101 protein-coding genes, 1 tRNA gene, 1 other RNA gene, 2 pseudogenes and 1 riboswitch are annotated in these 111910 nt (G+C 73.9%); of the genes and pseudogenes, 56 read left to right on the top strand and 49 right to left on the bottom strand.

Annotation, left to right across the window (positions count from 1 at the left end; translation table 11 throughout):
• Nucleotides 1-69 precede the first annotated feature (69 nt).
• The 4 genes from AC5L3Z_RS23265 to AC5L3Z_RS23250 all read right to left on the bottom strand — a co-directional run bounded on the left by AC5L3Z_RS23265 (nt 70) and on the right by AC5L3Z_RS23250 (nt 5595).
• Nucleotides 70-1128 carry a coiled-coil domain-containing protein gene (locus AC5L3Z_RS23265; RefSeq protein ID WP_494845008.1) on the bottom strand — a complete coding sequence of 353 codons (1059 nt, stop codon included), beginning with the start codon at nt 1126-1128 and terminating at the stop codon, nt 70-72.
• A gap of 4 nt (nt 1129-1132) precedes the next feature.
• Nucleotides 1133-1263: riboswitch (cyclic di-AMP (ydaO/yuaA leader) on the bottom strand.
• Nucleotides 1264-1419: 156 nt separating this feature from the next.
• The gene (locus tag AC5L3Z_RS23260) at nt 1420-2337 is read right to left on the bottom strand and encodes a cation diffusion facilitator family transporter (RefSeq protein WP_494845007.1); all 918 of its coding nucleotides are present in this window, start codon (nt 2335-2337) and stop codon (nt 1420-1422) included.
• An 86-nt stretch (nt 2338-2423) separates the two neighbouring features.
• Nucleotides 2424-4538: a HelD family protein gene (locus AC5L3Z_RS23255; RefSeq protein WP_494845005.1), complete on the bottom strand. Its 2115-nt coding sequence runs from the start codon at nt 4536-4538 to the stop codon at nt 2424-2426.
• 133 nt (nt 4539-4671) lie between these two features.
• Nucleotides 4672-5595, bottom strand: a complete 924-nt coding sequence (locus AC5L3Z_RS23250) for an alpha/beta fold hydrolase (protein ID WP_494845003.1) — start codon at nt 5593-5595, stop codon at nt 4672-4674.
• Between the two features lie 148 nt (nt 5596-5743).
• Here AC5L3Z_RS23250 and AC5L3Z_RS23245 point away from each other — a divergent pair, with 148 nt between their 5' ends.
• Nucleotides 5744-6370: a carbonic anhydrase gene (locus tag AC5L3Z_RS23245; RefSeq protein ID WP_494845001.1), complete on the top strand. Its 627-nt coding sequence runs from the start codon at nt 5744-5746 to the stop codon at nt 6368-6370.
• Nucleotides 6371-6569: 199 nt separating this feature from the next.
• Here AC5L3Z_RS23245 and AC5L3Z_RS23240 read toward each other — a convergent pair whose 3' ends face one another.
• Nucleotides 6570-6899, bottom strand: coding sequence for a hypothetical protein (locus AC5L3Z_RS23240; RefSeq protein ID WP_334528684.1), 330 nt, complete (start codon nt 6897-6899; stop codon nt 6570-6572).
• 314 nt (nt 6900-7213) lie between these two features.
• Between AC5L3Z_RS23240 and AC5L3Z_RS23235 the strand changes: the two genes are divergently transcribed.
• From AC5L3Z_RS23235 to AC5L3Z_RS23220, 4 genes are all read left to right on the top strand, one after another.
• On the top strand, nt 7214-7705 hold the full coding sequence (locus AC5L3Z_RS23235; protein WP_334528682.1) for a DUF3145 domain-containing protein: 492 nt from the start codon (nt 7214-7216) through the stop codon (nt 7703-7705).
• A gap of 87 nt (nt 7706-7792) precedes the next feature.
• Nucleotides 7793-9532: a glycoside hydrolase family 3 protein gene (locus AC5L3Z_RS23230; protein WP_494845157.1), complete on the top strand. Its 1740-nt coding sequence runs from the start codon at nt 7793-7795 to the stop codon at nt 9530-9532.
• Between the two features lie 93 nt (nt 9533-9625).
• The gene (locus tag AC5L3Z_RS23225; protein WP_494844999.1) at nt 9626-10645 is read left to right on the top strand and encodes a glycosyltransferase family 2 protein; all 1020 of its coding nucleotides are present in this window, start codon (nt 9626-9628) and stop codon (nt 10643-10645) included.
• Nucleotides 10642-12921, top strand: a complete 2280-nt coding sequence (locus AC5L3Z_RS23220; protein ID WP_494844997.1) for a hypothetical protein — start codon at nt 10642-10644, stop codon at nt 12919-12921. Before AC5L3Z_RS23225 ends, AC5L3Z_RS23220 begins: the two co-directional genes overlap by 4 nt.
• 12 nt (nt 12922-12933) lie before the next feature.
• On the opposite strand, the gene AC5L3Z_RS23215 is transcribed toward AC5L3Z_RS23220, so the two are convergent.
• The 11 genes from AC5L3Z_RS23215 to AC5L3Z_RS23165 form a co-directional block, all read right to left on the bottom strand.
• Complete coding sequence (locus tag AC5L3Z_RS23215; protein ID WP_494844995.1) at nt 12934-13554, bottom strand: lipoprotein; 621 nt, start codon at nt 13552-13554, stop codon at nt 12934-12936.
• A 131-nt stretch (nt 13555-13685) separates the two neighbouring features.
• Nucleotides 13686-14396 carry a class I SAM-dependent methyltransferase gene (locus AC5L3Z_RS23210; protein ID WP_494844994.1) on the bottom strand — a complete coding sequence of 237 codons (711 nt, stop codon included), beginning with the start codon at nt 14394-14396 and terminating at the stop codon, nt 13686-13688.
• A 93-nt stretch (nt 14397-14489) separates the two neighbouring features.
• Entirely contained in the window at nt 14490-15914 is a 1425-nt protein-coding gene (locus AC5L3Z_RS23205; RefSeq protein ID WP_494844992.1) for an acyl-CoA carboxylase subunit beta, read from the bottom strand.
• Between the two features lie 22 nt (nt 15915-15936).
• Nucleotides 15937-17163, bottom strand: coding sequence for a beta-ketoacyl-ACP synthase II (gene fabF / locus AC5L3Z_RS23200; RefSeq protein ID WP_334615800.1), 1227 nt, complete (start codon nt 17161-17163; stop codon nt 15937-15939).
• Between the two features lies 1 nt (nt 17164).
• Nucleotides 17165-17404: an acyl carrier protein gene (locus AC5L3Z_RS23195; protein ID WP_007463517.1), complete on the bottom strand. Its 240-nt coding sequence runs from the start codon at nt 17402-17404 to the stop codon at nt 17165-17167.
• A gap of 85 nt (nt 17405-17489) precedes the next feature.
• Nucleotides 17490-18437, bottom strand: coding sequence for a beta-ketoacyl-ACP synthase III (locus AC5L3Z_RS23190; protein WP_334528650.1), 948 nt, complete (start codon nt 18435-18437; stop codon nt 17490-17492).
• Nucleotides 18434-19603 carry an acyltransferase domain-containing protein gene (locus AC5L3Z_RS23185; RefSeq protein ID WP_494844991.1) on the bottom strand — a complete coding sequence of 390 codons (1170 nt, stop codon included), beginning with the start codon at nt 19601-19603 and terminating at the stop codon, nt 18434-18436. The genes AC5L3Z_RS23190 and AC5L3Z_RS23185 overlap by 4 nt, the downstream gene beginning before the upstream one ends.
• Nucleotides 19604-19681: 78 nt before the next feature.
• Entirely contained in the window at nt 19682-20983 is a 1302-nt protein-coding gene (locus AC5L3Z_RS23180; protein ID WP_494844989.1) for a PucR family transcriptional regulator, read from the bottom strand.
• A 9-nt stretch (nt 20984-20992) separates the two neighbouring features.
• A complete protein-coding gene (locus tag AC5L3Z_RS23175; protein ID WP_494844988.1) occupies nt 20993-21838 on the bottom strand; it encodes a septum formation family protein in 846 nt (281 codons plus the stop codon).
• A 93-nt stretch (nt 21839-21931) separates the two neighbouring features.
• Entirely contained in the window at nt 21932-22591 is a 660-nt protein-coding gene (locus AC5L3Z_RS23170; protein ID WP_494844987.1) for a response regulator, read from the bottom strand.
• A complete protein-coding gene (locus tag AC5L3Z_RS23165) occupies nt 22588-23763 on the bottom strand; it encodes a sensor histidine kinase (RefSeq protein ID WP_494844986.1) in 1176 nt (391 codons plus the stop codon). Before AC5L3Z_RS23165 ends, AC5L3Z_RS23170 begins: the two co-directional genes overlap by 4 nt.
• Before the next feature lie 201 nt (nt 23764-23964).
• Between AC5L3Z_RS23165 and AC5L3Z_RS23160 the strand changes: the two genes are divergently transcribed.
• The 3 genes from AC5L3Z_RS23160 to AC5L3Z_RS23150 all read left to right on the top strand — a co-directional run bounded on the left by AC5L3Z_RS23160 (nt 23965) and on the right by AC5L3Z_RS23150 (nt 25937).
• Nucleotides 23965-24504 carry a hypothetical protein gene (locus AC5L3Z_RS23160; protein ID WP_494844984.1) on the top strand — a complete coding sequence of 180 codons (540 nt, stop codon included), beginning with the start codon at nt 23965-23967 and terminating at the stop codon, nt 24502-24504.
• 101 nt (nt 24505-24605) lie between these two features.
• Nucleotides 24606-24974 carry a hypothetical protein gene (locus tag AC5L3Z_RS23155; protein ID WP_494844983.1) on the top strand — a complete coding sequence of 123 codons (369 nt, stop codon included), beginning with the start codon at nt 24606-24608 and terminating at the stop codon, nt 24972-24974.
• 36 nt (nt 24975-25010) lie between these two features.
• Complete coding sequence (locus AC5L3Z_RS23150; protein ID WP_494844982.1) at nt 25011-25937, top strand: NADP-dependent oxidoreductase; 927 nt, start codon at nt 25011-25013, stop codon at nt 25935-25937.
• A gap of 18 nt (nt 25938-25955) precedes the next feature.
• Here AC5L3Z_RS23150 and AC5L3Z_RS23145 read toward each other — a convergent pair whose 3' ends face one another.
• Nucleotides 25956-26621: a hypothetical protein gene (locus tag AC5L3Z_RS23145; RefSeq protein ID WP_494844981.1), complete on the bottom strand. Its 666-nt coding sequence runs from the start codon at nt 26619-26621 to the stop codon at nt 25956-25958.
• 244 nt (nt 26622-26865) lie between these two features.
• On the opposite strand from AC5L3Z_RS23145, the gene AC5L3Z_RS23140 reads away from it, so the two are divergent.
• The gene (locus AC5L3Z_RS23140; protein WP_494844979.1) at nt 26866-27513 is read left to right on the top strand and encodes a copper resistance CopC family protein; all 648 of its coding nucleotides are present in this window, start codon (nt 26866-26868) and stop codon (nt 27511-27513) included.
• Nucleotides 27514-27595: 82 nt separating this feature from the next.
• Here the strand turns inward: AC5L3Z_RS23140 and gltX are convergent, their stop codons facing one another.
• Genes gltX through AC5L3Z_RS23125 form a run of 3 tightly spaced genes read right to left on the bottom strand, consistent with a single transcriptional unit; the run spans nt 27596 to nt 31655 of the window.
• Nucleotides 27596-29005: a glutamate--tRNA ligase gene (gene gltX / locus AC5L3Z_RS23135; protein WP_494844978.1), complete on the bottom strand. Its 1410-nt coding sequence runs from the start codon at nt 29003-29005 to the stop codon at nt 27596-27598.
• A gap of 50 nt (nt 29006-29055) precedes the next feature.
• A complete protein-coding gene (locus tag AC5L3Z_RS23130) occupies nt 29056-30333 on the bottom strand; it encodes an MFS transporter (RefSeq protein ID WP_494844976.1) in 1278 nt (425 codons plus the stop codon).
• Nucleotides 30330-31655 carry a GH1 family beta-glucosidase gene (locus AC5L3Z_RS23125; RefSeq protein WP_494844975.1) on the bottom strand — a complete coding sequence of 442 codons (1326 nt, stop codon included), beginning with the start codon at nt 31653-31655 and terminating at the stop codon, nt 30330-30332. The genes AC5L3Z_RS23130 and AC5L3Z_RS23125 overlap by 4 nt, the downstream gene beginning before the upstream one ends.
• Nucleotides 31656-31839: 184 nt before the next feature.
• Here AC5L3Z_RS23125 and AC5L3Z_RS23120 point away from each other — a divergent pair, with 184 nt between their 5' ends.
• On the top strand, nt 31840-32286 hold the full coding sequence (locus AC5L3Z_RS23120) for an SRPBCC family protein (RefSeq protein ID WP_334533053.1): 447 nt from the start codon (nt 31840-31842) through the stop codon (nt 32284-32286).
• A gap of 250 nt (nt 32287-32536) precedes the next feature.
• Here AC5L3Z_RS23120 and aceE read toward each other — a convergent pair whose 3' ends face one another.
• Nucleotides 32537-35275: a pyruvate dehydrogenase (acetyl-transferring), homodimeric type gene (gene aceE, locus AC5L3Z_RS23115; protein ID WP_494844973.1), complete on the bottom strand. Its 2739-nt coding sequence runs from the start codon at nt 35273-35275 to the stop codon at nt 32537-32539.
• Between the two features lie 182 nt (nt 35276-35457).
• Here aceE and AC5L3Z_RS23110 point away from each other — a divergent pair, with 182 nt between their 5' ends.
• From AC5L3Z_RS23110 to AC5L3Z_RS23070, 9 genes are all read left to right on the top strand, one after another.
• Nucleotides 35458-35883 (top strand): hypothetical protein, encoded by a 426-nt coding sequence (locus tag AC5L3Z_RS23110; RefSeq protein ID WP_494844972.1) that lies wholly within the window; start codon nt 35458-35460, stop codon nt 35881-35883.
• Nucleotides 35884-35906: 23 nt separating this feature from the next.
• Nucleotides 35907-36311, top strand: a complete 405-nt coding sequence (locus tag AC5L3Z_RS23105; protein ID WP_494844971.1) for a YjbQ family protein — start codon at nt 35907-35909, stop codon at nt 36309-36311.
• 130 nt (nt 36312-36441) lie between these two features.
• Entirely contained in the window at nt 36442-36921 is a 480-nt protein-coding gene (locus tag AC5L3Z_RS23100; RefSeq protein WP_494844969.1) for a MarR family winged helix-turn-helix transcriptional regulator, read from the top strand.
• Between the two features lie 51 nt (nt 36922-36972).
• Complete coding sequence (locus AC5L3Z_RS23095; protein WP_494844968.1) at nt 36973-39822, top strand: thiamine pyrophosphate-dependent enzyme; 2850 nt, start codon at nt 36973-36975, stop codon at nt 39820-39822.
• A 111-nt stretch (nt 39823-39933) separates the two neighbouring features.
• Complete coding sequence (locus AC5L3Z_RS23090) at nt 39934-40371, top strand: DUF3052 domain-containing protein (RefSeq protein ID WP_334533037.1); 438 nt, start codon at nt 39934-39936, stop codon at nt 40369-40371.
• A 77-nt stretch (nt 40372-40448) separates the two neighbouring features.
• Complete coding sequence (locus tag AC5L3Z_RS23085) at nt 40449-40916, top strand: peroxiredoxin (RefSeq protein ID WP_494844966.1); 468 nt, start codon at nt 40449-40451, stop codon at nt 40914-40916.
• Between the two features lie 83 nt (nt 40917-40999).
• Nucleotides 41000-41074, top strand: a tRNA-Val gene (locus AC5L3Z_RS23080).
• 438 nt (nt 41075-41512) lie between these two features.
• A complete protein-coding gene (locus tag AC5L3Z_RS23075) occupies nt 41513-42025 on the top strand; it encodes a SigE family RNA polymerase sigma factor (RefSeq protein ID WP_494844965.1) in 513 nt (170 codons plus the stop codon).
• A complete protein-coding gene (locus AC5L3Z_RS23070; protein ID WP_494844963.1) occupies nt 42018-42845 on the top strand; it encodes a hypothetical protein in 828 nt (275 codons plus the stop codon). The genes AC5L3Z_RS23075 and AC5L3Z_RS23070 overlap by 8 nt, the downstream gene beginning before the upstream one ends.
• Nucleotides 42846-42931: 86 nt before the next feature.
• On the opposite strand, the gene AC5L3Z_RS23065 is transcribed toward AC5L3Z_RS23070, so the two are convergent.
• Entirely contained in the window at nt 42932-43612 is a 681-nt protein-coding gene (locus tag AC5L3Z_RS23065; RefSeq protein WP_494844962.1) for an excalibur calcium-binding domain-containing protein, read from the bottom strand.
• A gap of 379 nt (nt 43613-43991) precedes the next feature.
• Here AC5L3Z_RS23065 and AC5L3Z_RS23060 point away from each other — a divergent pair, with 379 nt between their 5' ends.
• A complete protein-coding gene (locus AC5L3Z_RS23060) occupies nt 43992-44846 on the top strand; it encodes a hypothetical protein (protein WP_494844961.1) in 855 nt (284 codons plus the stop codon).
• Between the two features lie 312 nt (nt 44847-45158).
• Nucleotides 45159-45704: a PASTA domain-containing protein gene (locus AC5L3Z_RS23055; RefSeq protein WP_494844959.1), complete on the top strand. Its 546-nt coding sequence runs from the start codon at nt 45159-45161 to the stop codon at nt 45702-45704.
• Between the two features lie 97 nt (nt 45705-45801).
• Here the strand turns inward: AC5L3Z_RS23055 and AC5L3Z_RS23050 are convergent, their stop codons facing one another.
• The 3 genes and pseudogenes from AC5L3Z_RS23050 to AC5L3Z_RS23040 all read right to left on the bottom strand — a co-directional run.
• On the bottom strand, nt 45802-47826 hold the full coding sequence (locus AC5L3Z_RS23050) for a DUF6541 family protein (RefSeq protein ID WP_494844958.1): 2025 nt from the start codon (nt 47824-47826) through the stop codon (nt 45802-45804).
• 98 nt (nt 47827-47924) lie between these two features.
• The gene (locus AC5L3Z_RS23045; protein ID WP_494844956.1) at nt 47925-48875 is read right to left on the bottom strand and encodes a phosphotransferase family protein; all 951 of its coding nucleotides are present in this window, start codon (nt 48873-48875) and stop codon (nt 47925-47927) included.
• 68 nt (nt 48876-48943) lie between these two features.
• Nucleotides 48944-49058 (bottom strand): annotated as a pseudogene (locus tag AC5L3Z_RS23040) (dihydrofolate reductase family protein); the annotation flags it as partial.
• Between the two features lie 181 nt (nt 49059-49239).
• Here AC5L3Z_RS23040 and AC5L3Z_RS23035 point away from each other — a divergent pair.
• On the top strand, nt 49240-50388 hold the full coding sequence (locus tag AC5L3Z_RS23035; RefSeq protein ID WP_494844954.1) for a polysaccharide pyruvyl transferase family protein: 1149 nt from the start codon (nt 49240-49242) through the stop codon (nt 50386-50388).
• A gap of 20 nt (nt 50389-50408) precedes the next feature.
• On the opposite strand, the gene AC5L3Z_RS23030 is transcribed toward AC5L3Z_RS23035, so the two are convergent.
• Nucleotides 50409-50612: a DUF8847 domain-containing protein gene (locus AC5L3Z_RS23030; protein WP_494844953.1), complete on the bottom strand. Its 204-nt coding sequence runs from the start codon at nt 50610-50612 to the stop codon at nt 50409-50411.
• 67 nt (nt 50613-50679) lie between these two features.
• A complete protein-coding gene (locus tag AC5L3Z_RS23025) occupies nt 50680-51552 on the bottom strand; it encodes a carbohydrate kinase family protein (protein ID WP_494844952.1) in 873 nt (290 codons plus the stop codon).
• Between the two features lie 60 nt (nt 51553-51612).
• Here AC5L3Z_RS23025 and AC5L3Z_RS23020 point away from each other — a divergent pair, with 60 nt between their 5' ends.
• Together AC5L3Z_RS23020 and AC5L3Z_RS23015 are read left to right on the top strand one after the other, a co-directional pair.
• A complete protein-coding gene (locus AC5L3Z_RS23020; RefSeq protein ID WP_494844951.1) occupies nt 51613-54852 on the top strand; it encodes an SNF2-related protein in 3240 nt (1079 codons plus the stop codon).
• On the top strand, nt 54849-55811 hold the full coding sequence (locus tag AC5L3Z_RS23015) for an SWIM zinc finger family protein (protein WP_494844949.1): 963 nt from the start codon (nt 54849-54851) through the stop codon (nt 55809-55811). Before AC5L3Z_RS23020 ends, AC5L3Z_RS23015 begins: the two co-directional genes overlap by 4 nt.
• Nucleotides 55812-56841: 1030 nt before the next feature.
• On the opposite strand, the gene AC5L3Z_RS23010 is transcribed toward AC5L3Z_RS23015, so the two are convergent.
• Nucleotides 56842-57099, bottom strand: coding sequence for a DUF3040 domain-containing protein (locus AC5L3Z_RS23010; protein ID WP_334532999.1), 258 nt, complete (start codon nt 57097-57099; stop codon nt 56842-56844).
• Nucleotides 57100-57550: 451 nt separating this feature from the next.
• Between AC5L3Z_RS23010 and AC5L3Z_RS23005 the strand changes: the two genes are divergently transcribed.
• Genes AC5L3Z_RS23005 through AC5L3Z_RS22985 form a run of 5 tightly spaced genes read left to right on the top strand, consistent with a single transcriptional unit; the run spans nt 57551 to nt 63816 of the window.
• Nucleotides 57551-59635, top strand: a complete 2085-nt coding sequence (locus AC5L3Z_RS23005; protein WP_494844948.1) for a DUF1800 domain-containing protein — start codon at nt 57551-57553, stop codon at nt 59633-59635.
• An 8-nt stretch (nt 59636-59643) separates the two neighbouring features.
• Nucleotides 59644-61023 carry a DUF1501 domain-containing protein gene (locus AC5L3Z_RS23000; protein WP_494844946.1) on the top strand — a complete coding sequence of 460 codons (1380 nt, stop codon included), beginning with the start codon at nt 59644-59646 and terminating at the stop codon, nt 61021-61023.
• Complete coding sequence (locus tag AC5L3Z_RS22995; RefSeq protein ID WP_494844944.1) at nt 61020-62453, top strand: ferredoxin reductase family protein; 1434 nt, start codon at nt 61020-61022, stop codon at nt 62451-62453. Before AC5L3Z_RS23000 ends, AC5L3Z_RS22995 begins: the two co-directional genes overlap by 4 nt.
• 14 nt (nt 62454-62467) lie before the next feature.
• On the top strand, nt 62468-63046 hold the full coding sequence (locus AC5L3Z_RS22990) for an FMN-binding protein (RefSeq protein WP_494844942.1): 579 nt from the start codon (nt 62468-62470) through the stop codon (nt 63044-63046).
• Nucleotides 63047-63093: 47 nt separating this feature from the next.
• Nucleotides 63094-63816, top strand: coding sequence for an FAD:protein FMN transferase (locus AC5L3Z_RS22985; RefSeq protein ID WP_494845155.1), 723 nt, complete (start codon nt 63094-63096; stop codon nt 63814-63816).
• A 279-nt stretch (nt 63817-64095) separates the two neighbouring features.
• Here AC5L3Z_RS22985 and AC5L3Z_RS22980 read toward each other — a convergent pair whose 3' ends face one another.
• Nucleotides 64096-64767 (bottom strand): bifunctional DNA primase/polymerase, encoded by a 672-nt coding sequence (locus AC5L3Z_RS22980; RefSeq protein ID WP_334530265.1) that lies wholly within the window; start codon nt 64765-64767, stop codon nt 64096-64098.
• Nucleotides 64768-65008: 241 nt separating this feature from the next.
• Between AC5L3Z_RS22980 and AC5L3Z_RS22975 the strand changes: the two genes are divergently transcribed.
• The 7 genes from AC5L3Z_RS22975 (at nt 65009) to mctP (ending at nt 71910) form a co-directional block, all read left to right on the top strand.
• The gene (locus AC5L3Z_RS22975) at nt 65009-66238 is read left to right on the top strand and encodes a helix-turn-helix domain-containing protein (RefSeq protein ID WP_494844941.1); all 1230 of its coding nucleotides are present in this window, start codon (nt 65009-65011) and stop codon (nt 66236-66238) included.
• Between the two features lie 16 nt (nt 66239-66254).
• Nucleotides 66255-66833, top strand: a complete 579-nt coding sequence (locus AC5L3Z_RS22970) for a flavoprotein (protein ID WP_334530259.1) — start codon at nt 66255-66257, stop codon at nt 66831-66833.
• Nucleotides 66834-67007: 174 nt separating this feature from the next.
• Nucleotides 67008-67874, top strand: a complete 867-nt coding sequence (locus AC5L3Z_RS22965; RefSeq protein ID WP_494844939.1) for a Nif3-like dinuclear metal center hexameric protein — start codon at nt 67008-67010, stop codon at nt 67872-67874.
• Complete coding sequence (locus AC5L3Z_RS22960) at nt 67871-68608, top strand: zinc ribbon domain-containing protein (RefSeq protein ID WP_494844938.1); 738 nt, start codon at nt 67871-67873, stop codon at nt 68606-68608. Before AC5L3Z_RS22965 ends, AC5L3Z_RS22960 begins: the two co-directional genes overlap by 4 nt.
• Before the next feature lie 4 nt (nt 68609-68612).
• Nucleotides 68613-69812, top strand: coding sequence for a bifunctional RNase H/acid phosphatase (locus AC5L3Z_RS22955; protein ID WP_494844937.1), 1200 nt, complete (start codon nt 68613-68615; stop codon nt 69810-69812).
• Nucleotides 69813-69953: 141 nt separating this feature from the next.
• Entirely contained in the window at nt 69954-70196 is a 243-nt protein-coding gene (locus tag AC5L3Z_RS22950) for a DUF3311 domain-containing protein (RefSeq protein ID WP_494844936.1), read from the top strand.
• Between the two features lie 58 nt (nt 70197-70254).
• Nucleotides 70255-71910, top strand: a complete 1656-nt coding sequence (mctP, locus tag AC5L3Z_RS22945; protein WP_494844934.1) for a monocarboxylate uptake permease MctP — start codon at nt 70255-70257, stop codon at nt 71908-71910.
• Between the two features lie 63 nt (nt 71911-71973).
• Here mctP and AC5L3Z_RS22940 read toward each other — a convergent pair whose 3' ends face one another.
• Nucleotides 71974-72735, bottom strand: coding sequence for a sulfite exporter TauE/SafE family protein (locus tag AC5L3Z_RS22940; protein WP_494844933.1), 762 nt, complete (start codon nt 72733-72735; stop codon nt 71974-71976).
• Between the two features lie 141 nt (nt 72736-72876).
• Here AC5L3Z_RS22940 and AC5L3Z_RS22935 point away from each other — a divergent pair, with 141 nt between their 5' ends.
• From AC5L3Z_RS22935 to AC5L3Z_RS22920, 4 genes are all read left to right on the top strand, one after another.
• Nucleotides 72877-73392, top strand: coding sequence for a SigE family RNA polymerase sigma factor (locus AC5L3Z_RS22935; RefSeq protein ID WP_494844932.1), 516 nt, complete (start codon nt 72877-72879; stop codon nt 73390-73392).
• On the top strand, nt 73389-74855 hold the full coding sequence (locus AC5L3Z_RS22930) for a hypothetical protein (protein WP_494844930.1): 1467 nt from the start codon (nt 73389-73391) through the stop codon (nt 74853-74855). The genes AC5L3Z_RS22935 and AC5L3Z_RS22930 overlap by 4 nt, the downstream gene beginning before the upstream one ends.
• A 104-nt stretch (nt 74856-74959) precedes the next feature.
• Nucleotides 74960-75377, top strand: an RNA gene (rnpB, locus tag AC5L3Z_RS22925) — RNase P RNA component class A.
• A 190-nt stretch (nt 75378-75567) separates the two neighbouring features.
• Nucleotides 75568-76014 (top strand): hypothetical protein, encoded by a 447-nt coding sequence (locus tag AC5L3Z_RS22920; RefSeq protein ID WP_494844929.1) that lies wholly within the window; start codon nt 75568-75570, stop codon nt 76012-76014.
• A 50-nt stretch (nt 76015-76064) separates the two neighbouring features.
• Here AC5L3Z_RS22920 and AC5L3Z_RS22915 read toward each other — a convergent pair whose 3' ends face one another.
• Complete coding sequence (locus AC5L3Z_RS22915; protein ID WP_494845154.1) at nt 76065-76718, bottom strand: DUF2306 domain-containing protein; 654 nt, start codon at nt 76716-76718, stop codon at nt 76065-76067.
• 184 nt (nt 76719-76902) lie between these two features.
• On the opposite strand from AC5L3Z_RS22915, the gene AC5L3Z_RS22910 reads away from it, so the two are divergent.
• Nucleotides 76903-77601: a TetR/AcrR family transcriptional regulator gene (locus tag AC5L3Z_RS22910; RefSeq protein WP_494844928.1), complete on the top strand. Its 699-nt coding sequence runs from the start codon at nt 76903-76905 to the stop codon at nt 77599-77601.
• Between the two features lie 86 nt (nt 77602-77687).
• Here the strand turns inward: AC5L3Z_RS22910 and AC5L3Z_RS22905 are convergent, their stop codons facing one another.
• Together AC5L3Z_RS22905 and AC5L3Z_RS22900 are read right to left on the bottom strand one after the other, a co-directional pair.
• Nucleotides 77688-78416, bottom strand: coding sequence for an SMI1/KNR4 family protein (locus tag AC5L3Z_RS22905; protein WP_494844926.1), 729 nt, complete (start codon nt 78414-78416; stop codon nt 77688-77690).
• A gap of 157 nt (nt 78417-78573) precedes the next feature.
• Nucleotides 78574-79254 carry a hypothetical protein gene (locus AC5L3Z_RS22900; protein ID WP_494844925.1) on the bottom strand — a complete coding sequence of 227 codons (681 nt, stop codon included), beginning with the start codon at nt 79252-79254 and terminating at the stop codon, nt 78574-78576.
• 192 nt (nt 79255-79446) lie between these two features.
• Between AC5L3Z_RS22900 and AC5L3Z_RS22895 the strand changes: the two genes are divergently transcribed.
• Complete coding sequence (locus AC5L3Z_RS22895; RefSeq protein ID WP_494844924.1) at nt 79447-79782, top strand: hypothetical protein; 336 nt, start codon at nt 79447-79449, stop codon at nt 79780-79782.
• A gap of 117 nt (nt 79783-79899) precedes the next feature.
• On the opposite strand, the gene AC5L3Z_RS22890 is transcribed toward AC5L3Z_RS22895, so the two are convergent.
• The 6 genes from AC5L3Z_RS22890 to AC5L3Z_RS22865 form a co-directional block, all read right to left on the bottom strand.
• Nucleotides 79900-80634 (bottom strand): VOC family protein, encoded by a 735-nt coding sequence (locus AC5L3Z_RS22890; protein ID WP_494844922.1) that lies wholly within the window; start codon nt 80632-80634, stop codon nt 79900-79902.
• Between the two features lie 66 nt (nt 80635-80700).
• Complete coding sequence (locus AC5L3Z_RS22885) at nt 80701-81318, bottom strand: DUF2625 family protein (protein ID WP_494844921.1); 618 nt, start codon at nt 81316-81318, stop codon at nt 80701-80703.
• Nucleotides 81319-81401: 83 nt separating this feature from the next.
• Nucleotides 81402-83006 carry an SMI1/KNR4 family protein gene (locus tag AC5L3Z_RS22880; protein ID WP_494844920.1) on the bottom strand — a complete coding sequence of 535 codons (1605 nt, stop codon included), beginning with the start codon at nt 83004-83006 and terminating at the stop codon, nt 81402-81404.
• A 50-nt stretch (nt 83007-83056) separates the two neighbouring features.
• A complete protein-coding gene (locus AC5L3Z_RS22875; RefSeq protein ID WP_494844918.1) occupies nt 83057-83560 on the bottom strand; it encodes an NUDIX hydrolase in 504 nt (167 codons plus the stop codon).
• 38 nt (nt 83561-83598) lie between these two features.
• Nucleotides 83599-84027 carry a hypothetical protein gene (locus tag AC5L3Z_RS22870; protein ID WP_494844916.1) on the bottom strand — a complete coding sequence of 143 codons (429 nt, stop codon included), beginning with the start codon at nt 84025-84027 and terminating at the stop codon, nt 83599-83601.
• Between the two features lie 91 nt (nt 84028-84118).
• Nucleotides 84119-85417 (bottom strand): hypothetical protein, encoded by a 1299-nt coding sequence (locus AC5L3Z_RS22865; protein ID WP_494844915.1) that lies wholly within the window; start codon nt 85415-85417, stop codon nt 84119-84121.
• A 72-nt stretch (nt 85418-85489) separates the two neighbouring features.
• On the opposite strand from AC5L3Z_RS22865, the gene AC5L3Z_RS22860 reads away from it, so the two are divergent.
• Together AC5L3Z_RS22860 and npdG are read left to right on the top strand one after the other, a co-directional pair.
• Nucleotides 85490-86923 carry an RNB domain-containing ribonuclease gene (locus AC5L3Z_RS22860; RefSeq protein ID WP_494844913.1) on the top strand — a complete coding sequence of 478 codons (1434 nt, stop codon included), beginning with the start codon at nt 85490-85492 and terminating at the stop codon, nt 86921-86923.
• 70 nt (nt 86924-86993) lie between these two features.
• A complete protein-coding gene (gene npdG, locus AC5L3Z_RS22855) occupies nt 86994-87692 on the top strand; it encodes an NADPH-dependent F420 reductase (RefSeq protein WP_494844912.1) in 699 nt (232 codons plus the stop codon).
• Nucleotides 87693-87777: 85 nt separating this feature from the next.
• Here the strand turns inward: npdG and panB are convergent, their stop codons facing one another.
• Entirely contained in the window at nt 87778-88623 is an 846-nt protein-coding gene (gene panB / locus AC5L3Z_RS22850) for a 3-methyl-2-oxobutanoate hydroxymethyltransferase (RefSeq protein WP_494844911.1), read from the bottom strand.
• 123 nt (nt 88624-88746) lie between these two features.
• On the bottom strand, nt 88747-90507 hold the full coding sequence (locus AC5L3Z_RS22845) for an NAD+ synthase (protein WP_494844909.1): 1761 nt from the start codon (nt 90505-90507) through the stop codon (nt 88747-88749).
• A 236-nt stretch (nt 90508-90743) separates the two neighbouring features.
• On the opposite strand from AC5L3Z_RS22845, the gene glnA reads away from it, so the two are divergent.
• The 4 genes from glnA to AC5L3Z_RS22825 all read left to right on the top strand — a co-directional run bounded on the left by glnA (nt 90744) and on the right by AC5L3Z_RS22825 (nt 93864).
• Nucleotides 90744-92093 carry a type I glutamate--ammonia ligase gene (gene glnA, locus AC5L3Z_RS22840; RefSeq protein ID WP_494844908.1) on the top strand — a complete coding sequence of 450 codons (1350 nt, stop codon included), beginning with the start codon at nt 90744-90746 and terminating at the stop codon, nt 92091-92093.
• Nucleotides 92094-92184: 91 nt separating this feature from the next.
• Nucleotides 92185-92610 (top strand): DUF350 domain-containing protein, encoded by a 426-nt coding sequence (locus AC5L3Z_RS22835; RefSeq protein WP_494844906.1) that lies wholly within the window; start codon nt 92185-92187, stop codon nt 92608-92610.
• A 36-nt stretch (nt 92611-92646) separates the two neighbouring features.
• On the top strand, nt 92647-93339 hold the full coding sequence (locus AC5L3Z_RS22830) for a helix-turn-helix transcriptional regulator (protein ID WP_494844905.1): 693 nt from the start codon (nt 92647-92649) through the stop codon (nt 93337-93339).
• 150 nt (nt 93340-93489) lie between these two features.
• Nucleotides 93490-93864 (top strand): VOC family protein, encoded by a 375-nt coding sequence (locus AC5L3Z_RS22825; RefSeq protein WP_494844903.1) that lies wholly within the window; start codon nt 93490-93492, stop codon nt 93862-93864.
• A 170-nt stretch (nt 93865-94034) separates the two neighbouring features.
• Here AC5L3Z_RS22825 and AC5L3Z_RS22820 read toward each other — a convergent pair whose 3' ends face one another.
• From AC5L3Z_RS22820 to AC5L3Z_RS22805, 4 genes are all read right to left on the bottom strand, one after another.
• Nucleotides 94035-95291 carry a hypothetical protein gene (locus AC5L3Z_RS22820; RefSeq protein WP_494844902.1) on the bottom strand — a complete coding sequence of 419 codons (1257 nt, stop codon included), beginning with the start codon at nt 95289-95291 and terminating at the stop codon, nt 94035-94037.
• A 303-nt stretch (nt 95292-95594) separates the two neighbouring features.
• Nucleotides 95595-96311 carry an SDR family NAD(P)-dependent oxidoreductase gene (locus AC5L3Z_RS22815; RefSeq protein ID WP_494844900.1) on the bottom strand — a complete coding sequence of 239 codons (717 nt, stop codon included), beginning with the start codon at nt 96309-96311 and terminating at the stop codon, nt 95595-95597.
• A 308-nt stretch (nt 96312-96619) separates the two neighbouring features.
• On the bottom strand, nt 96620-97078 hold the full coding sequence (locus AC5L3Z_RS22810) for a hypothetical protein (protein ID WP_494844899.1): 459 nt from the start codon (nt 97076-97078) through the stop codon (nt 96620-96622).
• An 80-nt stretch (nt 97079-97158) separates the two neighbouring features.
• Nucleotides 97159-97689 carry a MarR family winged helix-turn-helix transcriptional regulator gene (locus tag AC5L3Z_RS22805; protein ID WP_494844898.1) on the bottom strand — a complete coding sequence of 177 codons (531 nt, stop codon included), beginning with the start codon at nt 97687-97689 and terminating at the stop codon, nt 97159-97161.
• A 56-nt stretch (nt 97690-97745) separates the two neighbouring features.
• Between AC5L3Z_RS22805 and AC5L3Z_RS22800 the strand changes: the two genes are divergently transcribed.
• On the top strand, nt 97746-98174 hold the full coding sequence (locus AC5L3Z_RS22800) for a hypothetical protein (protein WP_494844896.1): 429 nt from the start codon (nt 97746-97748) through the stop codon (nt 98172-98174).
• A gap of 23 nt (nt 98175-98197) precedes the next feature.
• Here AC5L3Z_RS22800 and AC5L3Z_RS22795 read toward each other — a convergent pair whose 3' ends face one another.
• Nucleotides 98198-99127 (bottom strand): S66 peptidase family protein, encoded by a 930-nt coding sequence (locus AC5L3Z_RS22795; protein ID WP_494844895.1) that lies wholly within the window; start codon nt 99125-99127, stop codon nt 98198-98200.
• Between the two features lie 81 nt (nt 99128-99208).
• Between AC5L3Z_RS22795 and AC5L3Z_RS22790 the strand changes: the two genes are divergently transcribed.
• Nucleotides 99209-99976, top strand: a complete 768-nt coding sequence (locus tag AC5L3Z_RS22790; RefSeq protein ID WP_494844893.1) for a type 1 glutamine amidotransferase — start codon at nt 99209-99211, stop codon at nt 99974-99976.
• A gap of 1 nt (nt 99977) precedes the next feature.
• Nucleotides 99978-103070, top strand: coding sequence for a bifunctional [glutamine synthetase] adenylyltransferase/[glutamine synthetase]-adenylyl-L-tyrosine phosphorylase (locus AC5L3Z_RS22785; RefSeq protein ID WP_494844892.1), 3093 nt, complete (start codon nt 99978-99980; stop codon nt 103068-103070).
• A gap of 29 nt (nt 103071-103099) precedes the next feature.
• On the opposite strand, the gene AC5L3Z_RS22780 is transcribed toward AC5L3Z_RS22785, so the two are convergent.
• Entirely contained in the window at nt 103100-104689 is a 1590-nt protein-coding gene (locus tag AC5L3Z_RS22780) for an FAD-dependent oxidoreductase (RefSeq protein ID WP_494844891.1), read from the bottom strand.
• A gap of 92 nt (nt 104690-104781) precedes the next feature.
• Here AC5L3Z_RS22780 and AC5L3Z_RS22775 point away from each other — a divergent pair, with 92 nt between their 5' ends.
• A complete protein-coding gene (locus AC5L3Z_RS22775) occupies nt 104782-105420 on the top strand; it encodes a helix-turn-helix domain-containing protein (RefSeq protein WP_494844889.1) in 639 nt (212 codons plus the stop codon).
• Between the two features lie 741 nt (nt 105421-106161).
• Here AC5L3Z_RS22775 and AC5L3Z_RS22770 read toward each other — a convergent pair.
• Nucleotides 106162-107748, bottom strand: coding sequence for a hypothetical protein (locus tag AC5L3Z_RS22770; protein ID WP_494844888.1), 1587 nt, complete (start codon nt 107746-107748; stop codon nt 106162-106164).
• Nucleotides 107749-107792: 44 nt separating this feature from the next.
• On the opposite strand from AC5L3Z_RS22770, the gene mptB (AC5L3Z_RS22765) reads away from it, so the two are divergent.
• From mptB (AC5L3Z_RS22765) to AC5L3Z_RS22750, 4 genes are all read left to right on the top strand, one after another.
• The gene (gene mptB / locus AC5L3Z_RS22765) at nt 107793-109193 is read left to right on the top strand and encodes a polyprenol phosphomannose-dependent alpha 1,6 mannosyltransferase MptB (RefSeq protein WP_494844887.1); all 1401 of its coding nucleotides are present in this window, start codon (nt 107793-107795) and stop codon (nt 109191-109193) included.
• 14 nt (nt 109194-109207) lie between these two features.
• The gene (gene mptB / locus AC5L3Z_RS22760) at nt 109208-110662 is read left to right on the top strand and encodes a polyprenol phosphomannose-dependent alpha 1,6 mannosyltransferase MptB (protein WP_494844885.1); all 1455 of its coding nucleotides are present in this window, start codon (nt 109208-109210) and stop codon (nt 110660-110662) included.
• A gap of 92 nt (nt 110663-110754) precedes the next feature.
• A complete protein-coding gene (locus tag AC5L3Z_RS22755; RefSeq protein WP_494844884.1) occupies nt 110755-111099 on the top strand; it encodes an ArsR/SmtB family transcription factor in 345 nt (114 codons plus the stop codon).
• Between the two features lie 14 nt (nt 111100-111113).
• Nucleotides 111114-111566, top strand: coding sequence for an SRPBCC family protein (locus AC5L3Z_RS22750; protein ID WP_494844883.1), 453 nt, complete (start codon nt 111114-111116; stop codon nt 111564-111566).
• An 85-nt stretch (nt 111567-111651) separates the two neighbouring features.
• On the opposite strand, the pseudogene AC5L3Z_RS22745 reads toward AC5L3Z_RS22750, so the two are convergent.
• Nucleotides 111652-111910 (bottom strand): annotated as a pseudogene (locus AC5L3Z_RS22745) (type I glutamate--ammonia ligase); the annotation flags it as partial.

The following is a 111910-nucleotide window of genomic DNA, read 5'->3' as shown; positions in this document are numbered from 1 at the left end:
GGGCGTCCCGCCCCGCTCCGGGGCTTTCGCACCGCACCACGGCTGCATGATCCACACCGGGGGCCGGGATCAGTACATGGAGAGGTGTACGTGGTTGGTGTGGTCGCTGGAGGGGTCGCCGTTCGCGCCGCTGTAGGACTTCCAGCCGCTGCTGGGTAGCCAGATCTGGCGGTACCAGATCACGTACAGGACACCGAGGCGGTCGGCGTTGCGGATGAAGTACGCCGCCAGGTTGTTGCCGTACGTCCGGTCGCCGCCGGTGGCGTCCCCGCCGAAGCCGTTCTTCTGGGCGGCGAAGTCGCACGCCCGGCCCTTCGGGTGCTCACCGGAGCCGCTGGGGCGGTAGCAGGAGACGTACCGGGTGTAGCCGGCGGCCTGGGCCTGCTTGAGCGCGTTGTGCGTGCGCGGGGTGATGCAGCCGTTGGCGGGGGTGGGGTCGTTGACGCTGCACGACTCGGACGGCCAGGAGCCGTCCGGGTTGCGCGGCGCCGCCTTGGCGTTCGAGGTGGAGGTGCCCCGGGCGGAGCCACCGCCGCTGGTGGCGGCGGGCTTGTCGGCGGCGGCCACGGCGAGGGCCCGTTCGGCCTGCTGCTTGCGCTTGGCCATCACCGTGATCTGCTTGCGCTGCTCGACGATCTCCTTGTCCAGCTCGGCGCGGGTGCGGTTGGCCTCGTCGCGGGTGCGCAGCAGGTCGCGAAGTTCCCGGTCCTCGTTGGTGGCGACCGTCTCCAGCGCCGCGGCGCGGTCCAGGAAGCCCTCCGGGCTGGAGCTGTTGAGCAGCGCGGACATCGGCCCGAGTCGGCCCGTGCGGTACGCCACGCCGGCGATCTCGCCGACCTTGCCGCTGCGCACGCCCAACTCCGCCTCGACGGTCTTGAGCTGGCTGTTGAGCTCCTGCTGGCGCTTGGTCGAGCGCTCCAGCGCCGCCTTGGCGTCGAGCCAGCCCTTGCTGGCCGTCTCGAGTTGGGCGCGGAGCGCGGGGGTGCCGCCCTCGTCGTCGCCGGGGGCGGCGAGCCGGGTGGTCGGTGCGGCGGTGGCCGGCGAGGCGATCGGCGCGGACGACACGCCGAGCGCGAGCGTCGCGACGACCGCGGCCACGAGCCGCGCGGTGGTCTTTCGTACGTGCATGCACATCCCTTCCGTCAGCCGCCGACCGGGTTAGCTGACGGGTTCGGGACGGAAGATCCCTACCGCTGACGCGGATACACCCCAGGAACGTGGTTCCCCGGCTCGCCCCTGCGGGCGATTAGGCGACGGCCACCGCCGGCACCGTTTGGGCGCCGCCGGGCGGAGGCCGGGGCCGAGCCTACCGGTACGGGTGTGACACCCGCCCGCTTCGTGACTCACGGTACTGCTGAGATTGCTGTTAAAGGTGGCGTAATCCGGCATTCAACGCCCAATTTTTCCGGCGCGGGCGCACTACCAGTGCGACGGGCCGCACGCGCCGGGCGCGGCGCCGGGCTCGATCTGCAGGGTGGCGTGGTCGATCCGGAAGTCCTCGTGCAGGGCGCTGCGGGCGGCGGCGAGCACCGTGCCCACCTCGGCGCCGGGGGTCATGGTGAGGTGCGCGGAGGCGACGTCCATGCCGGAGGTCAGGGTCCAGACGTGCAGGTCGTGCACCTCGGCCACGCCGGGGACGGCGGCCAGCCGGTCGTGCACGGCGGTCACCTGGAGGTGTTCCGGGGCGGCCTGCACGAGGATGCGCACCGCCGCCCGCCCGAGCCGCCAGGTGCGGGGGAGGATGAACAGGCCGATCGCCACCGCCACCGCCGGGTCCACCCACCACCAGCCGGTGCCGCCGATCAGCAGCGCGGCCCCGATCACGCCGAGCGAGCCGAGCAGGTCCCCGATCACCTCCAGGTACGCCCCGCGCAGGTTGATGCTCTCCCGGGCCCCCGCGCGCAGCAGGGCGAACGCGGCCACGTTGGCCAGCAGGCCGAGCACCGCGACGGCCAGCATCGGGCCGGTGAGCACCTCGTGCGGGTCGCCGAACCGGCGGACCGCCTCGACCAGCACGTAGATCGCGACGCCGCTGAGCAGCACCGCGTTGGCCAGCGCGGCGAGCACCTCCAGCCGGTAGAGCCCGAAGGTGCGTTGCGGGTCGCGGTCGGCCCGCCGGGTCGCGGTGATCGCGGCCAGGGCCATGCCGATGCCGAGCACGTCGGTGAACATGTGCCCGGCGTCGGAGAGCAGGGCCAGCGAGCCGGTGCCGAACGCGGCGACCGCCTCGACCACCATGAGGGCGGCGAGCAGCGCGAAGGCCGCCCAGAGTCGGCCCCGGTGGCGGTGCGCGGCGTTCGCGACCGACCCGTGGTGGTGGTCATGACCTGCGCCCACGCCCACACCTTCCGTCGCCGCCAGGGCCTCGGACCAATCTATGCTCACATCGCAATGTGTGCAAGTAAGCCCTGAACCGCCGCCGGTCAGCCGGCGACGTCGATCGTGGTGAGCCGCTGGGTGGCCCGGGAGAGCGCCACGTAGAGCGTCCGTACCCCCGACCCCGGATCGGCCCGGATCTCGCCCGGACGGACCAGCACGACGCCGTCGTACTCCATGCCCTTGGCCTGGAGGCTGGTCACCACCTGGAGCCGGGAGCCGCGGTCGCCCAGCCAGCCGGCCACCTCGTCCCGGCGTGGCACGGGCGTGATCACCCCGACCGTGCCCTCCACCTCCGCGAGCAGCGCGTCCACCGCCTCGACGGTCGCCGCCGGCAGCCCGGCCGCCGGAACCGTCCGCCGCACCGGGTCCACGCCGGTCGAGCGGACCGCGGTCGGCAGCTCCAGATCCGGGTGCAGCCGGCGGATCTCCGCCGCCGCCACCGCGAAGATCTCCGCCGAGTTGCGGTAGTTGGTGGTGAGGCTGAACCGGTGCCGCCGACGCCGCCCCAGCGCCTGGTCCCGGGCCCGGTTCAACTCCTCCGGGTCACCCGTCCACGCCGTCTGCGCCGGGTCGCCGACCACCGTCCACGACGCCAGCCGCCCCCGCCGGCCGATCATGCGCCACTGCATCGGCGAGACGTCCTGCGCCTCGTCGACCACCACGTGCGCGAAGTCCCGGTAGTCCTCCGGGCGCTCCCGCGCCGCGGCCCGGGCCGCGCGTTGCCGGTCGGCGAAGGTGCTCAGCTCGCGTACCCCGCCGGCCAGCTGGAACGGGTCCCGCTTCTGCCTCGCCGGCTTCATCGGCTTGCCCAGCAGCGCGTCCAGCTCGTCCAGCAGGGCGATGTCGGCCACCGTCAGCCCCTCGGTGCCCAGCGTCCGGTACGCCCCGTCCAGCAGCGCGATCTCCGCCCGGGAGAGGATCCCGCCGGCGTACCGGCGCAGCCGCTCCGGCCGGGCCAGCCAGTCCAGCACGTGTCGCGGGTGCAGCCGCGGCCACCACGCCTTGAGGAACTCCCGGAACTCCGGCCGGTCGACGATCTCGTCCTCGAAGGCGCGCTGCTCGGGCAGCCGGCCGATGTTCAGCCGCCGGGCCTGGGTCCAGAGCGCTCCGAACACCCCGTCGAAGGCGACCCGGCGCACCTCGTTGCGGCGGCCGCCCCGGGACAGCGTCCGGTCCCGGATGCCGTCCAGCTCCCGCCGCTCCAACCGCAGCAGCTGCCCCCGGTAGAGCAGGCGCAGCTCGTCCGGGCCGTCCGGCACGGCGTCGCGGACCGCCCGCTCCAGCACCCGGCGCATCCGCAGCGAGCCCTTCACCGCCGCCACCTCCGGCGGGTCGGTCCGGGTCGCCGACATGGCCGGGAAGAGCGAACCCAGGGAGTGCAGGGTGGCGGTCTCCTCGCCGAGCGACGGCAGCACCGACGCGATGTACTCCACGAAGACCGAGGACGGGCCGACCACCAGGATGCCGCCGCCGGCGTACCGGCTGCGGTCGGAGTAGAGCAGGTACGCCGCCCGGTGCAGGGCGACCGCGGTCTTGCCGGTGCCCGGGCCGCCCGAGACGATCGTGACCCCCGAGCCGGGGGAGCGGATCGCCTCGTCCTGCTCCCGCTGGATGGTCGCCACGATGTCCCGCATGCCCCGGCCGGTGGCCCGGGACAGGGTGGCCAGCAGCCCGCCGTCGCCCACCACCGCCATTTCCGGCGGCGCCGCCCCCGGGTCCAGCAGGTCGTCCTCGATCCGGGTCACCTTCTCCGCCGAGGAGCTGATCGTGCGCCGGCGGACCACGCCCAGCGGCTCGGCCGGGGTGGCCTGGTAGAACGCGGCGGCCGCCGGGGCACGCCAGTCGACCACCAGGGTCTCGGCGTCCTCGCCGCGCACCCCGAGCCGCCCGACGTGCAGCACCTGCCGGTCGCGCAGGTCGAGCCGGCCGAAGACCAGCCCCTCGTGCTCGGCGTCCAGGACGTGCCGGCGCCGGGCGGCGTGGAAGACCATGGCGTCCCGTTCGACCAGCGCGCCGAAGTTGCCGACCCGGGCCTGGCGGTAGCCGTCCCGCTCCGCGCGGGCGGCCGAGCGACGCAGTTCGGCGAGGCGGGCGTACACCCGGTCGAGATGCCGCTGCTCGGCGGCGATCTCCTGCTCCAGGGTGGTCTGGTCGGTCACCGTACGGGCTCCTGTGGGACGGGGTCGCCCGGACGCGGGCGCGCGCCGGGCGGAATGAGGGTACGGGCAGGGCCCCACCCCATGTCGGGGCCATGCCGCGTCCCGCGACGTCGGACACCTCGCCCGGCGCCGCTCAGCCGGCCGGTGTGGCCTCCGGGACGTCGGCGAGCACCCGGCGCAGCACCCCGGCGAGCGCGCCGGTCACCTCGTCCGGCCGTTCCATCATCAGCATGTGCCCGGCGCCGGGGCAGACGGTCAGCTCGGTCTCCGGCAGGGCGGCCGCGATCGACTCCGCGCACGGCGGCGGGGTGAGCCGGTCCCGGTCGCCGACCAGCGCCGCCGCCGGCAGGTGGGCCAGCGCGGCCAGCGTCGCCAGCCGGTGCTGGTCGCCGATCGAGGCGCGGAACCCGCCGATCGAACGCAGCGAGGCCCGGGCCACCGCCGAGGTGACCAGCCGGATGTCGCTCGGCTCGCAGCGGTCGCCGAAGAGCATCCAGCGGATGCTCGGCCGGAGCGCGCGCAGCAGCGCCCGCGGCGGGCGCCAGGAGCCGCACCGGGCCAGCACCCCGGCGCCGGTGGTCTCGGCGAGCCGGATCAGTCGGGCGATGCGCGGGGACAACCCGTAGGCGGTGTGCGTGTGCCCCTCCGCGGTGGTCGAGACGAAGACCAGCCCGGCGGTACGGGCGGCGAAGTGCTCCGGGTGGCGGTGGGCGTACTCCATCACCGTCATCCCGCCCATCGAGTGCCCCACCAGCACCACCGGGCCGGCGGGGGCGACCTCGTCCACCACCGCGGCCAGGTCGTCGCCGAGCTGGGCCAGGGTGGCGGTGCGCAGCGCCATGCAGCTGGACCGGCCGTGGCCGCGGGCGTCGTAGGTGACCACCCGGACGCGGTCGCCGAAGCGCTCCCGCAGCCCGGCCAGCTGCCGGTGCCAGGCCCGCCCGTCCAGCGTCCAGCCGTGCAGCAGGATCGCGGTGACCTGGGCGTCCGCCGGCCCGGTCGCCTCGACGTGCAGGCTCACCCCGTCGGGAAGACGCACCTCCAGTTGCTCCGACATCGCCACCTCCCCGGCCGCCTGGTCACCTCGTCCCGGGCAGTACCCGGCGGTAACACGGGCTACCCGTCATGACATCACGCCAACCGTGGTGGTGAGAAGATTCGCAACCCGCCCGCGCGCGGCCGGATCGGTGACCAGGCTGGGAGGCATGTCGTCGCCGCACGGGACGTCGGCCGGCGGGGGCCGGCGTACGCCCCGCTCCGCCCTGGTGGAGCTGCTCGCCGGGAACCGCCGCTTCGTCAGCGGCCGGCCGGTGCACGGCCACGACGTCACCGCCGCCGCCGCGGTCGCCTCCGGCGACCAGCAGCCCTACGCGGTGGTGCTCGGCTGCATCGACTCGAGGGTGCCGCTGGAAGCGATCTTCGACCAGACGTTCGGCTCGATCTGCGTGATCCGCACCGGGGCGCACGTCCTCGACCGGGCCGTCCACGGCTCCATCGAGTTCGTGGTGGGCCAGCTCGGCGTCCCGCTGGTGATGGTGCTCGGGCACGAGCGCTGCGGGGCCGTCGCCTCGGCCATCGACACCCTGCGCAGCGGGCAGCGGCCCGGCGGCGCGCTGGCGTACCTGGTGGACCAGATCGCGCCGGCGGTGACCGAGGTCGGGGCCGACGACCCGCGGGCGCAGCCGATGGCGGTCCGCCGGCACGTACGCCGTACGGTGGCCGCCCTGCGCGCCGACGAACTGCTCACCGGGCCGGTCGCCGAGGGGCGGGTGGACGTGGTCGGCGCCCTCTACGACCTGGCCACCGGTGAGGTCGCCCTGCTCGACCGCTGACCACCCCACCGGGCCCCGGCCCCAAGATCCACGCGAGATGCGGCGTGTCGGGGTATCCCGGCGGCAGGACACCCCGACACGCCGCAAACGGTGTCGATCAAGCCAGGCCCGGGCCGGGCGCAGGTACCCGGAGACGCGGAACCGCCCGCCGGGATGACCCGACGGGCGGCTCCGAGGTGTTGCTTTGGGGGAAGGGCGCTCAGCCCTCGAAGACGCCGGCCTCGACGAGACGCTTCTCGGTCTTGTCCCAGCCGTCGCCCGGGTGGGTCGCGGCGAGGTTGTTGATCTCGGCGCGGATCTTGGCGGCGTGGCCGGCGGCGGCCAGCACCCGGATCTCCTCGACGAAGGCCTCGGAGTCGGTGCGCAGGTGCGCGGTCTTGCCGTTGGTCAGGTTCCGCACGTAGGCGTGCTTGCCGCCGTTGAGCGGGATGAGGTACTTGAACTCGCCCAGCACGCTGAGGGCGCCACCCTGGCCAGCCTGGCCGGCCCGGACTGACGCGCGCGCGGTCTTAGAGGTGTTGCTCGCCACGGAGGTACTCCTTGAAGACGTACGGGAGGACGGGAACGTCCGGGGGCTTGTGCGGGTGACGCCCGGTTGAGCCTCGGCCCGCGAAGATGTACGGCGGCGCAGAACCGCCCAGGAAACTGTACACGACCACGATGCCTGGCTGGTCATCGTGCTGTCCGGGGGGCACAACCAGGTTCACCGGTACGGCTATTCCGTCGGCGAATTTTCTGATTCCCTGGCGCACCATCCGCCACAGGAGTCATCATGTGTTGCAGAAGCCACCCGGCTGGCCGAGGTCGTAGGGGAAGACGCACCTCGCTCTCCGGGAGGTCACCGTGCCAACGCGTGGCGTCGTATACGTCCACTCGACCCCGCTCGCCGTGTGCTCACACGTCGAGTGGGCGATCGCGCGCGTCCTCGCCGCGCCGGTCAACCTGCACTGGACGGCCCAGCCCGTCGATCCCGGCGTCCGCCGGGCCGAGTGCGGGTGGACCGGTCGGCCGGGGACGGGCGCCGAGCTGGCTGCTGCCCTCCGGCAGTGGCCCATGATCCGTTTCGAGGTCACCGAGGAGCCCAGTCCGGGCGCCGACGGTGAGCGCTTCATGTACGTGCCGGGGCGGGGTCTGTTCCGGGCCACCGTCGGCGCGGCCGGCGACATCCAGCTCGGCGAGGACCGGTTGCGCAGCATCATGGCGTCCGCCCGCGCGCCCGAGGCGCTCGCGCACGCGCTGGACAAGGCGCTCGGCACCGCCTGGGACGCCGAGCTGGAGCCGTACCGGCACGCCGGGGACGGCGCGCCCGTGACGCTGCTCACCCGGGTGGGCTGAGCGGACCGCCGCCGCCGTGCCCGGCCGGCGTTTCCGGCCGGGCCCACCCGCCGGCCGGGTTGCCCCGATAAGTCGGCAACGGGTTTGATTGGCCGCGTGTCGATTTCCCCGCGACGCGCCGGCGTCGCCGTCGCCGCCCTGACCGCGCTGCTCACCTCCGCCTGCGCCGGCGAGCCGGACCGGCCGCGTCCCGCGCCGAGCCCCTCCGCCTCCGCGTCCGCCTCGGCCGTCGCGAGCCCGGCGGCGGAGCCCGCGGGTGACCCGGCCGCCCGGGCGGCCGCGCTGGTCGGCACGCTCGCCGACGAGGACCTCGTCGGCCAGGTGCTGATGCCCTACGCGTACGGCAGCATTGCCACCGCGGTCCCGCCCGGCTCCGCCGCCGGCAACCGGGCCCTCGCCGGGGTCGACACCCCCGCCGAGATGATCGCGAAGTACCGCCTCGGTGGGCTCATCCTGGTGGGGTTCAGCGCCGACGACCCGACCTCCGGCAACCAGGAGACCACCAACGTCGACAACCCCCGGCAGGTCCGGGAGCTGACCACCGGGCTGCGCGCCGCCGCCGCCGAGCTCCCCGCCGGCCGGGCGCCGTTCCTGGTGAGCACGGACCAGGAGTACGGCGTGGTGACCCGGATCACCGACGGGGTGACCCTGTTGCCCAGCGCGCTCGCCGCCGGCGCCGCCGGCGACCCGGCCCTCACCCAGGCCGCCTGGCGGGTCGCCGGCACCGAACTGGCCGCGATGGGGATCAACCTGGACCTGGCCCCGGTGGCCGACGTGCTCGCCACCCGCAGCACCGTGATCGGCTCCCGCTCCTTCGGCGCCGACCCGAAGCGGGCCTCCGCCCAGGTCGCCGGCGCGGTCCGCGGCCTGCAGAGCGCCGGGGTGGCGGCCACCGTCAAGCACTTCCCCGGACACGGGATGAGCGCGACCGACTCCCACGAGGACGTGCCGGTGGTCGCCCAGCCCCGCGCCGAGCTCGACCGGACCGCGCTGCCGCCGTTCACCGCCGCCATCGACGCCGGCGCGATGGCGGTGATGTCCGCGCACCTCGACGTCACGGCGGTCGACCCGGGCACCCCGGCCACCTTCTCCCGCAAGCTGCTCACCGACGTGCTCCGCGGCCAGCTCGGGTTCAAGGGCGTGGTGATCACCGACGGGATGAACATGCCGCCGGCGAAGCGCTTCCCGCCGGGGGAGGCCGCGGTGAAGGCGCTGCTGGCCGGCAACGACCTGATCCTCATGCCGCCGCACGTCGGTCAGGCGTACGACGGGCTGCTCGGCGCGCTGCGCGACGGCTCGCTGCCCCGTACCCGGCTGGTCGAGGCGGTCACCCGGGTGCTGACCATGAAGTTCCAGCTGGCCGACCGCCCCGCCCCGGCGCTGTCCACGCTCACCAGCCCCGCGCACCGCGCGGCCGTCGCCGACCTGGCCGCCGCCGCGGTGACCGCCCTGCGCGGCGGATGCGACGCCCGGGTGAAGGGTCCGGTCACCGTCACCTCCTCCGCCGGCCGCGACCGCACCCGCGCCTCGCTCACCGCGGCGCTGACCGCGGCCGGGGTGAAGGTGGTGCCCGACGGTGGGACGAAGGTCCACCTCGTCGGCTACGGCGACGACGCCGGTGACCTGGCCGGGGACGCGGCGGTGACGGTCGCCATGGACACCCCGTACGTGCTGGGCGAGGCGAAGTCGCCGACCCTGCTCGCCACCTACTCCTCCAGCAAGGCCTCGATGACCGCGCTCGCGCGGGTGCTCGCCGGCAAGGCCCGGCCGGTCGGACGCTCCCCGGTTCCGGTGCCCGGCCGGCCCGCCACCAGCTGCGGCCGCTGACGGCCCCGGGGCGGTCGCGGGGGCCCGGCCGGGACCGCCGCTGCTGATAGCGTGCGGTGGTCCGCCGCCGGAACGACGGGAGGGAGGAGCGCCGTGACCACACCGGAGCCCACCTTGTCCGTGGTCGTGCCGATGTTCAACGAGGAGAGCGTGCTGCCGCTGCTCGCCCGGCGGCTGCGCGCCGTCCTCGACGGCCTCGGCGAGGCGTACGAGGTGATGGCGGTCGACGACGGCAGCACCGACGGCACCGCGGCCGGGCTGACCGCCCTGCGCGCCGGTTGGCCACAGCTGCGGGTGCTGCGGCTGCGCCGCAACAGCGGCCACCAGGCGGCCCTGATCGCCGGGCTGCTCCGCGCCCACGGCCGGTACGTGGTCAGCATCGACGCCGACCTCCAGGACCCACCCGAGACGATCGTGGAGATGCTGCGCCGGGCCCGCGCCGACGACCTGGACATCGTGTACGGCGTCCGCGCCGACCGCAGCCGGGACACCCGGTTCAAGCGGTGGACCGCCTCCGGCTACTACCGGCTGATGCGCCGACTGGTCGGCAAGCAGGTGCCCGCCCAGGCCGGTGACTTCCGGCTGCTCAGCCGGGCGGCGGTGGAGGCGCTGCGGGAGCTGCCCGAGCGCAGCCCCGTGCTGCGGCTGGTGGTGCCCTGGCTCGGCTTTCCCAGCGGCGAGGTCGCGTACCGGCGGCAGGAGCGGGCCGCCGGGCGGACCAAGTACCCGCTGTCCCGGATGGCCGGGCTGGCCGCCGAGAGCGTCACCAGCTTCTCCGCCGCCCCGCTGCGCTTCGCCACCTGGCTCGGGCTGGCCGGGGTGGTGGTCTGCGGGGTGCTCGTGGTGGTGGCCGTGCTCGCCTGGCTGGCCGGCGCCACGGTGACCGGGTGGCCCTCGCTCTACGTCGCGATCCTCTTCCTGGGCGCGGTGCAGCTGCTCTGCCTCGGCCTGCTCGGCGAGTACGTGGCCCGGATCTACACGGCGGTGCAGGGGCGGCCGGCGTACTTCGTCGCCACCGACAGCGCCGCCGACCCGGCCACCGGCGGCGCGGGCCCGGCCCCCCGTGCCGCCGCCGCCGGGGACGCGGTCGAGCTGGCCGACAGCCTGCGGTGACCGCCCTCGCCACCGGGGACGCCGCCCCGTCGACCGCCGCACCGCGCCGCCGCCGGGCCGCGCGGCGCTACGCCCCGGCCCTGGCCGGGTACGCCTTCGTCGCGGTCACCCTGCTCGCCGCCGGCACTCCCGCGCTCGACCTGCTCCGCTACACCGGGTACGCGGCGCTGGCCGTGGTGCTGCCCGGCACGCTGGTCTGGCGGGCGCTGCGCCGCCGGCCGCACACCCTGGTCGAGGAGCTGGCCATGGGCGCCGCCGTCGGCCTGGTGCTGGAGCTGGTCGGCTGGGCGGTGTTCACCGCCGCCGGGGTGCCCGACCGGTTGCGGCTCTGGCCCCTCGCGGTGCTGCTGCCGTTCGCCCTGGTGCCCCGGCTGCGCCGGCACTGGCGGGCCGGCGACCTGACCCCGGTGCCCACCGGCTGGGCCTGGTCGCTCGCCGGGGTGGTCGCCGGCTTCACGCTCTATCTCTACGAGTCGTTCCTCAAGGTCAACCCGGTGCTCCCCACCGACGAGGGGCAGGCCCAGTACATCGACCTGGCGTTCCAGCTCTCCCTCGCCGGCGCGGCCACCCACCAGGTGCCGCTGGACGTGCCGCAGGTGGCCGGCGAGCCGCTGCACTACCACTGGTTCGGCTTCGCCCACCTCGCCGCGGCCAGCCTGGCCAGCGGGGTGGACCTGCCCACCGTCTTCTTCCGGCTGGGGGTGCCGGCGCTCTGCGCGCTCGCCGCCACGCTGACCGCGGTGGTGGGCTGGCGGATCACCGGGCGGCCGTACGCCGGGGTGGCCGCCGCCGCGCTGCTGTTCACGGTCGGCGAGTTCGGCTTCGAGAACGGCGTCCGGCAGCTCTTCGGCACCCAGGCCACCTTCATCGTCTGGGGCAGCCCGTCGATGACGTACAGCTGGGTGCTGCTGTTTCCGCTGATCGCCGTGCTGGCCGAGCTCGTCGGCCGGGCCCGGGGGTCGACGGTGCCACCGGTCGGCCGGGGCGCCTGGGTGCTGGCGGCGCTCTTCCTGGCCGCCTCCACCGGCGCCAAGGCCAGCTCCGTGCCGGTCGTGCTGGCCGCGCTCGCCCTCACCGCCGCGGTGACGCTGGTGGTCCGCCGGCGGCTGCCCCGGGCGGTGCTCGCCGCGGTGGGCCTGACCGTCGCGGCGCAGGTCTTCGCCACCGCGGTGCTCTTCGCCTTCGAGAGCCACGGGGTCACCGTCGACCTCTTCTCCGGACTGCGCCCGTACGTGGGCGAGCGGAACTCCGCCCCGGTGACCGGGCTGCTCTGGGCCGCGGTCCTGCTGGCCTTCCTGCTCAACCTCCAGCTCCGGCTGGCCGGGGTGGTGGCGCTGCTGCGGCTGCGCCGGGGGCGGCTCGAACCGGCGCAGGTCTTCCTGCTCGGCGGGGCGCTCGCCGGCCCGGCGATCTACCTGCTGGTCGGTCACCCCGGCAGCAGCAACCAGTACTTCACCCGCGCCGGCTTCGCGTTCGGCGTGCTGTTGTCGGCCTGGGGGTACGTCGAGCTGCTGGAGCGGGCGGCGCTGAGCCGCCGCGCCGCCGCGCTGCTCGGGGCGGGTACGGCCGCCTTCGCGGTGCTGCTCACCGCCGTCCAGCTGGGCTTCCCGGCGACCGTGGCGCCCGGCCGGGCGTACGCCCCGGTGCTGCCGCTGCTCTGCTGGGCGGCGGCCCTGCTGGTGCTGGCCGTGCTGGTGGCGCTGCTCTGGCCGGGGCTGGTCGACCGCTGGCCCGGGCTGGCCGGCCGGGGCGGTGCGGTGCTGCTCACCGGGGTGCTGGTGGCCGGGGCGCCGGGGCTGGTGCTGGACGCCGCGCAGGCCCGGACGTACCCGAACGGCGGCGCGTACCCGGTGGAGCGGATGCCCGCCTCCCGGGTGGCGGCGGCCCGCTACGTGTACGCGCACAGCGCGCCGGACGACGTGGTCGCCACCAACGCGCACTGCCGGGCGGTGGTGAGCGGCTGGTGTGACGCCCGCTCGTTCTGGCTCAGCGGGTACAGCCAACGGTCGGTGCTGGTCGAGGGCTGGGCGTTCGCGCCCCGCATGGTCGGCCTGCCCGGCGGCCCGTACGCCCCGTTCTGGGACGCCGAGCGGCTGCGGGCCAACGACGCCGCGTTCACCGCCCCCACCGCCGCCGGCCTGGCCGAGCTGCGCGACCGGTACGGGGTGCGGTGGCTGGTCGTGGACCGGCAGGTCGACCCGGAGTCCCCGGATCTGGCCGAGCTGGCCGACCTGCGGTACGCCAACGGGCGGACGGCGGTCTACCGGCTGCGCTGAGGACCGCTCTCCTCACTCGGGCAGGTCGGCGGTCCCCTTGGCCAACTGGTACGCCGGGAACATCGCCTCGAACTCCTCGTCGTCGATCGCGCCGAGGGTCAGCAGGACCGGGCCGGAGCGGCTGTCGACCAGGATGGCGCGACCGGGCGCGTCGGCGTCGGTCCAGGCCGCCTCGAAGGCGTCCAGCGAACCGGTCTTCAGCCGGCGGAACCGCGGCTCCCGCACGGTGCCGTACGCCTCCAGGAACCTCTCCATGGTGGCCTGTGGGGTCGGGGCGGCCCCCTCGATCCGCCAGGCCCGCATGAAGCCGATGTGGCCGGCGGGCTTCGCGTCGAACTCGCAGAGCATCACGGCGTTGCCGATCCGCGCGTCCGGCACCTTCACCGCCTCGACCTTCCACCTCGGCGGCACCGAGAAGGTGACCGGCAGCGGGCAGGTGCTGCCCTCGGCGCCGACGGTGGCGCCGGCCTCGGCCGGGGCGACGTCGTCGTACCAGGGCGCGCCCGCGGCGATCGGCGTGGCGGTCGGGCCGGCCGACGGCGGCGGCGCGGCGGCGGGCTCCTTCCCGTCCCCGGCGCAACCGGCCGTCACGGTGAGGGTGAGCGCGGCCAGTACGGCCACCCGTCGGATCATCTGACCACGTCCCCCGTCGTCGGTCGGGCCGTCGGGGTGACGGCCGGCAGATGTTAGCCGACGCGGGGAGGTGTCTGTGCCCTGCGGCCCGGCGCTCGTCGCCCGCCCGACCCGGCGGCGCGGGGCGGGGGTCAGCCCGGGCGGTGGGCGCGCAGCATCAGGGAGACGCCGGGCAGGGACCGCACCGGCAGGTAGCGCTCGGCGGTGACGATCGTGCGCAGTCCGAGGTTGACGACCGGGTGCAGCTCGTCCAGGTCGCTGCCGGTGGACGTCCGGCGACGCCAGGCCGCCACCGGTCGGAGCAGCACGTTCCAGCTCCACAGCTCGTCCACCACCAGCCCGGCCTTCTCCACCACCGCCCGCAGCGACCCCCGGTCGTAGCGGCGGACGTGCCCCACCGCCACGTCGTGCGCCGACCAGAGCGCCATGTCGCAGGGGACCGCGATCAGCGCCGTGCCGCCGGGGCGCAGCGTCCGGCGGATCTCCGCGGCCGCCAGGTGGTCCTCGTCGACGTGTTCGAGGATGTCGAAGGCCACCACCAGGCCCAGGCTGGCCGAGGGGACGGGCAGGTGCCGCGCGTCGGCCCGGATCACGTCCAGCCCGCGTTCGCGGGCCACCCCGGCGCCCTCCGCGCTGTACTCCAGGGCCAGCGGCCGCCAGCCGTGCGCCCGCAGCACCCGGGTGTTCCCGCCGCCGGCCGCGCCGATGTCCAGCGCCCGTTCCGGGCGCACTCCGGTGGCGGCCAGCCGGCGCAGCGCCCGGCCGAGCAGCGCCCGCCGCTCCCGGTACCACCAGTGGGTGTCCTCGAGCGCGGCGAGCTTGCGGATCTCGGTCGCTTCCACGGCGTACTCCTCGCGGGTTGGGCGCCCTCACCCTAGAGGAAGGGCCCCCTGCCACGCGCGAGGCGTTGCCAGGAGGCCCTTCCGCACCCCGCTCTACAGCGGGATGTTGCCGTGCGCGCCGCGGGCGGCCGGGGCGCCGGCGAGCGCCTGGGCGATCCGCCGCCGGGTCTCCTCCGGCTTGATCACGTCGTCCACCACGCCGATCTCCAGCGCCCGGTTGACGCCGCCGGCGACCCGGATCTGCTCCTCGATCAGCTGGGCGCGCAACGTCTCGCGCTGCTCCGCCGGGGCGGCGGCCAGCTTCTTGCGGTGCAGGATGTTGACCGCCGCGCTGGCGCCCATCACCGCGACCTCCGCGTTCGGCCAGGCGAAGACCGCGGTCGCGCCGAGTGAGCGGGAGTTCATCGCGATGTACGCCCCGCCGTACGCCTTGCGGGTCACCAGCGTCACCCGCGGCACCACCGCCTCGGCGAAGGCGTGCAGCAGCTTCGCCCCGCGCCGGACCACGCCGTCCCACTCCTGGCCCAGACCGGGCAGGTAGCCGGGCACGTCGACCAGCACGATCAGCGGCACCCCGAGGGAGTCGCACATCCGCACGAACCGGGCCGCCTTCTCGGCGCTGGACGCGTCGAGGCAGCCACCCAGCCGCAGCGGGTTGTTGGCGATCACGCCGACCGTCCGGCCGGCGAACCGGCCGAGCGTGGTGACGACGTTCGGCGCCCACTTGGCGTGCAACTCCACGCCGGGGGCGTCGAGCAGCGCCTTGACCACCGGCTTCACGTCGTACGCCCGGTTGGTCTCGGCCGGCATCTTCGCGGTCAGGTCGTGCCCGTCGTCGACGCCGGCGGGCACGTCGTCGGGGGAGAGCCGGCCCTGGTGGCCGAGGAGCGCGGCGAGCTTGCGCGACTCGGTCATCGCCGCCTCGTCGTCGGCGCAGGTCACGTGGACCACGCCGGAGCGCCGGCCGTGCGGCTCGGGGCCGCCGAGGCGCTCCATGTCGACCTGCTCACCGGTGACGCTGCGGACCACCTCGGGTCCGGTCACGAAGATCCGCCCGGCGCCGCTCATCACCACGATGTCGGTCAGCGCCGGCCCGTACGCGGCACCACCGGCCGCCGGGCCGAGCACCACGGAGATCTGCGGCACCCGGCCGGAGGCCCGCACCATGGCGGCGAAGACCTGCCCGACGGCGTCGAGCGCGACCACGCCCTCGGCCAGCCGGGCCCCGCCGGAGTGCCAGAGGCCGAGCACCGGCACCCGCTCCCGGACGGCGGTGTCGATCGCGTCGACGATGTGCCGGCACCCCTCGGTGCCCATCGCGCCGCCCATCTTCGTGGCGTCGGTGGCGTACGCGATCGCCGGGGTCCCGTCGATCTCGCCGCGGGCCCAGAGCACCCCGGAGGTGTCCCGCGGCGCCAGCAGGCGCAGCGAGCCGGTGTCGAAGAGGGCCCGGAGCCGCAGCTCCGGATCTCGGTAGTCCACGGTGGTGGTGTCCGCGCTGACGGCGGTGGTGGTCACGTGAGCCTCCAAGGCTGTGGTCTCAGGCCCGCGTGAAGACGAGAGCCACGTTGTGGCCGCCGAAGCCGAACGAGTTGTTCAACGCGGCGGGGATGTCCATGTGGCGCGCCTTGTTGGCGGCCACCTCCAGGTCGAGACCGTCGTCCGGGTCGTCCAGGTTGATCGTCGGCGGCACCACGCTGTCGCGGATCGCCAGGATGGTGGCGATCGACTCCAGCGCGCCGGCCGCGCCGAGCAGGTGCCCGGACATCGACTTGGTGGCGGTCAGCACCGGGTGGTCGCCGAGCGCCTGGTGCAGGGCCTTGATCTCGGCGATGTCCCCGACCGGGGTCGAGGTGGCGTGGGCGTTGACGTGCACGATGTCGGACTTCGCCACGTCCGCGTCGGCGATCGCCCTGGCGATGGCCCGGATCGCGCCGGCGCCCTCCGGGTGGGGCTGGACGATGTCGTAGCCGTCGGAGGTGATGCCGGATCCGGCCAGCCGCGCGTAGACCCGGGCGCCCCGGGCGGCGGCGTGCTCGGCCCGCTCCAGCACCAGGATGCCGGCGCCCTCGCCGAGCACGAAGCCGTCCCGGCCCTTGTCCCACGGGCGGGAGGCCCGCTCCGGCTCGTCGTTGCGGGTCGACATGGCCCGCATCGAGCTGAACCCGGCGATCGGCAGCTGGTGGATGACCGCCTCGGTGCCGCCGGCCACCACCACGTCGGCCCGCCCGGCGCGGATCATGTCCATGCCGAGCGCGATCGCCTCCGCGCCGGTCGCGCAGGCGCTGGCCACCGAGTGCACGCCCGCCTGGGCGCCGAGCTCCAGCCCCACCCAGGCGGCGGGGCCGTTCGGCATCAGCATCGGGATGGTGTGCGGGGAGACCCGGCGCGGCCCGGACGCCTCGAGGATGTCGTCCTGGGCGAGCAGGGTCAGGGCGCCGCCGATGCCCGAGCCGACGCTGACCCCGAGCCGCTCCTTGTCCAGCCCGGAGTCGGCCAGGCCGGCGTCGGCCCAGGCCTGCTGCGCCGCGATGATCGCGATCGCCTCGGAACGGTCCAGCCGGCGCAGCTTGACCCGGTCCAGCGTGCCGGCCGGATCCACCGCCAGCTGGGCGGCGATCCGGACCGGCAGCTGCCCGGCCCACTCCGCGGTGAGCGCACTCACCCCGGAGCGGCCGGCGAGCATGGCGTCCCAGGTCGACGCGACGTCCCCGCCCAGCGGGGTGGTCGCGCCGAGCCCGGTGACGACGACGTCGGTGCGACTCATATCAGGACTGCGCCTCGATGAAGCTGACGGCGTCCCCGACGGTCTTGAGGTTCTGCACCTCGTTGTCCGGGATCTTGACGCCGAACTTCTCCTCGGCCGCCACCACGACCTCCACCATGGAGAGCGAGTCGACGTCGAGGTCGTCGGTGAAGGACTTCCCCTCGGCCACGTCGTCCGGGTTCACCCCGGCAACCTCTTCGAGGATCTCGGCGAGGCCGGTGGTGATCTCGTCACGGGTCATTGCGGTTGGTTCCTCTCATCGGGGGTCACTCGGCGGTCGGCGTCGCCGGCCGCCGTTCCTGGGCGTGTGGACGCCGCAGGGGGTCTCAGGGGCACCGGACGACCTGTCCGGCGTAGGTCAGGCCGCCACCGAAGCCGAACAGCAGCACCGGGGCGCCGGAGGGCACCTCGCGCCGCTCGACCAGCTTGGACAGGGCCAGCGGCACGCTCGCCGCCGAGGTGTTGCCGGACTCGACGATGTCCTTGGCGATGATCGCCTGGGGGATGTCGAGCCGCTTGGCGATGCCGTCGATGATCCGGGAGTTCGCCTGGTGCGGCACGAACGCGGCCAGCTCCGACGGGTCGATCCCGGCCCGCTCGCAGGCCTGCCGGGCCAGCGGGGCCAGCGCGGTGGTGGCCCAGCGGAACACCGCCTGCCCCTCCTGCGCGATGTACGGGCGCCAGCCCTCGATGCGGACCGCGTCGCTCTTCTCCGGCACCGAGCCCCAGACCACCGGGCCGATCCCGGCGGGTTCGCCCTCGGCGGTGGCGGTGACCACCGCCGCGCCGGCGCCGTCGCCGAAGATGATGCAGGTGGAGCGGTCGGTCCAGTCGGTGAAGTCGGAGAGCTTCTCGGCCCCCACCACGATCGCGTTGCGGGCCGCCCCGGCCCGGATGGCGTGGTCCACCGTGCCCAGCGCGTACGCGAAGCCGGAGCAGGCGGTGTTGATGTCGTAGGCGCCCGGGGCGCTGATGCCCAGCTTGCCGGCGACCCGGCAGGCCACGTTGGGACTGCGGTCGACCGATGTGCAGGTGGCGACGACGACCAGGTCGATGTCGGCGGCGGTGAGGCCGGAGTTGGCCAGCGCCTTGCCGGCCGCCGCGGCGGCCATGTCGGCCACCGTCTCGCCGGCGTCGGCGATCCGCCGGGAGGCGATGCCGACCCGGTCCCGGATCCACTCGTCGTTGGTGTCCACCAGCTTGGCCAGGTCGTCGTTGGTCACCACGCGGGAGGGCTGGTAGTGCCCCAGCGCGAGGATCCGACTGCCGGTCATGAGGGACCTCCGATACGGGCGAGCGGTTGGCCCGGCGCGACCGGGTCGTCGTGGTGGGCGAGCCACTCGGTGAGCAGGCCGCTGTCGTGCGCGGTCACGTCGACCTCACCCTGTCGGGTGACGACGTGCCCGATCACCTGGCCCGCCCGGAGGTCGGCGCCCTCGGCGAGCTCCGTCGCGGGGGTGAAGGTGCCCGCGGCGGGCGAGACCACCACCCGGAACTGGATCACCGGCTCGTGGCCGCGCAGGCCGCTGTGCCGGGCGATCAGGTCGCGGGCGGCGGGCAGGTCGTCGGGGGTGTTCAGGGTGACGATCTCGGGGACGCCGGTGCCCTTGAGCTCCCGCTTGACCAGGCCGGCCAGGGTGCCGGCCGGCGGCAGCTCGATCACCCCGGTGACGCCCAGGTCGGCCAGCGTGCGCATGCACAGGTCCCAGCGGACCGGCGCGGTGACCTGCCGGACCAGCCGCTGCACCATCTCGCGGCCGTGGTTGACGGCCGAGCCGTCGAGGTTGGACAGCAGGATGCGGGCCGGCTCGGCCGGGCTGATCCCGGCGGCCACCCCGGCCAGCGCGGCCTCGGCCGGCGCCATGTACGGGGTGTGGAACGCCCCGGCCACCTGGAGCCGGATGATCCGGGTCTTCGCCGGCGGCTCGGCGGCGAGCTTGTCCAGCGCGTCGAGCGCGCCGGCGGCGACGATCTGGCCGGCGCCGTTGCGGTTGGCCGGGTGCAGCCCGTGCGCGGCGAGCGCGGCGAGGACCTCGTCCGGGTCGCCCCCGAGGACGGCCGCCATGCCGGTCGGCTCCAGGGCGCAGGCGGCGGCCATCTCGCGGCCGCGTACCCCGGCGAGGGTGATGGCCGCCTCGGCCGGGAGCACCCCGGCGAGCGCCGCGGCGCCGAGCTCGCCGACGCTGTGGCCGGCGGTGGCGCCGACGTCGTACATCGGCAGGTGCTCGGCGGCGAGCAGGGCGGCGGCGACCAGCAGTGGCTGGGTGCGGGCGGTGTCCCGGATCTCGTCGGCGTCGGCGTTCGTGCCGAGGTGCAGCAGGTCGACCCCGGCGAGCGCCGACCACCACCGCAGTCGTGCCTCGGTGCCGGGCAGATCGAGCCAGGGAGTCAGGAAGCCGGGTTTCTGGGAACCCTGGCCGGGAGAGAGTACGGCGAGCACGTCTATGACTCTCCTGGATACCTGTGGGTAGCGCTGTGCCGACAGCGACCAAACCGCACTAGAACCTTTGGAGGAATCCTACAAAGATCGGCGGGAGTCGTCACCTGTCTGTGATGTTTTCATCACGCCTGGGGTCATTGTCTGGGTCGGGACTGCTGCGACGCCTGGGACCACCGGGTCGAGCCGGCCCACGGTGAGTGCCACCTGGAGGGCGAACGCGTCCCGGGGGATCAGCGGGGAGAATCCGGTCACCTCGGCGATCCGGCGCAGCCGGTACCGCACCGTGTTGGGGTGCACGAACAGGGCCCGGGCGGCGCTCTCCAACGTCCCTCCGGCGGCGAAGAAGGCGTCCAGCGTCTCCAGCAGCTCACCCCCGGCGCGGAAGAGCGTCGCGTACACGTCGTGGCGCAGCCGCCGGCGGGCCTCGGGATCGCCGGCCAGGGCCCGCTCCGGCAGCAGCCCCGCCGCCGGCACCGGGCGGGGCGCCGTCGGCCAGGCCGGCGCCGCGCGGAAGCCGGCCAGCGCGGCCCGCGCCGACTCCGTCGCCTCGTCCAGACTGGGTACGGCCGGCCCCACCACCACCGGCCCGTCGCCGAACGCGGTCAGCAGCTTTTCCGTGGCGGCCATCGGGTCGGCCGCCCCGCCGAGGACGATCACCAGCCGGTCGCCGTGCACCCCGCCGATCACCTCCACCCCGATCCGCCGCGCCTGCCGGTAGACGGTGTGCAGCACGGCGGAGACCTCCCCGCCGGGGGAGCGCCCCACCGCCACCGCCACCGGTGGGGCGTCGGCCCAGCCCAGCGCCGCCGCGCGGCTGGCCAGCACGTCCGGGGAGTCCCCGCGCAGCAGCGCGTCGACCAGCAGCGCCTGCAACCGGGCGTCCCAGGAGCCGCGCGACTCGGCGGCGCGGGCGTACACCCGGGCGGCGGCGAAGGCGATCTCCCGGGAGAAGCGCAGCACCGCCTCGCGCAACTGCTGCTCCTCGCCCCGGGCGGCCAGGTGGGCGACCTGCTCCTCGACCACCTCGATGGTCACCTTGATCAACGCCACCGTCTGCTGGAGGGTGATGGAGCGTGCCAGGGCCTGCGGGGCGGTGGCGAAGACCTCGTCGGAGACCTCCTGGGTGCTGTCGGCGGTGCCGCCACCGGAGCGCAGCCACTGCACCAGGGAGCGGGCGCCGGCCTGCGCCACCAGCATCACCCAGGAACGCTGGTCGGCGGGGAGTTCCCGGAACCAGGGCAGGGTCTCGTCCATCCGGGCCACACTCGCCGTCGCCAGCGCCCCCGCCGCGCGCTCGATGCGGCGCAGCGTGGCCGACAGCTCGATACCGCCCGGCTCGCTCACCGGTCCAGCCTGACACGTCCTGAGCAGGGCCTCCACGCCGGGCGGTCAGCGCACCGGGGGCAGGCCCCCGCGACCGGCGCCCTTGAGCGACGCGTCGAGCGACCCACCGGGAGTGTGCAGGAAGCACCACGCGCCCGGCAGGCCTGCCTCCCACTCCGGCTCCAAGGGAAAGACGGGCAGCGCCTCCAACCGGCCGCGCAGCTCCCGCTCCGGCGCACCGACGTAACGGGCGACCATGCTCAGGCAGCCCGCACGGAAGTCCTCGTCGGTGAGTTCGCCGGCCTCCGGTTCGGCGCGCCAGGCGCCGACGAACTCGGTGTCGTGCGGCCCCGTGCAGGAGGCCGGCGGGATGTTGACCCGCTCCTCGGTCAGCTCGGGCCGGACGTAGCAGCCCAGCCGCAGCGGCGACTCGCCGGCCAGGGCGCCGCGCAGGCTGTTCGCCCGGGGGTTCGGCGTCCACCGGTCCAGCGCCAGCATCTCGACCAGGTCGCAGCGGTACCAGCGTTCCCCCGCCGTCCAGCGCGCCGCCGACGGGGTGAGCACGCGCAGCGCCAGCCGCGACTCCCGCCACTCGCCGGCCAGGAAGTCGTGGGCCACCGTGTCGCAGGAGGCGTAGACCTGCCAGAGCCCCTCGGTGTCGGCGGCCGGGGGCGCCGACGCGGCCGCGTTCGCCCCGCCGAACCGGCCGACCATGATCGTCTCCGCCTCGTGCTTCGCCGAGCAGGCGATCGGGGCGTACGCCTCGGGGCTGCGGTCGTCGGAGGCCGTCGCGTGGCAGACGCCGGCCTCGGGCGCGAAGGTCGAGGCGGCCCGCTCCGGTGGGCTCCCGCCGTCGCAGCCCGCCACCGTGGCGGCCAACGCCACCAGAACCGTCGCTGCCCACCGTCGCATGCGACCCCCCGCTTTACGGCCCTCCGACGGACCGCCGGTGCCGAGCAGCGTACGACGGCGGGTCCATCCGCCGTGGCCCCGCGAGTGCGCGGGTCAGGGCCCCGGGGGTGCGGGCAGGTCCAGCTCCTGGGCGAGGATGGCGGCCTGCACCCGGCTGCGCAGCCCCAGCTTGGCCAGGATCCGGCTGACGTGGGTCTTGACCGTGCTCTCCGCCATCGTCAGCCGCTCGGCGATCTGCTGGTTGGACAGCCCGCCGCCCAGGCAGGCCAGCACGTCCCGCTCCCGGGCGGTCAGCGCGGCCACCTCCGCCCGGGCCGCCGCCGGTGCCGCCGGGGCGGTCGCCGCGAAGGCGGTGATCAGCCGCCGGGTGACGGCCGGGGCGATGACGCCCTCGCCCCGGGCGACCGTCCGCACCGCGCCCACCAGGCCCGCCGCGTCGGTGTCCTTGAGCAGGAACCCGGCCGCGCCGGCGCGCAGCGCGCCGAAGACGTACTCGTCCAGGTCGAAGGTGGTCAGCACCAGCACGTCGGCCAGGCCGGCGGCGACGATCTCCCGGGTGGCGGAGACGCCGTCCAGCCGGGGCATCCGCACGTCCAGCACGGCCACGTCCGGACGCAGCTCCCGACAGAGCCGCACCGCCGTCTCACCGTCGCCCGCCTCGCCCACCACCTCGATGTCGGCCGGGCCGGAGAGGATCAGGGCCAGGCCGGCCCGGACCGCTTCCTGGTCGTCGGCGAGGACGACCCGGATCATCGCGGGCCCCCGGTGGGCAGGGTGGCGCGGACGCGCCAGCGCCCACCGTCGCGACCGACGTCGAGCCCGCCGTTGAGCAGCGCGGCCCGTTCCCGCATCCCGATCAGCCCGGCGCCCGCGCCGGGCAGGCCGTCCCCGGAGTCCCGGACCGGGTTCTCCACCGTGACCACCACCTCCGTCGGCCGGTACGCCACGGTCAGCTCCGCCGTGCCCGCCCCGTGCTTCAGCGCGTTGGTCAGCGACTCCTGCACGATCCGGTACGCCGCCAGGTCCACCCCGACCGGCAGCGGCCGGGGCGTGCCGGTGACCGTGGCCCGTACCCGCAGCCCGGCGGCGGTGGCCCGGTCGACGAGCTGGTCCAGCTCGGCCAGGCGTACCCAGGTCGCCTCCTCGGCCGGGTCGCCGGCCGCCGGCTCCCGGAGCAGCCCGATCAGCTGCCGCATCTCGGCCATGCCCTGCACGCTGCTCTCCCGGATGACCCGCAGCGCCGCGTCGACCCGGTCCCGGTCCAGCTTCGGCGCGGAGAGCGCGGCGGTGGCGTGCAGGGCCACCGCGCTGAGGTGGTTGGCGACCACGTCGTGCAGCTCGCGCGCCATCCGGGCCCGCTCGGCCAGCACCGCCTGGCGGCGGTCCCACTCGACCAGCCGGGCGGTCTGCTCGGCCCGGGCCCGTTCCGCGGTGGCCTGGTCCCGGTACTGCCGCACGCTGATCCCGGTCAGCACCGGCAGGACACCGGCGAACGTGATCGGCACGCCGGCCGCGACGCCCCGCCAGCCCCACCGCGCCACGCCGGCCGCCGCGGCGGCCACGCTGAGCGCGACGGTGACGATCAGCAGCCGGCGCCACCACCGGGCCGGGCCGTAGACGCAGGCGTCGTAGAGCACCTGGGTGTAGACCAGGGGAGTGCCGAGCGAGCCACCCAGCAGGGCGTCGGCGACGACGGCGGCGGTGCCGAGCGCGAGGCTGGCCCCGGTGGCCACCCGGCGCAGCCCGACGGCGACGCAGACCGCGGTCAGCGGCACCAGGAACAGCGCCTCGGGCAGGTCCGGATGCCAGGGCAGCTGGGGCTGGAAGCCCACCGCGTGGACGATCAGGCCGCCGGCGAGGGACGCCCCGGCCAGCGCCAGGTCGCGCCCGCGCGTACCGGGGCCGATCGACGCCGGCGTCCGCATGCTCCGATCCCACCACATGCCGCGCCGCCCACCCTCCGCCCACGGGAGGAGGGCCGGCGGCGGCTTCTCCTCCGAAGGAGGTACGGAACCGCGCCAGCTGCCCGGGGGTCCGTCGAAGGACGGACCCGGATCTCGTTCCCCGCGCCGAGGCGGCCCCGCCCCGAGCGGGCCAGGCTGGACACCGACGAGGGGGAGGTCGACATGCTGCTGGCGGTGATCGCCGCGTGCGAGATCGGGTTCTGGGTGGTGCTCGGCGCCGGGCTGGTCGCCCGGTACGTCCTGCGCCGGCCCCGGCTGGGCGCGGCGTTGCTGATCTGCGTGCCGCTGGTGGACCTCGTCCTGCTGGTGGCGACCGCGCTGGACCTGCGCCGGGGCGCCACCGCGAACGTCTCCCACGGGCTGGCCGCGGCGTACCTCGGCTTCTCGGTGGCCTTCGGCCACTCGATGGTCCGCTGGGCGGACCAGCGCTTCGCCCACCGCTTCGCCGGCGGCCCGCCGCCGGTGCGGTCACCCCGGTACGGCCGCGCCCGGGTCCGGCACGAGTGGCGCGAATGGGGCAAGGGGCTGCTCGGCTGGGCGATCGCCTGCGCCCTCCTCGGCGCCGGGATCATCTACGTCGGCGACGCCGCGCGCACCCAGGAGCTGTGGGGCTGGATCCGCAACCTCACCCTCGCCATCGTGATCTGGCTGGTCGCCTTCCCGGTCTGGGAGACGATCTTTCCGCGCCGGCCGAAGCCCTGACACCGGGTACGCGCTGCGCGGAGCGTCGGTGCCGGCCAGTACGGTGGCACTGCCGTCGGGGCGACCTCCCGGCGCGCGAGCGCGAGCGTGAGGAGACCGGGATGGCGCACGGGGAGGCCGAGCACGGCTGCGCCCAGGGTGAGCCCTGCCGGCCGGGCCACCACGAGCAGCCGGGGCCGGGTCGGCCCCACCGCCGGGTGGTGGCGGCGCCCTTCGCGGCCGAGCCGGCCGGCCGGGCCGACGAGGACCCGACGCTGCCCCGCCAGCGCGTCGCCGAGCCCGCCCTGCCGGACCCGTCGGCGCCCCGCCAGCGCCCCGGTGAACCTCCGGCGGCCGAGGAGACCGTCCCGCCGGCGGCCCGCCGCTGCCGCAGCGACCTGGCCGGCTGGGCCGGCGCCCACCGGCACGGCCCGGTCCGCCCGGCCCGGCGACCCGACCGCCGGGAACGACCACCGCACCGGTGGTGCTGACCACCTGAGGGCCGCCCGGCGGCTAGCGTGGGCGGGGTGAAGGCGATCGCGATCGACGCGTACGGCCCCGCCGAGCGGCTCGCCGTCCGGGAGCTACCGGAGCCACCGGTCGGGCCGGACACCGTGCTGGTGCGGGTCCGCGCGGCCGGGGTGAACCCGGTCGACTGGAAGGTCCGCGAGGGGCACCTGGCCGGCGTGCTGCCCACCCACTTCCCGCTGGTGCCCGGCTGGGACGCCGCCGGGGTGGTGGCCGCGGTGGGACCGGCGGTGACCGGTTTCGCCGTGGGCGACGAGGTGATCGGGTACGTCCGCCGCGACCACGTCCAGCACGGCACGTACGCCGAACTGGTCCCCGCCCCCGAACGGTGCCTGGCCGACAAGCCGGCGCAGGCGTCCTGGGCGCAGGCGGGCGGGTTGCCGCTGGCCGGGCTCACCGCGTACCAGGCGTTGCAGTTGGTCCGCACCGGCCCCGGGGACACCGTGCTGGTGCACGGCGCCTCGGGCGGGGTCGGGCACCTGGCGGTGCAGCTGGCCCGGGCGCTCGGCGCCGATCGGGTGATCGGCACGGCGGGTGCGGCCAACCACGACTTCGTCCGCGCGCTGGGCGCCGAGCCGGTCAGCTACGGCGCCGGCCTGGCCGACCGGGTCCGCGCGGTCGCGCCCGACGGGGTGGACGTGGCGCTGGACCTGTTCGGCGGGGAGGCGTTGGACGTCTCGGCCGAGCTGCTCTCCCGCCCGGCGCGGCTGGTGTCGACCGCCGACCCGGAACACGTCACCCGGCTCGGCGGCAGCTACCTCTTCGTCAAGCCGTCCACCGCGGACCTCACCGCGCTGGCCGGCCTGGTGGACGCGGGGCGGCTCGCCGTGCACGTCGAGCGGGTTTTCCCGCTGGCCGAGGCCGCCGACGCCCAGCGACTGGTCGAGGCCGGGCACGTCCGCGGCAAGGTGGTGCTGGAGGTCTGAGCGGCCGGCGGCCGGGGCTCAGCGGGTACGGCGGCGGATCAGCAGCGCGATCCCGGCCAGCCCGGACGTGATCACCAGCATCACCCCGACGTTGAGCAGCAGCAGACGCTGGAGCTCGGCCAGGGCGTCGTCGATGTCCTTCGCCGGGTTGAGGGAGTCCTCCGGGATCACCCGCTCGCCGCCACCGACGCCGCCGCTGACCGTGTCGAACTGCCGCTCCAGCGGCACTCCGACCGAGCGCAGCGTCTCGGACATGTTGAGCCGGCCGAGGAACCAGCCGGCGGTGGTCTTGCGGGAGTCGGGCTGCTTCGCCGGCCGGTAGGCCCGCGGCCCGCCCTTGGCCAGGGGGTAGAGGTCGAAGGTCTGCCGGGGCTTGTCGCCGGCGAGCACCACGATCGTGTACTTCGGACCGAGGTCCGCGGCCTTCGGGCCCTTCGCCGCGCCGGTACGGCCGAACCAGCTCACCTGGTCGATCACGGCGACCACCTGGGCCGGCTGGTCGCCGGCCCGCAGCCGCAGCGGCTCGGTGAGCCCGACGCCGGTGATGTCCACCCCGGCGGGCGGTGGCTTGGGCGCCGCCCGCTCCGCCCCGGCCCGCGCCGGCGACGCCAGCCCGACGGTCAGCACCGCGACCGCCGCCACCGAGACGAGCCTGCCGAGCAGTCGCCTCACCCTTCCGACCATGGCCGCCTCCTCGCCCCGTTCGATGGATGGCTGTGCTGCAGGGTCACGCGTTGGTGGTCGACGGTGGTGAGCCAACCCGCAGGCAGGGATCCCACTTCACAGACTCCGCAGAACGTCGCTCGGTTGCAGCTGCTGGAACAGTATTTGGAACTATCTGCGATCCTGGGCCGACTAATGGTCAGCCGTTGATCAGCGGGCGGATCGTACCTTTGCGGAGGCGTTCATGGGGGGCAGGGTCGCACGTGTGGCGGGAAGCTGGCCAGCACTTGTCGGCGTGGCGCTCGGTGTGTCGTTGCTGCCGGCCACGCCGGCGTTCGCGCACAACTCGTTGACCGGCAGCAACCCGGCCGACGGGGCCCGGGTGGCGGCCGCGCCGGCCCGGATCGAGCTGCGCTTCCTGGCGAAGCCCGACCCCGGTACGACGAAGATCACACTGGTCGGGCCGGACAACGTGCCGGCCGCGGGCGGTGCGCCGAGCTTCACCGGCAGCCGGGTCAGCGTGCCGTTCCGGCCCGGGAAGGCCGGTCTCTACATCGTCGGCTACCAGGTGGCGTCCAGCGACGGGCACCCGGTGCGGGGCGAGGTGCGCTTCACCCTCACCACCGGCACCCCGGCGAAGTCGGCCACCGCCGCCGCGCCGGGCGCGTCGGCGACCGCCGGCGTCCCGACGGAGTCGGCGTCCGTCGGCGCGCCGGGCCCGTCGGCGTCCGCGACCGCGAAGGCCCCGTCGGCGTCCGTCGCCACGGCGGCGACGTCGGCCGTCCCGGCGTCCGACGTCCGGCAGGCCGGCGACGGTGGGCGGGCCTGGCCGTGGGTGCTCGGCGCGGGGTTGGCCGCCGCCGCGCTCGCCGCCGCCCTGCTGCTGCGCCGCCGCCGAGCTGCCGGCGGCTGACGCCGCCGCGCTCGCCGTCGGCCGATTCCGGCCCGTACGACGAAGGGCCCGCCGGTGACCGGCGGGCCCTTTCACGCGTACGTCAGACCAGGCGGACCCGGGCGGCGCGCAGCCGGGCCAGGGTGCGCTCCCGGCCGAGCACCTCCAGCGACTCGAAGAGCGGCAACCCGACGGTGCGGCCGGTGACCGCGACCCGGACCGGGGCCTGCGCCTTGCCCAGCTTCAGGCCGCGCTCGGCGCCGACCGCCTCCAGGGTGGACTTCAGCGACTCGGCGTCCCACGAGGCGAGCGCCGCGTAGCCGGCGATAGCCGCGTCGAGCAGGTCGGCCGCGCCCTCCTTCATCGCCTTGGCCCAGGCGGCCTCGTCGATCAGCGGGTCGGCCAGGAAGAGGAAGTCGACGTTCGGCACGATCTCGCTGAGCACCGCGATCCGGGTCTGCGCCAGCGGCGCCACGGCGGCGAACGTGGCGGCGTCGAACTCCTCCGGCTGCCACGGCGGTGGCGCGATGGTGTCGGTGCCGGTCAGCCAGGGCTGGCAGGCGGCGACGAAGTCGTCGACCGGCAGCGCCCGGATGTACTCGCCGTTGAAGGCGCGCAGCTTCTTCTCGTCGAAGAAGGCGGGGGAGGGGTTGACCTCCTCCAGCCGGAACTCCTCCTCGATCACGGACCAGGGCACGATCTCGCGGTCGTTCGACGGCGCCCAGCCGAGCAGCATCAGGTAGTTGCGCATCGCGTCGGCGAGGTAGCCCTCGTCCCGGTACGCCTCCAGGGCGACCTTGTCGCGGCGCTTGGAGAGCTTCTGCCGCTTCTCGTTGACCACCACGGGCACGTGCGCCCAGACCGGCGGCTTGACCCCGAGCGCGTCCCAGAGCAGCTGCTGCTTCGGGGTGTTGGGCAGGTGCTCCTCGGCCCGGATCACGTGGGTGATCCCCATGGTCATGTCGTCGACCACGTTGGCCAGCAGGAAGACCGGCGAGCCGTTGCCCCGGGCGATGACGAAGTCCTCGATCAGCTTGTTCTCGAAGGTCGGCTCGCCGCGGATCAGGTCGACCACCACGGTCTCGCCCTCGTCGGGGGTGCGGAAGCGCAGCGCGCGACCCTCGCCCGCCGTCAGGCCCCGGTCCCGGCAGAAGCCGTCGTAGCCCTGGTACTGGGAGCCGGTGCGGGCCTGCACGGCCTCCCGGGTGCAGTCGCAGTAGTACGCCCGGCCGGACTCGTGCAGCCGCTGGGCGGCGGCGCGGTGCTCCCCGGCGTTGCCGGACTGGAAGTACGGGCCCTCGTAGCTGCCCCGGGCGATGCCGATCCAGTCCAGCGCCGAGAGGATGCCCTCGGTCCATTCGGGCTTGTTGCGTGCCGCGTCGGTGTCCTCGATGCGCAGCACGAAGACCCCGCCCTGCTGCTTGGCGTAGATCCAGTTCTGCAGCGCCGAGCGGGCGCCGCCGACGTGGAACATACCGGTCGGGGAGGGGGCGAAGCGCACACGTACCGTCACGTGCTCCAGCCTACGGCCGTTCGCGAGCCGATCACGGAGGGGCCCCTCGTTCAGCGGACCGCGCGGATCTTGAGGACCAGCGCGCTGCCCAGCAGGGTGACCACCGCCGTGGTGGCGTAGAGCGTCGGATACCCGCCCAGGTGCACCACGATCGGTGCGGAGATCGCCGGGCCGAGCACCTGCGGCGCGGAGTTCGCGATGTTGATCACGCCGAGGTCCTTGGCCCGGTCGGTGGCCCGGGGCAGCACCTCGGTGATCAGCGCGGCGTCCACCGACAGGTAGACGCCGTAGCCGGCGCCGAGCAGCAGCGCGGCGACCACCGCCGTCGACCAGACCGGCGCGACGGCCAGCAGCAGCGCCGCCACCGCCATGATCACACCGGCGGCGATCACGTAGACCTTGCGCCGGCCCGAGGAGTCCGACAGCCGCCCGGCGACCACGGCGGTGGTCATCAGGCCGACGGTGTAGAGCAGGATCAGCACCAGCAGCCCACCCTCGGGGTCGGGGTGGCGCACCCCGTCGGTGAGGAAGTACAGCAGGTAGAGGGTGCCCAGGGCGTTGCCGATCTGGACCAGGAACCGGGTGATCCAGGCCCAGGCGAAGTCGGGGTGCCGGCGCGGGTCGATCCACATCGAGGCGGCCAGGGCCCGCAGCCGCAGCGCCGGCCGGTGCGTACGGGGCAGCGGGTCGTCGGGGGTGAACAGCGCGAAGGGCAGCGACAGCACCAGCACCGCCACGGCGATCGCCGCGTATCCGGCGGTGGTGCCGCGCACCACGGCGGTGACCAGCACCGCGCCCATCACCAGGCCGAGGGCCTGTGGGATGCCCACCCAGCCGGAGACGCCCCCGCGCTGGGTGACCGGGACCCGGTCCGGGACGGCGGCGGTGAGGCTGGCCAGCATCGCGTTGAAGCAGACCTGGGCGGCGACCCAGCCCAGGGCGATCCCGGCGACGGTCTGCTGCCGGGCCAGCAGCATCAGGGCCAGCGCGCCGAGCAGCGCCCCGCCCGCGGTCCAGACGTGCCGCCGGCCCAGCTCCCGGCCGCCCAGCCGCAGGCAGGTACGGTCCGACCAGGCGCCCGCGAGCGGGTTGGCGAGCACCGCCGCGAGCGCGCCCAGCCCGGTGACCACGGCCAGCATGGCCTCCTTGTCCCCGGGCGCGATCCGCTCGATCTGCTGCGGTAGCAGCACCTGGATCGGGGTGAAGAAGGCCATCCAGACGCCGAGGTTCGCCGCGAAGATCAACGCGATCCAGCCGCGGCGCACCGGCACGACCGGCTCGGCGAGCGCCGCCGGCAGCGAGGCCGGCGTCGGGTCGATCGTGGTCACCGGCGGACGACCTGGTCCCGGTACCAGGCGTACGAGGACTTCGGGGTGCGGACCTGGCTGTCGAAGTCGACGTGCACCAGGCCGAACCGCTTGGTGAAGCCCTCGGCCCACTCCCAGTTGTCCAGCAGCGACCAGACGAAGTACCCGGTCACGTCGACGCCCTCGTCGATCGCCGCGCGCACCGCGCGCAGGTGCCCGTCCAGGTACGCGATCCGCTCCGGGTCGTGCACCCGCCCGTCGGCGTCCGGCGCGTCGTCGTAGGCGCACCCGCTCTCGGTGATCTGGATCTCCGGCAGCGCGTCGCCGTACCGGTCCCGCAGCCCGACCAGCAGCTCGCGCAGGCCGTCCGGGACCACCGGCCAGTCGAAGGCGGTGCGCGGGTACCCGTCCAGCGGCACCAGTTCGAACGGCAGGGGCGAGTCCGGCTCGGGGGCGCGGACGCCGGTCGGGTTGTAGTAGTTGACCCCGAGCACGTCGATCGGCGCGGCGATCATGTCGAGGTCGCCGTCGCGCACCACCGCCGGGTCGAAGCCGGGCGGGTAGCCCTGACCCAGGAGCGGGTCGGTGAAGAGCCGGTTGTGCAGCGCGTCGTACGCCAGCGCGGCGGCCCGGTCGGCGTCGGTGTCGCCGTACCGGACGACGGGGGAGTAGTTGTTGGCGATGGCGACCGGGCTGGTGCTGCGGGCGCGCAGCGCGCTGACCGCCAGGCCGTGCCCGAGCAGTTGGTGGTGGGCCACCGGGAAGGCGTCCAGGAGCAGGAACCGGCCGGGGGCGTGCACGCCGGTGGCGTGGCCGAGGCTCAGGTGGACGAACGGCTCGTTGAGGGTGATCCAGAGCTTCACCCGGTCGCCGAGGCGGGCGGCGGTCAGGTCGGCGTACTCGGCGAACCGGTCGGCGGTGTCCCGGTTGAGCCAGCCGCCGGTCTCCTCCAGCGGCTGCGGCAGGTCCCAGTGGAACAGGGTGGCGACCGGGTCGATGCCGGCGGCCAGCAGGTCGTCGACGAGGCGGTCGTAGAAGTCCAGCCCGGCGGGGTTGGCCGCCCCGGTGCCGCGGGGCTGCACCCGCGGCCAGGCGATCGAGAACCGGTACGCCGAGATGCCCAGCCCGGCCATCAGCGCCACGTCCTCGCGGTGCCGGTGGTAGTGGTCGCAGGCCACGTCACCGGTGCTGTGGTCGGCGATCCGCCCGGGGGTGTGGGCGAAGGTGTCCCAGATGGACGGCCCGCGTCCGTCGGCGGTGGCGGCTCCCTCGATCTGGTACGCGGAGGTGGACACCCCCCAGCGGAAGCCGGTGGGGAACGCGGGCATCGGCGTGGTCGTCATCCACCCTCCCAGAGACGCGAATCGTGTTCGGGACTCTAGGGTGCGGACGGTGCTCGCGCCATAGGCCCGCGACGATCCGTACGCAAGGGTTTTCGGCGTGTCTTTTCCGAACCCGTCCAGGTAAGTCCGATTTACCGCATACAGTGCGGAATATCGCGGATGTCCTCAGTGGGGGAAGATGGAAATGATCCTCGTCGAACGCAGTGCGCACGTGTTGGCGCCGGTGGAAGCGGTCTGGGACGTCGTGCAGCGGGCCGAGCAGTTGCCGGCCTGGCTGGCGGGAGTCCGTGCGGCCGAGGTCCTCTCCGGGGAAGGCTTCGGGCGCCGGCAGCTGGTCCAGGCCGGGCGCGGCGCGGCGCACGAGGCCGAGGTGATCGCCTACCAGGAGCCCAACCTGATCGGCTGGCGGGAGCGGGCCCGGGGCGCCGGCGCCCGGGCCGAGGCGCGTACCGAGATCTACGTTCAGCTCACTCCCGACGAGGAGGAGGGCGGGACGATCGTGCGACTCATCGTCGTCCGCTGGCCGGCCGGTCCGGTCAAGGCGGCCCTGCTCCGGCTCGGGCTGCGCCGGGTCGGCGCCGACCTGGAGGACTCGCTGGCCCGGCTCACCGACCTGGCCGCCGTCGGCTGACGAGGCCACGTCCTACGGCGTCACCCGCGACGGCGGTGGCCCGGCGTCCCCGCCAGGGACGTCCGGACCACCGCCCGTTCGCCGTGTGCCCGCCCGCTTCCCGTCCCCGTCGATCATGGACCTGTGGTGCCCGGTACGGGGTGACTTCACCGCTTCGTCCCCCACCACGAGTCCGTGATCGACAAGGCGGTGGGGTGGGACGGGAAGGGCCCGGCGCGGGTGCGCCGGGCCCTTTCGGTGTGGGTGCGAGCTAGCTGTCGCCGCCGGTCTCGCCGACCGGGGCGGCGGTGACGTCCTCGATGGCGTACTTCTTGGCCGCCTCGGCCGGCACGTTGGCCGGCACCGTGCCGCGCATCGCGAGCTGGCGGAGCGTCGCGACCACGACCGACTCGGCGTCGACGTGGAAGTGCCGGCGCAGCGCGTGCCGGGTGTCCGACATGCCGAAGCCGTCGGTGCCGAGCGAGGTGTAGTCGCCGGGCACCCACCGGGAGATCAGGTCCGGCACCGCGCGCATCCAGTCGCTGACCGCGACCTTCGGCCCGTCGGCGTCGGCCAGCTTCCGCTGGATGTACGGCACCTTCGGCTCACTGCCCGGGTGGAGCAGGTTGTGCTCCTCGCACTCCACCGCGTCGCGGCGCAGCTCGGTCCAGGAGGTCACCGACCAGACGTCGGCGGCCACCCCCCAGTCCTGGGCGAGCAGCTGCTGCGCCCGCAGCGCCCACTGCATGCCGGTGCCGGAGGCCAGGATGTTGGCCTTCGGGCCGTCGACCTGCGGCGCCGGGGAGTAGCGGTAGATGCCCTTGAGCAGGCCCTCGACGTCCACGCCCTCAGGCTCGGCCGGCTGGAGGATCGGCTCGTTGTAGACCGTCAGGTAGTAGAAGACGTTCTCCTGGGCCTCCCCGTACATCCGGTGCAGGCCCTGCTCCATGATGTGCGCGATCTCGAAGGAGAACGCCGGGTCGTACGCGATCACCGCCGGGTTGGTGGCGGCGAGCAGCAGCGAGTGGCCGTCCTCGTGCTGGAGACCCTCACCGTTGAGCGTGGTCCGGCCGGCGGTCGCGCCGAGCAGGAAGCCCCGCGCCATCTGGTCGGCCGCCGCCCAGAGCCCGTCGGCGGTGCGCTGGAACCCGAACATCGAGTAGAAGATGTACATCGGGATCATCGGCTCGTCGTGCGTGGCGTACGACGTGCCGGCCGCGGTGAACGAGGCGACCGAGCCGGCCTCGTTGATCCCCTCGTGCAGGATCTGCCCGGTGGTCGACTCCTTGTACGACAGGAACAGCTCCCGGTCGACCGCGGTGTACCGCTGGCCGTGCGGCGAGTAGATCTTGGCGGTCGGGAAGATCGAGTCCAGACCGAAGGTGCGGGCCTCGTCCGGGATGATCGGCACCCAGCGCTTACCGAACTCCTTGTCCTTCATCACGTCCTTGAGCAGGCGGACGAAGGCCATCGTGGTGGCCACCTTCTGCTTGCCCGAACCGCGCTTGACGTCGGCGAAGCGCTCCGGACCGGGGATGGCCAGCCGCTTGCTGCTGGTCCGCCGGGACGGCAGGTAGCCGCCGAGCTGCTGGCGCCGCTCCTTGAGGTACGCGATCTCGTCGGACTTCTCCCCGGGGGTGAAGTACGGCGGCAGGTAGGGGTTGTCCTCCAGCGCCTTGTCCGGGATGTCCAGGTAGAGCCGGTCGCGGAAGGTCTTCAGGTCCTCCAGCGTCAGCTTCTTCATCTGGTGGGTGGCGTTGCGGCCCTCGAAGTGCGAGCCGAGCGTCCAGCCCTTGATCGTCTTGGCCAGGATGACCGTCGGCTGACCGGTGTGCTCGGTCGCCGCCTTGTAGGCCGCGTAGAGCTTGCGGTAGTCGTGGCCACCCCGCTTGAGGTTCCAGATCTCGTCGTCGGAGAGGTGCTCGACCATCTTGCGGGTCCGCGGGTCGCGGCCGAAGAAGTGCTCCCGGACGTACGCCCCGGACTCCGCCTTGTAGGTCTGGTAGTCGCCGTCGGGCGTGGTGTTCATCAGGTTCACCAGCGCGCCGTCGGTGTCCGCGGCGAGCAGCGGGTCCCACTCCCGGCCCCAGACCACCTTGATGACGTTCCAGCCGGCGCCCCGGAAGAAGGCCTCCAGCTCCTGCATGACCTTGCCGTTGCCCCGCACCGGCCCGTCCAGCCGCTGCAGGTTGCAGTTGATCACGAAGGTGAGGTTGTCCAGCTCCTCGCGGGCGGCCACCCCGATGGCGCCGAGCGTCTCCGGCTCGTCCATCTCGCCGTCGCCGAGGAACGCCCAGACGTGCTGGTCGGAGGTGTCCTTGATGCCCCGGTGGTGCAGGTACCGGTTGAACCGGGCCTGGTAGATCGCGTTCAGGCCACCGAGACCCATGGAGACGGTGGGGAACTCCCAGAAGTCCGGCATCAGCCGCGGGTGCGGGTACGACGGCAGCCCGCCGCCCGGGTGCGACAGCTCCTGCCGGAACCCGTCGAGCTGGTGCTCGCTCAGCCGCCCCTCCAGGAACGCCCGCGCGTACATGCCGGGGGAGGCGTGACCCTGGTAGTAGATGTGGTCGCCGCCGCCCGGGTGGTTCTTGCCCCGGAAGAAGTGGTTGAAGCCCACCTCGTAGAGCGAGGCGGAGCTGGCGAAGGTGGAGATGTGCCCGCCGACGCCGATCTCCGGGCGCTGCGCCCGGTGCACCAGCATCGCCGCGTTCCACCGGACGTACGCCCGGATCCGCCGCTCGACGTGCTCGTCACCGGGGAACCACGGCTCGCGCTCCGGAGCGATGGTGTTGATGTAGTCGGTGGTGGTCAGCGACGGCACCCCGACCTGGCGCTCGCGGGCCCGCTCCAGCAGGCGCAGCATGACGTAGCGGGCGCGTTTGGTTCCGCGCTCGTCGATGACACCGTCGAGCGACTCGACCCATTCGCCGGTCTCTTCAGGGTCGGTGTCCGGAAGCTGGCTCGGCAGACCAGCGGTGATCACCGGGCGCTTGCGTTCCGTAGCCACAGGCGTTCCCTCGGTTTGTGTGTGGGATAGGTCTCTAGCGCCATCCTGCCCCCTGGTGGCACTCGCCGTCACGTCTAGCTCCCCCAGACGCGACGCTCAACACAGGTACCCACCAGTAACTTTGCGCGATCGGTGGATGCGCTAGTACCGGCCGGCTTGCCCGCGCTGCCTACCCTCCGGGCATGCGGTGGCGACTGGCGCTTCTGGGGCTCGTGACGGCCGTCGCCGGCCTGGCCGGCATCGGCGTGGGGTTGGCCGGACTGTGGGCGGGACGGCTGGAGATGGTGGGCCTCGTGGCGCTGGGCGGGCTGGCGCTGCTGCTCGTCGTCGGTCTGGCCCGGGACGTCCGCCGGCCTGCCCGACATTCCCGCCGCCGGTCCTCTCCCGACGCGTCGGTCGGCTGGTACTCGCCCGCGCCGGCCGCGGACGCCGGGGCGGACCGGGGCTGCGGCGTCCCCGACCCCGGACCGTCGGACTCCGGCCGAAGTGGTGGCGGCTCCGGCTTCTGGGGCGGCTCCGACGGCGGGTCGGGTTCCCACAGCGGCTCGGACGGCGGCGGCTCGAGCTGGGGCGGCGGCTCGGACGGCGGTGGCGGCGGCGGTTACTGAGCCGGTGCGGCAGAATGCGCGGTATGCGCAGTGAGGTGATCACCGTCCGGACCGGGTCGCGGCCAACCGTCCAGGACATCACCGCCGAGGCCGAGCGGTTCGTCGCCGGCCAGGGCGACGGGCTGCTGCACGTCTTCGTGCCGCACGCCACCGCCGGCCTGGCGATCATCGAGACCGGCGCCGGTTCCGACGAGGACCTGCTGCGGGCCCTGGACGACCTGCTCCCCACCGACGACCGGTGGCGCCACCGTCACGGCTCGCCCGGTCACGGTCGCGACCACGTGCTGCCCGCGTTCGTCCCGCCGTACGCGACGCTGCCGGTGCTCGACGGCCGCCTGGCGCTCGGCACCTGGCAGTCCCTCACCCTGGTGGACCCCAACGGCGACAACCCCACCCGCCAGGTCCGCTTCTCCTTCCTCCCCGCCTGACCCGCCCGCCGCCCGTCCCCGCGGCACGGCGGCGATCAACCCTTCGAAATCGGCGAGGAGTTGCGCCCGAAAGGGTGAGGTTGCCAATGGTGGAGATAAACAATTGTTGACTCGTCACTAGAGTGGCGGCGTGACCCTGAGCAGCGCTTTCACCGGCTCCGGCTCGGGCGACCGCGCCGAGTTGGCCGGGGACGCGGTGCGCCGGATCGTGCACCTCGCCGCCGCCATCCGGCACCACCAGGACGTCGATTTCGCCGAGCTGGGGCTCACCCCAGCGGCGGCCCGCGCGCTGTACGAACTCGACCCGGACCGGCCACTGCCCGCCCGCGACCTCGCCGAGCAGCTGCGCTGTGACCGCTCCAACGTGACCGCCCTGGTCGACAAGCTGGAGCAGGCCGGACTGGTCGAGCGCCGGGTCGACCCCGCCGACCGGCGCCAGAAGACGCTGCTGGTGACCGGGGCCGGCCGCCGGATGCGGGAGCGGCTGCACCAGGTGCTGTCCGACTCCCGACTGCTCGCCGCGCTTACCACCGAGGAGCTGGCCACGCTGCGCGAGCTGGTGTGGAAGGTCTCCGACGGCGGCTGCCCGGCGCGGTGCGACCCGGAGTGAGCCCGGCCGGGCGGATCGTGTCTGAGTGGGCGACCCTGGCCTCCGTCGGTAATGCTGATCGACGTGACCACCCCGCAGGATCTCGACGACCGGTTCCGGGAGACCCTGGGCGCGCTGCCCACCCCCGAGCGCCGGCGTGACCCGGCCGAGCCGGTCCGACCCGACGCGCCGCTGACCGGGCGGCAACTGCTCGCCCTCTTCGACGCCCAGGTCACCAGCCGCCAGCTCGACCTGGCCGGACGGTGGCTGCGCAGCTTCGACGAGGGGTACTACACGATCGGCTCCGCGGGCCACGAGGGCAACGCCGCGGTCGCCGCCGCGCTGCGCCCGACCGACCCGGCCCTGCTGCACTACCGCTCCGGCGCCTTCTACTGCGTCCGCGCCGCCCAGGCCGCCGGGGAGTTCCCCGCCGCGCCGGCCGTCGAGAGTGCGCCGGACGAGGGCCCACCTCCGGCTGCCGATGGCCCCGACGGCCCACCTCCGGCTGCCGATGGCCCCGACGGCCCACCTCCGGCCGCCGACGGCCCGGACGGCGCTCCCGGCCCGGCCGAGGCGACCTCGGTCGACGTACCCCTCGACGCCCCGGCCGCCGGCGACGACCCGGCGGTGACCGACGCCATCGCGGACCCGGCGACCGACGAGCCGCCGACGAGCGGGCACCCGGCCGGCAGCGCGCCCCCGGCGGCCGGCCCGCACCCGGCATACGACGTCAGCCCGGCGGCGGGTGTCAGCCCGGCGGTGAGCCTGGACCCGGCCGCGGTCGGGCCCGGCGGGCTCGCCGAGCGGGCGGCGGCCTACCGGGTCGGGTCGGACGGCACCGCCGAGCCGGTCCCGCCCCCGGCCGTCGCCCCGCCGGCGTCCCCCGGCGAGCCGAGCACGGCCGGAGGAGCCGCGACCGCCGACGGGCCGGCCCGGGGCCCGGGCGCCGTCGGACCGGTGACCGTGGACGCATACGCGGAAGCGGCGCGGGACGTGCTGCGCGGCATGGTCGCCTCCGCCCGGGAACCGCTCGCCGGCGGCCGGCACAAGGTCTTCGGCCGGGCCGACCTGGCCGTGGTGCCGACCACCTCCACCATCGCCTCGCACCTGCCCCGCGCGGTGGGGCTGGGGCTGGCCCTGGAGCGCCTGCGCCGGCTCGACACGGCCGGCCGTCGCGGCGCCGCCGAGCAGGCGCTCCGCTCACCCTGGCCCCGCGACGCCATCGTGGTCTGCTCCTTCGGCGACGCCTCGGTCAACCACGCCAGCGCCACCGCCGCCCTGAACACCGCCGGCTGGTACGACCACACCGGACTGCGCATCCCGGTGCTCTTCGTCTGCGAGGACAACGGGCTGGGGATCAGCGTCCGCTCGCCGGAGGGCTGGGTGGAGCGGACGCTGCGGGCCCGGCCCGGGGTCCGCTACTTCGCCGCCGACGGCGCCGACCCGGTCGCCGCCCACGCGACGGCGGCGCGGGCCGCGGCCTGGGTGCGCCGGTACCGCCGCCCGGCGGCGCTGCACCTGCGCACGGTACGGCTGCTGGGGCACGCCGGGGCCGACGCGGAGACCGCCTACCGCAGCACCGCCGAGATCGCCGCCGACGAGGCCCGCGACCCGGTGCTGGCCACCGCCCGGCTGCTGGTCGAATCCGGGGTGGCCACCGGGGAGGAGCTGCTCGCCCGGTACGACGAGCGGGGCTGGCAGGTCCGGCGGATCGCCGAGGAGGCGCTCGACGAGCCGAAGCTCGGCAGCGCCGCCGACGTGGTGGCCCCGCTGGCGCCGCGCCGGCCGTCCCGGGTCGCCACGGCGGTGGCCGAGGCGGCGGCCCGGGCCGCCGGACCGGGGGCGGGCGCGCGGGTCGAGGCGTTCGGGGGCAAGCCGCCGGAGCTCGCCGGCCCGCTCACCCTGGCGCAGAGCATCAACGCCGCGCTGGCCGACGGCATCCTCGACCACCCCGGCATGGCCGTCTTCGGTGAGGACGTCGCCGCCAAGGGCGGGGTGTACGGGGTCACCAAGGGGCTGCGTGAGCGGTTCGGGCCGGCCCGGGTCTTCGACACGCTGCTCGACGAGACCTCGCTGCTCGGGCTGGGGCTGGGCGCGGGGCTGGCCGGGCTGCTGCCGGTGCCCGAGATCCAGTACCTGGCGTACCTGCACAACGCGGAGGACCAGCTGCGGGGGGAGGCGGCCACCATGCAGTTCTTCTCGCGGGGGGCGTTCCGCAACCCGATGGTGGTGCGGGTGCCGGGGCTGGCGTACCAGGAGGGGTTCGGGGGGCACTTCCACAACGACAACTCGGTGGCCGTACTCCGGGACGTGCCCGGCCTGGTGATCGCGGTGCCGGCGCGGCCGGAGGACGCCGCGCCCCTGCTGCGGACCTGCCTGGCCAGCGCGGCGGTGGACGGCACGGTCGCGGTCTTCCTGGAGCCGATCGCGCTGTACCACACCCGCGACCTGTACGAGCCCGGCGACGGCGAGTGGGCGGGGGAGTACGCGGAACCCGCCGCCTGGGCGGCCCGGCACGTGCCGGTGGGCCGGGCCCGGGTCTACGGGGTCGGCTCGGCCGAGGATGTCACGATCCTCACCTTCGGTAACGGGGTGCGGATGTCGCTGCGGGCCGCCGCCACCCTGGCCGACGAGGGGATCGGCAGCCGGGTGGTGGACCTGCGGTGGCTGGCGCCGCTGCCGGTGGCGGACCTCATCCGGGAGGCCTCCGCGACCGGCCGAGTGCTGGTGGTGGACGAGACGCGGCGGTCCGGCGGGGTCGGTGAGGGGATCATCGCGGCGCTGGTCGACGCCGGATATGTCGGAGTGGCGCGGCGAGTGGCCGCAGTTGACTCGTTTGTACCATTAGGTCCAGCTGCCCGTCAGGTTCTGGTCTCGGAGGAAGCCATTACCCAGGGTGCCCGTACGCTGCTGGCACGGTAAATTCCGTTCCACCCGGTGCGCCACTTGCGCAGGGGGCCGCAACTGTGTGGACTTTGCCTGACGGCGTCGCCCGGCGCCGCGAGCAGGGATGAGATGAGGAGGCACGCGACAGTGAGCGCGACCGCTGGTCAGGCCGCCGACGGGGTACGCAGCCTGGCGGACCGGTTCGGAATCGAACCGGGGATGGTCGTCATGGAGATGGGGTACGACGAGGACGTCGACCAGGATCTCCGGGACGCCCTGACCGACCGCTGTGGAGATCTGGTCGACGAGGACACCGACGAGGTGGTCGACGCGGTGCTGGTCTGGCACCGGGACGGCGACGGTGACCTCTTCGAGATCCTCGTCGACGCCCTCGGCCCGCTGGCCGACGCCGGTGTCGTGTGGCTGCTGACCCCCAAGGCCGGCCGCGAGGGGCACGTCGAGCCGAGCGAGGTCGCGGAGTCGGCGCAGACCGCCGGTCTCCAGCAGACCTCCACCGTCAACGCCGGCCGGGACTGGAGCGGCGCCCGCCTCGTGCTGCGCCGCGGCTCCAAGAACAAGAAGTAGCCCGCGCCGGTGACCTGGCGGCGGCCGCCGCCGGGTGTGGCAGGCTGACGCACCGAGACCCAACCCAAGGAGCTTGCATGCCGATCGAGGTTGGCGCAGACGCGCCGGACTTCGTGCTGAAGGACCAGAACAACCAGGAGGTCCGGCTCTCGGACTTCCGCGGCCGGCGGGCCGTGCTGCTGGTCTTCTACCCGCTGGCGTTCACCGGCATCTGCCAGGGCGAGCTCTGCGAGGTGCGGGACAACCTCGGCGAGTACGTCAACGACGATGTCCAGGTGCTCACCGTCAGCGTCGACTCGGTCTACAGCCACAAGATCTGGGCCGACCGGGAGGGCTACCAGTTCCCGATGCTGGCCGACTTCTGGCCGCACGGCGCGGTCGCCCAGGCGTACGGCGTCTTCAACGACGTCGCCGGCATCGCCAACCGCGGCACGTTCGTGATCGACAAGGCCGGCGTGGTCCGGTTCGCCGAGATGAACATGCCGGGCGAGCCCCGCGACCAGGAGGGCTGGCGCAAGGCCCTCGCGGAGGCCGTCGCGGCCTGACGCCCTGACCGGGCACACCGTTCGACCGGGCCGGAGGCCGGCAGGTAAGCTTGCCAGCCTCCGGCCCGCCGTACGGGCGTTCCGGGCGCGTAGCTCAGTGGGAGAGCACCCGCCTTACAAGCGGGGGGTCGCAGGTTCGAAACCTGCCGCGCCCACCACCACCTGAACAGGCAGATCCGCCCGTGCCGAGCAGATTGCCGGGGCGGGCGGAGTGCCTGACATCCAACCCTGACGTCAGTTGCTCGGGATCGAACGCCTCGCCCAGCTGCCGCAGGGCCTCAGTCTGTTCGGCCATCCCGTTGTGTGCGTAGATCATCATCGTGACCTCCACGTCTGAGTGACCCGCGATGGCCTGAGCGATGTGGGGCGGTGTCCCAAGGCTGAGCAGGAGCGGCAGCCCCGCTCGATCTCGAACGCCAGGTCGATGTCCGACCAGCGCACGCCGAGTCACCTGAGCTCTGACTCCACGGCGCCTTCCTGTCGGCAGATGCGTTGCCGCGCGGCGTCCAACTGCAGCCCCGCGTGATTGGCATCTGATGCAACCCCCGGAGCCGGACCCCGCGTGACTATCCCGACTCGAGAATCGGAGGCATCGGATGAGCGATCGTGACGCCGCGTTCGCGGCGTACTTCGCGGCACGATCAGACGCGATGCGCGGGACCGCCTACCTGTTGTGCGGCGACTGGCACCGGGCGGAGGACCTGGTCCAGTCCACGTTCACCAAGCTGTACCTGGCCTGGAACCGGGCGTCCCGGCACGAGGCGCTCGACGCGTACGTACGGCAGATCCTGTTGCGAACCTTTCTCGATGAGCGGCGCCGCGGCTGGTGGCGACGGGAACGCGTGAACGGCGAGGCGACGGAACAGGCCGTGACGGCGGACTCGCCGGAAGAGCGGCTCGTGCTGTTGCGGGCACTGACGGACGTACCGCCGCGCCAGCGGGCCGTGCTGGTCCTGCGGTACTGGGAGGACCTGTCCGTGGAGGAGACCGCGTCGCTGCTGCGGTGCTCGCCCGGAACGGTGAAGAGCCAGGCGGCGCGGGGCCTGGAAACGCTGCGCCGGCTGTTGGCACCTACTTTGGCCGCGACAGGGAGGAAATACGATGAATGAGGACGAGTTCCGAGGAGCGCTACGCCGCACCATGGCGGCCACCATCCCTCCCCCACCGATGAGCACAACCGACACGCTGGTCGCCGGTCGCCGCGCCCGGTTCCGCCGCCGTGTCGTCTCGTTCGGCGCCGGGTCGGCGACAGCGGTCGTGCTGGTCGCCGCCGTCGGGTTCACCGGCGTGTTGGGCAGCGAAGGTCGCTACAGCCCAGCGGGTGCGAAGCCGTCATCCAGCAGTACGGCCGATCCGGGGAGTCGCCCGTCGCAGGAGGAGTGGGCCGCAGCCAGGAAGCAGGCACAGGCACTGCTCGACGAGCTCGTCGCCGCGGTACCCACCGGATACACCGTGGTCGAAGACTCCTTGAATCCGCAAGCGTTGTTTCCGATGGGGACGGTTGGCCGCCCGACCGCCGTGGGCGACTGGCTGTACCTGGCGTCGTTCTCGATACGTCAAGGAAAGCAGACCGGGCTGTTACTGGTCGAGGTGCAGACCGGGCACTCCCACCTGAACCGGTTGCAGGGTGACGGCTGCGAGTTGACGCCACGAATCTTTCCCTCCCCCCGCACACAATGTCAGCTGGTGACCGTCGGCCAGGCGAAGGTAGGGGTGGCCCAGGCCCACTGGACGATCGAAAGCCTCCCGCGGTTCGACCAGTGGGCCGGGTATCGGCACCCGGACGGAGTGTTGGTCAAAGTCGCCCAGTTCTCGCGCCCCGAGAACTACGGGCCCCGCAACGATGTCCTGCCAGAGCTGAAGAAGCTGCCGTTCACCGTCCAGCAGCTCGCGGAACTCGCCGCCAGCGACCGGTTCCACGTCGACTGAGACTCGACACGACGGGTGGAGGCGCGGGATCCCCGCGCCTCCACCCCTTGTCGCGGAGCCGCTACCTCATCGGGCTGGCCGGCGAATCAGTCGCAGGCCGTGCCGTCGCCGTCGCGGTCCAGGCCCCTGCGGTACCCGGGCTCGCCGCGCTGGATCGGTGCCGCGCCCGCCGCGCGCGCCGCGCTGCAGTTTGCGTAGTACGCGTCGCCGTCGTCGTCGCCCGAGGAGTCGTCGGCGGCAGCCGGGTCGTCGTCCCAGTCACAGGCGACACCGTCGCCGTTGCGGTCCAGTGCCTTGCGGTACCCGGGCTCGCCCTTCCTGATCTCGTACAGCCCGGCATCGGCGACGGCGTCACAGTCGGCGAAGTAGACGCTCGGCGACGGCTTCGGCTTCGCCGGGGCCGTGGAGGAGGGGGACGGAGCCGGCGAGGCGACCCGCTGCGGGGACGCCCTCGTCACGGAGGGGGCGCTCGTCGAGGTGGCGGCCATGCTGTCCCGCTTCGCCGCTGGCTCGTCGTCGCCGTCGTCGCCGAAGCTCGCGACGCCGCCGCAGCAGCACAGCACCAGGATGGCGGAGACGGTGATGCCGATCCAGCCCTTGCGGCCGACCTTCTTCCCCGTGACCGGCGCGAGCTTCTGGGTGGGCGTCAGCTGCGGAACAGCCTGCGGCCCGTACGGCTGCGTCGGCGAGTAAGGGTCGTAGGTCGGCGCCGGCGGAGGAGGAGGCTCGTGACCCTGCCACGGGTCCTGCGCTGGTGGGTAGGTCACGGACCGTATCGTGCCGGGCTTCGTGAGACACCGACACCAACCGATCGGGCCGGACCGCGCGTCCCCGGGCAGCTCGATGCTGGAGCACCGGCGGCGGCCGCAGGCCGTCCGGACGCCCTTGGTGATCATCAGCGGGTGAGGAGTGACCGGGCGTGGGACCTGGCATCGGGTGAGAAGCTGAGCGGCAGACCCGGCCCCCGGATCTACGGTCGGCGAGTGGGGTTCTCAATCAAGCTGGCGCCCGGGGTGCGTATCCGCGCCTCGTCGCGCGGCATCCGTACCAGTGTCGGCCCGAGGGCCGCCCGGGTTCACTTCGGCGCCGGCAGCACCGGCTTCTCCAGCGGCGTGGGCCCGGTCGGGTTCTACACCTCGCTCGGCGGTGGCCGGCGAGGCAGCCGATCCGGGGCCCGGGCTGCCACGGCGGCGAGCTACCAGCGCCAGCTCGCCGCGCAGCAGCGCCAGGCGGCGCAGGCGCAGCGGATCGAAGAAGCACGGAGCCTACTTTCCGCCGGCATCCCGACCCGTCGCGCCTGAGCCCGCGGCACCGGACCGGGCCGGCATCCACCAGCACTACGAGCAGCACGCCCTGGCCGGCATCGGCTTCTTCGAACGCGGCAGGCGGGCGGAGGCCAAACAGCGCGCGGCCGCGTGGACCGAGGCCGAGGTCCAGCGACAGTGGGCCAACCTCAAGGAACAGCAGGCCGGCTGGCAGCGATACTTCGACGACCGCTGGCAGCAGCTGTGCGACAACGAGCCGGACGTCGTCCTCGAAACTCTGGAGGAAGCCTTCGAGGACAACGAGGCGCCCAGCGCCGCCGTCGGCGTCACCGGCTCCGAGGTCTCCCTCGTCGTCCTCGTGCCCGCCGTCGACCAGGTCGTGCCCGAGCGCATGCCCACCACCACCCAGGCGGGCAACCTGTCCCTGAAGAAGCTGCCGCAGCGCGAGCGCGCCGACTACTACAAGCGGTTCGTCTGCGGACAGGTCCTCGTCACCGTGCGGGAAGCCTTCGCGGTCGCGCCCGGCATCGCCTCCGCACGGGTGGCCGTGCTCCGCCAGGACGGCCTGGACAGCTACGGCCGACCCCGGGTCTCCTGCCTGATGGCGGCCAGGTTCGAGCGGGCGGCACTGGCCGGAGTGCGGTGGGACGAGGCCGGGGCCACGGACACGTCAACGACACCAACTCCGAGCTGCTGCTCGACCAGCGGCCGCGCACCTTCGAGCTGCTTCCGCTGAACCTCGACAGCGAGCCGGCGCTGGCGGAACTCGTCAACGCCGTCGACCTGGCCGAACTCGCCGCATCGACATGACGGCGGGCGAGCGGAACCGGTCGCCCGATGTGTCGTGCGGGCGGACGCGTTCGCCGAGCTGATCCCACGGCTTGTACCACCCGGGCCACCGGACAACCGTGCGCAGGAGGCGCACCAGGACGTTCAGCCCCCTGATGGTCATCCGCAAGATCGTCAAGCCTCTCTCGTACTCTCCACCCTGCGCCGACCGTGATCTTGGGTCGACGTGAACCTTGCGCAGAGACCAGGAGACATACGAGTGAGCAACGCCCTGACCCCCGACCCGTCGCAGCCCGAGCAGGCCGACGCCGCCCCGCCCCCGCCGCCCGCGGTGGCCCCCGCGAAGCCCAAGCTGAGCACCGGCATGATCGCCGGCCTCATCGTCGGCGCCGTCGTCCTGTTCTGCTGTGGAGTCGGTGTCGGTTCGATCGGCGACGACAGCGACGAGAAGGCCGCCGCCGAGCCGAAGGCGTCCGTGCAGGCCGTCGCCCCGACCACCGTCGCCCCGACCACCGTCGCTCCGACGATGACTCCGCCGACCACCGCCCCGGCGACCACGCAGCCCGCCCCGCCGCCGGCGCCGACCACTGTGGCCATGCCGAACCTCGTCGGGATGAACGCGGCGGTCGCTCAGGACAAGCTCAAGCGGCTCGGCATCACCAACATCAAGCTCGGCAGCGGGGACAAGTACGACACGCTGGTGATCCTGGCCGAGAACTGGACCGTGACGAAGCAGTCCCACAAGCGGGGCACCAAGGTCGAGCTGGACGAGCTGGTGGTGCTCACCTGCACCAAGACGGGCTGACCCAGCCGACCTCAACGGACGACGACGGTCCCGGGTTCGTGTACCGGGGCCGTCGCCGTCCGCCAGGGCGGACGCCTCACTCATCCCGCCGGAGGGCTCACCCGGCGACGGGGCAGGCCCTTCCGACCTCGGTCACCCGATAGACGTTCAGTGTGCCCACCTGCTTCACCAGGGCCAGTCGATCGGAGGCGGCGACGCGCCCCGGGTCGTAGTTGCCCTTGGTGGGCGGGCGTTCGTCCACCACGACGTACGCGATGTCGAACCGGCGGACGTCGCACCCGCCCGGCTGGGCCCGGCGGTTGTCGACCAGCCAGTCCCACGCCCGCAGGCGTGCGGGATAGTAGGCCGCCTCGAAGGCCGGCACCGGTTCGAGGCCGAAGAGACCGGGCACGCCGTAGTCGATGTAGGACCAGGTGAGGTACTGCCGCCGGTCGGCGGCGACCGACTTGCCGGACGGGGTGTTCTCCGCGAGCCACCGGTAGAGCTCGGGGTAGGAGCGGTCGACCGGGGCGAGGCTCGTGAAGTGGGTACGCAACGGGCGCCAGGAGGCGGGTACGGCGGCGAGCAGCGTCAGGCTGAGCACCAGGACCGAGGCGGCCACCGCGGCTGGTGCGGTCGATCCCCGCAGCGCCCCTGCCCGGGCGACGAGCTTCACCAGCAGCCACTGCACCGCCAGTCCGATCGCGACCGCGCCGGCCACCGTGAGCAGGCCGTACACCGGGAAGATCAGCAGCCGCAGGCGTTCCCGGCTGCCGTACCACAGGCTCGACACCAGCGCCGCGGAGGCCGAGTCCGACATCGTCGTCCAGATTCCGACGCCGGTGAAGACGACGCCGGCGAGCAGCCAGGGCCGGGCCCATCGCAGCTGACGGAAGACCAGGCACAGCGGCGAGGCGGCGAGGCCGACGACGGTCAACGCCAGGGCGATCCGGATGGTCGGCACGCTGAGCTGGAAGTCCCCTCCGCCCGGTGAGGGGAAGCCGAACAGCACGTAGCGCTGTGGATCGGTGACCCAGTACTCGAACGCCTTGCCGAACTGCCCGGGGAGGGCGGCCGCGTACGACGCCCGTTCGCCGTTCGCTCCGGTCAGCGCGGCGAGGAAGGGGCCGAGTGCCGCCAGGCCGCCGACCGCGGCCGCGCCGGTGCCCGCGGCGCTACCGCTGAGGGCCAGCGGGCCGCGCATCACCAGGAGAAAGCCCAGCGCCAGCACGCCGGCCAGGAGGATGTCGTAGGTGTGGCTCATGATCAGTCCGGCGCTCGCGAGGCCCGCGAGCACACCCAGTCGCACGGGGTGGCGGCCCCGCAGGGCCAGCGCGACGAGCAGTGCGATGCCCACCGCCATGCACGGACCGGCCAGCTGGGTGATCCGGCCGAGGACCGCGGAGAACCAGAGTGGGCCGACAACCGCAGGGGCGGCCGCGGCGCAGGCGGCGACGACCGGCCGGCCGCCCAGCGCGCGGACGCAGGCGTACACGCCGGCGACCAGGGCGAGCGGCCCGACGAGAACCGACCAGGTGGTCATGGCGGAGCTGATGTGCCCGCCCGACAGCTGTGCCGCCTGGGCCCACGAGAGGTTGGCGGCAACCGGGTAGAACCCGCAGGTGGGGATCGAGTCGATGGACGTACTGCAGGCCGAGGCCATGGTGGCGCTGCCCGTTTCCAGCATGCGGCGGCTGAAGTAACCGTGGTGCATGGCGTCCCAGCCGGGGGGCGCGATGAACCGGCCGAGCATCAGCCAGCCGTAGCCCACGCTGATGATCGCCGGCACCGCGATGCCGATGACGTCGGCGCGCCGGGGACGGACGGACGGTAGACGCAGGCGCGGCCGGCGCGGTCCGTCGTCGCCGTCCTCGCCGTCCTTCTGGTCGACCAGGCCGCGGGCGACGAGCCGTGAGGCGAGGATCGCGGCGCCGGCCAGGACCACCTCCGCGATCAGCACCGCCAGGGCGCCGTGGGGCAGGCCGAACTCCGGCAGCCACCCCATCGCCGCGCTCGTCAACCCCAGCGTCAGCGCCGGAGCGGACGCCCACACCGCCCAGCGGTAGCGGCCCGGCGGCAGGACGAAACCGAGCAGTGCCCCGGGGGCGACGGCCACCACCAGAGCGACCACGTACGTCAGCATGAGCATCCTTCCGGACGCGCGACCCGTCCCAGGACGTCGCGGCACTCGGCACTCGAGGCAGGTGTGACCTTGCGAGGAGGCCCTTTCGCAGGCGCAGGCTACCCGATGGTCCGGTCCCGCAGCCGCTGTCGTACCCAGGGCAGCAGTGCGTCGCCCTGGGCCTGCTGGAAGGCCCGGACGGTGGGGATGCCCGGCGGCGGTGGCCGCCGGGCGGCGTCGAGGAGGTAGCCGGCCAGGCCGGCGTAGACGCCGGTCACGGCGTCCGGATCGACGCCGGCGGTCAGCGGCAGCCGGCGCAGCAGCGCGTCGGTGTCGTGGCCGCCGTGCAGCCGCACGTTGACCAGGAGCGTCACGGTGTCCAGCCAGGCCGGGCCCCGGCAGGCGTGCGGCCAGTCGACCACCGTGACCGATCCGGTCGCGTCGAGCAGCAGGTTGTCGGCTCGCGCGTCGAGGTGGCAGAGCGTGTCGCCGTCGAGCGCGGCGAGGCCCCGCTCGGCGGCGTGGCGGAGCTGGTCCAGGTGGGCGCGGGCCCACGGGTCGAGGCGGGCGGGCGGGTCGGCGGCGATCCGGTGCCAGCCGGTGAAGTCGTGGGCCAACCGCTCGGCGGCGGTCGGCACGTGCGCGACCGGACTGGGGGTGAGCGCCTCGGCCAACGTCTCCAGCGCGCCCAGCACGGCGTCGAGTTCGTCGGCCCGCCACGGCGTCGCCGGGTGCCGCCCGTCGACGTCGGTGAGGACCAGCGCCACCCACTCGCCGTCGTCGTGACAGCCGAGCAGCCGGGGCGTCGGAGCGTGCGCGGGCAGCGCGGCGGTGACGGCCGCCTCGGCCCGGTGCAGGGCCACGCTGCGCGCGTTCCGCGCCGGGCTGACCGCCTTGACGAAGGCCCGCCGTCCCGCGGCGGTGCGGACCCGGTCGGCGGTGCCGGGGGAGTAGCCGCCCGGCTGCGACACCGCCTCGACCACCCGGTCGCCGAGGATCCCCTCCACGGCGGACCGGACGTGGTCGGGCAGGTCGGTCCAGCCGATCCGGGTCCTCACCAGCTCCCTCATCCGTCCACGGTCGCCGAGGCCGGGCCCGGTGGGCAACCGGGTTACCCGGCCCGGTAGCGCAGCACGACCACACCGCTGCCCACCACGACGGGGTTGACCTTGACGACCAGTTCGTCCACCTCCGGCAGGAGCTTGCCCGGCGAGCTGTCCGCCGCCGCAGAGCCAGATGTCCCTGCCGTCACGCTGGTGACGCCGATCTTCAGGGCCGGGTCGTAGGTGGCTCGATCACCACCGAGCATCGATGCCGGGTTCCACCCCTAAGAGGTGGTCTCCGCCATGGTGTCCCGGTTGCTCGTCCCAGCCTGAGGTATGGGGCTGCGGCCAGCGGGAACCCGCCCCGGACACCCCCGGGGAGGAGTGAGGCATGACAGACGGCGCCGGACTGACCATCGGTGTGCTCGGCTCGTACGGCGGACGCAACCTCGGCGACGAGGCCATCCTCACCGGCCTGCTGGACGACCTGCGTGCCCAGGAGCCCAACGCCCGGATCATCGTGTTCTCCCGCAACCCGGCGCACACCGCGCTGGCCCACCCGGACGTGGAGGCGGTGCCCTGGGAAGGGGTCAGCCGGGTCGACTCCGCCGAGGTGCTGGCCCAACTGGACCTGCTCATCCTGGGCGGCGGCGGCATCCTGTACGACCGGGAGGCCCGTCGCTACCTGCGGGTCGTCCGGGTCGCCCAGGAACGCGGCCTGCCGCTGCTGACGTACGCGGTGGGGGTCGGGCCGCTCTCCGACGCCGTGGACACCGGCATGGTGCGGGAGACCCTGGCCGGCGCCACCCAGGTGACCGTACGGGACCAGGAGTCCCGGATGGTGCTGGAGGAGGCGGGGCTGCTCAACCCGATCACCGTCACCGCCGACCCGGCGTTCCTGCTCCAACCCGAGGACTTTCCCACCCGGCTGCTCCGCGAGGAGGGCGTGCCCGCCGGCAAGCGGCTGGTCGGGCTGAGCGTCCGGGAACCCGGCCGGGCCGCCGAGCGGCTCGACGTCGACGGGTACCACCGGCTGCTCGCCCAGATCAGCGACTTCCTGGTGCACCGGATCGACGCGTACGTGCTCTTCGTGCCGATGGAACGCGACGACATCCGGCACTCGCACGGAGTGATGTCCCACATGGTCGCCGCCGACCGGGGGCGGATCCTGCACGGCGACTACTCGCCCCGGCAGGTGCTCGGCCTGATGAAGCACTTCAACCTGGCGGTCGGCATGCGACTGCACTTCCTGATCTTCGCGGCGATGGTGGGCACGCCGTTCCTGCCGCTGCCGTACGCCGGGAAGGTCTTCGACCTGGCCCAGCGGCTCGGGGTGCCGGCGCTGCGCGGCGTGGAACGGGAGGTCGAGGGGCCGCTGCTGGCGGAGGTCGACCAGCTCTGGGACGAGCGGGAGGCCCGCGCGGAGGCCACCGCCCGGCGGGTAGCCGAGGTCTGCGACGAGGCCCGCGGCACCTCCCAGGTCACCCGGGCCGTGCTGGAGAGCCTGCGCACCCGCGCCCTGACCAGGATGACCGCCTGACCGTCCCGGTCGGGGAGGGCTCAGATCGCCGGTCCCCGCCAGCGGTAGCACCACTGCTGGTCGCCCCCGGCCGACTCCAGCTCGTAGATGTGGGCGTCGGCCAGCCCTTCCGCGCCGAGGTGGTGGTGGGTCAGCGGTGGCCGGTCGTTGGGGTCCAGTTCCACGTCGACCGTCTCGCCGTCGGCCGGGCCGTCCGCCAGGGGGATCCTCACCGTTGATGCCATGGGCCCATCCTGCCCCGGCGGCCGCCGCCTCGCAGGGTTTGCCGGGGCAGCGGGCCGCCGGTGCGCGTCAGGGGCGCGGCAGCAGGCCGGGCGGGTACTCCATGCCGTCCCGGGTGCAGGCGGCGGCGGCCACCCGCGCGGCGTACCCCGCCGCCTCCGGCAGGGACGCGCCCCGCAGCCGGCCGGCGATCAGGCCGGCGGCGAAGGCGTCCCCCGCGCCGTTGGTGTCCACCACCGGCGCGGGCGGCACGGTGGCCGGAACCGGGGTCGACGTGCCGTCACCCGGGTACAGGTCGGCGCCGTCCGCGCCCCGGGTCACCACGACCGTGCGGGGCGCCAGCCCGGCGGCGAGGGCGGCGGCCCGGTCACCCAGCCGTACGCCGCTGACGAAGACCAGGTCGGCGGCCTCCGCGAACGGCCGGTGGTATGGGTTCCCGCCGTCCCAGTCGTGCAGGTCGGTGGAGAGCGCGGCGTGGTCGGCCAGCGCGTCGCGCAGCACCGGCAGCCGGTCCCGCGCCCAATCCATGATCGACACGTGGACGTGCGCCGCCTCCCGGACCAGCTCCGCCAGCTCGTCCGGCGGGAACGGGTCCCCACCGCCCCAGGGGCGGGGGTCGTAGAGCGACATCCGCCGCCCGGTCGGGTCGACCAGGTTTACCGACCGGCGGATCCCCCCGGGGTCGTCGGCCAGCACCGACCGCACCGTGCTGCGGGCCAGCGCGGCGCGGACCACCTCCCCGGCCGGGTCGGCGCCGAGCACGTCCACCACCGTCACCCGCAGCCCGAGCGCGGCCGCGGCCAGGGCCACCCCGGCGCCGGTGTTGCCGATCCGGATGTCGATCGGGGGGACGGTGAGCGAATCGGCGGCCGGCAGTGGGATCTCCGGCACCCGTACCCGTAGATCCACCCCCAGCCCGCCGATCACGAGGAGGTCGACCATGGCGCCGACGGTAGCCGGCCGCCGCCTATCCTGGCAGCGGGCGTCAACGAGGGGGAGCGTGTGCTGGTCATCCACGGGTTGTGGCTGGTCGGCGCCGGTCTGGCGGTCTGGGCGGAGGACAGCTCGCTGCCGGCCCGGGCCCCGCGCCGTCCCGGTCGCGCCCCACGCGAACGTCCCCACCCGTACGCGGCGGACCACGCCACCCTGGCCGCCGCGCTCGGCGACGTCCCGGCCGGGGCCGGGTCCGCGCTGCTCACCCTCCCCACCCGCGCCGGCTCACCGCTGGACTCACCGGAGCTGGTCCGCGGCACCGCCGAACCGGTCCGCGGTCCGGTCACCCTCGCCGGCTGGCGCGTCCCCGTCCTGAGGTACGCCCCGGACGACGCGTTGACCCTGCTGCGTGCCCTCGACACCTGCGCCGCGGTGCCCGGGGCCACCCTGCGCCACCTCGCCGGCCTGGCCGACTTCGCGGTCGACCTGGTCGCCCGGGGGCGGCTGCTGCCCGTCCTCACCGACCAGCCGCACCCGGCCACGGGCCGGCCCGACGGGGTGGCGGGCGACCACGTCACGGCCTGGGCGGCCTGGCGACCGCTGCTCACCGGGACCGACGCCGGCTGGGCGCGCTCGCTGGCGCTGGCCCTGCCCCCGGCCGCCCGCGCCGCCACCAGCGCTGATCCGGCCGACGCCGCGGACCGGTTCGTGGCCGACCGGGCCAGCGCGGCCGACCGGGGCGTGGTGGCTGGCCGGGCCGGCGTGGCTGGCCGGGCCGGCGTGGCTGGCCGGGCCGGCGTCGGGGCCGGACCCGGAGGCCCGGGGCCGGGAGCGCTGGTGGCGGACGCCCTGGACGCGCTGACCGACGCCGCTGCCCGGGTCGCCCTCTCCGACACCGACCTGGCGCGGGGTGGCCGGCGCATCGGCGCGGTGGCGGGCTGGCTGACCGCGCTGACCGGCACCGACCGGGCGTTCACCGCCGAGCCGGCCGCGCTGGCCACCCTCCGCACCGAGCTGGACGCCTGGCAGCGGGACGCCGCGGGCGGCGCGGTACGGGCCAGTTTCCGGCTGGTCGAGCCGGCGGAGGACGAGGTCGTCGATCCGCTGGTGGTGGTGCCGGCCGACCCGGCGACCGTGGTCCGTCCGGCCGGCCGCTGGCGCATCGAGTTCGGCCTGCAGGCCGCCGACGAGCCGGGCCTGCACGTTGACGCCGGACAGGTGTGGCGGGCGCCGGAGACCGTGCCGGGGCTGGTCGGCCGGCTGGACAGCCCGCAGGAGACTCTGCTGGCCGAGCTGGGCCGGGCCGGGCGGCTCTGGCCGGAGCTGGACGACGCGCTGCGCACCCCCGCCCCCGAAGGGTTGGAGCTGGACGTCGAGGGCGCGCACCGGTTCCTCCGCGACGGCGCGCCGGTGCTGCACGCCGCCGGTTTCGGCGTGCTGCTGCCGTCCTGGTGGCGGCGGCCGTCGGCGCGGCTCGGCGCCCGGTTGCAGGCCCGTAGCCGCACCGCGCCGGGCACGGTGGCCACCAGCTCCGGCGGGCTGGGGCTGAACGCGCTGGTCGACTACCGCTGGGAGGTGGCGCTCGGCGACGAGTCCATCGGCGAGGACGAGCTGGCCGCGCTGGCCGAGCTGAAGACCCCACTGGTACGGCTGCGCGGCCGGTGGGTGGAGCTGGACCCGCAGCGGCTCGCCGCCGGCCTGCGACTGCTCCGCTCCTCCGGCGAGCTGACCGTCGCCGACCTGCTCCGGATGGGCCTGGCCGGGGCGGAGCAACCCGACGCGCTACCGGTGCTGGAGGTGACCGCCGACGGCCCGCTGGGTGATCTGCTCGCCGGTCAGGCCGAGCGGCGACTCACCCCGCTGGACCCGCCGCCGGGCTTCACCGGCACGCTGCGGCCGTACCAGCGGCGGGGGCTGGCCTGGCTGGCCTTCCTCCAGTCGCTCGGGCTCGGCGGGGTGCTCGCCGACGACATGGGGTTGGGCAAGACGGTGCAGCTGCTCGCCCTGCTGGCCGGGGACCCGCCGGAGGCCGGACCGACCCTGCTGGTCTGCCCGATGTCGCTGGTCGGCAACTGGCAGCGGGAGGCGGCGAAGTTCACGCCGGGGCTGCGCGTCCACGTGCACCACGGCGCGGAGCGGGCCCGGGGGGCGGAGTTCACCGAGGCGGTGCACGCTGCCGACCTGGTGCTGACCACCTACTCGGTGGCCGCCCGGGACGCCGTCGAGCTGGCCTCCGTGGGCTGGCACCGGGTGGTGGTGGACGAGGCGCAGGCGATCAAGAACGCCTCGACCCGGCAGGCCGAGGCGGTCCGCGCGCTGCCCGCGCGGCACCGGGTCGCGGTCACCGGTACGCCGGTGGAGAACCGGCTGGCCGACCTGTGGTCGATCATGCAGTTCGCCAACCCGGGGCTGCTCGGCCCGGCGTCGAGCTTCCGGCAGTCGTACGCGGTGCCGATCGAGCGGCACGGCGACGCCGAGGTCGCGGCCCGGCTGCGTCGGATGACCGGCCCGTTCGTGCTACGTCGGCTCAAGACCGACTCCTCGATCATCTCCGACCTGCCGGAGAAGCTGGAGATGGAGGTGCTCTGCAACCTGACCGCCGAGCAGGCCTCGCTCTACCGGGCGATCGTCGACGACATGCTGGCGAAGATCGAGTCCAGCGACGGGATGGAGCGGCGCGGCCTGGTGCTGGCCACCATGACCCGGCTCAAGCAGGTCTGCAACCACCCCGCGCAGCTGCTGCGCGACGGGTCGGCGCTGCCCGGGCGCTCCGGCAAGCTGGAACGGCTGGAGGAGATCGTCGACGAGGTGCTCGCCGCCGGGGAGAAGGCACTGCTCTTCACCCAGTACGCCGAGTTCGGCGGGATGTTGCGCGGGCACCTGTCGGCCCGGTTCGGCCGCGAGGTGCTCTTCCTGCACGGTGGTGTGGGCAAGGCCGACCGGGACGCCATGGTCACCCGCTTCCAGTCCCCGGACGGCCCGGCGCTCTTCGTCCTCTCGCTCAAGGCCGGCGGCACCGGACTCACCCTGACCGCGGCCAACCACGTCGTCCACGTCGACCGGTGGTGGAACCCGGCGGTGGAGGACCAGGCGACCGACCGGGCGTTCCGGATCGGTCAGCGCCGGCGGGTGCAGGTGCGCAAGTTCGTCTGCGCCGGGACCGTCGAGGAGAAGGTGGCCGCGATGATCGCCGAGAAGCGTGGCCTGGCCGCGTCCGTGGTGGGCAGCGGCGAGCAGTGGGTCACCGAACTCTCCACCGCCCAGCTGCGCGAGCTGTTCGCGCTGGAGGCCGGGGCGGTGGTCGAGTGACCCGCCCCGCCGCCCCGGGACCCGACGGCGGCGCGGCCGGTGGTCGGTTCGCCGACTTCGGCCGGCCACGCCGGGTCGACGGTGGCCTGAAGGCGCGGAGCACCCGGGGAGCGATCGGCGTCTCCTGGTGGTCGCGGCGCTTCCTGGAGGTGCTCGAGTCCTTCGCTCTCGGCACCCGGCTGACCCGGGGCCGGTCGTACGCGCGGCGCGGCCAGGTGCTCCGGCTCGACGTCACGCCCGGTCGGGTCGAGGCCACCGTCCAGGGTTCCCGGGCCGAGCCGTACCGGGTCGGCATCGCGTTGGCGCCGTTCCCCCCGGCGCTGTGGGAGCGGGTCGAGCGGGAGTTGGCCGGGCAGGCGTTCTTCAGCGCCCGGCTGCTCGCCGGTGACCTCCCGGCCGAGCTGGAGGAGGTCTTCGCCGAGGCGGGCGCGCCGCTCTTCCCGGCCGGGGTGGCAGAGCTGACCCAGCGGTGCAGCTGTCCCGACTTCGCGGTGCCGTGCAAGCACCTGGCGGCGACCTTCTACCTGCTCGCCGAGGCGTTCGACGCGGACCCGTTCCAGCTGCTGCACTGGCGTGGCCGCAGCCGGGCCGAGCTGCTGGACCGGCTCCGCGCGCTGCGCGCCGGCGGCGACGTGACCACATCGTCCGCTCAGGACGCGACATCCGACGCGGCGCCGGATGCGCCCAGCCGGGCGCCGACGGCCACGGCGGCGCCACCACCGCAACCGCCACCGGCTGCCGGGGCGGCGCGGGTGCTCGCGGACCTGCCCTCCGCGCCGCTGGACGAGGCGGTCGACCGCTTCTGGCTGCCTCCCGTGCCGCTGCCGGACCGGCCGCCCACCCTGGCCACCGGGGCGGAACTGCTGCTCCGGCAGCTCGGCGCACCCGCCCCGGCGATCGGTGGTCCGGGCCTGCTGGAGCGGTTGCGCCGGGCGTACCGGACCTTCGACGGATCCTGACCGCGGCCCGCCTGCCCTCGCGGATCGGCCTGCTGGCCTTGCCCGGCCTGTGCGATCCCGGCCCGCTGGCCTGGCCTGTGCGAACCCGGCCTGCGGGGGCCGGCCCGGCGCGACCCCAGTCTGCTGGCCCGGCCTGTGCGAACCCGGCCTGCGGGCCGGCCCGGCGCGACCCCAGCCTGCTGGCCTGGCCTGCGCCTCATGCCCTGAGAAGCTGGGCTGAGCGAAGCTGGCCTGCGTGGCTCGGCCTGCGTGGCCCCGCCGCCGTGTGGCGCGGCGGCGGGCCGGATTCCGGTCGTCGGCCATCACCCCTCCGGACGCTTTAGAGCTGATGACGTCAACGACTCACCCACCCCACGCCGCCGTGAGTCGTTCGCGTCATCAGCTCTAAAGGACGCACCGGTCCTGACCGCGGCCCGCCTGGCCGCGCAGGCGCGGCCTGCTGGCCTGGCCTGGCCTGCGCGAAGCTGGCCTGCGGGGCTCTCGGCCTGCGTGGCCCCGCCGCCGTGTGGCGCGGCGGCGGGGCCGGATTCCGGTCGTCGGCCATGTCCGTTCCGGACGCTTTGGAGCTGATGACGTCAAGCGACTCACCCACCGCGCGCCGCGTGAGTCGTTCGCGTCATCAGGTCCAAAGGGCGCAGCGGACGCGAGGGCCGCTTGAGTCGTTGGCGTCATCCGGTCCTGGGGCGCACCGGGGGCGCGGGTTCGCACCGGACCCCAGGGCCACACACGCGGGTAGCACCGGACGCCAGGACCGCACACGCGGGTCGCGCCGGACGCCAGGACCGTACAGGCCGGCCGCGCCGGACTGGGGTCACGGCGGACAAGAGGGCCCGGATACGAGGGCCGCACCGGGCGAGGTTCGCGGCCGGGCACGAGGAGCGCACCGGGCACGAGGACCGCGGTGGTAACGCCCGGGCCGGTGTGGAGCGCGGCGAGCCGGTGCGGTTGCGTGCCCGCCGGATCCTGGACAGCTGGCGGTCCACACGAGCGCCCGCTGTCCAGGACCTGCGGCGTGGCAGAGCCGGCGGTGTCACAGCCAGCGGCGGCGGAAGCGCCACATGAGACCGGCGTTGACCGCCAACACCACGGCGCAGATCGCGCCGGCCATCCGTCCGGCCAGCACGGTCATCGCCGGCAGCGACGCCCAGAGCACGATCGTCAGCAGCATCAGCAGCCGTCCACGTCGGGCTCGCGCCCGATGGTCGAGTCTCGCGAAGAACTTCGGATCGCTCTCCCGGAGCTGGCGGGTGATCTGGTCGAATCTGCGCTGATCCTCTTTGCTGAGCATGGCGGTGCCTTCCCCTCACGGCTTCAGCGGTCCGGCGGCTTACCCGCTGCGGCGGCGGCTCACGCCCTCGCGTCGCTGCTACTTTGCCGCCTGCCGCTACCCGCCCCCGGACCTCGCGGCGACCTCAGCGCAGGCTTATCCGATCCTTAAGTTTGCCTGTGCCCGTGAACGGCGCCATCAGCGCCGCGTGGGGGCGAAACGTTACGTCCGGGCCGTCGGCGTACGTGTCGTGCCTGCTCCGGACGTCCGGGCCCGGCCCGGCCGAAATCCACCCACGGCGCTGCGTGCTGAGTACTGGCTTAAGTGCGGTCCTGGCGGGCGATCGAGCGCCTTGAAGGCGTCCAACCCCTTGGCTACTTTCCCGTAGCAACTCCTCAGGCAACAGTCGCCGCACCCTCCGCCCCGCCCCGGTCGCAGCGTGTCGGCGCCTTGAAGAAAACGGGATTGGTACATGGCCGACCAGAATGTGCCACCACGCCGAGCGCGGGACGACCGCGGCTGGGACGGGCGACAGCACCCCACCGCGGACGGGTACCGCGACGCGCCCGGCCCCACGCCGTACGGCTACCAGACCGCCCACCCCTACGGCGGCCAGAGCGCCCCGCACGCCGAGTACGTCCACGCCGGACATCCCGCCCCGCCGCCCGCCCGCGGACCGCAGTGGGTCGGCCCGCAGGGGCTCGGCCGGCAGTCGTTCCAGCAGCCCGCCGGCACCGGACTGCCCAACCTGGACGACAACGGCGACCGTGGTGGTGACCAGGTGGGCCGGCGGCGTGCCCTCGTCGCGCTCGGCGGCACCGCCGCCGTGGTCGCCGGCGGCGTCGCGCTGGGGATGAGCCCCCAGGTCCGTGGCCTGTTCGTCGGCGACGAGGCGCGGATCGCCGGTGACGCCACCGGCACCACCGTCACCGACGGCACCGCCGCGCGTCCCAGCGGCCAGCAGCCGAGCACGGTGCGCACCTACACCGAGCAGAACGAGAGCTACATGGGCTCCCGAGCCGGCGCGGCGCTGAAGAAGAACGCCCCCGCCGGTGGCCGCACCTTCTCCGGCCCGGCCGCCGCCGCCGCGGAGACCCCGGTGACGGTGAAGACGGTCCTCGCGAAGGACCCGATCCGGCACCTCGCCAGCCGGGCCACCTTCGGCGCCACGCCCAAGGTGCTCGCCGACATCAAGCGGATGGGCATCGACGGCTGGCTCCGCGCGCAGCTGGACCCGGAGAAGATCGCCCCCAGCCGGGCCGAGCTGAAGCTGGCCGACCTGCCCACCCTCAAGTTGAGCACCCGCCAGCTGCGCGACCAGCGCGACCAGCTCAACGAGCGGGGCGCGCAGCCGGAGCGGGAGATGGTGGACGCCACCCTCGCCCGGCAGATCTGGTCGGAGCGGCAGCTCTTCGAGGTCATGGTCGACTTCTGGAACGACTTCCTGCACGTCGCCGGCGACTTCGACGGCGGTGAGGTGTACCGCAACTCCTTCGACCGCGACGTCATCCGCAAGCACGCCCTGGGCAGCTACCCGGACATGCTGGTGGCCGCGAACAAGCATCCCGCGCTGCTGCTCTACCTGAACCAGGTCGACTCCAGCGCGAAGGCGGTCAACGAGAACCTCGCCCGGGAGAACCTGGAGCTCTACTCGGTCGGCGTCGACGGCGGCTACACCGAGAAGGACGTCCGGCAGGCGGCCCTGCTGCAGACCGGCCGCAGCGTCAACGACGGGGAGTACGTCTTCCGCCCGGACCGGCACTACCTGGGCAAGGTGAAGATCCTCGGGTTCAGCCACCCCAACAACTCCGCCGACCCGAAGACCGCCGACCAGGTCATCGACGCGTACCTCACCTACATCGCGCTGCACCCGTCGACCGCCCAGTACGTGGCGCGCAGCCTGGCCACCCGGTTCGTCTCCGACACCCCGCCGAAGTCCCTGGTGGACCGGCTGGCCAAGACGTACACCATCAACAAGGGCATGGTGAAGCCGCTGCTGATGACGCTCTTCAGCTCCTCGGAGTTCTGGGCGTCGGTGGGGCAGAAGGTGCGCCGGCCGATGGAGTACCTGGTCGCCACCTACCGGACCCTCGGCGTCTCGCCCGAGGCGGCGCCGGGGTTCAAGCCGGGCGACAGCCGGCGCACCGCGTTCGCCCAGGGGCTGCGGCAGATCCAGGACAAGCTGCGCGAGCTGGGCCAGTACCCGCTGGGTCAGCCCACCCCGGACGGCTACCCGGACGTCTACGTCGCCTGGACCTCCGCCGGCACGATGGTCAACGGCTGGAACGAGGCCGGGGAACTGGTCGCCGGCTACCGCACCCAGTTCACGTTCACCAAGCCGGAGAAGCTGGTGGCGAAGCCGCCGGCGACCGCCGGGGCGTACGTGGACGCGCTGGCCCAGCGGTTGGTGCACCAGAAGCTCAGCGCCAAGGAGAAGAGCCTGATCCTCGGCGTCGCCGGTGTGCCGGCGACCGCGAAGGTCGACGCCACGTTCAACGGGGCCATCACCGCCGTCGCGCGGGCGATCCTCGCTTCCCCCCAGCACCACCTCCGGTGAGGCACCCGATGGAGAAGACTGTGCACACGTTCCCCCTGCACCCCGAATGCCCCGACCTGCGGCGGCTGGCCGACAACCCGGCCGAGGCGCTGCTGCGCGCGGAGGCGGACGTCGTCGCCGCCGAGAACGCCGCCGAGCGGGACCGCTACCGCCGGTTGGAGGACCTGGAGGAGGCCCAGCAGGACGGTCGCGGCGTGACCCGGCGGACCTTCGTCGCCGGCGCCGCCGCCACCGCCACCGCGCTGGCGACCGCCCAGTTCGTCACCACCTCGGCGTCGTTCGCGGCGACCAAGACCGGCACGCTGATCCACGTCTTCCTCTACGGCGGGCTGGACGGTCTGAGCGTGGTCGCCCCGGCCGACGACCCGGTGCTCGGCAAGGCCCGGCCCGACCTGCTGCTCGGTGACGACTCGCTGGCCGTGGGCCGCGGCTTCAAGCTGACCAGCGCGTTCAAGCCGCTGGAGCAGTGGCTCAAGGCCGGTCAGCTCGGCTTCATCCCGGCGGTCTCCGACGAGCGGCTGTCCCGCAGCCACTTCCAGGCGGCGGACGCCTGCAACCTGGGCGGCCTGCCCAGCGAGACCGGCGGCCGGGGCTGGCTGGACGGCCTGGTCGACACGCTCGGCAAGGGCACCGCGTTCCGCAGCGTCGGCATCGGCAGCACACTGCCCCGGTCGCTGGTGGGCAACAACGGCGCGATCTCGCTCAACAGCGTCGGCTCGCTGCGGCTCAACGGCGACGACAAGTACCGGGCGGCCACCGAGAAGGCCATCCGTGGCCTGTTCACCGGGATCAACCACCCGGTGGAGGAGGCGGTGCTCGACGGCATGGGCGCGCTGGCGACCGCGCAGCGGCTCGCCGCCAAGCCGTACCAGCCGGCCGAGGGCGTCCGGTACGAGGGCGTCGGCGGCGCGTTCCAGCAGCTCGCCCAGCTGATCAAGGGCGGGGCGAACGTCCGGGTCGCCACGGTGGGCATGGGTGGTTACGACACCCACGAGAACCAGGGCACCCGGGAGGGCGGCCAGCTGCACCAGCGGCTGAACGAGCTGGCGAGCGCGATGGCCGCGTTCTTCACCGACCTGGGCGACAAGGCCGCCGACGTGACGATCATGGTGTCCAGCGAGTTCGGACGCCGGGTCGCCTCCAACGGCGGCGGCACCGACCACGGCCACGGCGGGGTGGTCACCATCCTGTCCGGCCGCAAGCTCGCCGGGTCGCTGCTCGGTAACTGGAACGGGTTGAACGATCTGGACTCCGGCGACGTACCCGAGTACAACAACATGTTCAACGTCTACGGAGCCGTGGCGCAGGGCCGGTTCGGCCTGACCAACGCGGAGGTGGACAAGATCTTCCCGAGGCAGAAGTACACCCCCATGAAGCTCTACGCGTGACGTACCAGGACCTCCACGCCGCCGGCCGTCGTAGCGGGAGCGAGCTCCCGTACGGCGGCCGATCGGCTGCCCCCGTACCCCCGCCCCCGCCTCTGCCCCCGGCGCTGCCACGCCGCGGGCCGGGCGGGCGGCGGGCCCTGGCGGCGCTCTTCTGGCTCGGCCTGGTGGCCGCCGTGCTGCCCTGGTGGCGGGACACCCCGGCCGGCTCGCTGGCCGGCACCGCCGACGTGCTCACCGCGGGCGGCCGGATCACCGGCCTGGTCGCCGGCTACCTGCTGCTGGTCCAGGTGCTGATGATGAGCCGCCTCGGCGTGCTGGAACGCACGCTCGGCGGCGAGCGGATCTCCAAACTGCACCGGGACGTCGGCGCCACCCTGCTGGTCGCGGTGCTGGCGCACCTGTCGCTGCTCACCGTCGGCTACGCGAAGGTGGAGGGCAACTCGGTCCCCGGCCAGGTCGGCGCGCTGCTGCGCGACTACGAGGACATGGTCTCCGCGTTCGTCGCGGCCGGCATCATGGTGGCGGTCGGCTTCACCGGTATCCGGGCGATCCGCCGGGCGATGCCCTACGAGCTCTGGTACCACCTGCACCTGACCAGCTATCTCGCCCTGCTGCTGGGCTACGCCCACCAGTTCAGCAACGGCGCCCAGCTCTACTCCCCGGGACCGGTGCGCACCGGCTGGATCACCGCGTACCTGCTGGTGGTCGCCGCCCTGGTCTGGGGTCGGGTGGTCGCTCCGCTGCGGCTGAACCTGCGGCACCGGCTGCGGGTCGCCGACGTGGTGGCGGAGAGCCCCGACACCGTCTCCATCTACCTGACCGGTCGGCGCCTCAACCAGCTGGACATGCTCGGCGGGCAGTACTTCCGCTGGCGCTTCCTCACCCCGGGCTGCTGGTGGCAGTCGCACCCGTTCTCGCTCTCCGCCGCCGCCAACGGCCGCTGGCTGCGGCTGACCGTCAAGGTGGTCGGCGGGCACACCGCCGACCTGCGCGACCTCGACGCCGGCACCCGGGTCTGGGCGGAGGGCCCGTCGGGCACCTTCACCGCCGCACACCGCACCCGGGAGCGGGCCCTCCTGATCGCCGGGGGCAGCGGCATCGCCCCGCTGCGGGCGATGCTGGAGGAGCTGCCGCCCGGCGCCGCGCTGATCTACCGCGCCCGTACCCCGGCCGACGTGCTGCTGCACCACGAGCTGGACTGGCTGGCGCAGGCCCGGCACACCTCCGTCTGGTACGTCGTCGGCCGCCGCGACGACCCCGGCCCCCGCCAGGTGATGAGCCCAGAGGGGCTGCGCGGGCTGGTGCCGGACCTGGCCCGCCGCGACGTCTACCTGTGCGGCCCGTCCGGGCTGGTGGCGGAGTCGGTGCGGGTGCTGCGCGCCGCCGGCGTGCCCCGCCGGCAGATCCACCTGGCCCCCTTCGAGCTGTAGGAAGGCACCACCTGATGCGTCGCGCGCTCCTCGCGGTCACCGGTCTCGCCGCCAGCACCACCGTGCTGGTGGTGCTCAAGGGCGCACCCGGCGCCGGCCAGGCCGCCCAGGACGTCCCCGTCGCCCAGGCGCCGGCCACCCCGGGCGAGCCGGCCCGGGGCGCGGCGCCCAGCCCGACCGCCGCCGCGCGCGGGGCCGCCCCGTCGGCGAAGCCGACCGCCGGCCGCACCCCGTCCGGCACCCGCAGCACCACCGCCGCGCCGCGGAGCACCACGGCCGCGCCGCGCACCACCCGGGCCGCGCCGCCGAAGAGCACCACCCACACGGTCTTCGGCCCGGAGATCTCCTACGAGTACGGCACGGCGACCGTGCAGATCACCGTCACCGGCAACAAGATCGTCGACGCGGTCGGCTACCTGCCGGAGGGCGGCCAGTCCGCCCAGCGCAGCAGCAAGGTGAATGCCGCCTACAGCGGGACCCAGGGCGACGTGGTCGATCTCCAGAGCGCCAACCTGGACACGGTCGCCACCGCCACCGCGACCAGCAACGCGTACCAGCGGTCGTTGCAGGGCGCCATCGACCGGGCGTTCTGACCGTGCCGGCGGCGACCCGGCCCGGCCTGCGCCGGGTCGAGCAGATCATGGGTACGGCGATCAGCCTCGACCTGGCCGACGACCTGCCCGCCGCGACCCTGCACGAGCTGGCCGAGGAGACCTTCGACTGGCTGCGCGAGGTGGACGCCCGGTTCAGCACGTACCGCGACGACAGCGAGGTGTGCCGGCTGGACCGGGGCGAGCTGGCGCTCGCCGAGGCGTCGGCCGACCTGCGGGCGGTGCTGGAGCGCTGCGCCGACCTGTGGGGCGCCACCGACGGCTTCTTCGACGCGTACGCCACCGGCCGGCTGGACCCGTCCGGGTACGTCAAGGGGTGGTCGGCGCAGGTCGCCTCGGACCGGTTGGTCGCCGCGGGCGCGGTGAACCACTGCCTCAACGCCGGCGGCGACATCCGGGTCCGGGGCCGTTCGTCGGCCGGGCGGCCGTGGCGGATCGGCGTGCGACACCCCTGGGACCCGGCGGCCACCTGCCTGGTGCTCACCGGCACCGACCTGGCGGTCGCCACCTCGGGCGTCTACGAGCGGGGCCACCACGTGATCGACCCGCGCCGGGGCGAGCCGGCCCGGGGCCTGCGCTCGGTCACCGTGCTCGGCGCGGACCTCGGCGTCGCCGACGCGTACGCCACCGCGGCGGTGGCGATGGGCGCGGCCGGCATCGGCTGGCTCGACCGTCTCCCCGACCACCTGCACGCCGTCGTCACCGACGACCGCCGCCTCCTGCACTCCACCAAGCTCCCCCTGACCACCTGACCCCGGTGCGGTGCCGGGCGTGGTCAGCGGGCGGGGCGGCGGGTGCCGGTGGGGCGGGAGCCGGTCGGGCGGGACCGGCCGGGGCGGGAGCCGCCCGGGCGGGTGCCCGACCAGCGGCGCGCGCGCCCGTGGTGCGGTGGTGGCTCGGCGCCTTCGGCGTGCCGTGCCGCGTCGTCCGTGGACATCACGTACCCCCGTTCCCGGCGCGACCGCGCCCTCACCCGGTGCAACGAGTCCGGCGCCGCCCGGGACGCTGCCCGATGGTCGACCCGTGCCGACTCAGTGGCCCCGGCGGGGCAGCGGGAGCTGGCCGGGAAGCAGCTCCGGGGTGAGGGTCACGCCGCTCGCCCGCAGCGCGTCGATCAGGGCGTTCTGCACCAGGTACGAGTCGGGCAGCTGCCAGCGGGCCTGCTCGGGGGCGACCGCCCACCGCACCGGGCCCTCCGGCAGCCGGGTCGGCGGCGCCGGGATCCACGACCCGGGTCCGTGGTGCACCACGTGGAAGCAGTGCTCCAGCTCGGGTCGGAGCGGGTCACCGGTGCGGACCAGGAACATCCACCGCCCGGTCGGGGTGACCAGCACCGGGCCGCGTACGCCCGGACCGGCCGGGTGGGTGGGGAGCGCGTCGAGCACGTGCCGGCCCAGGTGCGCCGGCACCTCCAGCACGTCGAAGGCCCGCCCGGTGGGCAGCAGCACCCCGTGCGGTCGGCTGCGCCACCAGGTAGCGACCCGGGCCGGGTCGGCGCTCGCCCCGTGTTCCCAGTCCTCCAGCGCCGGGTGGCAGCCGACGGTGGGGCAGCCGGCGCGACCGCAGACGAAGCGGCTGCGGGCCAGGCAGGCGCCGGGGGTCACGGCCCAGCCGTGTACGGCGTACCGCACGGCGATCCGGCGCAGCCGGACCCGCTCGATCGGTGACAGCTGGGCGACCCGCGGTCCGACGTTGCCCCACATGTCCGTGATCTCCCCTCGCCGTGACGGGATGTCCCGCCAGGTCACATGTCGAGCACCGTCACTGCCGTAACCCGCGATCGTTGAGCTGACGAAAGGCTCGTGCAACTTGCACGAAAACTACGAGGACTGGCTGTACGGCTGACGTACAACCTGTGCGACCAGCGAAAACCTGGGACGGACGGATCCCGCGGGGGAGCCTCCGGACACCGGCCGGGCGGACACCAGGGGGAGGGACAGGGAGATGGACGAGCTTCCGATAGGCCGGCGAGTGGCGTACTGGCGCGGGCGGCGCAAGATGTCGCAACAGGTCTTCGCCGACCGGCTCGGCAAGTCGAAGAGCTGGGTGGACAAGGTCGAGCGCGGGGTGCGCCGGCTGGACAAGTTCTCCGTGCTCTACGAGATCGCCGACATCCTCCAGGTCGACGTGCAGCTGCTGCTCGGCAAGGACCCGGAGCGGCGGACCGACGCGCTGAACTGCATCGACCAGATCGAGGTGCAGGAGATCCGGGCCGCCCTGGAGCGGTACGACTCGATGAGCGCGTACTTCGACGCCGCGCCGTTCCCGCCGCCCCTGGCCGACATGCGCAAGGCGGTCAACCACGCCTGGCTCACCTACCAGTACGGCCGCTACGGCATGCTGACTCGCGCGCTGCCGAAGCTGCTGCGCGACGCGCAGGCCGCCGACGCCGGCTACCGCGGCGACCAGGCCCAGGAGGCCGCGCACCTGCTCGGGCAGGTCTACCAGATCGCCTCGTCGGTGCTGCGCAAGCTCGGCGAGTGCGACCTGGCCTGGCTCGCCGCCGACCGGTCGATGGCCGTCGCCCAGCGCGCCGACGACCAACTGCTGGCCGGGATCGCCACCACCCGGGTCTGCAACGCCCTGGTCGCCATGGGTCGGGCCCGTCCGGCGCTGGAGCTGAACGTCACCATCGCCAACCGACTCGCCCCCGGCGGTGGCAACGACGCCTCCCCGGGACGGCTCTCCGTGTACGGGATGCTGCTGCTCCAGGGCGCGATGGCCGCCGCCCGGATCGGCGACTGCGCGACGGTCGACGACCTGCTCAACGGCGCGGAGGAGGCGGCCAACCTGCTCGGTGGGGACCAGAACCACTACTGGACCTCGTTCGGCCCGACCAACCTGGAGCTGCACCGGGCCGCCGCCGCGGTCGAGCTGGGCGACGGCGGCCGGGCGGTGGAGATCCACCAGCAGCGGATCCAGGAGCCGGCGTTCAACGCCCTGCTGCCCGAGCGGCGGGCGCACCACCTGCTCGACGTCGCCCGTGGCTACGCCCAGCTCGGCGACGTGGCCAACGCGGGGGAGATGCTGCTGCGCGGCGACCGGCTGGCCCCGTCCGAGATCCGCTGTCGGCCGATCGCCCACGAGGTGATGTCGGACGTGCTGCGTCGCACACGGGGTGCGCCGCCTCCGCCGATAGCGGAGTTGGCTGAGCACATGGGAGTCGGAGTATGAGAACGGTGCCGGCCGGATGAGCGGCCCGCACCCGAGCAGCGAGCCCCGCGAGGTGCTCTACGTCATCGCCTGCGGTTCGCCGCTGGCCCGCCACGTCGGTCGCCTGGTCGAGCTGGCCCAGCAGGACGGCTGGGAGGTCTGCCTGGTGACCACGCCCGACGGGGCGAAGTTCGTCGACCGGGCGGCGCTGGCCCGGCAGACCGGTCACCCGGTACGCACCCACTACAAGAACGTGGGCGACCCCGACCTGCTGCCCCCGGCCGACGCCATGATCGTCTGTCCGGCGACGGTCAACACGGTCAACAAGTGGGCGGCAGGGATCACCGACACCCTCGCGCTGGGCCTGCTGGTCGAGGGGCAGGGCATGGGGCTGCCGGTGGTGGCGGTGCCGTTCACCAACGCCGCGATGGCCGCCCACCCGGCCTTCCGGGCCGGCCTGGCCCGGTTGCGCGAGTGGGGCACCACGGTGCTCTTCGGCGACCACGTCTTCCCCCTGCACGCGCCGGGCACGGGGGAGCGGCACCTCCAGGCGTTCCCGTGGGAGGTGGGGATCGCCGCCCTGCGTGACCGCGCCCGCGTCACCTCGGCCGCCTGACGAGCCTTGTCCATCGCCCCCCGTTTGCGGCGTGTCGCGGTGTCCGGGCACCCGCACACCGCAACACGGCGCAAACGGTGTGGACCACGCCGGGGCCGGCCCGGGCTCGGGCCGGGGGACACGGGCGGCGGGCGAGGCCCGGGCGACCCCTGCGCGCCGGTAAGCTGACCGGCCGTGAGCACAACCGCAGCCCCACCGACCGTCGCCGACGTGGTGGCCGAGCTGGAGCGGCGTTACCCGCCGGCCTGGGCCGAGGAGTGGGACCGGGTGGGGCTGGTGCTGGGCGAGCCCACGGCCGGCGTACGCCGGGTCGCCTGCGTGGTCGACGTGGTCCCCGAGACGGTCGCCGAGGCGCTCGCCGCCGACGCCGACATGATCGTCGCGCACCATCCGCTGCTGCTGCGCGGGGTCTCCTCGGTCGCCCCGACCACGTACAAGGGGCGGATCGTGCACGACCTGATCCGGGCCGGCGTCGCCCTGTACGTGGCGCACACCAACGCCGACATGGCGGACCCGGGCGTCTCCGACGCGCTCGCCGCCCGGTTCGGGTTGACCGGGCTGCGTCCGCTGCACCGACCGGCGCCGGGCTCCCCGGCCGACGGCCCGGGCCGCGGCATCGGCCGGATCGGCGAGCTGCCCGCCCCGATGAGCCTGGCCGAGCTGACCCGGCTCGCCGCCACCGTGCTGCCCGCCACGGCCTGGGGAGTTCGCGCCGCGGGTGATCCCGCGCGTATCGTGCGTACCCTCGCGGTCAGCGGCGGCTCCGGCGACGCCTTCCTGGCCGAAGCGACCGCCGCCGGGGTGGACGCCTTCCTCACCGCCGACCTGCGGCACCACCCGGCCGGCGAGCACCTGGCCGCCGGGGGGCCCGCCCTGCTGGACGCCGCCCACTGGGCGACCGAACGACCCTGGCTGGACGACCTGGCCGCCCACCTCCGGGCCGGCCTCGGCGTCGAGACCGTGGTGTCCGACCTGGACACCGATCCGTGGACCGTGCATGCCGCCGCACCCGCACTGGACGACAAGGAGCCCCGACTGTGAAGGCTGAACCCCAGGTCCAGCGCCGCCTGCTCGACCTGCAGGCCATCGACACCGCCCTCGCCCAGCTCGCCCACCGCCGTCGGGCCCTGCCCGAGCGGGCCGAGCTGGAAGGGCTGGCCCGTGAGCTGTCCGCGCTGGAGGACCAGCGGGTCCGCGCCCAGGTCGCCGTCGACGACCTGGACCGGGACATCGCCCGGCTGGAGAAGGACATCGACCAGGTCCGCGCCCGCAAGGACAAGGACGAGGTCCGGCTCGCCGCCGGCAGCGGTCCGGCCCGTGAGCTGGAGGCGCTCCAGCACGAGCTGGTCTCGCTCAACCGTCGGCAGGGCGACCTGGAGGACGCCGAGCTGGAGCTGATGGAGCAGCGCGAGACGGCGCAGGGGGTGCTCGACGGGATCGAGGCCCGGATGGCCGAGGCGCGCGAGCGGCGGGCCGCGACCGAGCAGCGCCGCGACGAGAGCCTGGCCGGGATCGCCAAGGAGGAGGAGTTCAAGAAGGCGGCCCGCAAGCCCCTCGCCGCCGACCTCCCCGACGACCTGGTCACCCTCTACGAGAAGATCCGCGAGGACACCGGGCTGGGCGCCGCCCTGCTCGCCGGTGGCCGCTGCGGCGGGTGCCGGCTGGAGCTCTCCGGCGCGGACATGGCCCGGATCCGCAAGGCGGCCCCGGACGAGGTGGTCCGCTGCGAGGAGTGCCGGCGGATCATGGTCCGCACCAACGAGTCGGGTCTGTAGTCCGGTGGCGGTGCGCGCGGTCGTCGTCGAGGCCGACGGCGGGTCCCGGGGCAACCCGGGGCCGGCCGGCTACGGCGCGGTGGTCCGGGACCCGGACTCCGGCGAGGTGCTGCTGGAGCGCTCCGAGGCGATCGGGTCGACCACCAACAACGTCGCCGAGTACCGGGGGCTGATTGCCGGTCTGGAGGCCGCCGCCGAGCTGGGCGCCGCCGAGGTCGAGGCCCGGATGGACTCCAAGCTGGTGGTCGAGCAGATGTCCGGCCGGTGGCAGATCAAGCACCCGGGGCTGCGTCCGCTCGCGGCTCGGGCCGCCGCCCTGGTGGACCGCTTCGACACCGTCCGGTTCAGCTGGATCCCCCGGGAACGCAACAAGCACGCCGACGCGCTCGCCAACGCGGCGATGGACGCCGCCGCCGGGAAGCCGGCCCGGCCGGTCGCCGTGGAGCCGCCGCGTGAGGTGGCCGCCCCGGACTCGGCGGCCCGCGCGGCGGCCCGGGAGGTGGCCGCCCGCGCCGCCACCCGTACCGCCGCCACCGATCCGGCGACCACGAAGCCCTCCTGGGAGCCGCGGCCCAGCTTCACCGCGACCCGGCTGATCCTGGTCCGGCACGGTGAGACCGAGTGGACCGTCCAGCACCGCTACGCCGGCCGCGCCGACGTGCCCCTCTCCGAGCACGGCCGGGCCCAGGCCCGGGCCACCGCCGCGCGGGTGGCCGAGCTGGCCCCGTCCGTGGCGGCCGTGCTCAGTTCCCCGCTGTCGAGGTGTACGGCGACCGCCGAGGCGATCGCCGGGGCGCTCGGCGACGTCCCGGTACGCCGGCACGACGACTGGATCGAGTGCGACTTCGGCGACTGGGACGGCCGGACCTTCGCCGAGGTGCGCGAGGGTTGGCCGGGCGAGCTGGACGCCTGGCTCGCCTCGACGCGGATCGCGCCGCCCGGCGGCGAGTCGTTCGTCACCGTCGCCGAGCGGGTCGACCGGGCGGTGGCGGCGCTGCTCGAGGCGTACCCCGGGGAGACCGTGGTGGTGGTCTCGCACGTCTCGCCGATCAAGCTGGCGTTGCGGGACGCGCTGGCGGCCGGCGACGCCTTCCTGCACCGGCTCTACCTGGACGCGGCCGGCATCTCGGTGCTGGACATGTGGCCCGACGGCGGCGTCGCGGTCCGCTCGGTCAACGACACCGCGCACCTCTCCGCCCGCTGACCGGACCGCCCGCCGCGCCGCTCGGCGCAGGTGGGCGGCCGTTCGGCGCAGGATGATCCACCGGTAGAACGTGACTGCGCTCACAGGGTCGTAGCCTCCGGCCGTCACATGGCAGCTACGACTCTCCCGGAGGTGTGTCAGATGACCGCACCCGAACCGGAGGCGCCGGCAACGGCGTCATCCAGGGCGAAGGACCACAGTCCCTGGAACTGGTTGCTTTTCATCCCCATCGTGGTGCCGCTGATCCCGGCGTTCTTCAACGCCGACTCGCCCCGGATCCTGGGCTTCCCGCGCTTCTACTGGCTGCAACTGGCCTACATCCTGCTCGGCGTGGCCACGACGACGCTCGTGTACCAGATGACGAAGAAGCGGGGTGTCCGGTGAGCGCGAGGAGTGAGCCGGGCCTGCGAGCCCCGCAGTCGCGAGCGAAGGAGGCGCAGTGATGTGGCGTGATCATCTGACCGAGATCATCGTCTTCACGTTCCTCTTCCTCCTGGTCAGCGCGATGGGCTTCGTCGCGGCCCGGTGGCGCGCCCCGAAGGACATGGCCCACCTCGACGAGTGGGGCCTGGGCGGGCGCAACTTCGGCGGCTGGATCACCTGGTTCCTGGTCGGCGGTGACCTGTACACCGCGTACACCTTCGTGGCGGTGCCGGCGTTGGTCTTCGGCGCGGGCGCGATGGGCTTCTTCGCCGTGCCGTACACGATCGTGATCTATCCGTTGGTCTTCCTGGTGCTCTGCCGGCTCTGGTCGGTCTCCCACCGGCACGGCTTCGTCACCCCGGCCGACTTCGTCCGGGCCCGGTTCGACTCGCCGGTGCTGGCGCTGCTGATCGCGATCACCGGCATCGTCGCGACCATGCCGTACATCGCGCTGCAACTGGTCGGCATCGAGGCGGTGCTCAAGACCATGGGCGTGACCGGCGACAACGCGATCGCCCGGCACCTGCCGATCATCATCGCCTTCGCGATCCTGGCCGCCTACACCTACCAGTCGGGGCTGCGGGCACCGGCGCTGATCGCCTTCGTCAAGGACACCCTGATCTACATCGTGATCCTGGTGGCGGTCCTGTACCTGCCGTACAAGCTGGGCGGCTGGGGGGAGATCTTCGACAAGGCGGACGCGAAGTTCACCGCCTCACCGAATCCCGGCGACGGCATCCTGCTCAACGCCAACAACCAGCTCCAGTACGTCACCCTGGCGTTCGGTTCGGCGCTGGCGCTCTTCCTCTACCCGCACAGCATCACCGGCGTGCTGGCCAGCCGGAACCGCGACGTCATCAAGCGGAACATGTCGGCCCTGCCGGCGTACAGCCTGCTGCTCGGGTTGATCGCGCTGCTCGGTTACATGGCCATCGCCGCCAACGTGAAGCCGCTGCCCGGGGCGAAGCCGGGCAGCGTCGACAGCAACACGGTGGTGCCGGTCCTGTTCGACCAGCAGTTCCCGGACTGGTTCGCCGGCGTCGCGTACGCGGCCATCGGCATCGGGGCGCTGGTGCCGGCGGCGATCATGTCGATCGCGGCGGCGAACCTGTTCACCCGCAACATCTACAAGGAGTACCTGAAGCGGGACGCCAGCCCGGCGCAGGAGGCGAACGTCTCGAAGATCACCTCGCTGGTGGTGAAGGTCGGCGCGGTCGCCTGCATCGTCTTCCTCGACCCGCAGTTCTCCATCGACCTCCAGCTCATCGGCGGCGTGATCATCCTCCAGACGCTGCCGGCGGTGGCGCTGGGCCTCTACACCCGGTGGTTCCACCGCACCGCGCTCATCGCCGGCTGGGCGGCCGGCCTGGGCATGGGCATGTGGATGCTCTACCAGATCGGCAACCCGACGACCGGCAAGAAGCACTTCGCCGGTTCGGCGTTCCCGCTGGAGAAGTTCGGCTTCGACACCCCGCGGACCATTTACGTGGGCATCGTGGCCGTGCTCGTGAACCTGGCCGTCGCGGCGCTGGTGACGTTGCTGCTGCGGCTGGGCAAGGTGGCCGAGGGCGTCGACCACACCACGTCGGACGACTACTTCGCCGACGAGGGCGACCCCCGGGTGACTCCGGGTACCGAGGCGGACGCCAACGCCGCCCGCGAGCCGGTCGCCTGACCGCCAGGGGCCCCTCGTCCGACGCCCCGCGTCGCACGAGGGGCCCCGCCGGCGGCCGGCGGCTCAGGCCAACGCCCGCCAGAGCAGGTAGAGGCCGATCACCGTGCCGAAGACCACGATCAGCGTACGGAGCACCACCGGCGGCAGGCGGCGGACCAGCCGGGCGCCCGCGTACCCGCCGACGAGCGTGGCGGGCGCGACCACCGCGACCGCCGCCCAGTTCACCGGCCCGAACAACGCGAACACCGTCACCGTGGTCAGCCCCACCACGGCCGAGAGTAGGTTCTTCACCGCGCTCACCCGGGCCAGCGTCGCGTCCAGCACCAGGGCCAGCCCGGCGACCAGCATCACCCCGAGGGCCGCACCGAAGTAGCCGCCGTACACCGCGCCGACGGCGACCATGGCCTGCACGGAGACGGTACGACGGCGCGGCGACAGGTCGCGCGGATGGCCGACCAGCCGGCGCAGCGGATCCTGGAAGGCCAGCACCGCGGTCGCGCCCAGCACCAGGAACGGCACCACCAGCTCGAACGCCCGGGCCGGGGTGGCCAGCAGCAGCAGGCACCCGAGGACCGTTCCGACGACGGTGGTGGGCACCAGCGTGGCCAGTCGCCGGGCCGGCGGCAGGTCCGCCCGGCTGCCCGCCACGCTGGCCAGGTAGCCGGGGCAGACCGACACCGAGTTGGTGACGTTCGCCGGCACCGGCGGCAGGCCCACCGCGATCAGCGCGGGGAAGGTGATGAGCGAACCGCCCCCGGCCACCGCGTTCACCGTGCCCGCGGCGAGACCGGCGGCGAGCAGCAGCGCGGCGTCGGAAAGATCCATGGTGCCCCGAGGCTAGTACGCGCCGCTTCCCGCCGCTCGGGCGCGCGGACTCAACCTTTCGAGGCCCTGCCGCGTCGTTCCCGTCGACGGAGTTCGACGGAGGGAGCGGCACAGTGCACGGTCAGGTTCGGGGGTCGACGCGTGGCTGACGCGGATTTCCGCGAGTTCGTCGAGGTCCGCTACGGGGATCTGCTGCGGACGGCGTACCTGTTGACCGGCAGCCGGGACGCCGCGCAGGACCTCGTGCAGGAGGCGCTGCTGAAGGCGATGCGGCGCTGGCACACAGTCGACGAGCCGATGGCGTACGTACGCCGGGCGATGGTCAACGAACGGACCAGCCGCTGGCGCCGGATCGGGCTGCGGGAACTGCTCACCGCCGTGGTGCCGGACCAGGCCGGTCCGGACTCCGCCGACGGTGTCGTCGTCCGTGACGAACTGCTCAGGGCGCTGGACCGGCTGCCGGTCCGGATGCGCACGGTGCTGGTGCTGCGCTACTGGGAGGACCTGCCGGAGGCCGCCGTGGCGGCGGCGATGGGCTGTTCGGTCGGGACGGTGAAGAGCCAGGCGGCGCGGGGGCTGACCCGGCTGCGGGGGGTGCTGGGCGGGGGCGTCGCCGGTCGGGCGGTGCCCGGCGAGCTGATGGGGGAGCGGGCATGAGCGTCGACGAGCTGCGGGCCGGGCTGGCCCGGATCGCCGCCACCGTGGTGCCGGACGAGGACCCGTACGGCCGGCTGGTGCGCCACTCGCGGCGGCGCCGGCGGCGTCGGTTCGCGGGGTTCGGGGCGGCGGTGGCCGCGCTGCTGGCGGCGGCGCTGGCCGGGCCGGCGGCGTTGACCGCGGCGGGCCTGGACGGTCGGCGCGACGACGACCGCGACGTTTTCCACGGCCATCCGGTCGACTCGGAGTGGAGCTGGCGGCTGATCAACTCGCCGACCCGGGGGAGCCTCGCCCAGGACCGGGCTTTCCTGGCCGAACTCACCCGCCTCGCGCGGCGAGGGCACGACCGGCTGCTGATGGGGGCCGAGCTGTCGACGGTGAAGGTGCTCTGGGCGGACGACTCGGCCGGCTTCCGCCAGGTGGTCCTCGCCTACCACTCCGACACCGCCGCCGCGCTGGTCAGCCTGCAGGCCCGGACCGGCACGTCACCCGAGGACATGCTGCGCGGCAACGCGGAGGGGAACATGCCACCGGACCCGTTCGCGGTGCTGGACATGCAATCCGGCCAGCCCGGCGACGAGAATCGGTGGCTGCTCGGGCTGGCACCGGCCGGCTGCGCCGTCTCGTACGCCCGCTCGGGCGAGCTGGCCAACGGGGTGCAGCGGCCATGGGAGCCCGCGCCCGGCGGCGACCACCTGCTGGTCGAGCAGAGCCAGGCCCGTGGCTGGTGGCGGGTCGAGTGCGACGGCCGGCTCCGACAGGCCGGCCCCGTCGGTCCTCGGCTCTTCACCGCCGACACCCGCTGGGAGGGGAAGGACGACCCGCCGGACGGCCGGCCGAACCCCTCGCCGACCCCCGACTGGCGGGCGGCGCGGGGTGCGGACACCGCGTACCGGAAGCTGGTGGACGGCAGCGGCCTGCCGGGCTCCGCGTCGCCCGTGCTCCGCTGGGCCGGCGAACTGGACGACCGCGACGCCGTACTCGTCGGCCCGCCCGGCAACGGTCCGCTGGTCCTCCAGGTCGGCTCCGGGGAGGGCGGGCTCCTCGCGCTCGCCGGCCCCGGCGGGACGAGGCCCGGCCTCCCGACCGCCGAACAGCTGTCCCGGGAGCCGATTCCGCTGCTCGCCACCGGGACGACCGTCCAACTCGAGATCCTGGCGGGGCGCACCCACGACCTGGCCGCGATCCGCGTCCCGGCCCTGGTCGACGGCCACGCCGCCCTCACCGACCGCCTGCTGGTGGTGCCGCGTCCCGCGGCCGCACGGGTCGAGGCGGTCGCGGACGGCCAGGTCCGGACCACCGCCGTGGTACGCGACGGCGCCGCGCTGCTGACCCTGCCGCTCGGCGCCGAGGTGACCCTGCGCGCCCTCGACGGCGACGGGAAGGTGATGGCCTCCGGGGCACTGCGCGAGCCGGCGCGGGGTGAACGGGTCTTCAACGAGGCGCTCACCTGGGCCTGGTGAGCCCGGGGCGGGCAGGTTACGGGGCCTGCCCGTCGCGGCTCCCGGCCGCCCCGAGGGTGGAAATGGGCGGCGCTGCCGCGTCGTTAGGATGGGTACGCGACGGACGAGTCGACCGGGCGGTCGCGTCGGCGGGCTCCGGCCCGCCGCCGAGGAACGTCCGGACTCCACAGGGCAGGGTGGTTGCTAACGGCAACCCGGGGTGACCCGCGGGACAGTGCCACAGAAAACAGACCGCCGGCCCGTAACGGGACGGTAAGGGTGAAACGGTGGGGTAAGAGCCCACCAGCACCCCGGGTGACCGGGGTGGCTCGGTAAACCCCACCCGGAGCAAGGCCAAGCAAGGGTCGTCACCGCAAGATGACGACCCGGCGCAGACGCTTGAGGGTTGCCCGCCCGATGTCTGCGGGTAGGCCGCAAGAGCCTGTCGGCAACGGCAGGCCGAGATGGATGGCCGCCGCCGGCGGGTACCCCGCGAGGGGTACGCGCCGCGCACAGAATCCGGCGTACAGGTCGACTCGTCCGTCGCCCACCAGGTCGCAGCCTCGATCAAGGCTGCGACCTGATCCTGTTCCCTGCTGTCTATGGTGGTCGTCGTTGGCCGGCGATCGACGCCCTGGAGACGCCCCGACGCCCCAGGGGCGCCCTGGTCCTGCGGTCCGGCCGACAAGACGGCGGCGAAGGCCGATTCCACCGACGTGGGAGGGAGCCGGTAGTGGATATCGACGCGCTGCTCCCACGCGCTCGGACACCGCGGGACTACCTGGACCTCGTTGCGGACCCGCGAATCGACCAGGACGGGCTGCGCACTCTCGCCGGTAGTCCTTACTCGTTCGTACGGCTGGCCGTCGCCAAGGACATCCGCACAAGCGCGGCAACGCTGACCGAACTGCTCGCTGGCGAGTTCGACGAGTGGGACCGTAACCATCTGCTCAGGCTCGTTGCTCGACACCCGCAGGCGGACCGAGGTGTCCTGCTCAAGGTCCTACGGCAAACCGAAGTCCTGCTACGTCGGGCCGACACCAGGCCGTATGCCGCGGCGATCGCGCTGGCCAGTCGACCGGAGTTGGAACCTCATGAGGTCCGCCGCTTGGGGTGCCCACCGGGTGCGTCGCGACGGATGCGCCGAGGCGTGGAGCGGGCACTCGCGCGACGACCATGAAACCAGACCGGTGAGGTGCGCCAGGGGTTCTGGGAGCCGGGCCCTCTTCTTCACTCGTTTGCAGGAACGCTCACGCGAGTAGACACTGCCCGGGCGGTCCGGGTTGGCTTGGTGGGGCGTCTACGGAGCGCCCATTCGACCACGGCAAGGTTGATCACCCAGCCCGCGAGCATCAGCAGCGCCCGGCTGAGCCCACCCGGTTGACCGGCCAGCAGGATCCAGGGCAGGTGGGTGAGGACCTGAGTACCCGCCCCGAGGCCGATCGCGTAGCCGCGGGCCATCCACGCGCGGTGACCAGCTATGTCGCGATGCCGGATGGCGGCGAAGCCGAGGACGATACAGCCGACCATGGCCGAGCCGAATACGAGCCGGAAGCCGGTCAGGAGCTCGATGTCGCTGGGAGGGCGGGGATAGAACAGCGTCATCCAGAGGCCTGACAGTGCCGCGGCGAGCCCGAGGGGGATCAGCAGCCGCCCGGCCATGCGGTGCCACCCGGGTCTGCGGCGGCGGAGGCCGCCGGCGAACTGGAACGCGCCCAGCAGGCAGTACACGCTGGCGCCGACGATGTGCACCAGCACGGGTACCGGCGAGGCGAGAAACCGGGCGTTGCCCGGCGTGACCGTCGCACCACCGGTGAGCTCCGCGAACCGCGCGGCGCCGGCGACCACCGGAACGGCGCTGAGCATGATCAGTCCTACGGGCACCAGCCACTGTCGGGCAGAGGAGGTCACCACGAGTCCCTTCTTCATGCCGGCCATTGATAGACCGGCCCCTTTCGACACAACAGGCAGGTGTACGGCGTACACCTGTTGGTGAGAGTAGGGTGTACGCCGTATACCGTCAAGAGCGGGGTATTGGTCCACACCTGTGCGAAAGGAAGGCGTCGAGATGGTCCAGCAGGTGGACGGGGCGCGCCGGGCCCCCCTCAACCGGGACCGCGTGCTGCGCGCCGCCGTCGCGCTCGCCGACAACGTCGGGATCGAGTCGCTGAGTATGCGTAACCTCGCCCAGGAGCTGGGCGTGGTGCCGATGGCGCTCTACAAGCACGTGGCCAACAAGGAACAGCTCCTCGACGGGATGGTCGACGTCATCGTCGGCGAGATCGATCCACCGGTTGCCGGCACCGACTGGAAGGTCGGCATCCGCCAGCGCATCCTCTCGGCCCGAAGAGTTCTGTTGCGACATCCCTGGGCGTCGCGCGTCATCGAGTCCCGTCCCCAGCCCACCCCGGTCGTGCTGGACTACCTGAACTCCATCGTCGGGATGTTCCGGGCCGGCGGCTTCTCCGTCGACCTCACCCACCATGTGATGCACGCGCTGGGAAGCCGCGTGTGGGGCTTCACCCAGGAGCTCTTCCCCGGCTCACCGCTACCCGCCGACCCGGAGAAGCAGGAAGCCATGTTCCAGGAGATGGCAGCCCGGTATCCCCACATCGCGGAGATAGCTGTGGCCTCCGCCCACGACGGAGCGTCGGTCGTGGGCCGCGGCTGCGATGACCAGTTCGAGTTCGAGTTCGCGGTCGACCTGCTGCTCGACGGGTTCGAACGGCTCCACCAGCAGGGGTGGACGCCCGCCAACCGGTCCTGACGCGACGTGGCCCGTCCGGCCCACGCCCGACATCGGCGCCCTGACCCCCGGGCAGCCAAAATGGCCCACCACCCTGGCCAAGGCCGCTACAGCAGCCCGTTTCCCAGAGTCCAATTTGCCGGGATGACATGGCAGATCTGACGAAGATCGTCGGCCGTCCGGCCGCGGACGTACAGCCACGTCCACTCGCCTTTCCCGTCCAAGCGCAGCAGCTGCCCTGGAGCGGAAAACCAACGAACAGGTTCCGTCGGTTCAGCCCACATCGGGTATTCGGGGAAGTTCACCCGTTGGTAGTTCGCCTCGACCAGGCTGATGAGGTCGGACGGGAGTTCGGCCGCGTTCTCCAGGTACTCGGAACCGAACAGCACCTCGGTGAGCACCATCTCCACGCAGGCCAGAGAGACATGGTCCAGAAATGGCTGCCAGCCCTCGCCGTGCTCCATCACCACCGGAGGGTCCGGCTCAGCGATGTCGGCGAGCGGTATGCCCCACGAGGCCAGGCTCTGATTCTCGTCCCGAAAAACCAGCACCCCACCGCTCTCGTCCACCTCAAGGGTGCGTGGCGGCAAGAACTGGTCCTGGCTCCTGGTGAGGTCATCGCGTCGACCGAAGAGCAGGTACGCCTCACGTAACGCCGCTGGAAGCTCGAATCCCAACGCCTCTTCCGCGTCACGCAACTCTTCGTGGTCAACTCCGTCGCCGTTGCGCAACGGCCGGGTCCACTCAGCCGCGAGGTCCCGGATGAAGCTCCAAGCCTGCGCCCGGCCGCTGGCTGGGGAGAGCATGGCTTTCCCGACATCGAACATGTCCGTCATCCGGCCTGCCCATCAACGCACCTGGCCCACGGCTGAGGCTAGCTTTCGGCTGATCAGGCAGCGCGTCCGGGTCCAGCCGGGGTTTGATATCTCTCAGTGACCCGGGGCTGGGGCAGCCCGTCGGCCCTGACGCCGGTCGGCCGCCGCACCCGACGGCTCAACCGCCCGAGCCCTCTGCCGCCCCATCCGGTGCGAAGGCGTCGCCCTCCTCGCCGGTCTCCAGGTGCACGTGCTGGTGCCCCTGTCCGGAATCGATGTTGATTTGGTCCAGTTGCGTCGCGGCCACCGACCAGTTGGTGGCGGCGAGAGTCGCCTGTCGCCTGGCCAGTGCCATCTGGTCCTTGCGGCTGGCTTCGGGACCTGCCGTGGCCAGCGCGGCGGCATCGACCGCCACGGCGGCCTGTTCGACGGCGTTCCTGAGGCCGCCACGGGCGACGTTGGTCGCGGTCGAACCGGATGGCGGGTTGGCGAACTGCGCCGTGAGCTGGCGCATCGTCTGCTGCCATTTTTGCGCCTGCGAGCTGTCCGGTGTCCGCCCGGCTGCCGCGTCGCTCTCGATGGTGCGGAGGATCGGGGAGAGCTGTTCCCCGGTCCGGCGGGCCACCTCGGTCAGTTCGATGATCTGCTGGACGTCGCGCCGGGCCTCGGCTTCATGTATCGCGGCAACGCTCCGGTCGAATTCGCTCGGCCGTCCCACCGCGTTTCCGATCAACCCACCGAGCAGACCGACGACGAGCACCAGTGCGGCAACGCCACCCACCAGAATGACCTTGCGTCGGCGATCAGGAGGCGCAGAAGGCTTCGTCAGGTAAGAGGGTCTTCCGGTGCGGCGTGGCATGGCGTCTCCTCGCATCGAGGGTCGTCTGGTCGGAGAGTAGTCCTTTCCATCACGTCGGTCGATAGTTCCGCTCATGCGGCCGGAACTTTCGTGGGGCCTGACGAAAGCTCGAAGAGGGTCGAGCCGCCCGGTGTCCAGGGCCGCTGCCGAGCGGCGGCCGCGAAGGAGATCCACGGTGGTTCAATCGTCGCCATGACCGATGGCTGGCCGACGGCCCTGCGCACCGCGCTCCGGCGCGGGCAGCTGATCGTCGCCGAGGTCCCCGCCGCCCTGCCCGATCGCCGAGCCTGGGTCGCCATCTACCCGATCCGGCATCCGGACGACGACAGGCAGGCGTTCACCCTCTTCCACCGCGAGTTCGAGACCAGCCACATCGACAACGACTGGTGCATCGGGCCCGGCGATGGCATGACCGATCTGCGGGTCGCGCAGGCTCAGGACGAGAACGAGCTGAACGCACTGCTCACCGGCTGGGCCGTCGACCCCGGCCGGCTCACCTACGTCCATCGGACGGACTACCCCGTCTGAGGCGGGCCGACCGGCCACGGGCACCGGGACCCGGCGGCTGACCGGGTCGCCGGGCGCCCAGGGCGCGTCGCAAAGTCCGGGTTGGTGGTCATGGTGAGCGGCTGACGAGGGTTCGGGTCAGCCTGGGGTGAGGAGGCAGAACTCGTTGCCTTCCGGGTCGGCGAGGACGGTCCACGGGACGTTCTGGCCCAGGTCGATGACGGTGGCGCCGAGAGTCCGCAGTCTGGCCGCCTCGACCTCCAGGTCGTCGCCGGGGTACGGGCGGACGTCGAGATGGACGCGGTTCCACCCGGTCTTCACGTCGGGTGTGCGGAGGAACTCCAGATACGGGCCGACGTCCTTGGCGGAGCGCAGTACCGCGTGATGGTCGGTCACCTCGTGCAGGGTCCAGTCCATGGCCTTGCTCCAGAAGCGGGCCATGGCTCGCGGATCCGCGCAGTCGACCACCACCGCGGCGATCGGTCCGGTGTCCCGGTAGATCGGTCGCGGCTCCAGCACGCAGAACTCGTTGCCCTCCGGGTCGGCCATGACCGTCCACGGGACGTCGCCCTGGCCCACGTCGGCGGGTGTCGCGCCGAGATCCTTCAGGCGCGTGACCACCTGCGCCTGATGGGCCGCCGAGGTGGTGGCGAGGTCGACGTGCACGCGGTTCTTCACTGTCTTGGGTTCCGGGGAGACGACGAGGTCGACGCAGACAGCGACCGGGTCGGGGTAGACGAAGCCCTCGGGTTCGAGGTTGGTCACACCGGGTCCCTCGCTGGAGACTCCCCAGCCGAGCGCCTCCGCCCAGAAACCGCCCAGCGCGGAGTCGTCCCGAGCCTTCATGTTGATCTGCACGAGCCGCGTTGCCATGCCGGTGATGCTAGGGCCCGTCGAGTCGGCGGTGGTGCCCGGTTGTGGCCGACTTCGACACAGGTCCTAGTGGAAGCCGAGCTGGCGGGCCACATCCTGCTGCGCCGAGACGAGCTCGGCCAACGGGATCGCCTTGCGGGACACCGCCGAGAGGTCGTTGCCCTCCCGGGTCCACGGCGGCGGCCACAGGCTGATCCCCTCGTCGGGCGCGACGCCGGCCACCTCGGTCTCCCACCCCGGCCACCGCAAGTCCTCGTAGAACGACGTCACCCCGCCGGCGAGCATCGCCTCCAGCCAGGCGCCGTACCCGAGTTCGAGGTCCTGCCAGGCGAGGTGGTCCGGGCCGAAGTAGTGCACGGTCGGCGCTGCGCCCGGCTGAGCCGGCAACCACGCGAACTGTCCGCCCAGCACGTCGAAGGCGACGACAAGTCGCCCGGCCTCGGGATCCACCATGGCAGCCACATCGAGCAGCCCGTCGTGCCCGCCCCCGAGCACCCGCAGCCAACCGTGGTCGACCAGCAGGCCGCCACTGGCGCCGATCACGGCGCCGAGCCACGACCTGGTCGTGATCCCCAGGGCCGTCAGGCAGGCCGCCGCCCGCTCCGGGTCGACCGGCAACACCTCCACCGGGTACGGAGCCGCCGCCACCACCGCCGAAACGGCGGCCCACGCAGACTGTTCCACCCAGTCAGCGTCCCAGGCGCATCAGCCGTGCGGCACTGCGGGGCCCGCGGTGGAGGCACACCCGGATGCGGCCCTGGGCGCCCTCAGCGGCGGCCCCGGACCGTGCGGTGCCGCACCACCGGCTGGTCGGTGCCGTCGGCTCGGCCCGAGACGAGAGCGCGGATCCTGGTCAGCCAGGCGGTCGCCTCGGGCACGCTCGCGCGCCCGCCGAGCTCGACGGCGGCCAGCCGCCCCGGCGTCCAGCCGGTGTCCAGCAGCTCCTTCCACTGCCGGGCGCTCAGACCGAGGACGCGCAGCTCCGGGAACCCGGCGACGGCGACGACGTCCGTGACGACCGCCTCGGCGAGGTCCAGCCGCACCAGGTTCGGCAGCGCCGCGAGCGCGGCGACCGACACCGGCTCGGTGTTGCCGGCCAGCGTCAGGTACCCGAGCGTCGGCGTCGCGGCCAGCCGCTCCGGCTCGAACCGCGCGGCCACGACGTGGAGCTGCTCGACCGGCAGGCCGGGCGGGATCGCCAGGTCCACGTGCTCGGCCTTCTGCCGCACGTCGAGGATCCGGACCGCGCGCAGGTGCGGGAAGGCGGCCAGGTCCGCGAGGCGTACCCGGGTCACGGCCCGCAGGTGGGCTGACTGGACCACCGACGGGTCCGGCGCCGCCGCCACCGCCTCGGCGAGCGTCCGATCGCCGACGTCGACGGACCATTCGTGGTTCGGGGTGCTCCAGCTGCCGTCGTCCCAGCGCGCGTGGTCGCGCAGCGAGGCGACGACGGACCGCATGAGGTGCCGGACCGACGGTGCGACGTACTGGATCGGGCCCCACACGTCCCGGCCGAAGGTGAGCACCTGGCCGTAGCTGCCGCGACCGGCCGGGTCGAGGTCCACCGCGGCGTAGTTCCCGCTGTAGTCGGGCGCGAAGGTCACCCACCAGTCGTTGCGGGACACCCTTCGTACGTGCCCGAACGGGTGGGTCTCTAGGACCACCGGGTTGTACTCGAACAGGCCGTCGTCCCAGCCGTACGAGCCGGGATCGCCCTTGTGGTACCAGTGGACGACCTGTTCCAGCGGGGCCGGGCTGAACCGGCCCAGCAGGCCGGACTCCTGCCCGTCCTCGTGGATCGTCCGGTAGAGAGCCCGCAGGTCCTCCGGCAGGCGTACCCCGAGCTGTTCCTCGACCGCCAGGATCTCCGCCTCGCTGTGGCCGGGTGCGAACCGGGGTGACTGGCCGTACAGCCGGGCGCACTGCGCGAGGAACTCCGCGACCAGGGCCCGCACCTCGGCGAGCACGGCCGCATCGGTCGGCCGCCCGTCGTTGACCGCCGCCGCCGGCTTCGCCATCCCCGGCGCGGGGTGGTTCGGGTAGCGGTAGTCGGCGTCGAGCACGATCCGGGGCGGCAGCGACGGCAGGTCGGCGGAGCAGCTGACCACGTAGTCGCCCGCCCGGGTCCCGGACAACTCCACGACGAACTCGCCGGTGCCGCCCGCGCCGGCCGTGACCAACCCCATCAGATTCCGCAGGCCGGGGCTCAGGTCGTCGTCCCAGCGGCCGATCAGCGCCCCGTTGCCCGCCGCGTCGTACGTCCGGCTCGTCCGGCCGTTCTCCGTCAGGGCGGCCTGCATCGAGCCGTCCCGGCTGAGTCCGGCGGCGAACTCCGTGCCGAGTTCGTGCATCGCTGCTTCGATCTTGTCCACGGCCGGAGTCTGCCAGGCGCAGCGGTCGGGAGGTGACCGTCGACGCGGGGTCAGCCGACCACGGTCAGGTCGTCCCAGGACCGGCCGGCCGGCAGGTACCAGGCCGCCTCGTCCGGGTCGAGCGCCCGCCCGATCACCAGCCGGGCGTGCGCGTCCAGCTCGGGCAGCGCGTCCATCGGGAACCACCGCACCGCCAGCGACTCGTCGTCGTTGACCCGCGCGGTGCCGGAGAGCAGTCGGCAGTGGAAACCGAGGTTCAGGTACTCGCACCGGTCACCGTTGGGGTACGTGTGCGGGTGCGAGACGACGCTGCTCAACCGGACCGGCTCGACGCGTAGGCCGGTCTCCTCCTCGACCTCGCGCACCACCGCCGTGGCCGGCTGCTCGCCCGGCTCGACGAAGCCGCTGATCACCGACCAGCGGCCGTCGTCGGAGCGTTGGCCCAGCAGCAGTTCGCCGGCGTCGTTGCGGACCACCGCGCTGACGCTCGGCAACCAGAGCAGCTGGTGGCCGACGTGCCTGCGCATCCGCAGGATGTAGTCCGGTACGCCCATCCGGTGACCCTAACCGCCGGCAGCCGTCCACCGCCGGATCACGCCGGGCAGGGCAGCCGCTCCAACCCCGCCGGCCCGGCACCGGGGCGCACCAGCTGCGCGAAGCACTCCACCGCGGTGGCCCGCTGCCAGCCGAAGACCGTCGAGGCGGTCTTCGCCACGCGTACCCGGAAGACCAGCCGGACCCCGTCGCCCTGCTCGACCGCGAGCACCTCGACCCCGTCGACGTCGTCGGCGGTCCGGCGCAGGCGGGCCACCGGGGCCGCCGGCTCGGCCAGCAGCTCGGTCCGCGTCCGCTGCGCCGTCGCCGTCACCTCCCGGTCCGCCCGCTGCTCCAGCCGCTGCTGCGACCGGTCCCGCAGCCGCGGTACCGCCACCATCACCGCCGCCACCACCAGCAGCGTCACCACCAGCGCGGCGAGCAGCCCACGGCGGGCCCGTGTCGATGTTCGTCCCCCGAAACGCACCGGGGGATTCTCCGCCACCGGAGGCCCTGCCGGCTGCCCCGTCGGACCGGACGGGATCCGCCAATCCCGCCTCCAGGGCCCCTGAGCAGGTCTACTGTGGAACAGATCGGGGGCTATTTGCGGCGATCCGGTGGCGACCGGGCTGCTCCCGGTGCACAGTGATCCCATGAGCGACAGCGGAATCGGTGGGCACTACTACTGGTGCACCCGACACCACCGGGTCGAGACCGACGCGGACGTGTGCCCCGCGAGGCACGTTCTCGGACCGTACGCCTCGGCCGCCGACGCGGAGAACGCCCTGCAGAGGGTGCGGGAGCGCAACGAAGCGTGGGACGCCGAGGACGCCCGTTGGGCCGGGGAGGGCAGATAGACGGCGCGGGACGGCCCGCGTCGAGGAACTCCGTGTCTCCGCGAGGAGGCACGCGGGAGCATGTCCCAAGAAGGGAACCGAGATGGCCGAAGCGCAACAGGCCACCACCCGCCCGGCCACCCGGCGTCCGGCCGCGACGAAGACCGCCGCGGCGGAGCGGACCGCCGGCACCACCCGGAGCAGCGCGGCCCGCCAGCCCGCCGCCGCCACCGGGGGGACCCGCACGGCAGCGGTCACCAAGGCTTCCCCGAGCGCGGCCGGCGCGGGCGCGGGACGCTCCCCGGCCAGCACGGCGACCACCGCGAAGAAGACGGCGGCCGGGAAGGCGACGGCGGCGCGGAAGACGGCGGCGAAGCGGGCGGTGGCGAAGCAGGCCCCGGCGGCCAGGGCCACCGCGAAGCAGGCCCCGGCGGCCAGGGCCACCGCGAAGAAGGCCCCCGCGTCCAGGGCGCCCGCGAAGAAGGCGCCGGCGAAGAAGGCGGCCGAGAAGGCGACGACCGCGGCGAAGGCGCCGGCGAAGAAGGCCGCCGCGAAGACGACGACCGCGGCGAAGGCGCCCGGGAAGAAGGCCGCCGCGAAGACCACCACCGCGGCGAAGAAGACCACCACCGCGGCGAAGCGGACCACCGCGACCAAGGCCGCGACCGGCGCCCGCAAGGTCACCTCGACGGGCCGCAAGGCCACCGCCGCGGTCAGCGGGACCACCGGCGCGGCGAAGAAGACCACCACGTCGGCGGCGAAGAAGACCACCGCCGCCAGGAAGGCCCCGGCGAAGAAGGTCACCGCCAGGACGGCGCCGGCGTCGAAGACCACGGCCGGGAAGGCCCCGGCGAAGAAGACCACCGCGACCTCCTCGGCCACCACCCGCAAGGCCACCGCGACGAAGGCCACCGCGAAGACGGCGCCGGCGAAGAAGGCGCCCGCGAAGAAGGCCACCCCGGTCAAGAAGGTCACCGCCCGCAAGACCCCGGCGCGTACGACCGCCGCGACCGCCACCCGGCCCCGCGCCCGGAAGGCCACCGGCTGACCGTACGGTGGCCGCCGCCCGTCCACCGGAGAGCGGATCACGCGCCACGCTGCCAAGATTGACCCGTGGTCATCCGACGCGTACTGGCGCCCCGCATCGACTTCGGCGCGCTGCGCCGCGAGCTTGGACTGCCTGACGGCTTTCCGGACGCGGCGCAGCGCGAGGCGGACGAGTCGGCCGCCGCCCCGCCCCCCACCGGGGCCGACCGGACCGACGTCCCGTTCGTCACGGTCGACCCGGCGAGCTCACGCGACCTGGACCAGGCGATGCACCTGAGCCGTCGACCCGGCGGCGGCTACCGGGTCCGGTACGCCATCGCCGACGTCGCCGCCCACGTCCGCCCCGGCGGCGCGCTGGAGGAGGAGACCTGGCGGCGCGGGCAGACCGTCTACCTGCCCGACGGCAACGTGCCGCTGCACCCGCACACCCTCAGCGAGGGCGCCGCCAGCCTGCTGCCGGACGTCGACCGGGCGGCCGTGCTCTGGACCATCGACCTGGACGGCGACGGCGGCACCGTCGCCGTGGCGCTGGAACGCGCCCGGGTCCGCAGCCGGGCCAAGCTGGACTACGTCGGGGTGCAGGCCGCCGCCGACGCCGGTCGGCTGCCCGAGCCGATCGCCCTGCTGCCCGAGATCGGCGACCTGCTCACCGCCCGCGGCCTGCGCCGGGGCGCGATCAACCTGCCGCTGCCCGAACAGGACGTCGAACCCGACGGCGACGGCTGGCGGCTGGTGCTGCGCGGCCCGGTGCCGATGGAGGACCACAACGCGCAGATCTCCCTGCTGACCGGGATGGCCGCCGCCGACATCATGCTCGCCGGTCGGGTCGGCCTGCTGCGCACCATGCCCACGCCCCGGCCGGAGGCGGTGGCCCGGCTGCGGGCGGCGGCGACCCCGCTGGGCGTGGAGTGGCCGGACGGCAGGGGCGTGGGGGAGGTCCTGGCCGGGCTGGACGCCTCCCAGCCCCGGGCCGCGGCCTTCATCGACCAGGCGGCCGAGCTGATGCGCGGGGCGGCGTACACGGCGTTCGACGGCGAGCTGCCCGAGCAGCCGGAGCACGGCGGCGTCGCGGCCGCGTACGCGCACGTCACGGCCCCGCTGCGCCGGCTCGCCGACCGGTACGCCACGGAGGTCTGCCTGGCCCTGCACGAGGGCCGGCCGGTGCCCGACTGGGCCCGGGCGGCGCTGCCGAAGCTGCCGGAGGTGATGGCGGCGACCGACCGGACCGCGTCGGCGGCCACCCGGGGCGCCGTCGAGCTGGCCGAGGCGGTGCTGCTGGAACACCGGGTCGGGGAGGTCTTCGAGGCGGCCGTGCTGGACGTGGACGCCCCGCCCAACGGGCAGGCGAAGCCGGGCCGGCCGCCCGGCGGCACGGTGGCGCTGGACGCCCCGCCGGTCCGCGCCCGCTGCACCGGGGAGCTGCCGCTCGGCGGCCGGGTCCAGGTCCGCCTGGTCACCGCCGACCCGGTCGCCCGCAAGGTCCTCTTCGCCCGCGCCTGACGGCCCGCAGCGGGGATTGTCACAGCGGCTCGCGCTGCTGCCCGGGACGGCCGTTTGCGAGGATGGCCGTATGGCTTACGACGCGACCACGCTGCCCGACGTGTCCGGGCTGACCGTCGGCATCATCGGCGGCACCGGCGACCAGGGGCGGGGCCTCGCCTACCGGTTCGCCCGGGCCGGGCAGACCGTGCTGATCGGTTCCCGTTCCGCCGAGCGGGCCGCGCAGGCCGCCGCGGAGATCGCCGCGCTGCCCGGCGTGCCGGCCGGCGCCGAGGTGACCGGGGCCGACAACGACGAGGTGTCCCGGCGCAGCGATGTGGTGATCATCGCGGTGCCGTGGGACGGGCACGCCGCCACGGTCGGCGCGCTGGCCGAGCCGCTCGCCGGCAAGATCGTGGTCGACTGCGTCAACCCGCTCGGCTTCGACAAGCAGGGCCCGTACGCGCTCCCGGTTCCCGAGGGCAGCGCCGTGCAGCAGGCCGCCGCCCTGCTCCCGGACTCCCGGGTCTGCGCGGCGTTCAACCACGTCAGCGCGCCGCTGCTGGCCGATCCGGAGGTGGAGCGGATCGAGCTGGACGTGCTGATCTGCACCGAGGACCGGGAGCTGGTCGACATCGTCGGCGCGCTGGCCGCCCGGATCCCCGGCGTGCGCGGCATCTACGCCGGCCGGCTGCGCAACGCCCACCAGATCGAGGCGTTCACCGCCAACCTGATCGCCATCAACAAGCGCTACAAGGCACACGCCGGCATCCGCGTCACCGACCTCTGACCGACGCCGCCCACCATCGGGCCGGTCCGCGACAGCACCCACGGGCGCGGCGGCGGTGTCCCGCCGCCGCGCCCCGGGGCGTACGTCAGAAGGTGTGCTCGGCGGCGGGGAACTCGCCGCCGCGGACCTCGTCGGCGAAGGCGCGGGTCGCCTCGGTCAGGGCGCCGGCCAGGTCGGCGTAGCGCTTGACGAAGCGCGGCGCCCGGCCGGTGCGCAGCCCGGCCATGTCCTGCCAGACCAGCACCTGGGCGTCGGTGTCGGGGCCGGCGCCGATGCCCACGGTCGGGATCGGCAGCTCCGCGGTGATCCGCTTGGCCACCTCGCCCGGCACCATCTCCAGCACCACCGCGAAGGCGCCCGCCTCGGCCACCGCCCGGGCGTCGGCGATCACCTCGTCGGCGGTGTCGCCCCGACCCTGCACCCGGTAGCCGCCCAGGGTGTGCTCGCTCTGCGGGGTGAAGCCGATGTGCGCCATCACCGGGATGCCGGCGCCGACGATCGCGGCGATCTGGTCGGCGCAGCGCCGGCCGCCCTCCAGCTTCACCGCGTGGCAGCCGCCCTCCTTCATGAACCGCACCGCGGTGCGCAGCGCCTGCGTCGGACCCTCCTCGTACGAGCCGAAGGGCAGGTCGCCGACGATCAGCGAGTGCCGGGTGGCCCGGACCACGGCCCGGACCAGCGGCAGCAGCTCCTCGGCCGTCACCGGCAGGGTGGTCTCGTAGCCGAACACGTTGTTCGCCGCCGAGTCGCCGACCAGCAGCACCGGCACGCCGGCGGCGTCGAAGATCGAGGCGGTGTACTGGTCGTACGAGGTGAGCATCGGCCAGCGCTCGCCGCGCTCCTTGGCGGCGATCAGGTCGCGGGTGCGGACCCGTCGGGTGGCCGGCCCGCCGTACAGGGCGGTCACCTCGGTCGGGGTGGACTCCACCATGACTGTCTCCTTTCCTCGAGGCCGCCGTCGCGGTCCCCGGGTTCCGCCGCGATCGTCGCACCGGTCGGCCCGGTGGCGGCAGGGCGGAGTGGAGGATTTCACTCCGCCCCGCCGGGAAGGGGATCAGCCGTTCTCGCGCCAGCGGTTGGTGATCGGCAGCCGGCGGTCCCGCCCGAACGCCTTCATGGAGATCTTCGTGCCCGGCGCGGACTGCCGGCGCTTGTACTCGGCGGTGTCCACCAGTCGGAGCACCTTGTCGACCACGGCCGGGTCGTGGCCGGACCCGACCAGGCCGTCCCGGCCCAGGTCGCCGTCGACGTAGCCGATCAGGATCGGGTCCAGCACGTCGTAGTCGGGCAGGCTGTCGCTGTCCAGCTGGCCGGGGCTCAGCTCGGCCGAGGGCGGCTTGCCGATCGAGCTCTCCGGGATGGGCGGGGTCTCGCCCCGGCGCGCCGCCTCGGCGTTGCGCCACTTCGCCAGCCGCCAGATCAGCGTCTTCCAGACGTCCTTGACCGGGTTGAAGCCGCCGACGGAGTCGCCGTACAGCGTCGAGTAGCCGACCGCCAGCTCGCTCTTGTTGCCGGTGGTGAGGACGAGGTGACCCTCCTGGTTCGACAGCGCCATCAGGATCACGCCGCGCACCCGGGCCTGGAGGTTCTCCACCGCCACCCCGGCGAGCGACAGGTTGGCCAGGAAGGTGTCCACCATCGGCTGGATCGGTTCGATCCGGTAGTCCAGCCCGGTCCGCTTGGCCAGGTCCTCCGCGTCCACCCGGGAGTGCTCCGAGGAGTGCTGGCTGGGCAGCGACACCCCGACCACCCGCTCCGGGCCGAGCGCGTCGACGGCGAGGGTCGCCACCACCGCCGAGTCGATGCCGCCGGAGAGGCCGAGCACCACCGACGGGAACCGGTTCTTGTCGACGTAGTCGCGCAGGCCGAGCACCAGCGCCTGCCAGACCTCGGCCTCGTCGGCGACCGGCTCCAGCACCCCACCGCCGGCCGCCGGGCCCGTCGGGGCCGGCGGCACCACCTCGACGGTACGGCGGGACACCCGCATGCTGTCGGCCAGCTCCTCGCCGGTGTCGGCGTGCCCGGCCGCGTCGGGCAGCTCCACGTCGTGCACCAGCAGGTGCTCGACGAACTGCGGGGCCCGGGCGAGCAGGACGCCGTCCGGCGTCACGATCATCGAGTCGCCCTCGAAGACCAGTTCGTCCTGGCCGCCGATCATGTTGACGTACGCGATCGGGGCGCCGGCCTCGGCGGCCCGGCGGCGCACCAGCGACAACCGGAGGTCGTCCTTGTTCAGCTCGTACGGCGAGCCGTTGATGTTGACCACCAGGCCGACGCCGGCCCGCCGGGCCACCGCGAAGGGGCCGCCGGCCTGCCACAGGTCCTCGCAGATGGTCAGCGCGACGTCCACCCCACCGATCCGCACCACGGTCAGCGTGTCGCCGGGGACGAAGTACCGGTCCTCGTCGAAGACGCCGTAGTTGGGCAGGTGGTGCTTGAAGTACGTGGCGACGACGCCGCCGGAGTGCAGCAGCGCGGCGGCGTTGCGGGCCCCCCGGCCCGGCTCGGCGTCCCCACTGACCTGGGGCGGCCCGTCGGCGTCCAGGTAGCCGACCACGACCGGCAGGTCACCGAGGCCGTCGGCGGCCAGGTCGGCGGCGAGCCGCTCCAGCGCCGCCTTCGACGCGGCGACGAAGGAGCGGCGGAAGACCAGGTCCTCGACCGGGTACCCGGTGAGCATCAGCTCGGGGAAGGCGACCAGCTGGGCGCCGGCGTCGGCGGCCTTGCGGCTCCACGCGCGGACCAGCTCGACGTTGCCGGCGATGTCACCGACGGTCGGGTTGACCTGGGACAGGGCGAGACGCAGGGTGGGCATGACCTCATCTTGCCCCAGCGGGGGCGCGTCGACCGGCGCCCGGGACGCAACGGCGCCCACCCGGGCGCGGGGGCCGCGCCGGGCCGGGGCGGGTCGGTGCGCGAGGGGGCGGACGGGGCGGGACGGGCGGCGACGGGTCGCGTAACGTCGGCGTAACGAGGCCCGGGGAGACTGGGCGGTCAGGTCGGGTGAAGCCCGGTCGAAGGCGGACAAGAGTGTCGCGAGGGGTTGGGGCAGTGGACCGTCAGCAGGAGTTCGTCCTCCGTACGCTGGAAGAGCGGGACATCCGGTTCGTCCGGCTGTGGTTCACCGACGTGCTCGGCACGCTCAAGAGCGTGTCGGTCGCCCCCGCCGAGCTGGAGGCGGCCTTCGACGAGGGCATCGGGTTCGACGGCTCCGCGATCGAGGGCTTCGCCCGGGTCTTCGAGTCCGACATGGTCGCGATGCCCGACCCCACCACCTTCCAGGTCTTCCCGTTCGAGGGCGGGGTCAGCGGCGAGAGCGCCCGGATGTTCTGCGACATCCTGCTGCCCGACGGCGGGCCCTCCTGGGCCGACCCGCGGCACGTGCTGCGCCGGATGCTCTCCAAGGCCGCCGAGAAGGGCTTCACCTTCTACACCCACCCGGAGATCGAGTTCTTCCTGCTGGAGAACGGGCCGATGGACGGGTCGCCACCGGTGCCCGTGGACAGCGGCGGCTACTTCGAGCACACCACGCACGCCGTCGCGCGGGACTTCCGCCGCCAGGCCGTGCTGGCCCTGGAGCGGATCGGCATCTCGGTGGAGTTCAGCCACCACGAGGTCGCCCCCGGCCAGCAGGAGATCGACCTGCGCTACGCCGACGCGCTGACCACCGCCGACAACATCATGACCTTCCGGCACGTGGTGAAGGAGGTGGCGCTCTCCACCGGCGTGCAGGCCACCTTCATGCCGAAGCCCTTCACCGACCAGCCGGGCAGCGGCATGCACACCCACCTGTCGCTGTTCGAGGGGGAGCGCAACGCGTTCCACGACGCCGGCGACCCGATGAAGCTCTCCAAGGTGGCGAAGTCGTTCATCGCCGGCCTGCTGATGCACGCCCGGGAGTACACCGCCGTCACCAACCAGTGGGTGAACTCGTACAAGCGGCTCTTCCCGCTGGCGCTGCCGGACCGGATCACCGAGAGCCCGGCGTACGTCTGCTGGGGCCACCTGAACCGCTCCGCGCTGGTCCGGGTGCCGGCGTACGGCAAGCCGAACTCGGCCCGGGTGGAGGTCCGCTCGCTGGACTCGGCGACCAACCCGTACCTGGCCTTCGCGGTGATGCTCGGCGCCGGCCTCAAGGGCATCGAGGAGGGCTACGAGCTGCCGCCGGGCGCCGAGGACGACGTCTGGTCGCTGACCAGCGCCGAGCGCCGGGCCATGGGGTACGAGGCGCTGCCGGAGAACCTGGCCGAGGCGATCGACGTGATGGCCGGCTCCGAGCTGGTCGCCGAGGTGCTCGGCGAGCACGTCTTCGACTTCTTCCTGCGCAACAAGCGGGCCGAGTGGGAGCAGTACCGCCGCGAGGTGACCCCGTACGAGCGGCAGCGCTACCTGTCGCTGTAGGTCGGGGGCTGCCGCCGGTGGCGCGGGGCCGCTATCGTCTCGATCACCGCGTCGGCGCTCCCGCCGCGCGCCGGACGTCGGGAGGCAGTCGGTGCTGGAGGACCTGCTCACCGGAGCATGGCAGAGCGTCGTCTTCGGGGTCGTCGGGGTGGCGCTGATGGCGGCCGGCTTCGTGCTGGTCGACCTGCTCACTCCCGGCAAGCTGCGGGAGCTGATCTGGGTGCAGCGCAACAGCAACGCCGGGTTGCTGCTCGCGGCCAACCAGCTCGGCATCGCCGGGATCGTCTTCACCGCGATCCTGACCAGCTACAGCGACTTCGGCAAGGGGCTCGCCTCCACGGTGATCTTCGGGCTGGTCGGGCTGGCCATCATGGCGTTGGCCTTCTTCGTGCTCGACCTGCTGACCCCGGGCAAACTGGGCGAGGTCATCTGCTCGGAGGAGCCGCACCCGGCGGCCCGGGTCAGCGCGGCTGCCCACTTCGGGGCGGCGCTGATCGTCTGCGCCTGCATCGCCTGAGCGCGGTCGTCGTACCCCGGTCGTACCCTGCCGGGCATGAACCGCACGGACCGTCTCTACGCCCTGGTCGAGGAGCTGCGGGCGGTGTCGCCACGGCCGCGCAGCGCCCGCTGGCTGGCCGCCCGCTTCGAGGTCAGCAGCCGCACCATCGAGCGTGACATCGGGGCGCTGCAACAGTCCGGGGTGCCGATCTGGGCCGAGCCGGGGCGCACCGGCGGTTACGCGGTGGACCGGGCGCACACGCTGCCGCCGGTCAACCTGACCGCCGGCGAGGCGGTGGCGATGGCCGTCGCGCTGCACCGGCTGGCCGGCACGCCGTTCGCCGGGCCGGGCGTCAGCGCGTTGCGCAAGCTGGTCGCGGTGATGCCGCCCGCCGACGTGGCCGAGGCGCACCGGCTCGCCGGTCGGGTGCACCTGATCGGCGACGGGCCGGCCACGCCCGTCCCGGCCATCGTCGCCGACGCGGTCTCCGCCCGGCGGGTGCTGCGCATCAGGTACGCCGACCGGGGCGGCACCGATTCGGTCCGCGACGTCGAGCCGCTGGGCTATCTGGGCAACCGCCGGCACTGGTACCTGCTGGCCTGGTGCCGGCTGCGCGACGAGATGCGTTGCTTCCGCACCGACCGGATCCGCGACGTGGGGGCGCTGCCCGAGCTGGTGGCCCGGGAGCTGCGCCCGGAGGACCTGGACATCCCGCACGAGCGGGTCCGCCGGCTGAGCCTGGTCTGAGGCTTGGCGCTCCCGGTCGCCTCGCTGCGCCGCCGTCCGCCACGGCCCCGTCAGGGTGGTGCGGAAACACCGACAGGACGGTGTCGCGGACGGCTTCGAAACTGCTCCTGACGACGCCGGCCGACCGGTCGGCGCGGGAGGAGGCAACAGATGTCCACGACGCCCATCACCTGGTTCGAGATCGGCACCGACCGGCCGGAGGAGGCGGAACGCTTCTACGGGGAGCTGTTCGGTTGGACCTTCGAGGAGCAGGGGGCCGCCAACGGCGGGTCCTACCGGGTGACCGGGGCCGGCGCGGGGGCGGGGATCGGCGGGGCGATCCGGGCGACCGACGGCACGACGCCGAACTACGCGGTCTTCTACGCCGAGGTCGCCGACGTGGCGGAGACCTGCCGGCGGGCCGAGGCGGCCGGCGGCAAGGTCCTCATGCCGGTGAAGACCACGCCGAGTGGACTCAGCTTCGCCCACCTGCTCGACCCGGCCGGCAACCACCTCGGCGTCTTCACGCCCCCGCCATCCGCCTGAGCCCCGCTGGCATGCGGTGTGGCGGCGTCCCGGTCATCCTGGACACCGCCACATCGCCCCTCCTGAGCCGATCGAGCGACGCGACCGGCCGGCGCCGTGGCCGGTCCGCTCGGCGGTGCGGTGCTGGAATGCGGGGCCCCGGCCGCAGCCGATGCGCGCGCTGTGTTCGCTCAGCTGAGCCGAGCAGCGGCGGTGGCGCGTACCTCGGGAGTCTCCAACGGGTCGTCGCGGAGATAGCTCAGCTGTTTGCGGGTCATGTCGTCGAGAGGCGTGTGTTCGGCCGCGAACTGTCGTACATCGCTCTCGCAGTCCCACAAGCCCTCGGCGAGGAGCGGATCCGTGTTACCCGGGTCGATCGCTGCAACGGCGCGTAGGTACGCGGCCCGCTCGAAGGTGTGCGGGCTGAACCAGGCGCGGTGGAGCCGGGGTACCGCGGCCTGTGCGGCCGGTCCGCCCATACGGGCGACGCCCTCGGCGAGGTCGTCGTATCCACAGCGGTCTTCGGTCCTGCGGTCCAGCCAGTCCCAACCGGCGAGCAGCGTCGGAACGTCGGAGTCGTCGCCGTGCCTGGCCAGCACCAGGCAGGCGGTCCAGTACATCGGATGAATCGGGGGTGCGGCCCAGGCGCGGGCCAGCGGGAGCGCCCGGGACCCGAGCAGTCGGATGGCGCGGCCCAGTTGGGCGTGAAGCTCTGTCACGGGCAACTCGTCCATGATCGGCAGTAGAGCCGTCTGCGGCCCGCGGCGATTCAGCTCGCGCAACGCGGCTTTCCGCCGGTCGGTCCCGCCGGTGCGAAGCATCGTCAGGAGAACCTCGGTCGACTGCCGCTCAAGTGGTCGTGCCAGTGCCGATGGCGGCTGGAACGCCGCGACCCTGGTGCCGATATGGTCGTCCACGGCGGCCCAGTCCAGCCACGGCCGGCTGCGCCAGAGCACCTCGTCCGCGCGATCACCCTGTGCGAGCCGGGTCCGCGCGACCGGCAACAGATCATCCCACAGCTCGCGGGGCCAGTCCCGGGCGATCGTGTGGAGCACGTCGACCCAGCGCGGGCCGTTGTGCACGTACCACCGCAGCCCGTCGATCGCGTGCCGGGCGCCCGCGCGGCCCAACGCCTCGAGTACCCCGAGGGTGTTGTCGAACGTGTTGTCGTCGTCATCGACCGCGTGTTCGTCCAGCAGGGTGAGCAGTGGCGGCACCGGCAGCGCAAGATCGCGGATCAGCCGGGCCAGGTACACGGCGCGCTCGTCGACCAGCCAGTCCCAGCGGTAGTCCCGCTTGACGCACGCGAGTACGGCCTGTGGCGCTGCCGGGTCGTGACGCGCGCGGTACGCGCCGCGGCCGAGGCCGTGCTGGAGCGAGCCGGTGAAGGTTGTTGGCCTGGCGTAGTACCAGTTAGCCGTTGCCGGTTCGGTCATCGTGGCCAGCACGCTCCTCGTGGCCCGGAGTGCGAATCGTGGGCCACCGTACCCACGACACCGCGCGTCCGCGACAGACTTCCCGACGTCGGTCGCCAGGCCACAGAGGCGGCGGCAGGGACCCGGCACGGCTGCGCACGCACCGCGTCAATGGGCACCTGAAACCGGCGCCCGACGTACACCATCCGCTCGTCGGCTAGCAGCGGATCGCGGCAGATCCGCGCACCTGCTCTTCGTTCCGACGCCGTCGGTCTCAGCGCTGGGACCTGCGCCGGGGATCCTCGGTTTGGCCAGGCTGCTTGGTGCGGCGGGCGCTCAGGAGTGTGGAGTTCGTACTTGCTCGAAGTGGAACTCGCGGATGAAGCAGTCTCGTGGTTGACCAACCGCGAAGACCACGCAGTCGATGACCGACTGGGCAGTGAGGTCGCTCTCTGCCCGCCGCGGCCCATCTTGAACGAAGTCCGGTGGAAAAAGGGAAATCACCCGGATTCCTTCTGGCCGGAGCCGGTGCGACAGGATCTCAGCGAGCCCGGCGTGGGCATGCTTGGCCGCGTAGAACGCGGGATGCGCGCCCGAGCGGCGGTGCCCCACCTCGCCGCATGTGGAGATCATGTTGACGACGTCGGGCCGCGACGATGCACGCAGCAGCGGCAGCAGATGCTTGGTCAGCAGCACGGTGCCGGTGCCGCCCGCAGCCATCACGCTCTCGATAGTGTCGTCCGAGACGTCTGCCAGGTCGTCACCTTCGATGTATGCGGCACCATTGTTGATCAGCACATCGAGGTAGCTCGTCCGGTCGGCCACGGCCGCGGCGAACCCACGCACCGAATCCGGTGCGGCGAGGTCGCAATGAAACGCATCAGCCCGACCTGCCCCCCGCTGGCTGATCGCATCCGCAACCCGTCGGGCCGCCACCACGTCGCGGGCCGAGAGAAAGATCTGTGCGCCGCGTTCGGCGAACACCTCGGCCAGAAGTCGACCCGTGCCACGTGCCGCGCCGGTGATGGCGACGCGCAAACCATCAAGATCCATGGCCGACAGTGAAGCACCTGAACTCTGGTTGAGGTCAACAGGATCCTGCCAAGATCGGACATCCGCTCATCGGCAGAAGAGTGCATCTCGCGAGGACTGCGGTGACCAAGAGTGGGCCCGGTTACTGATCTGATCGACACGGTGCTCCCGTCACGCCGAAACCCGCCTTGACGCGACGCGCGGCTCGGGACGCGCGACGACCCCGCCGCTCGGAGCGACGGGGCGTGCAGTGGCACACGGGTGGCCCCGCCGGTGACCAGCCGTGAGGCGACGAATGGCCGGGCGGAGGGGTCGGCCGGGCCACCGGGTCACCGGTCGGTCGTACCCTCGGCCCCGTGGCGGTGGCCGCGGCCGTCGGGGCGCGGGAAGACGCCGGCCTCGGCGGCCTTGGTGATCGCGTCCGCCTGCTCCCGGGTGAGCCTGCCGTCCTGCACGGGCCGCTCCAGCCGCTCCTTGAACGCCGCCTGTCGGTCCTCGGCGGACGGGCGCTCCGGCCGGTCGGCCTTCCGCTGCTCGCGGGCCTTCTCCAGCGCGGCGGTCACCTTGTCGGTGGAGACGCCCAGTTCCTTGGCGAGCGCCTCGGCGAACGCGGCCTGCCGGTCGGCCCGCTGCTGCCGCCGGTCGGCGCCCTGGTCGGTGCTGCTGCTGGCGGTCGGGGACGGGCTTTCGCCCTCCTCGGCGAACGCCGGGGCGGCGATCCCGACACCGAGAACGCCGGCGGCGGCGAGGCCGGCCAGCAGGTGCTTCTTCGACATCGTGCGGGACATCGGTCCTCCAGGTCGTGGTGGGTGGTGCTTGGCCCCACCGACAGTGACGGCCGAACCTGGGGGAAGCCGTCGCGACCCTGTCACCCGGCTGAAAGTTCCGCGCCGCCCTCAGGCTCGCGCCCGGCACCCTGCGATGAGCCTTCCGCCATTCGTAGCTGTCGAGCGTGCTCGCGGTTCACCTGCGACAGTTCGCGCAGGACGGTGGTCATCCGACGCACGTCCGTGCTCGGCAACGTTCCGAGCAGTGCACTCGCGGCCTCTACTACCGGCCGCCAGACCCCGGTCCGTAACTCACCGTGCTGAGCAGAGATCCGGATGAGCTGTGCGCGCCGGTCGTCAGGGCTCGGCTGCCGGGTCGCGTAACCGGCGGCCACCAGTCGATCCGTGATTTTGGTGATGGCCGCTGGACTGAGTTGGCTCAACTCGGCGAGCCGGCGCGCGTTCATCTCCCCTTCGCGCTGCAGGATCTCAAGGCAGTGCAGGTCGTTGCGATTGATCCCGTACCGGGCGGCGACGGCGTCGAGCAGCACCTCGGTGGCCGAGTGCAGCTCCCGCAGCGCGGTCAACGCGACGGTGATCTCAGCTGGAGTGTGGCCGGGTGCCGTGCTCACGTTAGTTGCTCCACGGTGTGTATATTACACGCCGTGTACAATCTTGAGTCTGTGACATGCTGACGTCCGACGGTCCACTCGCGAGCCGCGCGGCGCGCCTGGCTACGGCGCTCTACCTGCTATGGGGCGTCCTGCATCTGGGCCTCGGCGCGGTGATGCTGATGGAGGACCCGTCCGCCGACCCGTCCCAGGCCGAGCTGGCGGCGGAGAGCCGGATGTTCTTCGTGTGTGCGATCGTCCTCGGCGCTCAAGCCATAGCCGTGGCGCTCACGATGAACCGGGTGAACAGCCGATCCGGGCACTGGCTCAACCTGCTGACCCTCGGCGTGGTCGACCTCGCATTCGTGGTGGTACTCGTCATCCCGGGGCACGTGGACCTCGTGGGCGGTCTGTCCGGGCCGGTGATCTGGCTCCTCGCGGCAACTGCCTCAGCAGTCGCACGACATGCGGCGTCGGGTACGGCTCAACGGCACCCGGACAACTAGGTGGTGCTGGTGGGGACGGCGGGTCAGCGGACGGCGGGGGAGACCGTCAGCGTGCCGGCGTCGGCGTCCAGGGCGGCCCGGGTGCCGACCGGGACGGTCAGCTGGCCGACACCGTGGCCGATCGGCAGGCCGCCCAGGACCGGCACGCCCAGGTCGCCGAGGCGCTCGCCGAGCACGTCCACCACCGTGGTGTCCCAGCCGTCGGCGCACTCGGTGAACTGGCCCACCGCCACCCCGGCCAACCCGTCCAGGAGGCCCGCCCGGCGCAGGTGGGTGAGCATCCGGTCCACCTTGTACGGCGGCTCCTGCACCTCCTCCACCAGCAGCACCGCCCCGGTCAGGTCCGGCATGTCGGGGGTGCCGATCGAGGCGGTGATCAGACAGAGGTTGCCGCCCAGCAGCGGACCCTCCGCCCGCCCGGACACCCGTACGCCGAAGGTCTCCTCCGCGGCGGTGGCGGCGACGGTGACCGGTTCCGTGGTCATCAGCGCCGCGTGCAGCGACTCCGCCGAGCTCAGCGGGGTGCGGTCGTCCGTCCAGGCCGCCCCGGGACCGTGCACACCGGCCAGGCGGGCGCCCCGCCAGAGCGCGAACTGCAACGCGGTGATGTCGGAGAAACCGGCCACCACCTTCGGGTCACGGCGGACCGCCGCCATGTCGATCAGGTCGACCACCCGCTGCGCGCCGTACCCGCCGCGGGTGCAGATCACGCCGCGGACCTCCGGGTCGGCGAACGCCGCGTTCAGGTCGGCGGCGCGCAGCTCGTCGCCGCCGGCCAGATAGCCGTGCCGGGCGTACGCGTTCGGGGCCAGCACCGGCCGCAGCCCCCAGCCGGTGAGCAGCTCGACGCCGCGAGCCACCCGCTCCGGTCGGGTCGGCCCGGACGGTGACACCAGCATCACGGTGTCACCGGGGCGCAGGACCGGCGGGCGCAGGCAGTCGTCGACGATCACAGCGGGCCAGCCTATCGGGCGGCGCGGCGCCCGGCCGAGCCGTTCCGGACCGGCCCGGGCGTACCCGATAGCCTCGACACCGTGGCGACCGCGCTGGTGATCGAGAACGACCCGACCGACGACCTCCGCCGGCTGGGGGAGTGGCTGACCGAGGGGGGCCTGGAGCTGCACGTGCTCCGCCCGCACGCGGGCGAGGAACTCCCCGCCGACCTGGAGGGGTACGTGGCGCTGGTGGTGCTCGGCGGCGAGCAGCAGGCGTACCCGCAGCCCGACGGCACCCCCGGGGCGCCCTGGTTCCCGGCGCTGGAGGGGCTGCTGCGCAAGGCGGTCCGGTACCGGGTGCCCACCCTCGGCGTCTGCCTCGGCGGGCAACTGCTCGCCACCGCCCACGCCGGCCTGGTCGAGCGGAGCCCGTCCGGCCCGGAGGTCGGCCCCGGGGTGGTCGGCAAGCGGGACGCCGCCGACAACGACCCGCTCTTCCGGTACGTGCCGCTGATCCCGGACGTGCTCCAGTGGCACTCCGACGAGATCACCGAGCTGCCCCGGGGCGCCACCCTGCTGGCCGCCTCCACCCGCTACCCGCACCAGGCGTTCCGCCTCGGCGACCGGGCCTGGGGGCTGCAGTTCCACATCGAGTGCGACACCGCGATGATCGCCGACTGGGCCCGCGACTCCGACTTGCTGGCCGAGCTGGGCTACGACGAGGAGCTGGTGGTCGCCGCCTGCGACCGGGTGATGGCCGACGTCGAGGAGGTCTGGCAGCCGTTCGCGGTGCGGTTCGCCGCCCTCGCCCTCGGCGAGCTGGGCGACGACCCCACCCGCCGTAGCCTGCCGCTGCTCGGGCAGTGAGATGACCAGACCGACCAGGGGCCGGCTCGCCCGGTACGGCTTCGGCGCCGCGCAGGGCGACGGCGGGCAGCGCGCCGCCGACCTGCTCGGGCCGGACGGCCTCGGCCTGTGGCGTACCGACGAGCAGGAACCCGTCGACGAGCGCGCCGCCGCGCTGCTCGCCGCGCTCTCCCGCGCCGCCGACCCCGACCTCGCCCTGCGCCAGCTGCACCGGCTGGCCGAGGCCGAACGCCGGGCCGCGGCCCCCCGGCAGCCCGTCCAGGGCGCCCCCGCCGCCTCGGCGGGCCGGGACGCCGGGCCGGCGGCCACCGGCACGGGTACGTCCGCGCTGCTCGACGCGCTGCACGCCGACCCGGGCCTGTGTCGCCGCCTGGTCGCCGTCCTCGGCGCCTCCTCCGCGCTCGGCGACCACCTGGTCGCCAACCCGGACCAGTGGACGGTGCTGTCCACCGCCCCGGACGGGCTCGCCCCCACCGCCGACGGCCGGCTGGAGCTGGACGCCGCCGCGCGGCTGACCGCCTCCACCCAGCCGGTCCCGGTGCTGCGGCAGGCGTACCGGTTGGCGCTGCTGCGGATCGCGGCCGCCGACCTGACCGGCGGGCGTGGCCTGGAGCAGACCATGGCCGCGCTCTCCGCGCTGGCCGACGCCACCCTGGCGGCGGCGTACCGGATCGCGGTGGACGAACTGCCCGAGGGCACGCCCCCGCCGCGGCTCGCCGTGGTGGCGATGGGCAAGTGCGGCGGCGACGAGCTGAACTACGTCTCCGACGTCGACGTCATCTTCGTCGCCGCCGACGACGAGGACCTGAGCGTGGCCACCACGGTCGCCACCCGGCTGATCCACGTCTGCGGGCTGGTCGCCTGGCCGGTCGACGCGGCGCTGCGGCCCGAGGGCAACCGGGGACCGCTGGTGCGCACCCTCACCAGCCACCTGGCCTACTACCAGCGGTGGGCGCGGACGTGGGAGTTCCAGGCGCTGCTCAAGGCCCGGCCGGCCGCCGGGGACCTGGCGCTGGCCCGGGAGTGGATCGACGCGCTCGCCCCGCTGGTCTGGAGCGCCGCGGAGCGGCCCGAGGCGGTCTCCGACGTCCGGGCCATGCGGCGCAGGATCATCGACAACATTCCGCCCAAGGAACTCGACCGCGAGATCAAGCGCGGCCCGGGCGGGCTGCGCGACATCGAGTTCGCCGTGCAGCTGCTGCAACTGGTGCACGGCCGCGGCGACGAGTCGCTGCGGGTGCCCGGCACCATCCCGGCGCTGCGCGCACTGGTCACCGGCGGCTACGTGGGCCGGGCCGACGGCGAGGCGCTGCTACGCGGGTACCGCTTCCTGCGCGCCGTCGAGCACCGGCTCCAGCTCCAGGGCCTGCGCCGTACCCACACCGTGCCGACCGAGCCGGCCGCGCTGCGCTGGCTCGCCGCCGCGCTCGACTACACCGCCACCCCGGGCCGCAGCGCCGTGGAGGCCTTCCGCGCCGAGTGGGTCGCCCACGCCAGCGAGGTACGCCGGCTGCACGCCAAGCTGCTCTACCGGCCGCTGCTGGAGGCGGTGGCCCGGGTACCCGCCGACGGGCTGCGGCTCACCCCGGAGGCGGCCCGGCACCGGTTGGAGATCCTCGGCTTCGCCGACCCGGCCGGGGCGCTGCGGCACCTCCAGGCGCTCACCGGCGGGGTGAGCCGGACCGCCGCCATCCAACGCACCCTGCTGCCGGTGCTGCTCAGCGAGTTCGCCGACGCGCCCGAACCGGACCGGGGGCTGCTCAACTACCGGCAGGTCTCCGACAAGCTCGGCAGCACCCCCTGGTACCTGCGGCTGCTGCGCGACTCCGGGCCGGTGGCCCGCCGGCTGGCCCGGGTGCTCTCGTCGTCCCGGTACGCCGCCGACCTGCTGGCCCGTGAGCCGGAGGCACTGCGCCTGCTGGCCGAGGAGAGCGAGCTGGTGCCCCGCCCCCGGGAGGTGCTCTGCGACGGGTTCGCCGCCGCGGCGGCCCGGCACGCCGACCCGGTCGAGGCGACCCGGGCGGTCCGCGCGCTGCGCCGCCGCGAGCTGGTCCGCATCGCCTGCGCCGACGTGCTCAGCCGGGCCGGCGGGCTGGCCCCCCGGCCGGAGCGCGGCTCCCCGGCGTCCCCGCTGGCCGACGTGGCGGTGGTCGGCGCCGCGCTGGCCGACGTCACCGACGCCACCCTGGCCGCCGCGCTGCGCGCCGCCCGGGCCAGCCAGCCGGCGCTGCCCGGGCTGCGGTTCGCGGTGATCGGCATGGGCCGGCTCGGCGGGTACGAGTCGAACTACCTCTCCGACGCCGACGTGCTCTTCGTCTACGACCCGCCGCCCGGTGCGGCGGAGAGCGCGGCCAGCGCCGCCGCGCACGCGATCGCCGAGGAGCTGCGCCGGCTGCTCGGCGCACCCGCGCCCGACCCGGCGCTCGGCGTCGACGCCGACCTGCGACCGGAGGGCCGGCAGGGCCCACTGGTACGCAGCCTCGCCGCCTACGCCCAGTACTACGCCCGCTGGTCGAAGGTGTGGGAGGCGCAGGCCCTGCTCCGTGCCCGGTTCGTCTGCGGCGACGCCGACCTGGGCGCCGAGTTCGAGGCGATGGCCGACCCGGTCCGCTACCCGGCCGACGGGTTGACCCGGGAGCAGATCGTGGAGATCCGCCGGATCAAGGCCCGGGTGGAGCACGAGCGGCTGCCCCGCGGCGCCGACCCGGCCACCCACACCAAACTGGGCCGGGGTGGCCTCGCCGACGTCGAGTGGGCCGTGCAACTGCTCCAGCTCCGGCACGCCGGAACCCACCCGGCGCTGCGCGGCACGCGTACCCTCGACGCGCTCGCGGCGGCCCGGGACGCCGGCCTGGTCGACCCGGCGGACGCCGCCGAGATGGCCGCCGGGTGGACCCTCGCCGCGCAGGTCCGCAACGCGCTGATGCTGGTCCGTGGCCGGGCCGGCGACCAGCTGCCCCGGCACGGGGTCGAGCTGGCCGGGGTGGTCCGGCTGCTCGGCCGCGACGACCCCGGCGAGTTCCTCGACGAGTACCTGCGCACCGCCCGCCGCTCCCGCGCGGCGATGCAGCGGGTCCTCGACGGCGACACCTGACCGGCCCGGCGGTCACGCCCCGGCCGGCGTCACCGGCGGCGTAGCAGCACCAGGTGGTCGGCGAGGGTGGCGGGCTCGCCGTCCGGGCCGGTGACCTGCCGGCGCGGCGCGTCCAGCCGCTCGGTGTGCCACTCGTCCGGGTCCAGGTCGAGCGCGGCCAGGGTCTCCTGCGGGGTCGGGAAGCGCAGGTGCGGGTGGGCCAGGCGGCTCCACGGCGGCACCTCGCCGTGCTCGACGATCAGCAGCCGGCCGCCGGGCGCCACCGCCCCGGCCGCCGCCCGCAGCACCTGCTCCCGGGGGAACTCCAGCGGAGTCTGGAGGAACTGGGCGGAGACCAGGTCGTAGCTGCCCTCGGGGAAGCCGCGGGTGAGGTCGTGCCGGCGGAAGCCGATCCGGTCCGACAGCCCGGCGCTGGCCGCCCGGGCCGCCGCCCGGCCGAGGGCCGTCGCGGACACGTCGACCGCGGTGACCCGCCAGCCCTGGTCGGCCAGCCAGACCGCGTCGCCGCCCTCCCCGCAGCCGAGGTCCAGTGCGGTGCCGGCCGGCAGCGCGCCGACCACGTCGACCAGGTGCGGGTTCGGTCGCCCGCTCCACACCTGCTCGCGCCCCTCGTAGAGGTCGTCCCAGAAGCGCGCGGTGGCGTCGTCCACCGTCGCGCGTCGGGCGGCGACGGCCCGCGCGGTCTCCTCGGCGATCAGGTCGGCGTTGAGCCCGGCGGCGGCCTTCAGGCCCGCCGCGGCGGCGGCGATCACGGTCGCCTGTGGGTCGGCGACGTTGCCGGCCACCCACACCCCCGGCACGTCGGTGGCGCCACCGGCGTCGGCGGCCACGTACGTGCCGAGCACGTGCCCGGCGACGACGAAGTCGCTGGCCGGCAGGCCCAGCCCGGCGAGCAGCCCGGCCCGCGCGACGAACCGGGGCGCCACCACCAGGGCCTGCCGGGCGACCAGCTCGCCCGAGCGCAGCCGTACCCCGGTCAGCCGGTCTTCGTGCACCTCCAGTGCCGCCACCTCGCCCGTGACCACCCGGACGCCCCGGGCGGCCAGCTGCTCCGCCTGCTCGTCGGAGAGGGCCGGTCCGGTGTGCGCGAAGAGCACCACGTCGTCGGTCAGCTGCCGGAACAGCAGTGCCTGGTGCGTGGCCATCGGACCGGTGGCGAGCACACCCACGGCCTGGTCCCGCACCTCCCAGCCGTGGCAGTACGGGCAGTGCAGCACGTCCCGGCCCCACCGCTCGGCCACGCCCGCGATGTCGGGCAGCTCGTCGACCAGCCCGGTGGTGACCAGCAGCCGGCGCGCCAGCCTGGTGCTGCCGTCGGCCAGCTCGACGGCGAACCGGGCGCCGTCCGGGCCGTCGACCGGCCGGGCGGTGGTGACCGTGCCGTCGATGATCGGCACGCCGTACCCGGCGACCTCGGCCCGGGCGCCGGCGTACAGCTCGGCGGGCGGGAGGCCCTCGCTGGTCAGGTAGTTGTGCACGTGCTCCGCGGGGGCGTTGCGCGGCGCACCGCCGTCGATCACCAGGACCGACCGGCGGAACCGCCCCAGGGCCAGGGCCCCGCTGAGCCCCGCCGCGCCACCACCGACGACCACGACGTCGTGAACGGAATGATTCGTCATCGTTCCCACCTTCTCCGACGGGCGGACCGCTCCCGCCCCGACGCCACGGATCGTCCACGCCCCCTGCCGAGCCGACAAATATCATTGCCAACATGGCAAATGACGGTGGGCGGGAACAGGACGGCGCCGGGGCGGCCCCGGACGAGGTGCTGACGACGGTGGGGCCCCGGCTGCGGGTGCTGCGCCAGCAGCGTTCGGTGACGCTCGCCCAGCTCTCGCAGGCCACCGGGATCTCGGTCAGCACGTTGTCCCGGCTGGAGTCCGGCGGGCGCCGACCGACCCTGGAGCTGCTGCTTCCCCTGGCCCGGTTCCACCGCGTGCCGCTCGACGACCTGGTCGGCGCCCCGGCCACCGGGGACCCCCGGGTCCACCCCCGGCCGATGGTCCGGGGCGGCGTCACCATCCTGCCGCTGACCCGCCGCCCGGGCGGGGTGCAGGCGTACAAGATGATCTACCCCCCGGGGGCGCGGGCGGGGGAGCCCACACCACAGGTGCACGAGGGGTACGAGTGGCTCTACGTGCTCTCCGGACGGGTCCGGCTGCTGCTCGGCGGGCACGACCTGACCCTGGAGGCGGGCGAGGTAGCCGAGTTCGACACCCGGACGCCACACTGGTTCGGCAACCCGTTCGACACCCCGCTGGAGATCCTCAGCCTCTTCGGCCCGCAGGGCGAGCGTCTGCACGTCCGCGCCCGCCCCTCCCCGGCCCGCCGCGACCCGGACCCGGCCTGACCCGGCCGTTCGGGCACCACTGGGACCAGGGGCCCTCACGCCCGCTCCGCACCGGTCGCCGCGATCGCGGTCCCGGCCTGGTCGAGCCGGTCGCGAGCAGGGGCTGCACGTCTACGCCCGCTTCGTGCCGCTCGGGCCGTGCCTGCTTCGCGCTGCTCGGGCTGTGCCCGCGGCCCGGCCTGGTCGGGCTGGCCGTGACCAGGACTGCACGTCGGCGTTCGTTCCGCCTCGGTCGGCCGCGACCTCGCCCGGTCTGACCCTGCTGGCCGGGAACGACCCGGGTTCGGGATCGGCGCGTTCGGCGGAGCCGGGGATGCCGGCGGGCAGCGCACCTGCTGTTGGGGTCCTTTAGAGCTGATGACGAAAACGAATCACGCCTTCGTTCCCGCCATGGCTCGCTGCCGGACGGGTCAGCGGTAGCAGCGGTGGTGACTCGTTTTCGTCATCAGCTCTAAAGGGCGGGCAAGATGCAGCCGGCCCCGCTCAGCGCCGGCCCCGCTCAGCGCCGGCCCCGCTCAGCGCCGGCCCCGCTCAGCGCCCGCCCCGCTCAACCGCCTGCCCGGCTCAGTCGCGCCTTGGTCGACCGCCTGCTGGCTCGGATGGCTGCTGGCCTGCTCGATCGTCGGGTCCGCGCAGTTGCCGGCCCGCGCAGTTGCCGGTCTGAAAGGCACTGGCCGCTCAGTTGCCGGTCTGAGAAGTCACCGGCCCGCGTAAGGGCCGGCCCGGGAGGCGCCGGGTTGGTCAGCCGGCGAGGGTGTAGGTGCCCGCGGCCGGCACGGTGACCGCCGTCCATTCCCCGTCGGCGCGGACCGTCGCGCCGCCCGTCGCGGACAGCCAGCGGGTGTGCCGGATGCGGACCGGGACGGTGCCGGCGGTGGACGTCCGGAAGGTCAGCGAAGCGGCGTCCTGTCGTAACAGCTCAGCCGGGGTGCCCACCAGCGGCGTCGGGTCGGCCACGGCGTAGAGCCGCCAGCGGGGGGCGGACCAGACCGGGCTCAGGTACGGCAGGCCGGCGGAGACCAGCTCCGCCTCGGCCCGGCCGACCCAGGAGAGCGGGGCGTCCGGGACCGCCACGTACTGCACGGCGTTGTCGTGCAGCCAGGCCCGGTAGCTGTCGGCGGTCAGGGGCACGCCCGTGCCGGCGGCCCCGGGCACCCGGGTGAAGAAGAGGGGATTGCGGGCGATGTCGGCCTGCCGCAGCCAGCCCCGGGCCAGCGGCACGTCGCCGAGCTGCGCGGCCTCCCAGTAGTTCCGGGTCGGCGGCACCTCCACCCGCCCGGTGAGCCCCCGTCGGGCCAGTTCCGTGCGGAGCGGCTCGAAGTACGCCCGCGTACTGGTCGGGTCGTCGATGCTGCGGACGTCGGCGGCGACCACCGGTGGTTGCCACCAGCAGACCGCCGCCAGCAGCGCCGCGAGCGCCACGGACGCGGGTGGGACGCGCCGTGCGCGGGAAAGGCGGGGGAGCCGGTCCACCGCCCACGCCGGCAGCCGGGCCCCGGCGGCCAGCACGGGCAGGGCGAACATCACGGCCAGTCGGGTCGCGTTCAACCCGACCGGGGTGTGCACCAGCGCCGCCCCCAGCACCCCGGCCGCCGAGAGCAGCGCCCCCAACCGCACTGGCCGGTACCCGACCAGCGCGGCCACCAGCAGGCTGGTCAGCACCGCCCGGAGCGTGTCGGCCCGGCTGATGTTCATCCAGCCGCCCTCGCCGAAGAGCAGCCCGGTCACCGCCAGCGGCACCGCCGCGGCCACCCCGAGCAGCAGGCCGTCGCGGTAGCGGCGGGTCAGCAGCAGCGCCGCCCCGGCCAGGCCGACGAAGAGCCCGGCGACCGGGCTGGTCGCCGAGGCCAGCAGCGCGCCCGCCACCACCAGCACCGGGCGGAGGCGGCGGGGCGGGCCGTGCGCGGGGACGGTCAACGCGAGCAGCGCGGCCAGGCCGAACGCCACCCCGAGGGCGTACGTGACGCGGCCGGAGGCCAGGTTGCCGGCGATCGTGAGGACCCCGACCAGGCTGCCGAGCAGCGGGCGGGGCACCCCGGTGCGGACCAGCAGGGCGGCGAACGCGGCGGCCGCCCCGACCAGCGCCAGCGCGCCGGTGACCGGAACGCCGAGGGTCGCCATCACCGGCGGGGAGACCAGGCTGTAGCCGAGCGGGTGGATGCCGGCGTACCAGCGCAGGTCGACCAAGGCGGGACCGTGCGCGGCGAAGAAGTCGGCCCGGGCCACCTGGGCGGATAGGTCGGAGCCCATCTTCGGCAGGGCCAGGTACACCCCGCCCAGCACGGCGGCGCAGACGGCGGAAAGCCCCACCACCCTGCTGCCCCGCATGCCCACCTCCGATCCGCGACCACGGTACTGGCAGCATGTCCGGCGTGCCTCACCACCTCACTCGCTGGATCGGACTGGCCGGCTCGGCGCTGCTCGCCGTCGCCGCGTACCTCGGTGGCGCGCTGCCCGACGGGGACCTGCGCCCCAACCCGGTCAGCATCTGGCAGGGGCGGCACGGTCCGCTGATCATCGGCTGCTGGCTGGTCGGCACCAGCCTGCTGGCGTGGGCCTGGTGGTCGCTGCGCGACCGGGTGCCCTCGGCCCGCTGGGCGCTGGTCACCGCCGGGCTCTGGCTGCTCCCGCTGCTGTTCACGCCCCCGTTGGGCAGCCGCGACGCCTACGCGTACGCCTGCCAGGGCGCGAGCTACGCGGCCGGGATCAGCCCGTACGAGCAGGGGGTCTCCGCGCTGCCCTGCCCGTGGCTGGACACCATCTCGTACATCTGGCGGGACACCCCCGCGCCGTACGGACCGCTGTTCATCCTGATCTCCGGCGCGATCGTCAAGGCCACCGGCTCGCTCACCGCCGCCGTCGTGCTGTTCCGGCTGCTGGCGGTGGCCGGGGTGGCGCTGACCGCCGCGTGCCTGCCGGTGCTGGCCCGCCGCTGCGGGGTCGAGGTGCCGCGGGCGCTCTGGCTGGCGTTGGCCTGCCCGCTGGTCGGCGTGCACCTGGTCTCCGGTGCGCACAACGACGCGCTGATGGTCGGCCTGCTCGTCGCCGGCCTGGCGGTGGTGGCGTCCCGGCCCGGTCGGCACTGGTGGCTGCTGGCCGGGGGAGTGCTGCTCGGGCTCGCCGCCGCGGTCAAGATCACCGCGTTGGTGGTGGTGCCGTTCGCCGCGCTGGCCGCGATGGCCGGGCCGTACCGGATCCGGACCCTGGTCCGCGACGGCGGCCCGGTGGTGGCCGGCGCGCTCGCCGCGGCGGTCGCGGCGACCCTGGCGACGGGCCTCGGCTTCGGCTGGATCGGCGGGTTGGAGCAGGGCGGCCTGGTGATCGCCTGGACCTCGCCGCCCACCGCGGTCGGGCAGACCGTGGGGTACGTGGCGGCGCTCTTCGGCGCGCACGTCGACGCGCTGCCGGTGACCCGGGCGATCGGGGTGCTGGTGCTCGGGGTGCTGCTGGTGTGGCTCTGGTGGCGGGCCCGCACCCGGGACCCGCTCTGGCACGCCGGGCTGGCGCTGGCCGCCACGGTGGCGCTGGCTCCGCTGTTCCACCCGTGGTACTGGGTCTGGCCGCTGACCGTGCTGGCCGCCACCGCGCGGCGTACCGGTTGGTTCGCGCTGGTCGCGCTGGTCTCGTCGTTCCTGGTGCTGGCCGACGGCACCGGGCTGGCCCGGTACACCAAGATGCCCGGGGCGCCGCTGATGACGCTGTTGGTGATCGGGGTGGCGGTCTGGTTGGTACGGTCGGCTCGGGCGGCCCGCCGGCCGGCCCCCACCGACTGAGGAGAGGCCCGCCGGTGACCGAGCCCGGCCCCGCGTCGACCGGCCGCGCCCGTGCCGCCCGGTACGCCGGTCTGGCCGGCGCGGTGCTGCTGACGGTCGCCGGATGGCTCGGCGGGGCGCTGCCGCGCATCCCACCGGCCGGCGCGACGGAGCCGGCGGCGCTGGCCTGCTGGCTGGTCGGCACGGCGCTGCTGGTCGGCGCGTGGTGGTCACTGCGGCGGGGCGCGCCGTCGACCCGGTGGGCGTACCTGACCGCCGGGCTCTGGCTGGTGCCGCTGCTGGCCGCGCCGCCGCTGGGCAGCCGGGACGTCTACTCGTACGCCTGCCAGGGGTGGGCGTACGCGGCCGGCCGTGACCCGTACCGGACGGGGGTGGCGGCGGCCGGCTGCCCGTGGGTCGACGCGGTCGCGCCGATCTGGCGGGACACCCCGGCCCCGTACGGCCCGTTCTTCGTGCTCCTCGCCGCGCTGGCCGCGACGCTCGGCGGCGGCCTGGTCGGCACGGTCCTGCTGCTGCGCCTCCTCGCCCTGGCCGGGGTGCTGCTGGCCGCGCTCTGCCTGCCGGGGCTGGCCGGCGCGGCGCGGGTGCCCACCGCCCGGGCGGCCTGGCTGGCGTTGGCGTGCCCCCTGGTCGGGGTGCACCTGGTCGCCGGCGCGCACAACGACGCGGTGCTGCTCGGGCTGCTGCTGCTCGGCCTGCTGGTGCTGGTCCGGCTGCCCGGCCGGCCGAAGGGGCTGGTGGTGGCGGGGGTGCTGCTGGGCCTGGCGGTGGCGGTGAAGGCGACCGCCGTGGTGGTGCTGCCGTTCGCGGCGCTCGCCGCGGTCCACGGCCGGTACACGGTGCGGGCGCTGCTGCGCGACGGCGGTTGGCTGGCCGGCGCTGTGCTGGCCGCGCTGGCGGCCGTCACGGCGCTGTCCGGGCTCGGTCTCGGCTGGGTCGGCGGGCTGGCGCGCAGCGGTGACTCGAAGCAGTGGACGTCGCCGCCCACGGCGGTGGGCTTCGTCGTGGACTACCTGGGGGAGTCGCTCGGCCGGCGGCCGGATGCGGTGCCGGTGGTCCGCGCGGTGGCGCTGGTGCTGCTGGCGGTCCTGCTGGTGGCGCTCTGGTGGCGGGCCTGGACGGCGCTGCGCCGGCTCAACGACGTCCGGCGGCGGGTGCACCGGCTCGCGGCGGCCCGTCCACGGGTCACCCTCTTCGCCGCGGGGGTGGCGCTGGTCGCCACGGTGGCCCTGGCCCCGGTCTTCCACCCCTGGTACGCCACCGGGCCGCTCTTCCTGCTGGCCGTCTCGGCGTCCCGGACGACCTGGTTCGTGCTGCCCGCCGCGGTGGCCTCCTTCCTGTCCCTGCCGGACGGGACCAGCGTGGCCCGGTACGGCAAGGCGCCCGGGGCGATCGCGATGACCCTGCTGGTGGTGGTGCTGGCCGGGGTGGCGCTGCGGGCCCGGCTGGCGGCCCGCGCCCCGCGGTGACCGGTCCCGGCCCGATCAGCCGACCCGCTTGACGGCCGTGCCCCTCGACCCTACATTTAACGCACCCGTTAATTAGCGAGGTGGTTAAGTACATGGCGACGGACCGGCTCAGCGTGATCTTCGCGGCGCTGGCGGACCCCACCCGGCGGGCGATCCTCGCCCGGCTGGCCGAGGGCGACGCGACCGTGACGGAGCTCGCCGAGCCGTTCGAGATCAGCTTGCCGGCGATCTCCCGGCACCTGAAGGTGCTCGAACAGGCCGGCCTGATCTCCCGGACCCGCGCCGCCCAGTGGCGCTCCAGCAGCCTCAACCCGGAGCCGCTGCGCGAGGCGACGGCCTGGATGGAGCGGTACCGGCGGTTCTGGGACACGAACTTCGACCGGCTCGACGCCCACCTGAAGCGGTTGCGGATTGAGTCGGAGCGGAACGAGAAATGAGAGAGGGCTACTCCATGACCGACACGACAGAAAGCCAGGATCTCGTCATCACCCGCGTCTTCGACGCCCCGCGGGAGCTGGTCTACCGGGCCTTCACCGACCCGGATCAGCTCGCCGCCTGGTTCGGCCCGGTCGGCTGGTCGGTGCTGCGGGAGACCGTCAGCGTCGAGGTCCGGGCCGGCGGCCACCAGCGCTTCACCATGGTCAACGACGCCGATCCGGCGATGAACTCGGCGGTCGACGCCACCTTCACCGAGGTGGTCGAGAACGAGTTGCTGGTCGGCGAGCAGCGGGTCGACTTCGGCGCCGGCGAGATCACCATGCTGCTCCGGCTCGAGTTCCACGACGAGGCGGGCGGGACTCGCCTGGTGCTGCGGCAGGGGCCGCACGACCCGGCGATGCTGGCGGGCGCCCGGATGGGCTGGGGCAGCTCGTTCGAGAAGCTGGACGCCCTGCTGGCCCGCTGACCGTCCGTACCGAAGCGGCCGGGCCGGCCCCGCGATCGCGGAGCCGGCCCGGCCGGTGCTGGTGGAACGTGCCTGCTGCGACCGCTCAGCAGTCGAAGTACATCGCGAACTCGTGCGGGGTCGGGCGCAGGCGTACCGGGTCGACCTCGTTGGCCCGCTTCCAGCTCACCCAGGTCGAGATGAGGTCCGGGGTGAAGACGCCACCGTCGAGCAGGTAGTCGTGGTCGGCCTCGAGGGCGTCGAGCACGGCGGGCAGCGAGCCCGGCACCTGCTTGACGTCGCCCCACTCCTCCGGGGGCAGGTCGTAGAGGTCCTTGTCGATCGGCGCCGGGGGTTCGATCTTG

Source organism: Micromonospora sp. LZ37 (assembly GCF_059359015.1).
Note: the sequence above shows the minus strand (reverse complement) of the source record. Positions and strands in the feature narration are given on the sequence as shown.

What these genes read in the sequence shown, in the direction of transcription:
- AC5L3Z_RS23265 (WP_494845008.1), bottom strand. Translation starts at nt 1,128, where the DNA reads ATGCACGTACGAAAGACCACCGCGCGGCTCGTGGCCGCGGTCGTCGCG.
- AC5L3Z_RS23250 (WP_494845003.1), bottom strand. Translation starts at nt 5,595, where the DNA reads ATGTCGGAGCAACTGGAGGTGCGTCTTCCCGACGGGGTGAGCCTGCAC.
- AC5L3Z_RS23245 (WP_494845001.1), top strand. Translation starts at nt 5,744, where the DNA reads ATGTCGTCGCCGCACGGGACGTCGGCCGGCGGGGGCCGGCGTACGCCC.
- AC5L3Z_RS23215 (WP_494844995.1), bottom strand. Translation starts at nt 13,554, where the DNA reads ATGATCCGACGGGTGGCCGTACTGGCCGCGCTCACCCTCACCGTGACG.
- fabF (WP_334615800.1), bottom strand. Translation starts at nt 17,163, where the DNA reads ATGAGTCGCACCGACGTCGTCGTCACCGGGCTCGGCGCGACCACCCCG.
- AC5L3Z_RS23195 (WP_007463517.1), bottom strand. Translation starts at nt 17,404, where the DNA reads ATGACCCGTGACGAGATCACCACCGGCCTCGCCGAGATCCTCGAAGAG.
- AC5L3Z_RS23190 (WP_334528650.1), bottom strand. Translation starts at nt 18,437, where the DNA reads ATGACCGGCAGTCGGATCCTCGCGCTGGGGCACTACCAGCCCTCCCGC.
- AC5L3Z_RS23175 (WP_494844988.1), bottom strand. Translation starts at nt 21,838, where the DNA reads ATGCGACGGTGGGCAGCGACGGTTCTGGTGGCGTTGGCCGCCACGGTG.
- AC5L3Z_RS23170 (WP_494844987.1), bottom strand. Translation starts at nt 22,591, where the DNA reads ATGATCCGGGTCGTCCTCGCCGACGACCAGGAAGCGGTCCGGGCCGGC.
- AC5L3Z_RS23165 (WP_494844986.1), bottom strand. Translation starts at nt 23,763, where the DNA reads ATGCGGACGCCGGCGTCGATCGGCCCCGGTACGCGCGGGCGCGACCTG.
- AC5L3Z_RS23160 (WP_494844984.1), top strand. Translation starts at nt 23,965, where the DNA reads ATGCTGCTGGCGGTGATCGCCGCGTGCGAGATCGGGTTCTGGGTGGTG.
- AC5L3Z_RS23155 (WP_494844983.1), top strand. Translation starts at nt 24,606, where the DNA reads ATGGCGCACGGGGAGGCCGAGCACGGCTGCGCCCAGGGTGAGCCCTGC.
- AC5L3Z_RS23145 (WP_494844981.1), bottom strand. Translation starts at nt 26,621, where the DNA reads ATGGTCGGAAGGGTGAGGCGACTGCTCGGCAGGCTCGTCTCGGTGGCG.
- AC5L3Z_RS23125 (WP_494844975.1), bottom strand. Translation starts at nt 31,655, where the DNA reads ATGACGACCACGCCGATGCCCGCGTTCCCCACCGGCTTCCGCTGGGGG.
- AC5L3Z_RS23120 (WP_334533053.1), top strand. Translation starts at nt 31,840, where the DNA reads ATGATCCTCGTCGAACGCAGTGCGCACGTGTTGGCGCCGGTGGAAGCG.
- AC5L3Z_RS23110 (WP_494844972.1), top strand. Translation starts at nt 35,458, where the DNA reads ATGCGGTGGCGACTGGCGCTTCTGGGGCTCGTGACGGCCGTCGCCGGC.
- AC5L3Z_RS23105 (WP_494844971.1), top strand. Translation starts at nt 35,907, where the DNA reads ATGCGCAGTGAGGTGATCACCGTCCGGACCGGGTCGCGGCCAACCGTC.
- AC5L3Z_RS23095 (WP_494844968.1), top strand. Translation starts at nt 36,973, where the DNA reads ATGCTGATCGACGTGACCACCCCGCAGGATCTCGACGACCGGTTCCGG.
- AC5L3Z_RS23085 (WP_494844966.1), top strand. Translation starts at nt 40,449, where the DNA reads ATGCCGATCGAGGTTGGCGCAGACGCGCCGGACTTCGTGCTGAAGGAC.
- AC5L3Z_RS23075 (WP_494844965.1), top strand. Translation starts at nt 41,513, where the DNA reads ATGAGCGATCGTGACGCCGCGTTCGCGGCGTACTTCGCGGCACGATCA.
- AC5L3Z_RS23070 (WP_494844963.1), top strand. Translation starts at nt 42,018, where the DNA reads ATGAATGAGGACGAGTTCCGAGGAGCGCTACGCCGCACCATGGCGGCC.
- AC5L3Z_RS23050 (WP_494844958.1), bottom strand. Translation starts at nt 47,826, where the DNA reads ATGCTGACGTACGTGGTCGCTCTGGTGGTGGCCGTCGCCCCCGGGGCA.
- AC5L3Z_RS23045 (WP_494844956.1), bottom strand. Translation starts at nt 48,875, where the DNA reads ATGAGGGAGCTGGTGAGGACCCGGATCGGCTGGACCGACCTGCCCGAC.
- AC5L3Z_RS23035 (WP_494844954.1), top strand. Translation starts at nt 49,240, where the DNA reads ATGACAGACGGCGCCGGACTGACCATCGGTGTGCTCGGCTCGTACGGC.
- AC5L3Z_RS23030 (WP_494844953.1), bottom strand. Translation starts at nt 50,612, where the DNA reads ATGGCATCAACGGTGAGGATCCCCCTGGCGGACGGCCCGGCCGACGGC.
- AC5L3Z_RS23025 (WP_494844952.1), bottom strand. Translation starts at nt 51,552, where the DNA reads ATGGTCGACCTCCTCGTGATCGGCGGGCTGGGGGTGGATCTACGGGTA.
- AC5L3Z_RS23010 (WP_334532999.1), bottom strand. Translation starts at nt 57,099, where the DNA reads ATGCTCAGCAAAGAGGATCAGCGCAGATTCGACCAGATCACCCGCCAG.
- AC5L3Z_RS23005 (WP_494844948.1), top strand. Translation starts at nt 57,551, where the DNA reads ATGGCCGACCAGAATGTGCCACCACGCCGAGCGCGGGACGACCGCGGC.
- AC5L3Z_RS23000 (WP_494844946.1), top strand. Translation starts at nt 59,644, where the DNA reads ATGGAGAAGACTGTGCACACGTTCCCCCTGCACCCCGAATGCCCCGAC.
- AC5L3Z_RS22990 (WP_494844942.1), top strand. Translation starts at nt 62,468, where the DNA reads ATGCGTCGCGCGCTCCTCGCGGTCACCGGTCTCGCCGCCAGCACCACC.
- AC5L3Z_RS22985 (WP_494845155.1), top strand. Translation starts at nt 63,094, where the DNA reads ATGGGTACGGCGATCAGCCTCGACCTGGCCGACGACCTGCCCGCCGCG.
- AC5L3Z_RS22980 (WP_334530265.1), bottom strand. Translation starts at nt 64,767, where the DNA reads ATGTGGGGCAACGTCGGACCGCGGGTCGCCCAGCTGTCACCGATCGAG.
- AC5L3Z_RS22975 (WP_494844941.1), top strand. Translation starts at nt 65,009, where the DNA reads ATGGACGAGCTTCCGATAGGCCGGCGAGTGGCGTACTGGCGCGGGCGG.
- AC5L3Z_RS22970 (WP_334530259.1), top strand. Translation starts at nt 66,255, where the DNA reads ATGAGCGGCCCGCACCCGAGCAGCGAGCCCCGCGAGGTGCTCTACGTC.
- AC5L3Z_RS22950 (WP_494844936.1), top strand. Translation starts at nt 69,954, where the DNA reads ATGACCGCACCCGAACCGGAGGCGCCGGCAACGGCGTCATCCAGGGCG.
- mctP (WP_494844934.1), top strand. Translation starts at nt 70,255, where the DNA reads ATGTGGCGTGATCATCTGACCGAGATCATCGTCTTCACGTTCCTCTTC.
- AC5L3Z_RS22940 (WP_494844933.1), bottom strand. Translation starts at nt 72,735, where the DNA reads ATGGATCTTTCCGACGCCGCGCTGCTGCTCGCCGCCGGTCTCGCCGCG.
- AC5L3Z_RS22930 (WP_494844930.1), top strand. Translation starts at nt 73,389, where the DNA reads ATGAGCGTCGACGAGCTGCGGGCCGGGCTGGCCCGGATCGCCGCCACC.
- AC5L3Z_RS22910 (WP_494844928.1), top strand. Translation starts at nt 76,903, where the DNA reads ATGGTCCAGCAGGTGGACGGGGCGCGCCGGGCCCCCCTCAACCGGGAC.
- AC5L3Z_RS22905 (WP_494844926.1), bottom strand. Translation starts at nt 78,416, where the DNA reads ATGACGGACATGTTCGATGTCGGGAAAGCCATGCTCTCCCCAGCCAGC.
- AC5L3Z_RS22900 (WP_494844925.1), bottom strand. Translation starts at nt 79,254, where the DNA reads ATGCCACGCCGCACCGGAAGACCCTCTTACCTGACGAAGCCTTCTGCG.
- AC5L3Z_RS22895 (WP_494844924.1), top strand. Translation starts at nt 79,447, where the DNA reads ATGACCGATGGCTGGCCGACGGCCCTGCGCACCGCGCTCCGGCGCGGG.
- AC5L3Z_RS22890 (WP_494844922.1), bottom strand. Translation starts at nt 80,634, where the DNA reads ATGGCAACGCGGCTCGTGCAGATCAACATGAAGGCTCGGGACGACTCC.
- AC5L3Z_RS22875 (WP_494844918.1), bottom strand. Translation starts at nt 83,560, where the DNA reads ATGGGCGTACCGGACTACATCCTGCGGATGCGCAGGCACGTCGGCCAC.
- npdG (WP_494844912.1), top strand. Translation starts at nt 86,994, where the DNA reads ATGGCTTACGACGCGACCACGCTGCCCGACGTGTCCGGGCTGACCGTC.
- panB (WP_494844911.1), bottom strand. Translation starts at nt 88,623, where the DNA reads ATGGTGGAGTCCACCCCGACCGAGGTGACCGCCCTGTACGGCGGGCCG.
- AC5L3Z_RS22845 (WP_494844909.1), bottom strand. Translation starts at nt 90,507, where the DNA reads ATGCCCACCCTGCGTCTCGCCCTGTCCCAGGTCAACCCGACCGTCGGT.
- AC5L3Z_RS22830 (WP_494844905.1), top strand. Translation starts at nt 92,647, where the DNA reads ATGAACCGCACGGACCGTCTCTACGCCCTGGTCGAGGAGCTGCGGGCG.
- AC5L3Z_RS22825 (WP_494844903.1), top strand. Translation starts at nt 93,490, where the DNA reads ATGTCCACGACGCCCATCACCTGGTTCGAGATCGGCACCGACCGGCCG.
- AC5L3Z_RS22815 (WP_494844900.1), bottom strand. Translation starts at nt 96,311, where the DNA reads ATGGATCTTGATGGTTTGCGCGTCGCCATCACCGGCGCGGCACGTGGC.
- AC5L3Z_RS22810 (WP_494844899.1), bottom strand. Translation starts at nt 97,078, where the DNA reads ATGTCCCGCACGATGTCGAAGAAGCACCTGCTGGCCGGCCTCGCCGCC.
- AC5L3Z_RS22800 (WP_494844896.1), top strand. Translation starts at nt 97,746, where the DNA reads ATGCTGACGTCCGACGGTCCACTCGCGAGCCGCGCGGCGCGCCTGGCT.
- AC5L3Z_RS22785 (WP_494844892.1), top strand. Translation starts at nt 99,978, where the DNA reads ATGACCAGACCGACCAGGGGCCGGCTCGCCCGGTACGGCTTCGGCGCC.
- AC5L3Z_RS22780 (WP_494844891.1), bottom strand. Translation starts at nt 104,689, where the DNA reads ATGACGAATCATTCCGTTCACGACGTCGTGGTCGTCGGTGGTGGCGCG.
- AC5L3Z_RS22775 (WP_494844889.1), top strand. Translation starts at nt 104,782, where the DNA reads ATGGCAAATGACGGTGGGCGGGAACAGGACGGCGCCGGGGCGGCCCCG.
- AC5L3Z_RS22770 (WP_494844888.1), bottom strand. Translation starts at nt 107,748, where the DNA reads ATGCGGGGCAGCAGGGTGGTGGGGCTTTCCGCCGTCTGCGCCGCCGTG.
- AC5L3Z_RS22755 (WP_494844884.1), top strand. Translation starts at nt 110,755, where the DNA reads ATGGCGACGGACCGGCTCAGCGTGATCTTCGCGGCGCTGGCGGACCCC.
- AC5L3Z_RS22750 (WP_494844883.1), top strand. Translation starts at nt 111,114, where the DNA reads ATGACCGACACGACAGAAAGCCAGGATCTCGTCATCACCCGCGTCTTC.